This window comes from Thiocapsa sp. C2-2m (genome assembly GCF_041903745.1).
In the GTDB taxonomy this organism is placed as follows: domain Bacteria; phylum Pseudomonadota; class Gammaproteobacteria; order Chromatiales; family Chromatiaceae; genus Thiocapsa; species Thiocapsa roseilacustris.
In genome coordinates, this window is record NZ_JBBWVD010000020.1 from 1 (window position 1) to 110,924 (window position 110,924).

Sequence of the window (110,924 nt, forward strand, 5' to 3'; positions counted from 1 at the left end):
CGGTGCTCGGCGGGATCGCGGCCTTCGGTCTGGTCGGACTCTTCATCGGCCCCATCGTCATCGCCATCCTGCTGGCCGTCTGGCGCGAATGGATCGCCGAGCCGACGCCCCGAGGCTGAGAGCCGGCCCGCGTCCTCGTCACCACTGCACCAGCCCGGTATAGGCCGTCGCCAGCACCAGCAGCCCGAAGGCGATGCGATACCAGGCGAAGACCTCGAAGCTGTGGTTGGAGACGTAGCGTAGCAGCACCTTGATGCTGAGCATGGCGGCGAGAAAGGCAGCGAGGAAACCGACGCCGAAGACCGGCAGGTCGTGCAGGGCGAGCAGATCCCGAGACTTGAAGATGTCGTACACGGTCGCGGCCAGCATGGTCGGGATGGCAAGGAAAAACGACAGCTCGGTCGCCGCCTTGCGCGACAGCCCGAAGACCAACCCGCCCATGATGGTGGCGCCGGCACGGGACACGCCCGGGAACATGGCTATCGTTTGGGCGAAGCCGACCTTGAGCGCCTCGCGCCATCCGATGTCGTCCACCTCGGTGAATCGCACGCGAGGCGGGCGCCGCTCGATATAGAGAATCACCAAGCCGCCGACGATCAGCGCGCCGGCAACCGTGAGCGGGTTGAACAGGTAGGTCTTGATCGTGTCGTGAAACAGGACCCCAAGCACCATGGCGGGCAGGAAGGCGATCAGGATGTTTAGTGCGAAGCGCCGCTCCGGGGTAGGCGACCACATACGGCGCACCACACGCACGATCCGCTCGCGGTAAAGCCAGCAGACCGCCAAGATGGCCCCGAATTGGATGACGATCTTGAAGACCTTGCTCTGCTCGTCGGTATAGCCGAGCAAGCTGCCGACGATGATCAAATGCCCGGTCGAGGAGATCGGCAAGAACTCGGTCAGACCTTCGACGATGCCGAGGATCAGCGCCTTTAGCAGTAGGATTGAATCGATCATGCGGGGCCTCGGGTCCGATCAGGCGCTGCCCCGCTTGACGGGGTCATCTTGTCGGCTGCCTCTGCATCATACAGTTGGTGCAGATGGACGGCCTCGGTCGTCGGTTTACGAACCCGCAGGTTGAGCATCTCCACCATGAAGGAGAAGGCCATCGCGAAGTAAAGGTAGCCCTTGGGCACCTCCTGCCCCGTGCCTTCCGCGACGAGCGCGACGCCGACCAAAACCAGGAAGGAGAGCGCGAGCATCTTTACCGTCGGATGTCGGTCGACGAAATCGCCGATCGGCTTGGCCGCGAACATCATGACCCCGATCGCGATGACGATCGCGGTCACCATGACCCAGACATCGTCCGCCAGACCGATCGCCGTGATCACCGAATCCAGCGAGAACACGATGTCGATCACCGCGATCTGTGCGATCACCAAAGGCAGGAGCGTGGCGACATGCTTGGGGGCGTGATGCTCCCCGCCGCCTTCGAGGCTGCTGTGGATCTCCGTCACCGCCTTGTAGATCAGGAAGAGACCGCCGAGCAAGAGGACCAGATCACGGCCCGAGACCGGATGCCCCATCACCTCGAACCAGGGCTCCACGAGACGCGCCAGCCAAGCGATCGACAGCAGCAGCAGGATGCGCGTACCCATGGCCGCCAGCAGTCCGAACTGGCGCGCGAAAGGGCGCTGATGCTCGGGCAGGTTCGAGACCAGCAAGGTCAGGAAGATGATGTTGTCGATGCCCAAGACGATCTCGAGCACCGTCAGCGTCAGCAGGGCGCTCCAGAGGTTGATGTCCGATAACCACTCCATAGGATGTGCGCAGCCTTCTAGTCTATTGACAAGTCAGGGCTCCATCGCCGGCGACCCCTAAAGGCGATGCCGACCGGAGATCCGGTGATATGGGGCGCAGCCGGAATCGCACCGAATCCGTGCCCGCCGTCGGGCGTGAATGATTGCATACTCCTGATGGATCGAACACCCGACGGACCGACTCCGGTCAAGACGCGATCGGCTCCTCGGTCCTTCACCCGCTTCAGCCGCGATCCATCGCGCTGCCGCCGACTCGCGGCGAAATCGCCGGGGCCCGACTCGGCACGCGAGCGACAACTGGCCGCCAGCCTTTCGGCGGCGGGACCGCGCATTCGAACGAGGATCCGTTGCACGCCGATGGCGAGTAAGCTGGCCACCACCGCGGGCAGGGCCTCCGGCCCCCCGCGACTGCCAGCGCAACGACGAAGCTGCACATCTCCAGGAGCGGCGCTCCGCGCAGTATCCCCAGACCGGCAGTTCGCGGGCCGGCAACGTCAGGGGGCTGTCGCGGCGCCAACGCCGGCGGTCTTCAGGAAGTCACGTCTCTGCATGGGTGGTCCTCGTCGGGGCTGATGGGGGATCGCCGCGAAGGGCAGCTTCCGAGCGGGGGATGCGGCGCTGCGGGGGATTGTAAGCCCGATCACCGCGCCATTTCCCGCCCCCGGGAGGGATCCCTCGACCCGACCGGCGGCACAAGCCGCCGTCCCCGAGAAGGCGTCGAGGTACCACAAGCAAGCCCGTACCGGGACAGGACATCGGGGCCGGACCGCCGCGCTGCTCTCAGGTCAGGGCCGACGCCGGTCGCGCGAGCGCCCGAGCGATACGCTCCGCCAGACTCTCGTGGAGCGACAGCAGTGCCGGGGTGAAGATGAGGACCAGGATGGTGGAGAACCCCACACCGAAGGCGAGCGAGGCCGCCATGGGAATCAGGAACTGAGCTTGGAGGCTGGTCTCGAAGATCAGCGGGCCCAGGCCGACGACGGTGGTCGCCGAGGTCAAGAGCATCGCCCGCAGACGCGACGTGGCGGCATCGATCAGCGCCGCATCGACATCCATGCCGGCGTCGCGCAGCTCGTGATACATGCTGACCAGGATGATGGCGTTGTTGACGACGATGCCGGACAGCCCGAACAGGCCGAACAGCGACAGCAGGGTTAGGTCCAGCCCGAGCAGCCAGTGCCCCGCAATGGCCCCGATCAGGCCGAGCGGGATCGCCGTCATCACCACCAACGGCCATCCCCAGCTCGAAAAGACCGCGGCCAGGATGACATAAATCAGCCCCAGGCCGAGCATCAGCCCCATCTGCATATCGCCGAGCGTCTCGCGCTGATCGGTGGCGCGGCCCTCGAAGCTGTACTCGATGCCGTGATGCACCGCAAGCTGGGGCAGAAGCTCGCGTTCGAGTGCCTCGCGCACGTTGTCCGGCGTGCTCATGGCACGGTTGATGTCCGCCGACACCTCCACCGCCAGGCGACCGTCGGCATGCCGCAAGGTCTCGAAGCCGCGCTGCGTCTCCCAACGCGCAACCGTCGGCAAGGGGACAAAACTGCCGTCGGGAGCCCTGATCAGCAGTTGCTCGAGCGCATCGAGCCGGGTCCGCTCGGCACGCGGCAACAGGACCCGGACCTCCAGCTCGTCCTGTCCGACCTGGACCAGTTGCGCCAAGTGGCCGTCGAAGGCGGCGCGCAGTTGTCGACCGAGCGCCTCCGTGGTCAAGCCCAACGCCTGCCCTGCCGGCGTGAGCCGGTAGACGAGCTGCTCGCGGCCGAACGGCATATCGTCGAGGATCTCGGACACGCCCGGGATCCCTTCCAGACTCTGCCCGAGCTCGAGCGCGGCCGCCTTCAGACTTGCGGCGTCGTCGCCGGTCAGGCGAACCGTGAGGTCGCGGCCGGGAGGGCCGGCGCGGCGCGAGGAGATGACCAGACTCTCAAGCCCGGCCGGCATCCGAATCTCGCCCCGCCATGCGGCTAGGAAGTCCTCGTTGCGAACCTCGCGGTCCTCCGAGGGCACCAGTTGCACCAACACGGAGGCGAGCTGATCGCCGGTGGCTCCGGAGCCGCTCTCGACCGAGACCGTACCGCCCAAGCGGGCGATTGCGGCATCGATCAGCCCGCCGCCCATCCTGGTCTCGGTGTCGCGCAGGGCGCGCTCCATCTCGGCGAGGAAGTCCCCGGTTTGCTCGCGCGGCGTACCCGCGACGAAGGTGGCGTTTGCAAAAACGATCTGCGCCTCGGGCGACGGAAAGAAGACGAACTGGACGCGCCCGCCCGCCAGCAGCCCGACCGCCATCATCATCAGGACGACCACCAGACTCACCGTGACACCCCGCCAACGCAGGCAGCTCGTGACGAGCGGGCGGTAGAGCCGGTCCCGGAAGTAGTCGAATCCGGCGTCCACCCGACGACGCCAGCGCGGGACGGTCGCCTCGACATGATGCTCGAAGGCCGCGCGCAGGTGCGCCGGCATCACCAGGAAGACCTCGGCCAGCGAGGCCAGCAGGACCATCATGGCGACGAAGGGAATATCCCCGAGGATATTGCCCATGATTCCGCCGATCATCATCAGCGGCAGGAATGCCGCCACCGTGGTCATGGCCGAGGCAACGACCGGCCAAAACATCCGACGCGCCCCGGCGATCGCCGCCTCCGCAGGCGCCATCCCGGCCCGGAAACGCGACTCGGCATACTCCCCGATGACGATGGCATCGTCGTCGATGACCCCGAGCGTCAGCAGCAGCCCGAACAGGCTGATCATGTTGATGGTGCCGCCGAACAACCAGAGCAGCGCCAGAGCGGCCAAATAGGCGGTCGGAATCCCCATCGCCACCCAGAAGGCGACCCGTCCGGGCAGGAAAATAAACAACAGCAGGAGCACCAGCGTGAAGCCTTGGAGCCCGTTGTCCACCAGCAGGTCGATGCGCTCCTGGATCTGCTGCCATTGGGCATCGAAGACGGTCAGCTCGATCGCCGGGGGCAAGGTCGGTCGGACATCGGCCAGCCATTCATCAAAGATGCGGGCGGCCTTCAACGAGTTGCCCGTCTCGGCGCGCTGGACCAAAAGCTCGACGGTCGCAGGGGCGTCCTCTTCCTGCAGAAGGCGGCCGGTCTCGGGGGATGCGCCCAGCGCCACGGCCGAGAGACTCAGACTCGCCGGTCGCGCCTCGCGCACGATCGTGGCGACGTCGCCGAGCCGCACCAGGCCGCGCTCGTCGCTGACGATCGCCAACCCCTCGAAATCCAGCGGGTCGCGCCGCTGCTCGAGACTCCGCAGCTCGCGTGCACCGTCGGCGTCACCGGCGATGCCCGACGGGATGTCGCGCGCGAGACGATCGACTTGCTCGCCGATGCCGTCGAGCGACAAACCGAGGGTCTCCAGAACGCGGCCGGGGACCTCGATCGCGATGCGCTCCTCGGGCAGACCGCCGATGTCGACGCGGTCGATCCCGCGCGCGAGCAGCTCGCGCTCGAACTGCCGAACCCAAGGTCGCAGGTCCGCCAGGGAGGGTCCGGAGACGAGCAGCCGGGCGACCGACTCGTAACGCGAGATGCGGCTGATTTGCGGGGTCTCGGCATCCCTCGGGAAGTTGCGAAACTCGTCGACCCGCTGGCGCGCCTGGTCAAGCGCCAGCAGCGGGTCGGTGCCTTCGTGCAGCTCCAGCGACAGACTGGCGATGCCCTGGGCGGCGGTCGAGGTCAGCTTCTTCAGACCATCGACCGTCTTGAGGCGCTCCTCCAGCGGAATGATGATGCCGGTCTCGACATCCTCGGCCGAGGCGCCGCTCCAGACCACCCGGACCGAAATCACATCCAGGGCAAAGGTGGGGAAGTACTGGATGTTCATCCGGGTCAGAGCGATTCCGCCCATGATGAACATCAGCGCCATCAGCAGATTGGCGAGCAGCCGGTGCCGCGCAAAGACGGCGATGAGACCCCGTCTCACTGGATCGTCTCCACCTTGAGACTATCCAGCGCATTGGGTAAGTGGCTGACCATGACCGGCATGCCGGTCTTGAGCGTCGGCGCGCGCACCAACACCAGACCCGGCTGCGACTCGGTACCCGCGGTCTCGCCCACCCGCTCGACCGGGACACCGGTCAGCCGGCCCTCCTTGACCGCAAAGATCCGGTCACCGCCATGCAGCGCCGCGAAGGGCAAGGCCAGGGTGCCGGACGCGACCGGGCGATCCAACCGCAGATCCACAAAGGCGCCGAGCGGCAGGTCGGCGCCCGGATCAAGCCGCAGCAGCGCATCGACACCGCGTGCGTCGGCCTCGCCGGCAAGACGTTCCATAACCGCCGTCACGGTCTTTCCGGCATGATGACCCTCCGCCGGCAAGCGCGTGCCGGCGTCCAGGGCGTCGCGCAGCTCCTCGGCGTAGGTTCCGGGAATCTTGGCCCGCAGATAAAGGCCGTCGACCGGGATAAGCGTCAGGATGGTCTGGTTGGCCTGGAGCTGATCGCCCGCTGCTGCCTCGACCACACCGATGCGCGCAGCGAAAGGGGCCGCGATCTCGCCACGCGCGACATCGCGCTCGGCCTCCGCCAGCGTGGCCTGGAGCGAAGCCAAACGCGCCGGGTGCTCGGCGATGGACTGCTCGCGCAGCGTCACCGCCAGCCGTGCCCGCGCGAGCTGCTGGCGCGCCTCGTCGACCTCGGCGGCCGAGCCCAGTTTCTTGGTCTGCACCTGATCCGCGCGGCTCACTCCGCTCTCGGCCAGCCGCAACAGCTCGCGCTCCTGCTCCAGTGCCTCGCCGTCGTGGGAGAGGCGCAATTGCTCTTTCTCGACCTCGGCGCGCGCCTTCATGAGACGCGGCTGCAGATCGCGCGGGTCGATCCGAGCGAGCGGAGCGCCCTTCGCAACCAGCTCCCCGTCGCGGACCATCACGTCCAGCAGCCGCCCCGTCACCGGAGCGGCTGCCCGCACCCGATCCGGGGCCTCCACGCGACCGAACAACGACAGGACAGGACGGTGGTCCGATGGCGCGACATCGACGGCCTCCACCCGCCAAACCCGTTCCACACGCGTCACTGGATGCGGGTTCGGACGGGTCTCCTTAAGGACTACAAATCCGCCCAAGCCGCCGGCCAGGATCAGGACCGGGAGGAGACGCCGCAGCATCGGATTCGGCGGAGCCTGTTGGGTGTCTTGGATCATTCGCATCTGTTAGGACCTGCTTGGCGACGGCGTTGCCGATCGAAGTCTGCTCGGAGACACGCCATGACTATCGGTTGCACGACCCGCTGCGAAAATGCCGCATCGGTGCACACGGGTTGCGGGAACAGGGTATGCGGGTGATAAGCCTGCGACCATGAAAATTGACACAGGTCTCCGAAAAAAGTTTGAATGCGAATACCGAGGGGAACGCTGCTCGAAGGGGCACCAGCGGCGCGGCCCCAGGAGAGGTTATCACCGGGCGCCGGGCGCTCACGCACCCGCCCGCGTCTGAGTCGCTCGCAAGCTCCCGATCCACGATCGCTGGGACGATCCGGTCACCCCCAGACATTAAGGGCCGTGATGGGATTGTCAAAGAAACGATCGACGACCAGGTAGAGCGCCAGGTAGGTTTGCAGCAAGCCCAGCAGATCGAGCATGACGGCCATCATCGCGATGCCGCCGCCCGGGATATCGGCCGTACCGGAAGACGAGGCATTGGTGACCAGCACGATAAAGAGGTCCTGCTGCGTGCCAAGTTCGGCACCGGCCAACTGGGACATAAAGATCAAGAGGATTGACTGGTAGAGGGCCGATCCGTCCATGTTCAGGGTCGCCCCCCAAGGGCAGGGTCAGGCTGGTCACCTCCTCACTGATCCCGGCGTCCTCCGGTGCCTGCTTGGAGACCGGATAGGTTGCCGAGCTGGAGGCCGTGGAGCGGGCCGTCACCAGTGGCTCCCGGCAGGCGGACGCAAAGGCCAAGGGCGAACGCCCGGTACGCAACCGGTAGGGTGTCGGCAATAACACACCGGAGTGCAACACGGCGGCGGGTGCGACGGCCCACTCGAAGGAGTGGAATTGTAGGACACCGTCCCAGTCCATTCGGGCAAGGCTGGCATAGACCAGTGCGGCGACACCGACCGGCGCGAGCTACAGAGCTCTGCACAGCAGTTGCATGATCAGCGCGTCGAGTGCTTCGGCGCCGCCGATAGTTGTCGCTCGCCGGTCCGGGGCGATGCGGCGGGCACCCAATGCCGCAACGACCCCAACAAACACGTTATGGAGGATGTTCCCCTCGGCGAGGGAGGCAAAGAGGTTGCTCGGTATCAGATTGCCGATCAGCCGTTCCAAGCTGAAACCCGCTCCAATCGCTTCCACGGGGGGCAATTCGAGCAGTCCGGGGGGGTAGATCGCTCGAGAAGGGAAGACCGATCAGGGTCCCGAGGGTCGCTGCCACGGTGATCGTGATCAGGTAATAGAGCAGCGCGCGCCCGCCGATCCGCCGCAAAGCCCGGCCGTCCGCCAGCGTGTCGAAGATCGGGTCCGCCGTATCCGTCAGCGACCGCGACGCCGACCGTAACGGGAAACGAGCTTGGCGGCATCTTTACGACGGCATGTCGGTCTACGACGTCGCCACGCGGCTCGGCAGCCAAACCCTTCCGGACCGAGGCACACCGCGCCCCCGGAGCGGGAAGATGGACGACCGGCACCGCATGCGGGGCGATAACCAGCGTCGAGGTGCGCATCTCGCGCGCCGTCGACGCCGTTACTAAGGCAGGGTGTTGACGGCCTCGGCACCTTCTTTGGGAACCGTCAGGAGATCCGCACGACTGATCCCGAGCATGATCACCGTGGCAGTCGCGACGAAGATGGTCGAGTAGGTCCCCACCGCAACCCCTATGATGAGAGCGAGCGAAAAGCCGCTCAGGGCCTCTCCGCCGAACACGTAGAGCGCGACCAAGACCAGCAGGGTTGTTCCACCGGTGATGATAGTCCGCGACATGGTTTGGTTGACCGCCATGTTGGTGATCTCGATGACCGTTCCCTTGCGGATCTTGCGGAAACTCTCTCGGATCCGGTCGAAAATTACGATGGTATCGTTCAGCGAGTAGCCGATGACGGCGAGAACTGCAGCCAATACCGTCAAATCGAACGGGATCTGGAAGAGCGAGAAAACCCCGACGACGAAAAAGGCGTCATGCAGGGTGGCCGTGACGGCACCGATGGAGAAGCGCCACTCGAAACGCAAGGCCACGTAGATCAGGATACCGATGAGTGCGAAGAGCACAGCAAGACCACCTTGCTCGCGAAGCTCCTCGCCGACCTGGGGTCCGACGAACTCGACGCGACGCAGCTCGACCTTTCCCCCAACCGCCTCGCTGAGCGTCTTGAAGACCTCCTCGCTCAATTGCGCGCTGGCCTCTTCGCCCTCCTGCGGTGCGAGCCGGATCAGGACGTCGGTGAGCGCGCCGAAATGCTGAATGGTCGCGCCGGTAAAGCCTTTCGCCTCAAGCGCGGCGCGAACGTCGCTCAGCTCGGCGGGGTTCTGATACCCCACCTCGAGCACGGTACCGCCGGTGAAGTCCAGACCGAGATTGAATCCGCGAATCAGGATCGACAGGAAAAAGATAAGCATCAACACGCCGGACAGGATGACCGCCGGTCGGCGCATGCCCATGAAGTCGATGTTCAGATCGTTGATGACACCCAGGTCTCTCATCGGAATCGCCCTTGGTTTAGGGCGCTCTCAACATCGAGCGCCCTGGATTGTGATCGTCGTTGGTTAAATCGCGTTCGGCGCGGCATGCGAATGCAATTGGCTCGGCAGCCACCGACACACCTCGGAGCAGAACGCGATTTAAGTCCTTTTAGGTGTTTTCACTTGAACCGCGTTGACGCCGAAACCTCGGGCCGACTCGACACCGCACCTCTCAACGGGGGGAGCCCCTGCCGAGGACGCGGTTCAAATGGCCAACTTCTTCACGCGCCGCCCGCCGTAGATCAGATTGATCATTGCACGCGAGCCGAAGATGGCCGTGAACATCGAGGTCGCGATGCCGATGACCAGCGTTACGGCGAATCCCTTGATCGGCCCCGTCCCGAAGCTGAACAAGACGATGGCCGCAATGAGGGTCGTCACGTTCGCGTCGACGATACTCGAGAGCGCCTTGTCGAAGCCGGCATGTATACATGCCTGCGGCGAGCTTCCGTTGCGGATCTCCTCGCGTATTCGCTCGTATATGAGCACATTGGCATCGACCGCCATACCGACGGTCAAGACGATCCCGGCAATTCCGGGCAAGGTCAGAGTCGCCTGCAACATCGACAGGATCGCGACGATCATGATCACGTTGGCGACCAGAACGACATTCGCCACCAAGCCGAAGACGCGGTAATAGAACGCCATGAAGACCAGGACCAGCGCCATACCCACCATGACGGACATGAAGCCCTGGTCGATGTTGTCTTGGCCGAGACTGGGACCGATGGTGCGTTCCTCGACGATCTGGATCGGCGCCGCCAAGGCACCCGAGCGCAGCAGGAGCGCGAGGTTGTGCGCCTCGTCGCTGCTGTCCAACCCGGTGGTTTGAAAGCGCCGCCCGAAGGGCTCGCGAATGGTCGCGACGCTGATGACTTCTTCCACCTTCCGACTCCGCTTGACCGCCTCGCCGTCGACGACCTCTGTGGTGGTCACATTCTCGATGAAGACCACAGCCATCGGCTTGCCGACGTTTTCGGTCGTGATATCGCGCATCCGTCTGGCACCCTGCCCGTCGAGGTTCACGAACACGGCGGGGCTACCGGACTGTGAGTCGAAACCGGCCGAGGCGTCCGTGATCTGATCGCCGGTGACGATCACGCGACGGTTGAGCAGGATCGGCTGGCCGTCGCGCTCGCGGTAGAGCCGGCTCCCGACGGGAACACGGCCATCGAGGGCATCGGCAACGCTGTGCTCGGTGTCGACCAAGCGATATTCAAGGGTCGCAGTGGCACCCAGCAGCTCCTTGAGACGCCCCGGGTCCTGCGCGCCCGGCAACTGGACGACGATGCGGCGCTCGCCCTGGCGCGCGATGCTGGGCTCGGCCACGCCGAGTGCATTGACGCGATTGCGCAGGGTCGTAATGTTCTGCTGCAACGCGAAGGACCGGATCTCCTCCTGCTGGGCCGGCGGCAGGCTCGCCGCGATAGCGAAACTGCCGCCTTCGTCGAGGGGCTGGATGTCGAGATCGCTGAACTCGCTGTTCAGGGCCCGCTGGGCCTCATCGCGCATCTCTGTATCGCTGAATTTTACCAGGATGCGCGAGCCCTCGCGCGCAACGGTGAGATAGCGGATCTTGCGATCGCGTAGCTCGGTGCGGATGTCGCCGACGTAGCGCTCGAGCGCTTGTTCAAGAGCGGCTTCCATATCAACGTCGATGACGACATGGATGCCGCCGCGCAGATCGAGCCCCATCGACATGGGGTTGAGGCCGAGAAACCTTACCCAACCGGGAAGGTCCGCCGACAGTGTCAGCGCGGTGCGATAGCGCTCCGAGAGGGTCCGTTCGATCGCATCCTGCCCGGCCAATTGCTCGGCGGACGAGGCGAAGCGCACCAGCAGCTTACCGCCTTCGCGTGTCTCGATGTCCTTGAAAGGCGCACCGGCGGTTTCAAGTGCGGCCCGCACATCGGCGACACTGGCCTCCGTCACCTCGGAGCCGCGCGCGGCCGTAATCTCGATCGACGGATCCTGGGAAAATAGGTTCGGAACCGCAAGGAGCAGGGCGCCGAGGATGACGCCCAGGATCAGCAGGTTCTTCCACAAGGGGTATTGGTTCATTGCAATTCCAGTCGCAACAGCGGGGGCGATCGGGGATGGGCCGGACGTCGGCCGGCGCCAAGGAGGGCGCCCGCGCCCTGATCCGGAGGCATCCGGTCAAGACGCCGCGGCGTACGAGGCGCCGCGGCCGAGGTGCGGGCGAAGGGCTTACAGGTCCTTCAGCGTTCCTTTCGGCATCACGGACTCGACCGAGCTGCGCCGGATCTTGACCGCGACACCGTCGGCGATGTCGAGCAACGCAAAGTTGTCCCCGATGTCGGCAATACGCCCGGCGATGCCGCCGATCGTCACAACCTCGTCGCCCTTCGCCAAGGACTCCACCATCTTGCGGTGCTCCTTCTGACGCTTGGCTTGCGGACGGATCAACAGAAAATAGAAGACGACCGCAAACAACACCAGCGGGAGCAGGGCCAGGAAGGGGTCCCCTGCACCGGCAGCGGCCTCGCCTTGAGCAACGGCATCGGAGATCAGGAAGCTCATCATTCATTGCCTATGGTCTGGGGATCGCTCGGTCGCGATCCGGCGGTTGAAACGAGGATGGGACCCGCACAGGTCACTCAACCTCTGGAAAACTCGGCGCCGAATTATGGCATAGCGCGGAGCAAGTTGCAGCGTCGGGCAAGACGCGACCGTTGCGACCGACCTGGTTCCGCGATCGCCCCGACGTCGCCGCGGACCTTGGCCCTACGATAAACGCGTTCTGGATCAGGGCGTAGGTTGTGCCGAGCCGTGCGAGGCACAACCAACCATCGGCGCAAGTTGTGCTTACTATCGTCAGCACAACCTACGGGTATGGAAGTTTGCGGAAATCACCTAAAGGCGCGCCTTGGATCGGTCGAAAGGGGTGTTGCGCGCAGCGCCTCGAGCTCGCCGATGAAGGCGGCGTAGCGGCCTGCGGCGATGGCCTCGCGCAGCTCGCGCATCAGGGTTTGGTAGTAGTGGAGGTTGTGGATCGTCTGCAGACGCGCCCCGAGGATCTCCTTGCACTTGTCCAGGTGGTGCAGGTAGGCGCGGCTGTAATGGCGGCAGCAGTAGCAGTCGCAGAGCGGATCCAGCGGACCCTCGTCGGTTCGGTTGGCGCTGTTGCGGATCTTCACCGTCCCTTGGTGGGTAAAGAGATAGCCGTTGCGGGCGTTGCGGGTCGGCATGACGCAGTCGAACATGTCGATGCCGCGCCCGACCGCGGCCACGATGTCCTCGGGCGTACCCACGCCCATCAGGTAGCGCGGACGATCCGTCGGCAGCTTATCGCTCATAAAATCGAGGATGCGCAGCCGCTCGGCCTCCGACTCGCCGACCGACAACCCGCCCACGGCATAGCCATCGAAGCCGATGGTCATGAGCCCGTTCAAGGATTCGGCGCGCGGTCCCTCGTGCATGCCGCCTTGGACGATCCCGAAGAGGGCCGATGGATTGTCCCCGTGGGCCTCGCGCGAGCGTGCCGCCCAGCGCAGCGAGAGCGCCATCGAGGCCCGCGCCTGCGCCTCGTCGGCGGGATAGGGTGTGCACTCGTCGAAGATCATGACGATGTCGGAGCCGAGCGCGCGCTGGACCTGCATGGAGATCTCTGGGCTCAGAAAGACCGGACTGCCGTCGACCGGCGAGCGAAAGTGCACGCCATCCTCCGTGATCTTGCGCAGCTCGCCCAGGCTGAAGACCTGAAAGCCGCCCGAATCCGTGAGGATGGGGCGCTCCCAGTGCATGAATCCGTGCAGATCGCCGCAGCGACGAATGATCTCGGTGCCGGGACGCAGCATCAGATGAAAGGTGTTGCCCAGGACGATCTCGGCGCCTAGATCGGTCAGCTCCTCCGGGGTCATCGCCTTGACGGTCCCGTAGGTCCCGACCGGCATGAAGGCCGGGGTCTCGACCGTCCCGCGCGCGAAGCGCAAACGGCCACGCCGGGCCAGTCCATCGTTGGCCAGGAGGTCAAAGTCCATGCGTGCCTACCTCGGGTCGCGCTGCGGCTCGGCGTCGAGCCATTCCAGGAGTTGATGAAGGGTCGTCACCGTCAGGGCGGGTGGCGGCAGATCGTCCGGCCAGCTCCGCCCGTAGCGATTGACCCAGACGGCGGTCATCCCGACCGCGCGTGCACCTTCGACATCCATCCAGGGGTCGTCTCCGAGGTGCAGGCACTGGCTCGGCTCGCAACCGGCGTGCTCGAGTGCACGGATGAAGAGCGCCGGATGGGGCTTGGCGGCACCTGCATCGGCGGCCGTGATGCTGCGCTCGAACAGCCCGCGCAGGGGCGTGATCTCGGGGTTGGCGGTGCCGTTGGTGAGGGACACCAGGCGGTAACGCGCGGACAGCGTCCGCAGCACCGGGGTCACGTCTTCGAAGGGCTCGACACGATTGCGGTGCTCGTCGAACAGCGCCAGCGCCTCCTCGGCCAGACCCGTCGCATAGTCGAACGACTCCAGCAGCATGGCCAAGGATCGGCGACGGATCTGACCCAGGTCGTGCGCGATCTCGGGCATGGCGTCCATCAGCTCGCGACGGTGACGGCGCATATCGGCGAGATCGTGGGCCTCGGCCAGACGCGGCGCATGCCGGACCAGCCAGTCGTGAAACGCCTCCTCGGCGGCCTGAATGACGGGCACGCAGGGCCAGACGGTGTCGTCCAGGTCCAGGGTGATGAGACGAAAGGATGGATCGGGCATGGCGCTATGCTGCACCGGTTGCGCCGATTCGTCGACCGCATTTAAACCGCGCCCGGTGCGGTATGCGTCATTTGTTGGATGGCTTGGCCGCGCCGGCTCCGACGACAGTCGGAGCCGGCGCGGTTTAAAGGATTAAACATCTTAAATTCTAAACCGCGTCTCACTGGGATCAAGGATCTCTCCGAAGCTAAACGAACAATGAAAACGACGCATGTCGCTCTGGACGCGGTTTACTTGGACAAGAGTGCGCCATGGCGCGCACGGAGCTTGGCGAGCTTGGGCGAGATAACGACCTGGCAGTAGCCCTGGCTCGGATTGCGGTTGTAGTAATCCTGATGATACGCCTCGGCCGGGTAGAAGGTCGGGGCGGGCTGGACCTGCGTGACGATGGGATCGGGCCAGACGCGTTCGGCGTTCAGCCGCGCGATCACCCGCTCCGCGACCTCGCGTTGCGCATCCGAACGACAAAAGATCACCGAGCGGTACTGGCTGCCGACATCCGCACCCTGCCGGTTCAAGGTTGTCGGGTCATGGATCGTGAAGAAGACCGCAAGGAGTGTCTCGAAGTCGACCCGGGTGTCGTCGAAGCCGATCTCGACCACCTCGGCATGACCGGTCGTGCCCGTGCAGACTTGATGATAGGTCGGCTGCGCGCCGGGACCTCCGGCATATCCGGAAACCACGGACTGCACGCCCTCGACGCCCTGAAAGGCCGCCTCCAAGCACCAAAAGCATCCGCCCCCGAGTGTCGCTGTCTCAATCGCCATCTCTCTTCGCTCCCGTTGTGCTTTGTAACCGCGCCGTGCCGCATCGCGAGGCCGCGTGAAGGATCTGTCGCGTTCCTGCCCCGTCTCGGCGGGGCAGACTCAGTCCGCGCCAGTTCTTCGGATTTCCAGTCGCTAAGTCGATGTTCACGGATTCGTTTCTCACCACTCACCACTCACCGCGACATCTTTGGGTCGAGACCGGTCGCGCAACAGCGTTGTCCGCAAATCGGCGTTTCGGACCGGATTCGAGACCGTCACGACATGGTCGTCAAGAAGGTCACGAAGGTCTAGAAGAGGGTTGACAAGAGAAACAGTAAATAAGAAACTGTTGATGTACTGAAGCTTCGCGCTTCGGTGCACTCCTCCATCCTCCTTTGGTGGTAACTTCAAAGCGCGACGCCCGTCGCGCTTTTTTTTTGGTCCGACGCTCGACGGCGCCGCCTGCCCTTTTCTGAGGATGGCCGTTGAGACCGTCTCTGCCGCCGCCCGATCAGCCCGTCATCAATCCCGTTCACGGGCGCTCGGAGCGCGGCGAAGATCCACCCGACCTTCCGCCGCCGAGCTTGAGCGCGTTGCGGATGCCTTCCACGAGATCTTCTCGATGCACCGAAGCGTACTCGGGGCTGTCCGCGAGTCGATCGGCAATCATGGCGTCGATGGCCTGCTCGGCACGAAGCCAGTCGGCAGCCGCCCCGCCGGGGGCGAAACCGCGGTGCTCTGCGAGAAAATAGGCCGCGATCTCGACCATGTTGCGGCGCTCGTCCGTGGTCGGCGCGCAGGGCGCCTGTAAGTTCGTCGGGTGCATCGACCGAGACCTCTGATGTCGCCCGTTCCGGGCTGTTGGTGATGTCCCGATTATGCCATCGAGGCAGGTGCGGGTAGATCACACTATTGAGTGAAATCCACGGTCGAGCAACAGCGATTGGCGCGGTACCATGCGCACCTCGGGACGGCGCGCGATCGCCCGCCGTCCGAACTGACTACACCGGCCGTCACGAGGATGCTTCCATGGGCTCAGCAACGCCTTCCTTCTTCCGGAGGGCCCTCATCGCCTTCTCCAGCTTCAAACGTATCTTGAAGGATCCGGGCTTCGCCCGCGCCGTCGGGGCGCTCGCCAAGGGCGAAGGCGAGCACGCATTGGCGCGCCCCGCCGCACCCGCCGCGGTGCCCTTGGCGAGCGCTGCGCCGGATTCGGCCTTGCTCCTGCTCGGTTTGCTGCAGAAAGAAGGGCGCTTGGTAGACTTTCTGCAGGAAGACCTCAAGGGCGCCTCCGATCAGGAGATCGGCGCTGCCGCACGCATCGTCCATCAGGGCTGTCGGGGTGTCCTGAACGCCCATCTGAAGATCGCGCCGGTGCGCGAGGAGCCCGAGGGCAGCCGCGTCACTCTGGCGCCCGGTTTCGACGCCTCCGCCAATCGACCGACCGGCAACGTCGTCGGAGATCCGCCCTTCCAGGGAACGCTGGTGCATCGGGGCTGGCGGGTGACGGGGATGGATCTCCCCAAGACCACCGGTGGACATGACCTGCGTATCCTGGCCGCCGCGGAGGTGGAGCTGTGAGCCACTATCGCTACGCCGTCGGCATCGATCTGGGGACCACGCATTGCGCGCTGTCGTTCGTGGATTCGGACAAGAGCGAGGGCGAGAACATCGTCCAGGGCCTCGTCTCCATCCCGCAGCTCATCGGCCCCGGCTCCGTCGAGGCCCGTCCTTTGCTGCCGTCCTGTCTCTATCTGCCGCATCCGGACGAGCTCAAGGCCGCGGACCTGGGTCTGCCTTGGCAGACCGACACCACCCGCATCTGCGGCGAGATGGCCCGCAACCAGGGCACCACGACGCCGATCCGTCTGGTCTCGAGCGCGAAGAGCTGGCTCTGTCATCCGGACGTCGACCGCAAGTCCGCGATCCTGCCGGCCGGCGCACCGGAGGAGATCCCGCGCATCTCCCCGTTCGATGCCACCGTGCATTACCTCGCCCATCTGCGCGATGCCTGGAACGGGCAGTTTCCCTATGACCAGCTGAGCCGTCAGGAGGTCACGGTCACGGTGCCGGCGTCCTTTGATCCCGCGGCGCGCGAGCTGACCGCGGAGGCGGCCCGTGCGATCGGCATCGAGCACCTCGTCCTGCTCGAAGAGCCGCAGGCGGCGCTCTACTCCTGGGTCAACGACACCCAAGGCGCTTGGCGGCACGAGGTACAGGTCGGCGACATCATCCTGGTGGTCGATGTCGGCGGCGGGACCACGGATCTGTCGCTGATCGCGGTCACCGAGCAGGACGGGGCGCTTGAGCTGACCCGTGTCGCCGTCGGCGAGCACATCCTGCTCGGCGGGGACAACATGGACCTGACCCTCGCCCATCTGTTGAAACAGAAGCTGGCGAAGACCGGCGTGGAGCTGGATCGCTGGCAGCTGCAGGCCCTGACGCACGGCTGCCGCATCGCCAAGGAATCCCTGCTGGCCGATGCTGATCTGGAGGGCATGCCGGTCGTGGTTCCGAGCCGCGGATCCCGTCTGATCGGCGGCAGCATTCGCACCGAGCTCACCCGCGAGGAGGTCCACTCGACCCTGATCGAGGGCTTTTTCCCGGCGGTCGCCGCCGACAGTCGCCCCGCCATGCGCGCGCGCGGCGCGATCACCAAGGTCGGTCTGCCCTATGCGCAGGATCCGGCCGTGACCCGTCATCTGGCCGCCTTCCTCGGCCGCCAAACCGGGGCGACCGAGGATCTGCAGGGCTTCGTCGCCCAGACGCCGGGCGCGAGCTTCCTGCATCCGACCGCCGTGCTCTTCAACGGCGGTGTCTTCAAGGCACCGGTTCTCCAGGAGCGCGTGCTTGAGGTGCTCAACCAATGGTTGGCCGCCGAGGACGCACCCCGAGCACGGCTCTTGGACGCACGGGACCTGGACCTGGCCGTCGCCCGCGGGGCCGCCTTCTATGCCCATGTCCGGCGCCACGGCGGGGTGCGCATCCGCGGCGGCACGAGCCACTCCTATTACGTCGGGGTCGAGAGCGCCATGCCGGCCATCCCCGGCATGGAACCCGAGATCCAGGCGCTTTGCCTGGTGCCGTTCGGACTCGAAGAGGGCTCGGGTCCGGTCGCGCCGCCGCAGGAGTTCGGTCTCGTGGTCGGCGAGCCGGTGCGCTTCCGCTTCTTCGGCTCAAGCGTCCGGCGCGAGGACGAGGTCGGCGAGCTGCTGGAGGAGTGGCGCGAAGAGGAGCTCGAGGAGCTCGCCGAGATCCAGACCGTCCTGCCCGCAAAGGATCACAAAAAGGGCGAGGTCGTCGCGGTCCGGCTTCAGGCCACGGTGACCGAGGTCGGCACCTTGGACCTGACGGCGATCCCGGTCGACAGACCGGACGAGCAGTGGAACGTCGCCTTCAACACGCGCGGTGGCGGCTGACCCGGAGCCTCGGTGCTGCGGAAATGCATGGCGCACCGCGCCGGCTCCGACGGCCGTCAAGTCTGCCGGGGCCGATCCCATCCGAAACCATCGCATACTGCGCCGGGCGCGGTTTAGGCCGGTGGCGTCCTTGACAGGATGCCATACGGTGACCACAATCAAGTCGTCTTATAATATTGGTGACTACAAAATGTCCGTGTCGGTCCGAGAGCTCAAATCCAGGCTTGCGCATTACCTTGCCGAGGCTCGCACAGGCCAACCCATCGAAATTACGTCGCACCGCCGGGTGATTGCGCGGCTCACAGCCGTTCCGAACGGCGACGAGCAAGGCATCGGCCGACTACTGGTCTCCGGGGCGGCGCAGTGGAGCGGCGGCAAACCAGCGGGCGCCGATATTCGTCTCTCCCCTGAAGGCCCCTTACTCTCGGAGCTGGTCCAAGAAGATCGGGGATGATCTTGTTTTGCGACACATCCGCCGTGGTCAAGCTCTACGTTGCCGAGCCGGACAGCTCCCGGGCGAAGGGCCTCGTCGCAGAGGCAGAAGCCGTCGTGGTGTGCCGGATCGCCTGGGCCGAATTTCATGCAGCGGTGGCACGGCGCGCCCATGCAGCCCCGGCTGATCAGACGGCGTTGGAGCTCGCCAAAGCGGACCTAGCCAGGGACTGGCCCCATTATGTCGTGATGGAGGTCACGCAAAATCTTGTGGTGCGTGCCGGGGAGTTTGCCGATGCCTTCGCCTTGCGCGGCTACGATGCAGTGCAATTGGCGGCAGCCCACATCGCCATGGTGCAGTCGGATTTGCCGCTCTGTTTTTCCTGCTTCGACCGGCGTTTGAATCAGGCCGCAAAACTCCTCGGCCTGACCCTGCCCTGAGTCTCGACAGGCGCGCCGCTCGCCTTCACGCCCAACTCCGTCAGCCCGCCTGCCGGAATGGCGCCTTCACGGTAACCGGGCCTTCCGGCACCGATCACGGCAGCAGATGCAGCCCCCCTTGAGCCCGACGCGATGCGAGAGGAGTACCCGCTTTTCAGCCACGTTTAGACACGCGCGGCGAATGCACTGCGGCAATGGATCGAGGCAGTCAGTGTAAAATGGTCCCTGCACGCAAGGGGGTCTCCGAAGTGGAGCTCGGCGCTTTCCGGGAACAACGGCCTCCTAATGTACGTTCAATTCCAAGCAAAGAACGATTAAAGATGCTGAAGACAGTCATCCTTGCCGTGGAATCTCTCAGAGTTTGTTCCCGGCTTTTTCGTCACAACTTCGACGGACGCACGCGATTCAGGGCCCACGGCCGCGAAGGGCTCTCGCGCAAGTGCTGCAGCACGCCGCGAGTGCGGGCGGTGGTTGGAGCCTCGTCGCGGTCGACCGACTGGTGCCTCGCCTGTCAAGCGGCGGAGGAGGCGTGAGCGCACAACTCGACCTGCGCCCGCCGCGGGCAACTCGCCGATTGTTGGTTGCGGCGCTCGGCCTGATCGGCGTGGTGGCCCTCGTCGTCGGACTGGTCGGAGCGCCGCTCTACGGCGATGGTGGATGGTACTTCGTACGTATCCTGCTGACCGGCGAGCCGCTGATTCCGAATCTGCGCGTGAGTGCCGCACTGGCGCAGGTGCCGGTGCTGCTCACCTGGCGCTTCTCCGATGATGTACTGGTGCTGCGGCACGCGTTCTCGCTCGGCTATGCCCTGTTGCCCTGGGCAGCGCTCGCCATCGCCTGGTGGCTGGTGCGGCGGCGCGCGCCCTGGCTCTGGGCCTATCCTCTGCTCGGGCTTCTGGCCTTGCAGCTCAATTTCTCGGGCGTGTCGGAACTGATGTTGACGTTGCACCTGAGCTGGCCGTTCGTGCTCGCCGCGCTACTCTATCCCGAGCGTGTCGCCACCTTGGTCTACGGGCTCGTGCTGGGGGCGGTGCTCGTCTTTCTGCATCCGCTCTCCTTCACCGCGGCGGCCCTGCTCGCGCTGTTGGCAGTCACCATCGCCCGGCGCGGCGCGGCGCTTGACGCGCGGCGCTGGTACTGGCTCGCCGGCGGGTTCGCAGCGGCGGCGTTGGTACGCTTGGCCTGGACGATCACCGGCCTCACCACCTATGAACGCGGCCGCTTGGCCCCGGAGGCGGCCGCAGGTTATCTGCTGCCGGCGACCGACCTGCAGCTTGGGTTCCTGATCGGCATTGGCCTGCTCGGTCTCGGCTGGACGCTGCTGATCCTCGCGCCACGGCAGCCTTGGCGCGGCGGTCTCACCGCCTTGCTCGGCCCGGTGGCCTGGCTGCTGCCGCTCGCCGCGCTCGGAATCGGCGCCGCCTTTCTGCTCGGCGAGGGCATCCGGCTCAAGGTCGGTCTGAGCTTCGTGCTCGGTTTAGGGCTGATGGTGCTCGCGGCGCTCGCGGTATTCGCCGCAGAGCGGCGGAACGCTCCGCTGCCGCCGGCCGTGCGCGGGCGGGCGCTGCGGCAACTGATCGCTGCGACGACGGCGGCGATCCTGTTGCTGGCGGCGGCCCGCTCGGTGGCCTGGTGGACGGCGACGCATGGACTGGTCAACCTGACCGCGAGCAGTCCCGAGATCTGCATCCCGTTCGGTCCCGAAGAACCTTACGCCACGCAATGGCCGTGGATGGCGATCGTCGACGACTGGGCGGCGCCGTTCAACGCATTGGTCTTTCGAGGTGACCCTGGGCTCGGCCCGATCGCATTGCTGTTGAAGCACGACGGCTGCTCGCAACTCGCCGAAACCGGCATCGTGCACTTCCCGGGCTGGGTCAGCCTCCCGCTCCCGGCGCTCGAAGCCCGATTCGGGCCGCTGCGCCGTTGAGGTTCCAGATCCATGGCGGGTAAACCTTGCGGTCTCCAACGCGCCAGCCGCCATGCGGCGAGCCATGCGAGAGCAGCGACCGCGGATGACCGGCTCCCCGCCTCCCAATCGAGGTCATCCAGGCTCAGCCTGGCCACCTCGCCGGGCTTAGGTGGGCTGCGGGGATGGCGCCTGCACGGCAACCGGACCTGACGGCGCCGACCACAGCAGCAGATGCAGCTCCTCAAGCCCGTCGCGATGCGACAGGAGCACCCGCTTTTCAGCCGCGCTCAGGCTGTCCGGCCCCTCGTCCTGGAGCTGGAAGATCAGACCCTCGAGATAATGCCTGCGCCGACGGTTGGGGATCTCTTCCGGCAAGAGCGAGGCATGCAGCGCATAGGCGCAGGGATCGATGACGGCGCGATACCACAGATCCCCGACGATCTCCTCCGTGCCCCCTTCACCCGAACCGGCGTCCGCCGAGCACAGGGCGCTTCCGGTGTTCTTCATCTGCTCGTTCAGTAGCTCGAGGACGCGCGGCGGGCGGTGCTCCTCGGGTGTCAGGAAGAGTCCGAGCGCCCTCGCCCGCCGACCGGGCCAGACCCGACTGGTCGCCATCGAGACCGGGATCGCGAGCAGAAGACCTGCCAAGACAGGCGTGAACCACCAGAAGAAGGCCGGGACGTAGTAGTAGGTCAGCAGTCCTGCCCCGACCGCCAACAGGGTCTGCCCACCATGGGCGCCGATCGCCTCCGTCACGCCGGTCCCGTGATCACCCCGCTGTTGCGGCGGCCAACCGACCACCTTGCGCAGCAGGATCGAGGCGACGAACTTGCTCTGAAAGAGCATGAGCACGGGTGCATAGAGGACCGACAGCAGACTCTCCAGCAGGACACTGAGCGTGGCGCGCGGTAATCCGCCATGGGCTGCACCCAATCGCGGGCGCGCGGCGAGCAGCACCAAGGCGAACAGCTTCGGCAGAAAGAGCATGGCCAGCGTCACCCAGAGGACCGTGGCCATCTCGACCACGTAGGACACGGGCCAGATCGGCAGCAGATAATCGCCGAAGAAATAAACCGGCACATCCAGGCTGTTCAGATACGCCTGCAGGCCGGTGAGCAGCAGAAACAGGAGCCACAGCGGCGAGGCCATGTAGGACATCACGCCCATCGCCAGGTGGACCCGATTCAAGGGCCTGAAACCGCCCGCGAAGACGAGCCGGGCGTGCTGGAGGTTGCCTTGGCACCAGCGGCGGTCGCGCTTGGCATAGTCGATCAGGGTCGGGGGGATCTCCTCAAAGCTCCCGCCCAGATCGTCGGCGAGCCAGACCTTCCAGCCGGCGCGCCGCAGGAGCGCGGCCTCCACGAAGTCATGGCTCAGGATCTCGCCGCCGAACGGCTCATGCCCGGACAGCTCGGGCAGACCGCAATGGGCCGCGAACGCCTCGACCCGGATGATGGCGTTGTGTCCCCAGTAATTGCTCGTATCGCCTTGCCAGTAGCTCAACCCGGCGACGAAGATGCGCCCGTAGAGGCTGCTTGCGAACTGCAGGACACGCGCGAACAGCGAGACCCGGTTGACCGGCACCGGCGGGACCTGGATCAATGCCACGTCCGGATTGCGCTCCATGCGCGCGACCATCTCCACGAGGGTCTCGCCCGACATCAGACTGTCGGCGTCAAGCACGATCATGTAGCGATAACGCCCGCCCCACTGGCGACAGAAATCGGCCAGGTTGCCGCTCTTGCGGCTCGTGTTCTCGACCCGGTTGCGATAGAAGATGCGCTCGGGCTGACCCGCCTCGACGGCCCATTTTCGCCATTGGAGCTCTTCTTCGACCCAGATGTCCGGATCGCGCGTGTCGCTGAGGACGAAGATCTCGAAACCCTCGGCCTGTCCGGTCTCCTGCAGCGACCGGTCGATCGCACGCAAACCGGCGAAGACCCGCTCGGGATCCTCGTTGTAGACAGGCATGACCAGGGCTGTCTTGAAACCCGCACAGGGCGTCGGCGTGGCGGCCCGTGCGCTCGGCGGTGGCTCCTCCCGAGCCAGCAAGCGGATGAAACCGATGGCGGCGGTCCAGAAGGATGCGCTGATCCAGAGGATCAAGATCGCATAGAGCAGCAGGAGCGCGAGCTCCAGCGGGGTGACGCCGCCCTCTTGAAAGACGCCGCTGAGCAGGCTCATGGCGCCGAACGTGGTCAGCAGCACCAGGGAAAAGAAGATGACCCGACGATAGGCGGGGTCGGCACGCCCTTGCGAAGTGGCGCCCTTCATGTCAATTGTCCGAGGTTCGCACGGCGCCGATGAAGCGATCCGTGAAGCGATCCGGGACGCATCCCGCGCAGCAAGCGTGAAAGCCGTTGAAGGAGACGATAACAACAAGGATCGATGCGTTGCGTCACCATGGCCAGAGGCGCCGGATCAGGGACGGGCGCAAGACTGCTGGCTCGGATGCGCTCGCTGATCGGCCGATCACCGGACTGATCAATGGGGGGGAGCGTACGTCCCGACCAGACCCCGACCCAACCGGGAACCGCACCGCCCAGTACAACCGCGCGGGCCACGCCGCGCATCGACCCCGGCACATCCGGACCGAGCTCGGCCGCGAGCCACTCGTCGAGCAGCTTGGACGCCTCCTCGATTCCGGTCTCCACCGCGTCGGCCACCAGGTTTGTCTCCACCTGATGCTCGAAGCGCCTGCGGATCGCCGTCAGCAGGCGATCAAGATCGCGCGGGTCGCGCACCCCGAGCGCGCGCAGGTAACGGGCGACGCGCGGCGCCGCCTGCTCCCAGTCGGCCGGCGACGCGGCCACCGGCTCGCCGCCGTCGAGCGACGCATGCAATGCGTCGCCGACCTCCGTACTCACTGCGGAATCCATTCGAAGCTCCAGGTCTCCGACAGCACGTCGCTCCCGTCATAGAGGAAACCACGCAGCTCCGCCGTTCGATCGCGCTCAGGGGTCAGCTCGAAGAAGAGCCGCCACCCTCCGGTCTCCGGATTGTGCTGCGCGATCGGCGGGGACAGCTCGCCCGATGAGGTGGTCACGGTCGCCATGACCGGGGTTTCGGGCGGCAGCATCGAGAGGTTCTCGCCGACGAAATCCACGACGAACTTGCGCCGATCCGAATCGAGTACATCCGTTCCCGCAGCGCCGATGCGGGTCGCCAGGGTGCGTCCGCCCGTCAGGCGCGCCTCTGGATCGCCGGAATACCTCAGACGATAGGCGAATTCCATCTCGTCGCCCGCTTCAACGCCGCGCTCCGGCGTCCAGAAGGCGACGATATTGTCGTAGCGCTCCGAGTTGCTCGGGATCTCGACCAACTCGACCACGCCCCGGCCCCAGTCGCCGATCGGCTCGACCTGCGCGCTCGGGCGATTGTGGTAGTGGGCCTCGAGGTCCTGATAGTGCGCGAAGTCGCGGTCGCGCTGCAGTAGACCGAACATCCGCGGGTTCTCGACCTGGAAGGTACTGATGCGCAGACCGAGCGGATTGATCAAGGGACGCCAGATGCGCTCGCCGGTCCCGGTCTCGATGATGAGTCCGTCCGAATCGTGCACCTCGGGACGGAAATCATCCGTGAACCGCTCGGTGAGCTCGCCGTGCATAAACATGCTGGTCAAGGGTGCAATGCCGACCTTCTCGACCGACTCCCGGAAATAGAGATGGTTCTTGACGTCCATGGTCGTCTCGAGCCCCGGTTTGATCACGAACCGAAAGGCGCCCGCCACGCTCGGGCTGTCCATGAGGGCATAGACCTTGATCTCGACGGCGTCCTCGGCGGGTTTCTCGATCCAGAACTCGCGAAACAGCGGAAATTCCTCGCGGGTCGAGAGGCCGGTATCGATCGCCAGACCGCGCGTGGTGATCCCGTAGTTCAAATTCTGGGCCACTGCACGGAAATAGCTGGCGCCGAGGAACACCGCAACCTCGTCGAACAGATCATCGCGATTGATGGGGTAGAGCAGACGCAGACCCGCGAATCCCAAGTCGTGCGGGATCTGCTCCGGGACCGCATTCTTGCCGTAATCGAACAGCTCGGTCGAGAATTCGATCGGCCTAACCCCCTCCCCGTCGATCAGATTGATGGTCACCCGGTCCTGGAACATGAATCCGCGATGAAAGAACTGGACCTGAAACGGCAGCCCGTCTCCGCGCCATAGGGAATGATCCGGTCGAAAGCGGATGTCGCGGAACCCGTCGTAATCGAGCGATGCGAAGGCCTCGGGAAGCTCGGGCGCATCCCTTTGGTAAGGCGCCTGCGCCAGCTCGGCGGCGCGGCGCACGACACTCGCAAAGGTGAAGGCACCGGGCACGCCAGCATCCTCCGGCGCCGCAGCGGGCTGCGAGACGGCCTCTCCCGCCAGCGTCATCGCAAAAGCGACGAGCAGGCCGGCGGAGATTCGTTTGAGGTCGCGAGATGGATTCATAGTCGGAAGCGCCAGGTTGTCCATTGAGAGATGCCGGTCGAAGATCGTTTAAGGGTTGCTCATGGCGGAATCGTCGATGCCGGGCGCTGCGCCCGTGCGGTCGGGACAACCGTCGTGGAGTGGCTCGGTTGTCGGCCGCGACCGTGCATCGAGATCGTCGAGGAGGGATTCGGATCGCTCGCCGCGGACTCGCCGTCGACGCACGGCCGCCGCGGCGCCAACCGATCGGCCGACCCGCGGTGAGCACCGCGAAGGTGAGGATGACCCTGGCGTGCGACGCGGCATCGATCCGAAGCGCAAGGCCCCGGCTCCTTCTCCACCGCCATCAAGCAGGTCAATATACACACATATCTTATGTGAGCCTCAGGTCCGCGTGAAGCCCCCCGAAAGAGGTTGCGACGGATACTCGGCCCTCGAATCAGGCGCCGAAATCGCCAGCGTCGGCGGTTCGCCGCCCCATCTCGATCTCGATGCGATAGAGCCCCGCGCGGGCCGGCAGGAGGATCCGTGCCGTCCCTGCCGAGAGCGCCGCATCCTGTCCCTCTAGACGGGCGACGACGACCTCGACGCCGCCATGCGCATTCCCGACCCGGATGTCGCAACGGGTCGCCCCGTCGGGGAGGCGGTAGAGGATCCGAAACCCGGACCAATCGCTCGGGATACAGGGCCGGATCAACAGCGTCCGTCCCGCCTCGACACGCAGCCCCAGCACCGACTCGAGCGCCGCCAGATAGAGCCAACCGGCGGAGCCGGTGTACCAACTCCAACCGCCGTGCCCGACATGCGGCGCCGCGCCGTAGATGTCGGCCGCCACCACATAGGGCTCGAGCCCGTAGGTGGCCAACCGCTCGGGCGTGCGCGTGTGCCAGACCGGAGTGAGGCGTTCAAGCAAAGGGGCGGCGCGCTCGTTGTGACCGAGCTCGGCAAAGGCCATCACGGCCCAGCAGGCCGCGTGGGTGTACTGTCCGCCGTTCTCGCGCACACCGGCCACATAGCCCTTGATGTAGCCCGGATCCTGCGGCGTGTCGACAAAGGGCGGCGTGAGCAGGCGGATCAGGCCCAGGTCCTCGTCGACCAGCTCGGATTGCACGGCGGCCATCGCCTGCTCCGCTCGGGTGCGATCGACCGCACCCGAGAGCACAGACCAGGATTGCGCAAGCGCATCGATCCGACATTCGCTGTTGGTGTGCGAGCCGAGCGGAATGCCGTCGTCGTCGTAGGCGCGGCGATACCAGGCCCCGTCCCACCCGGCGTCTTCGAGCGCAGGGACCAGTGCGTCGCGGTAGGCGACGTAGGCGGCGACGCGCGCGGCGTCTCCGCGCCCTACGCAGATGGGCAGCATATCCTCGAGGATGCGGTACAGGAAGAAGCCCATCCAGACACTCTCCCCGCGCCCGAGACGCCCGACGCGATTCATCCCGTCGTTCCAGTCACCCGTGCCCATCAACGGCAGGCCGTGTGTGCCGCGCGTGAGCGAGCGGTCGATCGCCCGACAGCAATGCTCGTATAGAGGGGCCGACTCGCCGCTGTCTGCGGGCCGAAGATAGACCTCGTCCTCGCTCGGCGCGAGCAGCGGCGCCGTCACAAACGGGATGGACTCGTCCAGGATCGCCATGTCCCCCGTCGCGCGGATGTAGTCGGCGGTCACGAAGGGCAGCCAGAGCAGATCGTCCGAGAAGCGGGTGCGCAGACCCCGCTCCAGAGGGGCGGAATGCCACCAGTGCAGCACGTCGCCCTCGCTGAATTGATGGGCGGCATGCAGCAGGATCTGGGCGCGGGTCAGATCCGGGCGCAGACCGACCAAGGCGGCAGCATCCTGCAACTGGTCGCGATAGCCGAAGGCACCGCCGGACTGATAAAAGGCCGAGCGCGCCCACTGGCGGCAGGCCAGGTTCTGGTAGGTCAACCAGCCGTTCAGCATGAGATCGATCGCCGCGCTCGGGGTCTCGACCCTGAGGGCATCGGTCAGGTCGGTCCAGAATCCCGTCACCTCGGCCAAGGCATCGTCGACCGCATTCGCGCGGCGATAGCGTGCGAGCAGGGCGTCCAGCTCCGCCTCGTCGAGACACTCCCCGAGGAGAAAGATGCATTCCGCTGTCTCACCGGGTGCAAGCTGGATCCTCGACTGCTGCGCGAAACAGGCGTCCGAGTCGGAGCCATCGTCACTGCGAAGGCCGGCGTCGCAGAGATCGTCGCCGGAGAGGACGGCGGCCGGCGAGGCAAGATCGCGATGCCGGCCGATGAAGGCGGTGCGATTGCAGGTCAAGCCGACCGGCTCCACCCGACCGCTTGTGACCAGGGTCGCGGCGAAGACGATCGCGCCGGCGAAGTCGCCCGCCGCCGGGTTGACTGCACGCAGGATGTCGCGCTCCGGATCGAACGCGGTCTCGATCGTCCCGGGCGTGCTCGGCTGACTGCCCAACACCAGCTGCTGATACGAGAAGGTCGAGAGCGTGCACGGGTGCGTCCCGCGATGGGCCAGACGCAATCGCAGGCGCAGGATGCGGACCGGGTCGCGACGCGGCACGAAGAGCGTGACCTCTTGCGCCAGACCCTTGTAATCGCAACGAAATGTGGAATAGCCGAAACCGTGCCGGACCTCGTAGTCCACCGGCGCCGGGCGTGGACCCGGCAGGGGCGACCAGATTTGACAGCCCCGCGAAATCCCTGGTACGGCGCCCTCGGTCTCGTCGCGCAGATAGAGTGCCTCGCCGTGCGGGTCGCCGACCGGATCGTTGAACCAAGGGGTCAGCCGATTGGCCTGGCTGTTGCGGCACCAGCTATAGCCCGCGCCCGTTTCGCTGACCAGGAACCCCGCGCGCTCGTTCGCGACCACGTTGATCCAGGGCTGAGGCGGGCGGTGCAGCGCGGTTCCATGCCAAGGCAGGCGGATCACATAGACGCGACCATCCGGCGAGAATCCACCCTGGCCGTTGAAACATCGTAGGGCCTCGCCGCCCCGGTCGCTCGCGTCGGCGCTCGGCGGCATCGTCGTTGTTGCCGGCTCGAGAGGCTGCGGCGCCCGACGCGCCCGGGAAGGGGCGTCACGTCCGGCGCGAAAGGGTCGGATCAGCCCCAAGGCCGACTCGCGCCCCTCCGCCGCCCCGGCCAGGAAGAGGATCTCGTCGTCTCCGTCGGGCGGCAACTCGACGATGACGCGCAAGGCGAGGATCGGATCCAGGACACTGCCGAGCGCACCGGACAGGGGCTCCGTGCCGATCAAGGCCGCGGGGGCGTGCGGGCTGCCACCGCGCCCGAGGAAGCGTCGACGGTCGGTCTCCCATTCCAAAGGCTCCGCGCCCGCAACGGCGTGGACCAGCCAGGGCCATCGCTCCTCGGCGGCACGCGGCCGGCGCCAGGCCAAGAGTGCGCCGGATGCGGCGTCGCGATCGGTCTGGACGAACAGCTTGCTGAAAGCGGGGTGTGCGGCGTCCGCGCTCGGGTCGTTCAGAACGACCTCCAGATAGCTGGTCACCTCGATGCGCCGCGCACGCGCGGATCGATTCTGCAGGCTCAGACGACGACACTCCAGATCGGACGCGGCCTCGACGCCGAGGGTCAGACGAATGAACAACTCCTCGGTCTCGCGTTCGAGCGCGACGCGTGCCTCCGGACCCTCGCCGACCGCGCGACAGCGGTAGAGCGACGCCGGAACGCGGGTCGGCTGATAGCCCGCGGACCAAGAACGCCCGGTCTTGAGATCGCGCAGATACAGGATCGAGCCCAGGTCGTCGATCACGGGATCCGCCCGTCCACGGGTCAGGCCGATCCAATGCCATGAGGAGACACCGCTGCCGACCTCCGAAAACGACACCGCATAGCGGCCGTTCGAGAGCCGATAGACGGCGGGAGGCGCGACCAGCGGTCGATTGTAGCGATCGGTGTCCATCGTTGGGGTTCCCGACATGCGTGATCAATAGAAAAATCCCGGTCGGCGCAGACGTGGCTCAGGTCACGACGATGCGCGCCGGCAAGGCCCGGATCACCAGCTCGGTCACCGTGACATCTTCCACCGGCTCGCCGTTCACGGACACGGACCGCGACGCGAGATCGAGCGGCGGAGCGAAGCGGATCCCACCCGGCGGGATCCGGTCGAGTCCCGAGAGGCTCAGCTCGAGCGCATCCCCTGCCCCACGCCCGAGACGCAGGTCCAGTCGACCGTACCAAGTCGGTAGCCCGATCACGCTCACCGGGCCTTCATCCAACCAGTCGAGTGGAATCCCGGCACAGACCACAAGCGACCGGTCCGCCTCGCGCTCGTAGGCGAAGAGATCGCGAAAGACCAGGACATACTCGGCACTGATCCAGGCATGCGGCAGGTCGCCCTGATGGCCGGGGGCACGCGGATCACGCCAGATGATCTCGGGCCACTGATGCCAAGCCGGCGGGCGCAGATCGGCGAGGAGGACGCGCAGAACCTCGTGGGCCTCGCGGCGGCGCCCGAGTCGGACGAGGGCTCCGACCACGCGGACCTCGTAGGGGCTGTAGTTGGTCCAGTCCACGCTGTGGTCGTGCATGGCACGAAAGCGATTCAGCAGCGCCTCGAAGGTGCACTGCAAGGCGACCGCGGGCAGGAGGTGGCCCTCATCGATCAGGGTCAAGGCCACCGCGATGGCGGTCGGGTCGGGGTCGGCCCATTCCACCGAGCCGGGGATGAAGTCGATCCCTCGCTCGGACATGGTCAGCTCGATCGATGCGTAGAGCGTGCCGCGAAAGTCCTCGCAGAGCGCGGTGAGACGCGCATGCTCGGCGTCCTCGCCGAGGATCTCGGCGAGCCAGGCGGCATCTTTGAGCCCGCGCACCGCCCAGAGATCGTCCCAGTAGGCGTGTACCGGCTGGGCGAGATACCCCTCGTGGCTCACCGACTCGGGCAGAAGACCGAAACAGGCACGGCGCTCGGGCGTGCGCTCCGCATCGGTCAGACGCCGGGCGCGCAACTGCTCCAGATAGGCGACGGCGCGACACACCGCGGGCCAGAGATCCGCCGCGAGCTGTCGGTCGCCGGTGAAGCGCACCGGCTCGGCGATGGCGAAGATGAATTCGCCGAGGCTGTCGTGCTCGGGCAGCCAATCCGGGCCGGTGTGGTCGACGCAGCAGGGTACCTCGCCGGCCTCGGTCTGAAACCCTGCATACCAGCGAATAAAGTCGACCGATTCGGTCCGGCACCCCATGCGCAGCAGCGCGGCGGACATGACCGCGCCGTCGCGGATCCAGGACCGGGTGTAGCGACGCGGCCCGGGTTGAAAGGCGGGTCCATCGCGGTTGATCAGGATATGGGCCAGCGCCGTCTTGGCGGTCGACGCGAGGATGCGGGCCGAGGGCGGAAGCCTGAAGGCAACGGCACCAAGCCGCTGCGACCAGTCGCGCACCGCCTCGGCGAATCCGGCGTTCGCATCGAGCCCGTGCCCGAGACGCAGCGCCTCCGCGTCCGGCCCCGCGCCGTCCCTGGCGAAGGGGATCGCGATCACGACCTCATCCGCCCCGCCGGGCGGAAGCACCCGATCGAACCGCAGCACACCCGAGGCAAAGCCGAGCGGGTCGTCCGCCGCTTGGTCCGGCGGAAGCCGGCCGACGGCGAGCCGATCGGTGATCGCACCCTGATCGAAGGTCGCCGCGCCGAAACCGCTCGGCGCGCTTAGCGGTATCAGAACCTCCTCGTCGTTCACCCGAACTCGGCCGTCGCGATAATCAAGCCGATAGATCGGACTCACGCCGCCGATGTCGGCGTAGCCCTGCCACGGTGGCGAGACCTGGAAGGGGCGTACCGCGACGAAGAGTGTGGCCGTGACCGGGGTGTCGCGCCGATTCTCCAGACGATATCGTGCATAGAGCATCCGCTGCCCGAGAGCGCCGGCCGCAAAGGCGCTGGTCGCGAGGACCAAACCGGTCCCTGTCCCGGTTACCGAGGGGATCGGCAGCTCGCCCTGCTCCGGACCGCCCTCCACCAGAGCCGGTATCGGCGCCAGCTCGGCCCAGCCGAGCAGCCCCTCATCGACGAAGAGGAAGGGCTCGAGCGTCCAGCCCGCACCCCTACCCGCGGCGGGACCGACCTCGATCAACCCGTCCTCGTTGAGCAGGGCCGGAATGCCCCCATCCGGGATATCCACCGCGGTCCAGTAGGTCTGCTCGCGATAGAGCCAACGCGGATAGCGCCCGCGCGGTGTGCGCTCGGCCACGTGATGAAAAAACTCGTTCGGAGAGCGCGAAAAGGCATCGGGCTGAAGCTCGATCGATCCGAGTGCCGGATAGACGCCGTCAGGCCCGGGGTCGAGCGCAAGCCGCAGATAACGCGAGGATCCGCTCGGCAGACCGACGAAGCTGCAGGCGCCGCCGGCACTTGCAGCGGTGTAGAGCAGGCGCCAGTCATCCCCGTCGTTCGATGCCTGTACGCGGAAGGCGCGCTCGCCCGCCGGGTCGTACTCGGGGCGGGACGCGGGATCGCTCCAGTGCAGGATCAATCCGCCGTACTCGCATTCGCGGCGAAAATCCAAGGTGAGCCATGCCTCCCCGCAACCGCAGCCGGCACGCCAGTCGGTCGCGGATCCGGTGTCGAGGACAGCCGTCGGCGGATGTCCCGGCAGGGCGGACGATGCCTTGAGCTCGGGCGGCCAGGGGGGCGTGCGGTCCTCCATGCGAAGGTCGGCGATGCACAGATGGCCTCGGCCACCGGAGCCTGCGACGATTGCGATCTCGATCGCACCGATCTCGCGCGCGGCACCGCCGCCGGCCGGTCCCCAGGCGAAGTCGATCAGGCGGCTCGGGATCTCGAGGAGGTGCCAGTCGCCGTCGGGCTCGAGCATCTCCTGCTGGTAGCGCCAGACGTTGGTCCCGCCTGGATCGACCAGCTTCAGCTCGAAGCGATTGGGCGGCATCGCACCGCGGACGGCGAGCCGAAGACAGTAGGCCGGCGGCAGCATGAGCCTTGCCGGACGCCGGGCGACGACGAAGCCGCCACCGCCGTTGAAGTCGAAGTCGAGCCGCAGTGCCGATCCGTCGGGACCGGCCTCGGAGTGAAGCCGCAGCTGCGCCCGTCCCGAGGCGTAGGCCTGCCAGCGCGAAGGGTCGACGAAGTCATCCAATCTCTCGATCGTCATGGGCTGCGGATCCCGCGGGTGGCCGTTGAAGTGCGTCGGTTTAGGAAGTACGCAGGATCGAGTCGGTGATTCCCGCGCAACCGGTCAAGCAAGCGGTCAGGGCGCAAGGCTATACTCGCGCCCGGCCAGCGTCATCCGCGACGTTGGGCCAGGGTTGCCGGACGGGTCGTTGTGCGCTCCGCCGGCACTCGCTTCCCACGATCTCGAAGGCCCGGCTCCACCATGATTGCACTGCGCACAACGATCAGCCGCACGACCTGGAAACGCTTCCTCGAGATGCTCGCCATGCTGGCGCACTCGGAGGTCGGCGGCAAGGCGAAGCTGCTGTTTGCCTTGTTGATCCTGCTTCTGTTCGGCATCAACGGCCTGAATGTGCTCAACAGCTATGTCGGCCGGGACTTCATGACGGCCATCGAGAACAAGAATATGGGCGGCTTCCTGCACTTCGCCCTCATCTACGTCGGCGTGTTCGCGCTCTCGACCCTGGTCGCGGTCTATTTTCGCTACAGCGAGGAGCGCTTGGGTCTGGTCTGGCGAAACTGGCTCACTGCCAGGGCGGTGGAGCGTTATCTCGATGATCGGACCTATTTTCGCCTGCACGACACGGTGGATCTGGCCAACCCGGATCAACGCATCAGCGAGGACATCCGCTACCTCACGGCCACGACGCTCTCGTTCGTGCTCCTCTTGCTCAACGCGACCTTCACGGTCATCGCCTTCTCGGGCGTCATGTGGAGCATCAGCCCGCTCTTGTTCGTCGTCGCCGTCTCCTATGCCGCGCTCGGCTCATTTATGACGGTGCTTCTAGGCAAGCCGCTGATCCGCCTGAATTACGACCAGCTCGACAAGGAAGCGAACTTTCGCTCGCGCTTGATCCATGTCCGCGAGAACGCCGACTCCATCGCGCTCCTGCGACGCGAGGCCAGACTGAAACACCAGCTGCTCGAGCGCCTCGCCGACCTAACGGCGAACTTCCAACGCATCATCCTGGTGAACCGCAACCTCGGATTCTTCACCACCGGCTACAACTATATGATCCAGATCATTCCGGCCTTGGTTGTTGCCCCCTTGTTCATCAAGGGCGAGGCCCAGTTCGGGGTCATTGCCCAGTCCGCGATCGCCTTCGCCCACCTGCTCGGCGCCTTTTCGCTGATCGTCACGCAGTTTCAGTCGATCTCGGCCTATACGGCGGTGATCGCGCGTCTGGCGGGGCTGCGCGAGGCGATGGGCGACGACGCAACACCGAGGGACTCGAGTATCGAGATCCGCAACGACGCCGACCGCGTGGCGTTCGACGCACTCACGCTGCGCTCGCCGCGCAGCGGGCGCGACCTGGTCAAGGCGTTGTCCGTCTCCGTCCCACGCGGCAAACGCCTCTTGATCATCGCGCCGAACGAGTCGGCCAAGACGGCCCTGTTCCGGGCAACCGCCGGACTTTGGGACGCCGGCGAAGGGCGAATACTCCGCCCCAATGATCGAGCACTCATGTTCCTCCCGGAGCGGCCGTATCTGCCGCCCGGGACGCTGCGGCAGTTGGTCACGCCGAGCGACTCAAACGGCTCCTTCACCGACGAGCGCATCCTCGCGAATCTGCGGGCACTCAAGCTCGAACCCGCGCTCGTCCGTGCGGGAGGGCTTGACATGGAACGCAACTGGAACGAGCTGCTCTCCCTCGGCGAGCAGCAGCTACTCGCGTTCTCGCGGGTCATCCTCGCCGAGCCCGCCTTCGTCATGCTCGACCACCCCACGCGGGCGCTGAGCGAATGCCAGATCGACGAGCTGCTCGGAATGCTGCGCGAGCGCGGGATGACCTACATCACGCTCGGCGACGAGGACGACGATCCCGCCGCCTACGACGAGGTGTTGCTGATCGACCAGGACGGCACCTGGACCGCGCCGACATGAACGAAACCCTCACCGAGATGCAGAACGAGTCGCCGTCGCGGGGCTTCCTGTGGGGTGCCGCGACCTCGGCCTACCAGATCGAGGGCTCTCCGCTCGCCGACGGCGCGGGGCCGAGCATCTGGCATCGCTTCGCCCACACGCCTGGTCGCGTCTTGAACGACGACACCGGGGATATCGCCTGCGACCACTACCGGCGCTGGCGCGAGGATGTCGCCTTGATGGCGTCGCTCGGTCTGAACGCCTATCGCTTCAGCGTCGCCTGGGCGCGCGTCCTTCCCGAGGGCACCGGGCGAGTGAATCAGTCGGGCTTAGATTTCTACCGACACCTGGTCGATGCGTTGCTGGAGCAAGGGATCGAGCCCATGCTCACCCTCTACCATTGGGATCTCCCCGAGGCGCTCGACCCGCGCGGCGGCTGGGCGAGCGACGCCAGTCCGGGCTGGTTCGCGGATTATGCGCTGATCCTGTATCGCGCCCTCGGTGATCGGGTCCGCCTCTGGATCACCCTGAACGAACCCTGGGTCATCACGGCAGGCGGCTATCTCTACGGCGACCTGGCACCCGGGCACAGCAACCCGAGCGAAACCCCGATCGTCGCGCATAATCTACTGCGCGCCCATGCCGCGGCCTTGGCGAGCGGTCGTGCCGAGGGGATCGAGCGCATCGGGCTGGCCGTCAACCTCGAGCCGCAAGACCCGGCGAGTCCCTCGCCCGAAGACCAAGCCGCCGCGGCGCGACGCGACGCCTTCATCAATCGCTGGTTTCTCGACCCGGTCTTCTTCGGGCGCTACCCCTCGGAGATGGAGACCATCTTCAGCACGGCTTGGCCGGAGTACAGTGCAAGCGAGCTGGACGCCCTGTGCGCCACGCCGGATTTCATCGGCGTGAACTATTACTCGCGCTCGGTCGTGCGCTCGGATCCGACCGAGCAACCGGTCGGTGCTCGCCGCGTGCGCCAAGACGCGCACCCTCACACGACAATGGACTGGGAGGTCTACCCGCAAGGGCTGACCGACATCCTCCTCTGGATTCAGGGACGTTACGGCAACCCGCCGGTCTACATCACGGAGAACGGTGCGGCCTTCGACGACCCGCCGCCGGTTGCGGGGCGTCTGCACGACCGGCAGCGCGTCGCCTATCTGCGCTGCCATCTGTGCGCGGCCTCCCGTGCGCTGCGCCGAGGGGTCGATCTGCGCGGCTATTTCGCCTGGTCGCTACTGGATAATTTCGAGTGGAGCTACGGCTACGCGCAGCGCTTCGGCCTGGTCCGCGTCGACCCCGTCGATCGGCAACGCCTGATCAAGGACAGTGGCCGCTTTTATCGCGACGCGATTCGCCGTTACGGTGGCGGCCCGCGGCACGGCGACGTGGTCGGGCGGGGCTAGTGGTCCGCTGTAGAGATCCCGAGACCGTTTGAGCGCCTCGTGCAGAACGGCAGATGTGTTGGGACCGTTCGTTGTCGTTGTCGTTGTCGTCATCGACCATCGATACGACTACGACAACGACAACGAAGATGATCTCGGACGGTCTCGGAATTTCTGAGCCGTTGTACTAGAGTGGCGAGCGGCGAGCGGCCGGAAACGAGTTCTTGAACGGTGACCGAGCGACGGGGAAGACGAAAACCGGCGTATATTGGGACTAATTCGGGCCGGGCCGCGTCACGCGGGGCCTTCGATCGCGACCTTCGGACGGGTGCTCGCGATCACCGCTCGAACGACGCCGCGGAGCGACGCCCGGGGTACACTAGCCCTCAGCCACTGACTCATACTCGGAACGAACACCGCTGCAGGAAGAAATAAGGCATGGCGAAAAAGCCGACTGGATCCAAGCCAACCGGATCGAAAAGGGACGCCGCACGCCGCGGCGCATCCGAGCCCACCGCCCCCACGTCCGCGGCAACGAGCCGTCCGCTACTGCCTCCGGGCGAGGCACAGGTCGCCGCGCTCAGCTCGGGCTCGTCCGTGCCGAATCAGGGCGCCTCGCCCCCGGACAGCCCGCCCGAGAGCAAGGCGTCCGAAACGGAAACCGCCAGTCCTGCAGTCTCGGCGCACACTCCCGCGACAACCGCCTCCTCCGCGCAGCTTCCGACCGACTCGGCGGCGACGCCGGTGCCGGCTGCAACGCGTCATCCAGGCGAATCGGCCGCAGGTGGCGAGGCGACGCCCGAGCCCGAAACCGATCAGGTGACACCGCCGACCCGCGGCTCGACGCCCGCGGAATCTCCGGCACCATCCCCGACGCGACCCCGTCCGACGCGCGACCCGGAGCCGGCGTCCAAGTCCGCGCCGATACCCCTGCCGGAGCCGGAGCCATTCCCGGAGCCGGAGCCCGAGAAGCCATCGGCACCGCCACCCGAGCCGGAGGTCGAGCCCCAACCGGAGCCGGAATACGAGCAGCCAGGCGAGCCCGAGCCGATCCATGAGCCGCCCCCCCCGCCGCCGCCGCCGGCGCCCGCACCCGCACGTCCGAGCCTCTACATCGTCCACATCACGCCCGAGCTGGCCTCGGTCGCCAAGGTCGGCGGGCTGGCCGACGTGGTCTTCGGTCTGAGCCGCGAGCTGGCGATCCGCGGCAATCATGTCGAGATCATCCTTCCGATGTACGCCACCCTGCGGCACGATCAGATCTTCGAGATGCACGAGGTCTACAAAGACCTCTGGGTTCCCTGGTACGACAGCGCCATCCACTGCACGGTGTTCTTCGGCTTCGTGCACGGGCGCAAGTGCTTTTTCATCGAGCCGCACTCGCCGGACAACTTCTTCAACCGCGGCAGCATCTACGGCTTTAAGGACGACGTGCTGCGCTACGCCTTCTTCTCGCGTGCCGCGATGGAGTTCCTCTGGAAGTCGGGCAAACATCCGGACGTGATCCATGTGCACGACTGGCAGACCGCCCTGGTCCCGGTATTCCTGTACGAGTTTTATCAGCCGCTCGGGATGACCCATCCGCGGGTCTGCATGACCATCCACAACTTCGCCCATCAAGGGGTCACCGGGGTCGAGATCCTGCATGCGACCGGGCTGCACCGGCCGGAGCGTTTCTTCAATCAGGATCGCATGGCCGACAATACCCATCCCAAGGCACTGAATCTGCTCAAGGCCGGGATCGTCTATTCCAATTTCGTCACGACGGTTTCGCCGCGCTACGCCTTCGAGACCAAAGACCAGGGTCAGGGCTTCGCCCTCGAGCCGACGCTGCATACCCATCAGATGAAATACGGCGGCGTGGTCAACGGCATCGACTACGACATCTGGAACCCCGAGGTCGACCACCAGATCCCGGTGCGCTACAGCGTCGAGAGCATCGACGGCAAATACGACAACAAGCGCGCCTTGCGTCATCGCCTGATGCTCGCCGACAACGAAAAGCCGATCGTCGCCTTCATCGGCCGACTCGACCCCCAAAAGGGTCTCGATCTGGTCCGTCACGCCATCTTCTACACGCTGGAGCGCGGCGCCCAATTCGTGCTGCTCGGATCCAGTCCGGATGCGCGCATCAACGGCGATTTCTGGGGCCTGAAGCGGATGCTCAACGACAGCCCGGACTGTCATCTCGAGATCGGCTTCGACGAGGATCTCTCGCACCTCATCTATGCCGGGGCGGACATGATGCTGGTCCCGAGCCGCTTCGAGCCCTGCGGACTGACCCAGCTGATCGCCCTGCGCTACGGCACGGTTCCGGTGGTTCGGGAGGTCGGCGGGCTCGCCGACACCGTCTTCGACAAGGACTATTCGCACCGTCCGCTGCACGAGCGCAACGGCTACGTCTTCCGCGATTTCAACAACGCCGGCCTCGAATCGGCGCTCGGACGCGCCATCGCCTGCTATCGGAACCACCCCGAGCATTTCAGGGAGTTGATGAAGAACGGCATGCGCACCGACTATTCCTGGAACACGCCCGGCCAGGATTATCTCAACATCTACGACTACATCCGTGAAGGCTGAGAGGCCGCATAACAGCCGCGACCCGGCCCCCAATCCGCCGCGCCGAGACGCGGCAAGGAGCGCATCGGCTCGATGAAGATCTACAATCTCTTTCCACGCCTCGCCGGACAGTTCAAAGACTGGACGCCCCACCTCGAGCGGGCCTCCCGCATGGGTTTCGACTGGATCTTCGTCAACCCGATCCAGGTGCTCGGCCAGTCCCGCTCCCTCTACTCGATCGCGGATCATTTCGCAATCAACCCGACCTTCGTCGCCCCGGATACGGGTCGGACCGCGGAGGAGCAGGTTCGCGCTATGGTCGCGGAGTCCGATCGGCTCGGTCTGGGCATGATGATCGATCTCGTGATCAACCATTGCGCCAAGGACTCGCGACTGGTGCACGAGCACCCGGATTGGTTCGTGCGCGACGGCAACGCGGTCGCGAGCGCCTTCTGTGTCGAGTCCGACGGGAACCGCGTCGTCTGGCACGACCTGGCGCAATTCGATCACCGCGGCTCGCCCGATCACGCGGGTCTCCTGGCCTATTGCGTCGCGATGGTCGAGTACCTGATCGATCTCGGCTTTCGCGGCTTTCGCTGCGACGCGGCCTACCAGATCCCGAGGCCGGTCTGGGAGCATCTGATCGCGCACATCCGCAAGGCGTATCCGGATGTCGTCTTCGTCGCCGAGACACTGGGGTGCTCGCCGGAGCAGACGCGCGAGACCGCGTCCGCCGGTTTCGACGCCATCTTCAACAGCTCCAAATGGTGGGACTTCGAGGGCGGCTGGCTGCTGGAACAGTACGGGCAGACGCGCCGGTTGGTCCCCTCGCTCAGCTTCCCGGAGAGCCACGACACCGAGCGGCTCTTCCACGAATCCGGCGGCAACCCCAACGCCATGAAGCAGCGCTATCTTTTCACCGCGCTCTTCTCGGCGGGCGTCATGATCCCGATCGGTTTCGAGTATGGCTTCAGGCGCCGGCTCGACGTCGTGAACACCCGTCCCGAGGACTGGGAGGGCACGAACCTCGATCTCACCGACTTCATTGCCGAGGTCAACCGGATCAAGAACCGTTTTCCGGTGTTCGGGCAGGAAGGGCCGATCGAGCTTCTCCATCATCCGAACCCGGCCATCCTTCTGCTCCGCAAAGGGTCCGAAACGGGTCGGGACACGGCACTGCTCGCCTTGAACAAGGATCCCTGGAATCACCAGCACCTGCGGATCGACGACATCTGCCAGCTCGCTCGAACCACCGACCCGATGCTGGACGTCTCGCCCGAGTCACCCATGGACCCGATCCCGACCCCCTTCGAGCTCGAGCTCGGGCCCGGCATGGGACGCGTCTGGGTCACCCCCGCGATCAGCTCCGACGGCAACTCCATCGCCCGACAGATCTCGGCAGACGACACGGCTGAGGTCGCTTGAACCTAGATCCGGCAGGTGGCCGCTTCATGCCGCAAGCAAAGGTTTGACGCGGTTGACGGTCTTGGTCATCCGACGCCTCGCCCGCCGAGTGATGGCCGCTACGCCCGTTCGTACCGACAGCCGGCGGGTCACGCCTGGTTGATCGCGTAAACAAGAACGGTTATCATTCTGCTCTCGTGAATCAGGTGTGGGCGGTCGTTGACCGATCCCATCGGACAACTTCATGGAGCGCTGAGCATGGGCGAGCACGACAAGGGTCATCAGGACCAAGCGGGGGGATCGACGGCTCCGGGCCAGCCGTCGATAGAGGGTCAGCAGCGTGGCGCAAACCCTCAGGGCAACGCGCAGGATCAGGCGCCCACCGGGGCGCAACAGGGCGTCTTTTCCGGCGGATCTCAAGCGGGCATGGTCGGCGCCCGGATGGCCGGCCCCTATCCCGGTTTTCCCGGCCCGGGCGGCTACGGCGGGCAACCCGGCTTCGTCGCGCCCGGCATGCATTCGGGGGTTGCTCCCCACCCGGCGGCCTATGGCCACCCGCCCGGCGTCGATCCCTACTGGGCCTACCATGCTCAAGCGCAGGCGGCGTATGCCCCGCCACCTCACCCTTATGCCGGCCCCTATGCCGGCCCCTATGCCGGAATGGCTCCACCGCAGGCGCCCTGGCCGGGCTACGGTCCCGGATTCGAGCAGCAGGGCGAAGCCGGGCACATGGCCGGCGGCAGACACGGGGCCGGGATGGCTGAATTGGTCGACGAGATCGCCAACGGCGGCAGCGGTCTCTCCAGCCTCGGCAAGATGCTCAATTTCGACGATTCCGAATTCTGGAAAGGCGCCCTCCTCGGCGCCGCCGCTGTCCTGGTGCTGACGAACGAGTCGGTTCAAGGCGCGCTGTTCAAGACCGGCGCCAAGACCAAGGCCGCGGTCAAGACCGGTGTGGATCGAGTCAAGGAGCGCGTGCGGCAATCGGGCGACACGAATACGCAGGAGACGACGGATGTCTGACCACAACCTCATTCAGATGTCGACCTATTCGAGAGCCTCGACCGGCGGAAGCGACTGCGCGACCCTCGTCAAGCTCGCAACGCTGGGCGCCGTCGTCGGCGGCAGCGTCGCCGCCGCCACCAATCTGCAGCGCGTCCAGTCCGGGGACCTCACGGCAACCCATGCCGTTGCAGAGACAGGTAAGACCGCAATCACCGCCGCCGTGGCGACTGCGATCGGCGGGGCCGCCGCAACCAGCATCGCCGAGCAAGGCTTGATACGCCTCGGCATCATGTTCGCCGCCGGCACCCTGGCCCTTTATGGTCTGCAACGTTGGTCGCAGACCCGGACGGACAGCGATGAGTAGTCAACAGCAGCGTCAGCGGCACGGCGTGCGAAAAAACATGGTCAAGGGAATCGGCGGTCTTCTGGCCGGTGTTGCGCTCGTGTTGCTTGCTAGGTCGCTGTTCAAGCAGCGCACCCCGGCGCCCGAGGCACTGAGCACCGAGCCTGCGCAAAACGCCGGATGAGCCTGGTCCCCTATCACTACAAACCGCGCGGCGACGGCAGTGCGGACAGCATCACACGGAGACGGATCGACATGAGCAGCTCCTATCAAGGTTACGGCAATCCCTACGGTTATCCGATGGCGGGCGGCATGGGGGCACCCATGGCACAAGGGCAGAACTCGGCGGGCGGTCACGGCGCCTCCGTGGACGCTCATCCGGCCTATGGGTCGGCCAACCCCGGTTATGGCTATGCCCAAGGCGGCTACGCCCAAGGCTACGGCCTGACCCAAATGGGATATGCCTACCCTCAAGCAATGCGCCAAGCCATGTCCCAGCAAACCAGCTTTCTGAATTTCGGCAACGACCGCTTTCTCAAGGGCTTGCTCATCGGCGCCGCCGCGACCTATCTGCTGACCAACGAAAGCGTGCAACGCACGGCGATCAAGGGGGTCGTGCAGATTTGGTCTGCCCTCCAAGGGGGCATCGAAGAGGCCAAGGAACGCTTCCAAGATGCCGAGGCCGAGTTGCACCACGCGGCTCAGTTCAAGTCAACCGCGGCCTCGTGATGACATGGGTTGTTCGTGCTTGGGCCCGACGTTGCCGCAGCCCGATGTCTCGGTGGCGGACGCGGTTTAGATGTTCGAGGACGTCGATTGCTCGGCCCCGTGTCCTGCGACGACCGTCGTTCACGAAGCACCCGAGCCCGCTTGGCCTGCGCGTACCACGCGCCAGCCGTGGATTGACCCGATGATGAGCGCCGGCTTGCCGCCACTCGACCTGAGCTATCGCATCGTCCATGAGCTTCCCGGGCGATTGCGGTTGCGCGTCCCGGCGCTCGGCGCGCCGGGATTCGACCCCGACGACCTGGAAGACTGGATGGATCCGCTCGGCGTCGTCACCAACGCGCGCGCGAGTTGCGGCGCCCGCAGTTTGGTCGTGAACTATCGCGAGTCCGCCGGCGCCCGCGACGCCGTGCTCCGGCGACTGGATGGCTATTCGCCGCGGACGGAGCCCGGTTCCGCGGACGGCGGCTCGCGCGAGGCCGAGATCGCCCCCATCGTCACCGCGGCGGCGACCATCGCACTCCTGCCCTTTCTGAGCCGCCCGTTTCAGGTCGCGCTCACGGTGGCCAACGTCGCCTCGACCTTGGGGACCGGCGCGGAAACCCTGATCCGCAAAGGGATCAAGGTCGAGGTGCTGGACGCGCTTGCGATCGGCCTCTCCGCGGCCAGGGGAGAGCTCTACACCGCCAACATCACCGACTTCTTGCTGGCGCTCGGCAACTTCCTCGAGCGGCGCACCGAGCGCCAGTCGGACCGGCTGCTGCGCAAGCTGCTGCGACCCGAGCCGGCCATGGCCTGGGTCGAGCGCGACGGCGAGCTGGCCCAGATTCCCGGCGATCAGGTCGTGCCCGGCGAGGTGATCGTGGTCGGAACCGGGGAGACCATCCCGGTCGACGGACGGGTGGTCGGCGGCAGCGCCCTGGTCAATCAGGCCGCCGTCACCGGAGAAGACGTCCCGGTGCGCAAGGAGGCACCTCGCCGTGCTGTGTCGGGCTCGGTCCTGATCGAGGGTCGTCTGCGCATCGAGGCGACGCAGGTCGGCGATGAGACCACGACCGCGCGCATCTCGCGTTTCATCCAGGAGTCGCTGGACAAGCGCTCGGATACCCAGCGCGAGGCCGATCGTCTCGCCGATCAGCGGGTCTACCTGACCCTGGGGACGGGTGCCGTGGTCTACGGAGTGACCCGCAACCTGACCCGCCTGCAGTCCGTCTTCCTCGTCGATTACTCCTGTGCGCTCAAGCTGGGCACGCCGGTCGCATTCAAATCCGGGATGTACCAGGCCGCCGCGCACGGCGTCCTCATGAAGGGCGGCGAGGCGATCGAGCACCTCGCCGGTGTCGACACCATCGTCTTCGACAAGACCGGCACGCTGACCCACAGCGAGCTCTCAGTCACGGATGTCGTCGCTCTCAACGAGCAGGCCACCTGCACCGAGGCGGCACTCCTCGCACTCGTCGCCTCGGTCGAGGAGCACGCCTCGCATCCGGTCGCCAACGCCGTCGTGGAGGCGGCGCGCTCGCGCGATCTGCAGCATATCTCGCACGGCGAGGTCGATTATCTGGTCGCGCACGGCCTGTCGGCCGATGTCCAGGGCGAGCAGATCCTGGTCGGCAGTCGCCACTATCTGGAAGAGCATCGCGGCATCGCGTTCGACGAGTATGCCAAGCAGATCGCGCGTCTGGAGGACGAGGGCAAGATCATCCTCTTCGTCGGCAACGCCCACGGACCGGTCGGACTGATCGCCCTGCGCGATACCCTGCGGGCCGAGACCCGCGAGACGCTCGACCGGCTGCGGACCCAAGGGATTCGTCGTCTGGTGATGATTACGGGCGATCGCCGCCAAAAGGCCGAGGCATTGGCCCGCGAGTTGAACCTCGACGCCGTCTACGCGGAGGTCGCGCCGGAGGAAAAGGCCGACCTGATCGCCCGCTTCCAGGCGGACGGCAGCCGCGTGGCCTTCGTCGGCGACGGCGTGAACGACGGCCCGGCATTGGTCGCCGCCGATGTCGGCATCGCCATGCCGCGCGGCGCGGATATCGCCCGCGCCACCGCCGACATCCTGCTGATGGACGACCGCCTCGGCGCCGTGGCCGACGCCCGGGAGATCGCGACCAAGACCATGGCGCTGATCCGCGGCAACTTCCGCGCGGCCATCGGGATCAACACCGGCATCCTGGCCGGCGCGATCGGCGGCGCCCTTTCCCCGGTCGCGAGCGCCCTGCTGCACAACGGCACCACGATCGGCATCCTTTTCAATGCACTGAAAGGCGTGCGGCTGGAGGGGGAAACCGACGGGTCGATAAATGCCCGATTGGAGCAGATCAAGAACATCGTCAGGCGTTGAACCGCGTTAAACCGCGTCCGGTAGGACATGCGCGATCCTCGCCTGAACGCGATTCTTGTGCATACACTCGAAACTCGGCGCGGACGCGGTTTAAGTGATTCATTTCAATATCCTAAACCGCGCCAGCTCCAAGGCATGTTCGTTGCGCCGGCGTACCGGGATCATTCCAACGTCCTCGTCGGCGCTCCCGGCGCGGTTTAGGCGCGGTTTAGCCGGATCGGCGCGCCGAAGAAGACCAGGACGGTCAGATCCTCCTCGACATCGAAAAAGGCGTGGTCACAAGCGGCATGCACGTACATCAGCGTGCCTTTGCGGACCGCGTGCTCGCTCTCCCCGACCCGCAGTCGCCCGCGCCCGCCGAGCACGAGGTACAGCTCGTCTTCCTCGTGCGCGCTCGCCATGTCGCGCGATCCGGCGGGCAGGTGATAGACCGAGCAGCTGAGCGAGGGGGTGCGCAGAAACTCCTTGAGCGACAGGGTTCCCGGCTCGACGCGAGCCATCAGGTCCTCGAGCTGGAAGACCAACCAATCATCGTCATCGTTCATCGTGCGCGATCTCGTCGTGAAAGCTGATGCATGGACCGGTCAAGCCCGGCTGTAGGTGTCGTGGAGCCAGCTGCTGGAAGAGCATCGGCGCGGCACTCCCGGTCGAGTGTCTGTCTTGCGGATCCGACGACACCGAAAGAATACCGGTAATGCGAAGGATTTGCATTTCCTAATGGCCGGTCATACCATGCAGCTGTCGTCACCTGCCCTTCCATCGCGAGGCATCCGTCCATGAGCCACTATATCCATCACGTCCCCGGTCGCCTACGGATTCGTTCCGGCTCTTTTCGTTGCGACCCGGTGAGCGCACGCTTGGCCGAAGGCGAGCTGCTCGCCACCGAAGGCGTCCGCGAAGTGCGAGTCAATCCGCGTGCAGGCAGCATCACGGTCCACTACGAGTCCGAACGCCTGACCCAAACGCAGATCCTGGAGAGGCTCGAGCAGGTCGGCTGTCTCGGTGCCTCGATCCGCACGGATGTGGGTGCGACACGTATGCACGAGGTCTTCGGCAAGGCCCTCGTCGGCGCCGTGATGCAGAAGGCCGTCGAACGCTCGGCCGTGCGGCTGGTGAGCGTGCTGCTTTAAACCGCGTCCCGCACGACAGGCATGTCGTCGTATCACGCGGCCGCGCGCGCCTGACCCATCCGCCCGAGACGCGGCTTAAATCTCTTTCCATCGTTCAAGGCGATTTCCGGAAAATTCCATACCCGTAGGTTGTGCTGACGATAGGAGGCACAACTTGCGCCGACGGCCGGTTGTGCCTCGCACGGCTCCTCGGCGCAACCTACCGTTGTCGAAGCGTGGAGCGCTCCGATGCGCAACTTGGCATAACGGTTTCCGGAATTCGCCTAAGCCGCGTCACCTGCAAGACCGCATAGACCACGGAGGCTCGGTTCTCGATCGAGCCCCAGTGATCGCCTCGGACGCGGCTTAGATCAACCGATAGGCGTTGATATCGGCCGCATACGACAGCCGATCCTCCGCCCGCCCGCCTTCGAAGGCATCACTGAACACGGCCTTGAGCGCAGCGTTGCGCGCCACGGGCTCGCCCGCGAAATAGCCGTGCGTGTTGCCCACGCCATCGGCACGGGTGATGTCGATATAGCGTGTGTTCGCTGCAGACAGGTTCTTGAGGTAATGACCGAGACGCGCCCGCTGCGCCTCGCCGGGTTTTCGACGCGACCAGGCAAGCGCGAAGTCGTTCTCGTTGATCACGACATAGAGACGGTTGCGGGTCTGAATGCGCTGGACCCAGGTCTCGTGAGCCGCGTTGTTCGTATCGGCGGCGACCAGCGAGACATTGTCGAAGATCAGCTTCGCGGCGGCGGCAGCGCTCGGTTGCAGTGCGTACTTGAGCACATAGTTGCCCATGCTGTGACACATCAGGTTGAGGGTGACCTTGCAGTCATCGGCCAACAGTTGCGTGAAGCGCGCCTGTACGGCCTCCCGATTGCCCCGGCCGCCGTCCTCCGCCATCGCCTGCTGCCAAAAGGCGCCGCGACGCGCCTCGGTCAGCTTCTCATGGTAGAGCCGCACCTTCTCGAAGAAGCGGTTCAGCGCGTCCATCGAGACCCGCGCGTCCTGCTTGTCATCGAGGTAGTCCGCCGTCCCGCTGACCGCTCCGCCGCCGTTCGCCGGCCAACTGAAGGGCAGGACAATGACGTTGTAGAGCGCCTCGAGCGTCTCGGCCGTGCCCAGCACGTCCTTCATGTCGTTGTTGTAGCCGTGGACATAGACGAGCAAATGACGCTTCTCGCGTGCCGCCTGCTCCATGAGATCGCAGGCGACCTGCAGACTCGCGTACCAATCCGCCCGCTCGTCGATGTCGAGCGCATGGCGTCGCTTCAGCTCCCGGACCTCGGCCTGCGTCAGCTTGTCGGTAAGCAGCTCGGTCGCGTAGTGAGAACCCTGCTTGGTGATCTTGACAAGCCGCAGCTCGTTTGGACCGACCGTGTTCGGTGTATCGCCGAACACCTCCAGCCCTTCCTTACGTTTATTGACCTTGCGGTTGGTGACGACGTACATGGCATCTCCTCCGGGTCGGTTTGCACCTCGATGAGCGGAACCTGACTTTCGCCGGGACCCCTCGCTTGCTGCTGTCCTACTCGTCGAAGCCACCGAGATCGGTAGGTCCGATCAATGCGATGCCCGCTTCCCAGGCGCTCGTCTTCTCGCGCTGCTCACCGACCAACCGGATGCCCCGACGTTCGTGCACTGACAGGATAGGATCGACCATGAAACCGACTCTTTCAAGGATCGCCGGATCACCCGCGCCCGCGCGTACCCCCGCCGGTCAGCGAGCCCATGATCCCGCGCACCAACTGACGGCCGATCTGGCTGCCGAGCGAGCGCATGGCGCTGGTCGCGAACGCTTCGACAGGTGTCTGGCGCGTGCCGGCGCGTCGGGCGGGGGCCTTGCCGGTCGACGACGCCGGGGCGGTCTTGCCGCTGCGGCCGAAGTACTCGGACAGATCCGGGATCTCGGGAGCGGCCGAGGCGGCGGCGGCTTGTTCGGCGCGTTGCTCGAGGATCTCGTAGGCGGAGACCCGGTCGATCGTGACGTCGTAGACACCCTTCACGAGCGACTGATCCATGACGGCCTTGCGAACCTCGGGCTCGATGGGGCCGAGATGGCTTCCGGGCGGCGCGACATTGATCCGCTGGACGATGCCCGGGATCCCCTGCTCGTCGAGGGTCGAGACGAGCGCCTCGCCGACGCCGAGCGCGGTGATGGTGGCCTCGGTGTCGAGCGCCGGATTCTGTCGGAAGGTCTCGGCGGCAACCCGCACCGCGCGCTGGTCGCGGGGCGTGAAGGCGCGCAAGGCGTGTTGGATACGGTTGCCGAGCTGCCCGAGGACCGTCTCCGGGACATCCATCGGATTCTGTGTCACGAAGTAGACCCCGACCCCCTTGGAGCGGATTAGCCGCACGACCTGCTCGATCTTGTCCAAGAGGACCTCGGGCGCATCCTTGAAGAGCAGATGTGCCTCGTCGAAGAAGAAGACCAGCTTGGGCTTGTCCTGATCACCCGCCTCGGGCAGCTCCTCGAACAGCTCGGACAAGAGCCAGAGCAGGAAGGTGGAGTAGATCTCCGGGGTGTGGATCAGCTTGTCCGCGGCCAGGATGTTGATGTAGCCGTGGCCCTGCTCGTCGGTCTGCATCATGTCCTGCAGCGCGAGCGCGGGCTCGCCGAAGAGCAGATCTCCACCCTGCTTTTCGATGACCAGCAGGCGGCGCTGGATCGCGCCCACGCTCGCCGACGAGACATTGCCGTAACGGGTCTGGAGCTCCGCGGCGTTCTCGGCCACATGCGCCAACAAGGCGCGCAGATCCTTCAGATCGAGGAGCAGCCAGCCGTTCTCGTCGGCGACATGAAAGACGATGTTGATGACGCCTTCCTGCACCTCGTTGAGATTCAGGAGGCGCGACAACAACACCGGCCCCATCTCGGTCAGGGTGGTGCGGACCGGATGGCCCTGTTGGCCCTCGATGTCCCAGAACATCACCGGGTTGCCCGCGAAGACGAAGCCCTCCTCCTGCTCCAGACCCATCTCGGCGACCCGTTCGGCGACGCGCCGGTTGCCGCCTCCCGGTTGGCTGATGCCCGCGAGATCGCCCTTGATGTCGGCGAGGAACACAGGCACGCCGATGCGGCTGAATTGCTCGGCGAGCCGCTGCAGGGTCACCGTCTTGCCCGTACCCGTCGCACCCGCGACCAGACCATGCCGGTTGGCCATGCGCGAGAGGATCGAGACCGGCTCGGGTCCTTTGCCGACGAGGATGGACTGGGTCATATCAGGCGCTCCGTGTATGGCGAATATGGGTGGTCCGAGGAACCGCAGCCGGCAACGCGCCGAGTTGCGCAGCGCCGAGCGGTCGAGGCGTCAAGTATCGCACCGGCAACCGCAGCGGTCAGATGAAGAAAGCGCTCATCGACCCTGGATTCACGAATCTATACATCGTCGGCGGAGGGATGGTCGGCGGCTGCACCGGGGCCGGCTGGATGCAAGATAGACTGCCGATGGAGCCTTGTCCGCGCTACCGAGCCGAGCGAAGCCGCGCCGCGCGTGGCACGCTCTCCGCGGTCCGTATCGGTCGCCGCTCAGTCCGGCTCGGCGAGCGAGTCGATGTCGATCTCCCAACGGTCGAGTATTTGGCGGTAGATCACGAGCTCGGCATCGGAGAAGAATCCATCCGAGCGCGCCAAGAGCAGGAGCATCCTGGCCAAGGTCCGACGCGAGGCGCGGTCCGTGACCGGCGCCAGGATGCTGTCGACCCAATCCGGGTCGGCAAGCCCGACGAAGCGTGCCGTACCTGCGTGGGCGATGAGATCGTCGCAATAACCATCGAAGATCCTGGCGAAGTCATCGCGGCCGACGCCGAAGCGCCCGAAGACGCCGAGCTGCTCGAGCATGTCCAGCTCCTCGTCCTTCACCTCGCCATCGCCGATGATGAAGAGGGAGATGACGCGCAGCATGGCCTCGGGGCTGTTGTCCGCGTAGGGGGTGATCTCGGGCATCCTCGTCCTGGCTCCTCGGTGATTTCGTTTTCGTGACGGTCGAGCGATGATCGCACAAACCCGAGCGCGCCGCCGCGCCCGGGTCCGGAGCCACCTCCGGCGTCGGCGGGTTTGCGTTCTCGGGAGTAGAGGCTCCAAAATGACTTAGGCTCCGGGGGCGATCTTCACGCGACCCGGATCGGACGTTCCGATTGACCTCCACGGACGCGACAGCCATGTTCTTTCCGGTCGACGACACAACCCGCCGCAAGGCCAAGACGCCGCATGAGCTAGCGATGGTGAACCTGATCGTCTTCAACCTCCTGATCGGGGTGGCACTGCTCGCGGGCTCGATGGCGGAGCCGGATTCGATGATCGGGCGCTACAAATGGCTTGCGGTCTCGATCCCGCTCGCGCTCTCCTCGGTGCTGATCGGCGTGACCTGGATGAGATCCCATCGACCCGGCACGGACATGAGCTGGTTCGCCACAACCCACTGGCGATTGGCCGCAAGCCGCTATCGGCTGATCCTGATCGCCTATCTGGTGTGCGCAGCGATCCTGAGCATCGCCCTGCTCGGCAAGCCGGACGAGACCGAGATCGCGGCACAGCTCAGGACCCTGCCGCCGGCGATGCAGGAGATGGAGCGACATAAGATCGAGTCCCAGGACATGGCAAGCGCCATCTGGGCACGCATCGGCGTGGTTCCGCTGTTGCTTGCGGTGATGGTCACCATCATGCTCGAATCCGGCGCGCTCTACCAAGCCGGACGCGGAGAGCTACCCGATGCGTTGGTCGCACGATTTCCGCCGCCGGAGGGGGTCATCGGGAGCGAAACCGAGCCGCCGGTCGCATAATTCGCGGCCTCCTGGCCTGTTGTTCCGACGATCACTCGCAAAGTTCCACCACGACAGGAATTGACCATGTCAAAACCATCCCTTTATCTCACCACGGTACTCTTAGCTGCTATGACGACACCCGCTCTTGCCGACAATCCCAAGGTTGCATTGGACGTCACGATCGGCGGCGAACCCGCCGGCACCATCACGATCGAGCTGTTCGCCGACGTGACCCCGAAGACGGCCGAAAATTTCCGCGCGCTCTGCACCGGCGAGAAGGGCATGGGTCAAAGCGGCAAGCCGCTGTCCTATGCCGGCAGTCCCTTCCATCGCATCATCCCAGGCTTCATGATCCAGGGCGGCGACTTTACCCGCGGCAACGGCACGGGCGGCGAGTCCATCTACGGGGAGAAGTTCGCCGACGAGAACTTCGAGCTGAAGCACACCGAGGCCGGCATGCTCTCGATGGCCAACGCCGGCCCCAACACCAACGGGTCGCAGTTCTTCATCACGGTTGACGCCACACCTTGGCTGGACGGCAAGCACGTGGTGTTCGGCAAGGTCGTCGAAGGCATGGATGTCGTCGAGGCGATGGAGGCCCAAGGCTCGCGCTCCGGCGGAACCAAGACCGAAGTAGTCCTCGCGGACTGCCGCGCGCTCTGACGCCGGACAGGACTCTCGACCCATTGCGGGTCGAGGGTCGCACCATTTCGGGGCCGCCTCAGGCCCGAGCCATTGCCTGGCCGACCGAACCGTCAGCATGTCGTTAAGCCTGGCGGGCGCACAAGACCCGGTCGCGATCCAATTGATCCCGAAGCACAACTCCAACGGCCACATCGCCGCTCGGGATTGAATTTCCCGATGAATGGACTCAGAGTTACCGAAGGATGACAGGCGTTGTAGGATCTTGGTGCAGTCTTTGCCTCAGAGATTCGCATCTTCAGCTTTATTCACCCAGAAGCACCGAGGATCCAGCCATGTACGACATCGATCTCGATCGAGACTATCGTGATGCCCGACTCCGCTCGGCGGACTGTCTCCGCCCGGACGCCCGGCCCGAGCTGCGGATGCAGACGTGGGCCGAATTGCAGTGGGAAGCCGATCAGCAAAAACGTGTCGGCCTTTATGCGCGACAGATCGAGGCCGACGTTCTGCGCGGTCTCGGCTGATCCGAGCCCGGCGGGACATGCAACGAATCCCGCCGAGTTGAAACCCTCATCCACCCCCAACGCAGGCGCTGCGCGGGTCAAACTAGGATCGTCAGATAACGACGCTGCACCCACACTTTAGATCGACGACGACGGGCGAAACGTAACGGCGCGCTTGACCCTGACGAATGTGCAGCACCAAAAGGGTCTGTGGGTCGAAAACCAGCACATCCTTGACGGCCTGAGAGAGATAAAAAGGCGGGCCGATCTCCAAGTCTTTCGCCTCGTATCCCTTGCTCACGACCTCGACGACCGCCTCGGGCACCATCGTCAAAACGCTGTCCTGCTCCGCCTCGCCGGGCTCACGACAGAAGATGGAGATGTCGGGTCGCTTCAACCCGTTCGGGAACTGGATGTAGACATCCAGCGCGTGAACGCAGCCGCAATCACCGCCCTCCGACCGCACGATCGAAGCGGCAATCCGCTCGACATGCTTCTGATGTCGATACAGCGGCTGCGCCTCCCAGATCGCCAGCCCATTGACGACCTCCAGCCGCACCCCGAGCTCATCCGACCGCAGCACCAGCTGTTGCAGATCCATCGATACCCCCGACGCATTCCCGCATTGAACCGCGCCCAGTGCGGTATGCGATGTTTTTGGATGGGATCGGCCCCGGCGGATTTGACGACCGCTGGAGACGGCGCGGTTTAAGACATTAAAAATTATAAACCGCGTCCCCGCTAAGGGCCGTGGATGGACCAAACGTCGACCTCACTCGAAAGTGAGTATCTCGCTTTGGACGCGGCTTAAACAACACCCGATCATCGCACGCCTCGCCCAAGCATTCGACACCCTCAAATCGCGTCCGCTCCAACGCCTGTTGATCCAAACCAGACTGGATCCATGCAAAAACCCCGCAGAGCACTCGAAAACGCGATTTGAGCAGCATCACGACGGGCTATCAAACCATTTCAATCGCTTGCCGTTGCAGCTCGACAAGGTTATCTCAGCGAATCCCGATATACGGGCGGCCTCGCGCCTCGAATGTTTCGGGAATCCCCGGCATCGCGTTGTCCCGATCGGCGTAAAATGACACGCGCACTTCTCCTAAAATGCGGAAAACCCGCGGGGAGCACATTCGCTATGCGCCCACTTATAAGACCTCGGCCCAGTCTCTACGAACAACTCGAGAACCTACCCGAAGAGGTCGTCGGGGAAATCCTCGACGGCCAACTCTACGTCCAGCCGCGCCCGGCGTGGCCCCACATCGTGGCGGCATCCGGGCTTGGGTATGAGCTGATCGGGCCCTTCCAACGGGGACGCGGCGGCCCCGGCGGTTGGTGGATCGTCGACGAGCCTGAATTGCATTTCATCCGAGATGCCGAGGTCGATGTGCCGGATCTTGCCGGCTGGCGGCGCGAGCGCATGCTCAACCATCCGCCGGTTCACCGCATCGAGATCGTGCCTGATTGGATCTGCGAGGTCCTGTCCCCGTCATCCGAAAGCAAGGACAGGAATATCAAGATGCCGATCTACGCCGAGTTCGGCGTGTTCCATGCGTGGCTGGTCGATCCTCTAGCACATACATTGGAAGCCTACGCCCTCGAAGATGGAGCCTGGAGAGAGATCGGCCGTTTTGCCGGTGCAGCCTCGGTGTCGGTCGCACCCTTCGATGCTGCGGCCATCAACCTGAGCGATCTCTGGGCGCCAACCGCATAGAACAGACCGAGGGCGCCTCGAGATGGCCGTTTCCGGGGAACGACAACAGGACAGCATGACGCGAACAGGAGCCTCGATGGCCAGTCAGGATTCGAACAACAACGACCTCGCCTATGCCGACACCCTGTGGAAGTCGGCCGATGCGCTGCGCGGTCAGGTGGACGCGGCCGAGTACAAGCACGTTGTACTGGGCCTGCTGTTCCTGAAGTACATCTCAGATGCCTTCGCGGCCCGGCGCGAGGGGCTCATGGCGGAGCTTGAAGCGGACGGTATCACCGGCGCTCAGATGGAGAGCCTGCTGGAGAGCCGCGACGAGTACACCGCCGAGCGCGTCTTCTGGGTACCGCCCGAGGCGCGCTGGCAGAACCTGCAGAACCAGGCCATCCGGCCCGACATCGCCACGCTGATCGACGACGCCATCCTCGCCGTCGAGCGCGATAACCCGAATCTCAAGGGCAAGCTGCCGCGCGACTACGCCCGCCGCAGCATCGCGCCGGAAAAGCTCAAGGGCCTGATCGACCTGATCGCCGACATCGGTTTCAAAGGCGGCGCCGCCCGCGCCCGAGACAGTCTCGGCCGCGTCTACGAATACTTCCTCGGCAAGTTCGCCCAGGCCGAGGGCAAGCTCGGCGGCGAGTTCTTCACCCCGCGCTGCATCGTGCGCCTGCTGGTGGAGATGCTCGAGCCCTACGAGGGCCGCGTCTACGACCCCTGCTGCGGCTCCGCGGGCATGTTCGTGCAGTCCGAGCGGTTCGTCGAGGCTCACGGCGGGCAGACCACCGACATCTCCATCTTCGGCCAGGAGTCCAACCCCACCACCTGGCGACTGGCGCACATGAACCTCGCCATCCGCGGCATCGAGGCCAACCTGGGCTCCCAGCCCGCGGACACCTTCCTGCGCGACCTGCACCCGGATCTGAAGACCGATGACATTCTTGGCGACTCTGCGTCTTTGCGTCCTGGCGTCTATTCCGACATCCCCGGCTTCTGCAAGGCGGAGACCATCGACGGCATTCGCAAGCACGGCTTCGTGCTCACCCCCGGCCGCTACGTCGGTGCCGAGGAGCAGGAGGAGGACAGCGAGCCCTTCGAGGAGAAGTACCCTCGCCTGCTGGCTGAGCTGGAGGCGTGCTTCGTGGAAGGTGAGCGGCTGATGGGCGTGGTACGCGAGCGGCTGCAAGGGGTTGGCAATGGCTGATCGGTCGACCGCGCTCCAAACGGAGCCAATGATATGCGCTACCTGAATCTCGACCATCTACGCCGCTGCATCGAGACCCTGCAGCAGTCGTTGCGGCTGTATCGAAGCGCCGAGCCTGACAGCATCGAGCAGGAGGTGTTTCGCAACGCTATCGTCAAAGGCTATGAGCTGACGCAGGAAATCGCCTTCAAACTCCTCAAGAAGGCCCTGAAGGCGTTCGGCCACGGCGCCCGGAAACTCGAATCGACGCCTATCAAGGACATTCTGCGCCTCGCCGCCGTGCATGACCTGCTGACCCTCGAGGAGGTCGAGCGCTGGTTTAAGTATCGCGACAATCGCAACGACACCGCCCACGACTATGGCGAGGCCTTTGCGCGGGAGACACTGACGCTGATGCCCGATTTCCTGGAGGATGTCTCGCGGCTGGCGGATCGGTTGGACGCCAAGCTCGGCAAGGACGCGACATGAGTAGCGACTCCGCCCGCCCAGCACTGCACCTGCCCCCGCGTTACCTGGCGATCGTCCGGGATATCCTGCGTCGTTTCCTGCCCCACGCCGAGGTCTGGGCCTACGGCAGCCGCGTCAACGGCGACCACTACGACGCCAGCGATCTGGATCTCGTCGTTCGCCAGCCCGATGACCTCACCCGCCGGCAGCCAGACCTTGACGAGGTCGCCGCCGCCTTTTCCGACAGCGACCTGCCGATTCTGGTGCAGATTGTGGATTGGGCGCGCATCCCGGAGGCCTTTCGCGAGGAGATCGAGGCGGGGTATGTGGTTCTGCACTCGGCCGATGGTGGCCCTGTCGCGCCCACGAACCAGAAACCCGGACCCGAAAGCTCGGCAACCAAGGCAGCAAGAACAAACGCAAAGGCGCAGAGTCACAAAGACGCGAAGGATTCCCATGAGGTTCTTTGCGTCTCTGCGGCTTTGCGTCTTTGCGTTAACTCCGGACAGCCGAGATGAACGAATCCGCCGTCGAAGACGTGACGACCAAGCAGCTCGCCGACATCGGCGCGCAGGTCCGGCGCGGAGTGGAGATCGACGACGCCGGCGAGCGCATGGATTCGGGCCAGTGTGTGCTCCAGGGTCGTCTCTCCGCGGCATTGCATCGGCTGAACCCCGCAATGTCGCATGAGGTCATCGAAGGCGTAGTGCGAACCCTCGCACACCCGCCGCATCCGACGCTGGTCCAGAACAACCGCTGGCTCCATAGGCTACTGACCGATGGCGTCGAGGTGGAGTATCGCGACTCGCAAATCGGACCGGATGAGAACAGGCTGCGCGGCGGACGCTGCCGGCTCATCGACTTCGAAGATCCTCTCGCCAATGACCTACTGGTGGTGCGCCAGCTCGCGGTCACTGGACCCTCCGGTAAGCTGATCCGGCTGGACCTGGTGGTGTTTCTGAACGGCTTGCCCATCGCGGTGATCGAGCTGAAGGACCCGACCGACCCGCAAGCCGATCTCACGGCAGCCATCGAGCAGCTCGACCGCTATCAAGCGACGGTGCCGGACATCTTCGTTGCGAACCTGGTACGCGTGGTCTCGGACGGGATGATCACACGGGTCGGCTCCATCACCAGCGACCGCAGCCGCTTCATGCCCTGGCGACCGCTCGCGGACGAGGGCGAGGTGAATTACGTCGTCAACGCCGATCGTAAAGGCACCGACCCCGATGAGCGCATCCGCGTGCGGCTGGAGTCGCTGGTCGGTGCGCCGGAGCGCCTCGAGCGCCTGGCCGCGTTCATCGTCGAGCACTGGGAAAAGCGCCGTGCGGCGATGGAAGGCAAGGCGATGGTCGTGACCATGAGCCGGGACATCGCGGCGCGGCTCTACGAGCAGATCCGCCTGCTCCGCCCGGCCTGGCATGACGCCGACGACGAGCGCGGGGCCATGAAGGTGGTCGTCACCGGCGGCGCCGACGATCCGGAACCGCTACGCGGCCATGTCCGCACCAAGGCCGCGCGCAAGCGCCTGGCCGAGCGCTTCAAGGCCCCGGCGGATGATCTGCGCCTGGTCATTGTCTGCGACATGTGGCTGACCGGCTTCGACTGCCCGCCGGCCCATACGCTCTATCTCGACAAACCGCTGGCCGGGCACAATCTGATGCAGGCCATCGCGCGAGTGAACCGGGTCTGGGGCGACAAGCCGGGCGGGCTGATCGTGGACCTGCTCGGGCTCGCCGACCAACTAGCCGATGCGCTGGCCACCTACAGCCGCGCCGGCGGCACCGGGCAGGCCGTGCGACAGGTGCAGGACGAGGCGGTACCGGCGATGCAGTCGGCCTTCGAGAAGCTGCGCGATTTCTTCCACGGCTGCGATGATCCGCAAACGGCTGGCGGACGACAGCAATGGTCCGAAAAGCCGCGCGCGGCAGCGGGATATCGATGCCGCGGTGCGGCAGGTAATCGGCGGCGCGGTGGATGCGGACGAGGTGATCGACTTGTTCGCTGTGGTCGGCCTCGACGAGGCGCGGCTGGACATCCTGAGCGATGAGTTCCTGGAGCGTGTGGCCGCACTGGAGCAGAAGAACCTCGCCCTGGAGACGCTGCGCAAGCTGCTGAACGATCAGATCCGCAGCACCGAGCGCAGCAACCTGGTGCGCAGCCGCAAGTTTCGGGAGGCGTTGGAAGACGCGCTGCTGCGCTACACCAACAAGGCGATCACGACGGCTGAGATGATCGCCCGGCTCATCGACCTGGCACGGGACCTGCCCGAGGCGCAACGGCAGCGGCAGGTGGAGTTGTCGACCGAGGATTTCGTCGAATAGGAGACCTATTCCGAGTGAGCGACGCGCAACGGACGCGACCGAATTGGAGCGATGACATGGAGACCGATGCGAGTCGACCGACACCGCTGCCGGTCATCATCCGTCGGGAGATCGGCGATGGGCCGATCCTCCAGCCGACGGCGTCCGGCCATCGTGCGGCGTGTGTTTGCGGATCAAAACCCCCGATTCAGGCGGCACGGCAAGGGCGAGTCGGGATTGACATTGACCCCTGTTCGCCTCGAGGCTAACCTCCGAGCTGGCCCCACCGATGCGCGCCGACGCCGGTTTTGCCAGTTCACGCCCCGCTGACCTGCATCGGCAGCCGGGCAGTCCTGTTGCACCGATTGGTTTCGCCGAACCCGCGAGCCATCCCGCAACCGAGATCGCCGTTAGCGCCTCTGTGGATATGAACCAGCCTCCCTCGCCTTCCCCGCGAACACGCCGCCCGCAAGCGTCCGCCCGCCGTTTGCCTTCGCGGGGGTTGATCGGCGCAGGCGCAGACCGGTAACGTTCCGAGCATGGATGGACTACTGAAGGACGGACGCGAGCGGGTCTACAATTGGCTGCGCCACTGTCTGATCGGTCCCGATGACGCCGCCGAAGCCGGTCCGCTCAACGACATCAAACCCCTTAACCGGTGGCAGAGCGGCATCCTGTTCCCGGTCCTAGCCGACGCCCATGGGCTCGATGCCGAGGTCGACGACGCCGAGGATGCCGGTGGCGAGTTCGGGCCGGCGGAGAGCGGCGACTCAGCCCCCGTCGGCGCCAAGGCCACCAGCCAGCCCAAGCGCCGCGTCGTGCCGCCGTCGGCCGTCGGCTTCTCGTTCTACATCGAAGGCGACGCGATCCGGCTCCAGATCATCCCGCGAGCGGTGCGCTACGAGCCTGGCGATGACTCGACCCGGGCCGGCCGCGCGGACCGCTGGCAGCCCGTCGCACTGGGGCGGGACGACGCCGAGGCGCGGATGCTCGCGGTACCGCCGGTGCACCGCCGTGAGCAGCAGCGCCACCCGGTCTTCGACGAGCGTGCCGAGATCATGGCCCTGTGGCGTCCGGTGGGCTCGGGTTGGCTGGTCACGGTCTCGCTCAGCAATACGCAACAGGATCCGGGCAAGGGCGACGACCCGCGCAAGGCCGCCGCTCGCAACGCCCGCGGGCTGTTCCAGGTGGCGCTTGCATGCGTTGTCGAGGCCGGCCGGGTCGGCGATTACCCGCGGGTCGATGCCGGTCTGCTCGATGACGAGGAGCGGGAGCTGGAATTGCAGTACCGCTTCCGTCGGATCTTCGCGATCGGCCATGGTGCGGCGGTCGATTGGGAGGTCGCAAACGGGCAAGTCCGACGCATCCGGATTGATTTTCTGCCGCGGCTGGAGGTACGCCAGGTCAGCGCCGATGGCGGGCCGGCCGACACCGGGGTGCTCGAAATCGACTGGCTCGCAGAGATCGAAAACAACCCTGCGGCCCGCTTCGAAGCGCTCGGCGCCTTCGCCGACCGCTACGGCAACTGGATCGGCCGTCAGGAATCACTCGTTTCCGACCTCGCATCGGATCAACAGACCACGGCTCGTGGCATCGCGACGCGGATGCAGGAGGCGCTGCGGCGCATCCGCGAAGGCGTCGATCTGTTGCGGACCGACCCCGTCGCCTGTCGCGCCTTTGCCTACGCCAATCGCGCGATGGCCGCGCAGATGCGCCAGGCGATGCTGATCGACGGCAATCCGCCCCGTGCCCCGACCTGGCGCCCTTTCCAACTCGCGTTCGTGCTGCTCGCGTTGCCGTCGGCGCTGGAACCGGATCACCCCGACCGCGATGTCGTCGATCTGATCTGGTTCCCGACCGGCGGCGGCAAGACCGAGGCCTATCTCGGGCTCCTGGCCTGCGTGATCTGCTGGCGGCGTCTCAGGTACCCGACCTCCGGCGGCGGCACCGCGGCGCTGATGCGCTACACGCTGCGACTCTTGACCAAGGACCAGTTCCGCCGCGCCGCGCGGCTGGTCTGCGCGCTGGAGCGTCTTCGCAGCGAGGTTTCGGACCTGGGCGCCGAGCCTATCACCCTGGGGCTTTGGGTCGGCGGCGCGTCGAGCCCGAACACCTTTGGCGAGGCCCGGCAGGCCATCGATCAGGCCCTGTCGGCAAACCCCGACGCCGATGTGCCGCTGCCGGGGACGCTGGTGCTCGAGCAATGTCCCTGGTGCGGCGAGCGGCTGCGCCTGCCCGGAAATGTCGATACCGGCCCTGGACATCTGTACTTTCGCTGCACCGCACCCGGCTGCGCGTTCGGCGCCGATGCCGATACCCGGCTGCCCTGCAATGTCGTCGACACCGCCCTGTACGAACAGCCGCCGACCTTGTTGTTGGCCACCGTGGACAAATTCGCGCGGCTGGCCTGGGAAGAACGCGCCGGGGTCTTCCTGGGCGGGCCGGGTCGGCGTCCGCCGGAGCTGATCATCCAGGACGAGCTGCACCTGATCGCGAGCGCGCTGGGCTCCATCGCCGGGCTCTACGAGGCCGCCGTCGAGACCGTCCTCACCGTGCGCGGGGTGCCGCCGAAGATCATCGCCTCGACCGCGACCATCCGGCAGGCGCGCGAACAGGTTCTGCGGCTGTTTGGGCGGACCCCGGCGATCTTTCCGCCACCGGGGCTCGACGCCGACGACGCCTATTTTGCCCGCACCGTGCCGATCGGCGAGCGGCCCGGCAGGCTCTATGTCGGCTATCTGGCCCCGGCCCGCGATCGCCAGCATTGCTTGGCTCCGCTTGCGGCAGCATTGCTCGCGGGACCGGAGTTGCTGTTCGAACAGGCGCCGAGCGCCGACCGCGAGGCCCTGCAGGACGCCTGGTGGACCCTGCTGATCTACCACGGCAGCCTGAGGGGGGTCGGCATTAGCCGCAACGCGCTGCAAGACATCGAGACCCTGATGGAGCGGCTGCTGGGCGAGCACCGACAACGGCAGGCCGTCGAGCCGGGCGAGGGTGTACTCGAACCGGGCTCGTCCGAGCGGCTGAGGCCCCGCCTCGCCGAGCGCATCACCCAGATGACGAGCCAGATGTCCGCGGACGAGAATGCTTCGGCCTTCGCCCGACTGCGACTGCCTCGCGATGATCCGAACGCGCTGGACCTCGCGCTCGCGACCAACATGGTCTCGGTCGGTCTCGACGTGGCGCGACTCGCGGTGATGGTCATCAATGGCCAACCCTTGACCACCGCCGAATACATCCAGGCCAGCAGCCGGGTCGGGCGCGGCGAGGTGCCCGGTGTCGTGGTTGCGAACTACTACCGTGACCAGGCGCGCAGCCTCTCGCATTACGAGAGCTTCCGCGCCTATCACGAGTCCTTCTACCGCTTCGTCGAGCCCACCAGCGTGACGCCCTTTACCTGGCAGGCGCGGCAGCGTGCTTTGCACGCGGCACTGGTCATCACGGTACGCCACGCCTGTCCGGAGCTGGCCGCGAACGAGCGTGCCGGCGGTTTCGATCCGGATCGACCGGAGATCGCCCGGTTGATCCAGGAGCTGGAGCGGCGTTGTCGGCGGGCTGACCCGGAGCGCGGCGAGGCGACCGCGCAGCACCTGCGAGAGCTGGTCCGGCAGTGGGCCGACCAGTCAACCGGCGCGCGGACCCAGCGCCAACGGCTGGTCTACTCGGGCAGGGACGGCGACCGGCGCGACCTGCGCCTGCTCTATAACTACGACGACAAGGTTCCGGGCCTCTGGCCGACCCTGCAGAGCATGCGCAACGTCGAGAACACGGCCTTGGTGCGGATCCTTTGAAGCGGCTGATCCCGACCCGTTGGTCCCACCTGATTGGATGGAGCGGTGTCGGCGCCGTAATGCGCGCGGACGACTGGCTGTACGTGGTCAAAGACATCCGCGCCTGGACCGATGAGAAGGGCGCACCGGCCGGCCAACCGCTGTTCTACGTCGACCTGCTGCGGCAGGCGCTCGACATCGATCAGGAGCTCAGGCAGCCGCCGAAGTCACGCGAGGTCAAGCCCGGCGTCGCCGAGGGCCCCTGCATACCCGCCTGGCCGTTCCCCGGCTGGGCACGCTGCCCGAGCTGCGGGCTGTTGCATTGGCTGCCTTGGCGTGGACGCGCGGACAACGCCGGTCCACCGCGCTGCATCTGCGGCGCGCGCAGCCGGTTACAGCAGGTCGCCTGGGTGATGGCCCATCCGGAGGGCGGTCTGGATGAGGTGCCGTGGCACGACATCGCACACCGCACGGCCAACGATGCGACGCGCCGGGACTGCCGGATCGACCGCGAGCGCGCCTCGTTGCACCTGCTGCGCGACCGCAGCGACGGGCTGCGCTGGCAGGTCCGTTGCGATCGCTGCAACGCCCAAGCCCCGTTCGATGCACGGGGGCAGTGGCCAGGACGCAACCCGCAACGCCAGCCCTGGGTCCGTGATCGCTCCGCGCCCGCCCCGGACAGCCCGCAGAACTGGCGCATCCTGGAGGTCAACGACCCGCGACTGTATCTCCCCCGCGTGAGCTCGGCGCTGGTGATCCCGCCGGAGTCTCGGGTCGAGCGCGGAGGCGTGCTGGATCGGCTTTATTGCAGCCCACTGGCCCGTGCCGAGCTGGCGCGCTGCCGCAACCCGCTGAGCCGCAAGGCGACGCTGCGCCGACTCGCCGATCGCTGGCACTGCACGGCGACGGAGGTCGAGTACGCCTGGCGGGAGATCGAGCAGGGTTGGCCCCTGTACGGCGAGGTCGTCACGCCGGGTGCGCTGCTGGAGAAAGAATATCGGGCGCTTGGCGAGCCCTTGTCGAATGTCGCCGACGGAGAGGACTTCGTGACCCGCCATCGCTCCGCCGACTGGCTTGCGCTGTCGCCGCCGGCAGACACGACCACACGGTCGGCGCACGTGCTGGCCATGGTGGATCGGCTCGTCGCCGTGAGCCGGTTACGCGAGGTGCGGGTGTTCCGGGGCTTCACCCGCATCATGCAGCCCTTTGACGATCACATGAGCCCGATCATGCCGGCCGGCCCGACCGGCGACGAGCCACACGCACGACTCGTCCCGCCGGATCTGGACGGAACCTGCAACTGGCTGCCGGCGGTGGAGTTCTATGGCGAGGGGATTTTCTTCACCTTGCACGAGTCGTTGCTCGCGCGCTGGGGCGACCAAGACGGGCTCAAGCAGCGGGCCACGCGACTCCAGGCCCGTTTCGAGCGCAGCGGCACGCGTTTTCCGATCGACCCGCCGCTGCCCCTGACGCCACGTTTTCTGCTGCTGCACACCCTGGCCCACCTGCTGATCCGCCGTCTCGAGGCCGAAGCCGGTTATCCGGCCGCGTCGATCCGGGAGCGCATCTACTGCGCCGGGGGCAGCGAGCCGATGGCCGGCATCCTGGTCTATGTCGCGGTGCCGGATATCGTCGGCTCCCTGGGCGGGCTTGCAGAATTGGCCGAACCGACGCGCTTTCTGAACCTGCTCACCAGTGTCTTCGCCCATGCGGATTGGTGTTCGCTCGATCCGGTCTGCGCCGAGCACGAAGGACAAGGACCGAGCCTGTTGAACCTGGCCGCCTGTCACGCCTGCGCCTTGGTTCCGGAGCCCAGTTGTACCTTCGGCAACCTCTTGCTGGACCGGACCTTCGTCGCCGGCGATCTGACCGGCAGCATCAGACCGCTGCTCGACTTCGCGGTGCCACCGGCTCCCGCCATCGAATCAACGGCTTGAACATGGCCACCCGGCGTTTCGCGCTTCCGGATATTCAGGACCTCAGCAAGGAGCAGGAGCGCGCCCGACTGCTGCCCCGCGAGGGCTGCCATCTCATCGTCGGCGGACCCGGCAGCGGCAAGTCGATCATCGCGCTGTTGCGCACGCGCCGGCATCACCGCGCCAAAGGGGCGCAGGAATATGTCTTCCTGGTTTATAACCGGTTGTTGCTGGAGGCAAGCCGCGAGCTGGTCGGGAACGCCGTCAATGCCCACCCCTGGAAGACGTGGTTCAAGTCGATGTTCAAGCGCGCCCTCGGCCGGAACTGCCCCGTGATCGACGGCCAGGCCTTTGCGCTCGACTGGGAGGCGATCCTCGAGGCCATCGCCGAGGCGCCGGAGACCCGCCCGCCCCTGACACCCTTCGTCATCATCGACGAGGGACAGGACATGCCGGCCAAGTTCTACCAGGCGCTGATCGCAGTCGGTTTCGAGCGCTGCTACGTCGTTGCAGATCAGAATCAACGGATTACCGAGGAGCACAGCAGCATCCGGGAGATCACCGCCGAGCTCGACATCGACCCCGACGCACGCATCGAGCTCACCGACAATTATCGCAATTGCGACCGCATCGCTCGGCTGGCCCTAGCGCTCTGCATCGAAGACCCGGCAAGCCCCTGCCTGAAGCTGCCGCTGGAGCGCCGCTGCACCCGCGAGCCGCTCTTGATCGACTACGGCCCCGGCTGCGCATGGGACTTCGACGGCCTGATCCGCCGCATCCTGAAGGCCGCCGATCGTGACCCGGCCCGACTGTACGGCATCATCACGCCGGACAACGCCACCCGGCTGCGCTGGCTCGCAGCGCTGCATGGTCACCCCGTCGCGCATGCGCTCGACCATGGCCGACCGCGTATTTCCACCTATGCCAGCGGCGATGAGGACGGCGACCATCGCTTCGGTCTCGGCGGCATCTTCGTCATCAATGCCCAGTCGGCCAAGGGCCTCGAATTCGACACCGTGCTCCTCGCCGACATCGATGGCTATCGCTTCGAGCCGGAGTCCCGCGATCAGCGCGATGATCTCAAGCGCCGGTTCTACGTGATGATCTCCCGCGCCCGCGAGCACGTCGTCCTGCTGCGTCGGGCCGGGCACCCTTGTCCCGTCGATGCGATCCTGCCGCTGACCGATCCGAGTCTACTCGTCCAACTGAGATGCCAACCGATATGACCCCGGAAGCACCCTCGACCGCCACCGGCGCGCCAGTCGCCACCACGCCTCGGCTACCCTGGCACCTGGTCACCAACCAGTTGAATTTAATGTATCTGTTGGCCGCTGGCCTGATCACCGGCCCACGCGGCCTGGGACAGAAGTACTACCGCGATCCGCTCGGCGCGGTGCCCGGACTGATCCCGCTGTTCGCCGGCCGAGTGCCGGCCGCGGCACTGGCCGAGGCTGTCGCGGAAGGGTCGCACCTACGTGCGGTCATCGCGGCGGTGGACCTGTCGGAGCTGCGCGGACCGGTGCTCGTGCTGTCGCTCGACGGCCTGGTCGAGGAACGCGCCTTCCCGGACGGCCTGACCGGCGACGAGCCCCTGCTGCTGGTGCCGGCACCGTTGCCGGCGCATTGGATCAGGACGCTGCTGTTCGCCTCCGCCGCCGACAAGCAGGCGACCCAGTCGGAGGCCGCCGGCTATGCGAACGTGCCGCTCGCGGGGCTCAGGCTGCAGGTCAAGGCGCGCCTGTTCGAAGGCGATGCGCTGCTGCCCTGGCCACCGGTACTGGCGGAGAAATGGGGCCCGGACCCGTCGCCACGTCAGGTCTCCGCGGTCGGTGCCGCACTGGCGCTGCTGCACGGGCTCGGCAACGTCGGAACAGCGACTGCGGCAGCTGGTCGTGCGCTGTGGGCACTGCCCCGGGCAAGCCCGGATGACCAGGATGAGCCGACCGTCCGTGCCCTGCTGCGATGGGCTCTGGCGGCGCCGGAGGCCGCTACCGACGGCACGCAGGGGCAGATGCTGCAACGTCTGCTGACGGCGCTGATCGGCGCGGGGGACAGCTCCGACCCCTGCCCGCCGGACCCGCGGCAGGTCGTGCTCGATGCCTTGACCGAGGAGGCGGCTCGACTCGACGAGCCAAAATGGCGCGAGGCCCTGATGCGATTGGGCGAGGACCTGCGCGGCATCGTAGCCCTGGGCGACGCGACGGTCTCGGAGCTCATGCAACGGCATCCGCGACCATTCTCGCGGGGTCTCTTGCTGTTCTTCCTGCGCGAGCGCTGCGCGGATCTGCTCGCCTTCCGACACCCGGCGCTGAGCGATCAGGATCTCGTGGTCGCGAGCGCGCTGTTCGCGGCCCGCTGGGGCTGGATCGCCTTGCCGGCGGCGCTGCGGGAGGTTCCCGGAATCACGCCGGCCATCCAGCACCGCATGGCCGCGCTGGCCCACCAGCAGCAGGCCACGGGGCTCGACCTCGGCCCGGCACCGCGACCGGTGTGGCCGCTGCGCGCACTGCTCCATCAGGCGCCACCGAAGACCGCGCAGGAGGCGGCGCTGACCCTGGCGCGCAGCATGGACTGGACGGCGGACCTCATCACCACCCGCATCAGCCTCGGCAAGGGCGACTATCGGCTGACCATCGATAGCCGCGGCGCCCACCTGCTGCTCACCGGCGACGTGAAGGCGGTCGCGAGCGAGGTCGACCAGGCCGCTCTGTTTGCGCGCCTCGCCGATGCCGATGTGCCGGCTCGGGTCGAGGCCGAGCTGCGGAAACTGCTGACACCGACTGCGAAGGGCCTCTGAGAGCCGAGGAGCCAATCCGATGCGCATGCTGCCATCATCCCCCAATCACACCGAAAGCGGCGCGGAACAAAAGGTCTTCGATCGGCTCAAGACAGCGTTTGCCGACCGCCCGGATTGGCACCTGGTCGCGCTGCACTCGCTGAATCTGCCGAATCACGACTACAAGCGTTTCGGAGAGATCGATTTCGTCATCGTCGGACGGCCTGGCCTGTACGCGCTCGAGGTCAAGGGCGGCGGCGTCGCCTGCCGTAACGGGGTCTGGACCACGAGCGGCCGCGACGACCGGCGCGGGACGCTGCGCGAGAGTCCGTTCAGACAGGCGGAGTCGGCGCTGCATGCACTGCGCAAGCGCCTGGAGCGGCAACTCGGTGCCGGCATCGTCGGCCGCTTCCCGATCGGCTACGGGGTCGTCTTCCCGGACTGCGACTGGGACGACACGGGTGCCGAATGGGATCCCGCCGTCCTCGCCGATGCCCGCACCGCCCGCAACCTGGAGCGCTGGCTCACGGGGCTGTTCCGGCACTGGCATCAGCGACACGAGGCCGGCGGCGGCCGGCTGCAGCTCCCCGACACGGACGCGATCAAGGCGGTCGTCGACTTCCTGCGTCCCGAGGTCGAGGTCGCGGTGCCCTTGCATGTGCAGGTTGAGGAGATCGCCGAGCGCGTCAGCGCGCTGACCGAGGACCAGATGCGTTTTCTCGACGCCGTGGAAGACAATCCGCGCCTCTTGTGCACGGGCGGCGCCGGCACAGGCAAGACCTTTCTCGCGCTGGAACTGGCACGGCGCTGGGCCGCCGACGGGGCCCAGGTGCTGCTGGCCTGCCAGTCGCCCTGGCTGCGGCACTGGCTTGCCGAACGCTTCGCGGCGCCGAACCTGAGCGTCGCGCTGGCCGGCACGGCGCCGCTGGCGGCGCGACGGGCCGGCATCGAGCGTTTCGATGCGCTGATCGTCGACGAGGGGCAAGACCTGCTGCAACTGGCGCTGCTGGACCCGCTCGATCGGACACTGGTCGGCGGTCTGGAGCAAGGGCGCTGGTGCCTGTTCCACGACAGCAACAACCAGGCCGGACTGTTCGGCCCGGCGGAACCGGAGGCGCTGGCTCTGCTCGACAGCTTCGGCCCGACGCATGTTCGGCTCGCCACCAACTGCCGCAACACCCGCCAGATCCTCGAGCTGGTGAAAATCAGTCTCGGCGCCGATATGGGCGTCCGCGGAAGCGGCGACGGCCCCGCGGTGAGGCTGCACCACGTCGGGAGCGAGGCCGAAGCGGTCGCGCTGCTGGCAGCGGAGCTTGACAGACTGACCGGGCGCGGCGGCCTCGCCCCGCAGGAGATCACACTGCTGTCGCCCCGGCCATTCGCACAATCCGCGGCTGCGCGTTTGCCGACGGCGCTCGGCGCCGGCATCGTCGTGCTCGACGAATATGCCCTGCGCGACTTCCCGCCGCCCGCGATCAGCTTTGCCGAAATCGCGGCATTCAAGGGCCTGGAGAACGAGGCCGTCATCGTGGTCGATCTTCCGCTACCTCGGCAACCGACCCCGCTGCATTATGTCAGCTTGAGTCGCGCGCGGACCTGTCTGACGGTGATCTACGACGGCTGACGGTCAGCAGCCGCGCCGACCTTCCCGGAGGACAACCAACAGGGATCGAGCCGACGACCCGCGTCGGTCATTATCCGCGACTGGTGGCAGGTATCGAAACAAGGAAACGGACCCTGTCGAAGCCGACCCAAAAGAACACGATCGAGCATGAGACCAGGATACCGACCCAGCCATGACCCTGAATCCGGCATTTGGAAACTCAAAGGCGCAAAAGACGCGAAGGAAAACAAGACTTTGCAACACGAATGACGTTCACCCCTTGGGTGAGCATTGTCATTGAAGCAAGGCATTGAAGCAAGGCATTGAACGCCTTTGCATTCTTTGCATTCTTTGCGGTTCAACTGCTCGGTCTAGGATGATCGTACTGAGACTTCGGGGCCGCGAACGTCTCGACGGTATTCAGATCGCCGGTGTCGCGCTTGCTTTCGCCGGGCTGGTCGGCCTGCTGATGCCGGGGCTGTCGGCACCACCGCTGGGCGGCGCGCTCATGATGATCGGCGATGGGTGACCTGCTCGGGGAGGATTTCTCCATTGCCCGGAGTCATACCCTGTATCGCTGTCTTGATCATCTGGAGGAGCACAAGCAGGCGTTGTTCACCTTCCTTCAGGAGCGCTGGCGGCTCTTGTTCGATGCCCGCTTCGACCTGCTGCTCTACGATCTGACCAGTACCTATTTCGAATGCGACCCGCCGGAGCATGGCAAGCGTAAATTCGGCTATAGCCGTGACAAGCGCTCCGATTGCGTCCAGGTGATCATCGCCCTGATCGTCACCCCGGACGGTTTTCCGCTGGCCTACGAGGCGCTCGCCGGCAATACCCTTGATAAACAAACCCTCACCGACGCCTTGGCCAAGATCGAGGCCCAATACGGCAAGGCCGACCGCATCCGGGTGATGGATCGCGGTATTCCGACCGAAGCGACCCTGGCGATGATGCGCGCATCGGATCCCCCGGTGCATGATCTGGTGGGCACCCCCAAAGGGCGCTTGACCAAGCTGGAGAAATCCTTCCTGACCAAGCCCCAGGCCGTGGCGCGTGACCCATTTCGTTACCCATATTCTCTAAATCCTCTCACGGAGACACGGAGACACGGAGAAGAAGCACCCAACAACTGAGCGCGACTTCTCCGAGACCAAGGCCGGAAGCCGGTCAGGCAATCGGTAGACATCGGCACGATTGAGACACGGCACGTCGTCATGAGATTACACTCTTGTTTCTTAGGTATTTTTCTCTGTGTCTTCGTATCTCCGTGAGAGAAATTTTTTTCGAGATATGGGTAAAGACATGGTGCGTGATTAGGTCACGGTCAAGCTCTTGGATCAAGACGGCAAGTTTTATGTCCTGGCCCGCAGCGCCGGGCGGCAGGATAAGGAACGGGCCATGCGCCGGCGGCGTCTAAAGCGCTTATGCAAACGCCTGCAGGAATTGCAGCGGCAAACCCTCAGCCGTGACGAGCTTTTATTGAAACTCGGCGCGGCCAAGAAAGATGCCGGGCGCGCCTATGGATTGATGCGCATCCAGGTGCTCGCGCCCGATGAATCCGTCACTGCCGAAACCTTCACCTTTTCGCTCAATCGCAAGAAACTACGCCAGGTCCGCCGCCGCGAGGGCCGCTACTTATTACGTTCCAATCTCACCAGCAACGATCCCGTCCAACTCTGGACCTGGTATATCCAACTCACCGAAGTCGAACAGGCGTTCAAAGAGCTCAAAGGTGACCTGAGTGTTCGGCCGATTGACCACCAATTGGATCGGCGAATCGAAGCGCACATTATCGTCGCCTTCCTGGAGTATTGCCTCCAAGTCACCCTGAAGGCCCGTCTGCGCCCCCTCGCTCCGGGTCTGACCCCAAGGTCCGCCTTGGAGAAATTCGCCGCCATCCAGATGGTCGATGTCCATCTGCCGACGACCGATGGCCGTACCCTCATTCCGAGCCGTTACACCGAGCCGGAGGCCGACCAGCAACTGCTGCTCGACCGTCTGGATCTGCAGCTGCCCGCGCAGCCGCCACCGAGGATCACCGCCGCGCTCCATGCCCTTATACACTAATCGCTTGTAGTGCCGACCTTTGCCCAGACCGCACTATAAAAACAATGGGTTACGTGAAATGAGGACGCGAATAGTCGAAGACGGGCTATGGCTGTGCAGCGCAGCGGGCGCTCGACAGTAACCTTTCATTGCACAGCACTCAGACGTAGTCGGCGATGCCGGTGTTGGCTTCGGTGCAGGTTTTGGTTGACACCTTGGCTAGCGGTCATATCATCAGTGATATGAAACCTGTGCGCGTCGTGCTGGATACCAATGTCCTGGTCGCGGCCTCACTCAGTCGCAAGGGTGCCTCGTTCGCGCTTTTGCATGCCTTGCGCGAGCGGCGCTATGTCGCCCTCGGCTCAGTGCCGCTGCTGCTGGAATACGAAGCCGTGCTCAAACGGCCCGAGCATTTGTTGGCCGGCCAGCGTACCGAGGCGATGACCGACACCTTCCTGGATGCCCTGTGCCTGCTCATTGAACCGGTGCATCTGCATTTTCTGTGAGGAAGAACAGGTGTCGATGAACCAGTTCTTCGTCACCGCGATTGCCGAAAAGGTGTCCGCGCTCAAGACCGAGACCTATTTTCGCGAGCGGCAAGCCAGGGGCGATCTCGCCGCCTTCGATGTCTGGCTTGCGGCCAGTCCCGATGTCCCGCCCGAGCCCGGGGACAGGATGGACGATTGAGAAGCGGTCACGATTCCCGTCCCCCTGTGTCTCGACGTGCAGACTTTGATTATTATTTATTCGCGGGAATCAATCGCTGATTTCGTCCGGCCAAACCCACGCACAGCGCAACGTCAAGCGGTTCCGGTGTTCGCCATTCGCCCCAAGATCAGCGACCCATTGTCGGGCGCCCCCGCATCCAACACCGCATCGAGAAAAACCGCCGCCTGCGCCGCCAGCGGGCGCTCGGCCCGAAAAAGCGAGAGGTGCTGATTCCGGGCAGCATGTCGTCAATCACTATGCTCACCTGGCTCGGCGCAGCCTGAAAGGTGCCAACTTCGAGCGGACGGGGATGACATACCTGTTCCCCAAAAGTTCGATCTTTCGCAGTCTTGCCCACGCTCAGTCCGCATCCGGCCAGCCCTGACGTACCAACTCGGGCAGAAACCGGGCGGCGGTGCCCCTGATCCGAAACGTGGCGAGGTCATCCAGATCGGTCACGTCAGGATTGATCTGGACCAACCCGGCGCCGTGCTCGAGCGCCGTCAAGGGCAGCACGGCGGCCGGATAGACCAGCGCCGAGGTCCCCACGACCAAGACCAAATCGCAGTCCTTGGCGGCGGTCTCGGCGGTATCCCAGACATCACCGGGGAGGGCCTCGCCGAACCAGACGACCCCGGGGCGAACGGGCCCACCGCAGCACTCGCACCGCGGCGGGGGGAGCGGGAAACCCTCCGACGCAAGATCCGGGGTACATTCCGACAGGGCATGGGGATGCCCGCAGTCCCGGCAGTACGGGCGATGCAGACTGCCGTGCAGCTCCAGCACATCCGGACTGCCGGCACGCTGATGCAGGCCGTCGACATTCTGGGTGACCAGGGTCAGGCGAGGCACCCGATCTGCCAGAGCAGCGATGGCCCGGTGTGCCGGGTTGGGCTTGCAGAGCAGCACCTGCGCTCGGCGCCATGCGTACCAGCCCCAGACCAGCGCGGGATCCGCGTCGAAGGCCTCCGGCGTGGCCAACCGCGCCGGGTCGAAGCGACCCCACAAGCCGTTCAAGGCATCGCGGAAGGTGGGGATACCGCTTTCCTGCGAGACGCCGGCGCCGGTGAGAACCAGAAGATGGCGGCATGCACGCAGCCGGGTCAGCAGTTCCGGCGGGTAAGGTTCGGTCTCATGGGATGACGTTGGCATGGGGATCCGGTTCGCGGGTTGATCTTGTTGACGTTCTGGGTCCGGCAGCATGCCCCAAAAACTCGACCTTCCCGACTAAGGCGATTTCTGCAAACTTCCATACCCGTAGGTTGTGCTGACGATAGGAAGCACAACTTGCGCCGACGGTTGGTTGTGCCTCGCACGGCTCGGCACAACCGACGCCCTTGGCATGAAGGTTTCCGGAATTCGCCTCTAACGCTTCATCGACCGAGAATCATAGAGAAGTCCCGGGACTAGGCGCCCGAAGTCTGCGCTGAGCTTTTGTGATGCCGATCCGGCTGACCCTGATGGTTGCATGGCCGAACCCGGAATGCCTTGTCAGGCACCTTGCCCGGAATGTGTCGTCATAAGCGCACGATCCGTTACCAGATTCCGCCTCACACGAAGACAAATTCCTCTCGCTATACCGGCAGACAAAGCCGCCATGCGGGCAGGAGGCGCGTAACCATTTCCGCTCGATAAAGCGTGTTCCGCAAGATACTCCATCGGGCCAGATCAAACGACTCCCGATACAAGTATGCCATCCAGTCCGCCAAGAGCACTGCTGCATAGGTTTCTGCGTCGCCGGCATCACAGTCAGCAAGCCCGGCGCTGTGCCGGTATCCGGTCACAATCGTTGCCTCGTCATAGCCCAAGCGCTGGAGTGCAATCGCCGCCGTGCCTGCAAGAAATGTCGTATCCTCGGGCAGAGTCGATTCTGCCGATGAGGCAACAGGGTCGAGTGCCGCCGGTAACTCCGAGAAATGAAGGTTGGCAAACAAGGCTTGAACGTACGCAGCCAGTTCGGGTGTGTTCGCCACATGCCAAAAATTGAAGACCACTGTTTGACGCGATTGGGTAACCTCGGTCACCCCATGGTATGACTCCGCGTGAAGCAGAAAGCCAAAGGCTTTGTTGTATTCAGGATCAACACTGAACACCGCTTTGCCCTGTGGCGATGAGAATAATTCCAGAACACCGCCATGATCAGGTTGCCATTGTTTATTAAGCTGCACGACCAACCGGGCAATCTCATAGCCCAAAAGAGGTCGGTCACTATGGATGCCAATGACTTGACCCGGCAGCATTCGTTGAGCCGTGACGACAACAGGATCAACGAGTGGCAACCGGGTAATCTCTCGCATTCTAGCGAGTATTGCGGCTTGAAACGATGCCGGAACATCCTTGGTAACGTCGCAAAGAGAGCACCGATAGAACGCACCATCCCGGTGCTGCCAATCATGCGTTGGCAAAAATAGAGACTCCAGCACCGCACACTGGTCCTCGGAAAATGCGGAGTCCACACAAAAGAAGGGGAATGGGTGATGGTGGTGATTAGGTTGCAAGAGCAACGGCTGAGCTCCTAAGCTGTGCGCCGAGCGGTAGTCCCGCAGCCGCGGAGTCGTCGTCACCAAGCCGCAGCAGATGATTCTTGGCGCCGCCCTTCTTCCGGAGGGCCTCGATAACGACCAAATCGCTCACCAGAACGAAAGCCATCCTTTCAGCCAATCGACAACATCGTAGACTCGACCAAAGAAGACATCTTTTGGTCGATAGGCCTTCGCGGCCGATGGGCTCGTCGCTGCCTCGATGGCCTCGGTCAACTGGGTGAGACGCCGTCGGTGGATACCAGTACGCGCCTGCACGGGGTCGTGCAGAAAGCCCGAAAAAGCGGCGACGATCGCAATTGTGACCGTCACGGCTAGCAGGGTAACGACAACGACTGTCGGTGATGGATGAACCGGGAACATCGTGTAGAAAAGGCGCCCGGCCACCTCGCCGAGAGCAAACTCGGATATCGCCTGTTCCCTGGCGACCGCCCGGGCGATCACTGCACCGGCGGAGATCGAGCCCGGCGTGAACTGACTAAAAGCGACAACCCCCACGATCGCCGCGAGCGTCCCGGCGGTAATGTCGGCAGCCACGTTGCGGGTCTGCACATAGATCGTAATCGGTTCCTTTGCCGCAGCGGCAACACGGCGGAGAAAGGGATCCGATACCTCCCCCGGGCGGATCGGCAGTGCCAGCAGGTCCTCCATGATCCTGGTTGTCAACGCCTCCTGAACCTTCGTCCGAAAACCGAGATGGCGCCGCAACAGCCAACGGGCGGCCCGGCGGGCGCGCATCAGCTCCAGCAGGAGTGCGAGCACGCGCAGCAGGAAGTTCGGGAATCCCATCAGGAAATTGATCGGCGCGATCAGCACATCGATGCCCCACGCAAGCCGGTTCAACGCGACAGCGCCTGGCCAGCCGTAGTTGGATTCCACGAACGCCGGGATCCTCTGCCTGCAGGCGGCAAAATAGCGGTCAGTTGGGAAATTCATGTCGGTTAGGCGTTCTGTCAATGCTTCGCTGATGGCTCGACAAACTTAATCTGCTGCTGCCGTGTCGGTCGGGCGGTCCACCGGGCAACGCTCAAGCGTGACTCCGTCCCCCGGTGAGAAAGGGACCATCCGCCCGTTGGTCAAGAACTCCCGTATCCGCCATGGTACGCGTCCGGGTCAGAGACGCCGCTCACGGGACCGACCGGGCATTTGGGGCCGTGTTCCCAACCCCTTCCCGCAACCGCTCCCCCAACCGCGTCAGGCGACGGCGATGCTGCACTCGCGCAGCGCACCCTCCTCCGTCTAGGGCTCGGGTTGCAGTTGCCCATCCACGACCTCGCCGGGCTCAAGGATGACGGATTGGTCAGGCGATTCAAAATCGAGTCCGAATTGCCTTAGTTTACTGCTCAATACAATTTCTTCTCTACTGTTGAGGTCAACAGGTTTGAACTCTTTCGGAAACATGTAGGTGGTCAAAAGCCAGAGTGTTAAACCAACCGAAATCACAATGGTCAACAGCATCATGACCCCGACTTTCAAACATCCCATCCCTTTCTGCGATTGGTTCGGAGGCTGTTCCGGAGAGTATGGCTGCCGGCTAAATTCCGTCGTGATTTCCTCGTTCTTTCTCTTGGTTCTCAACAGAAGACCTGGGTTTTGCGTGACCGAACGAAGCAGATTGCGCTCCAACAGTTGGTAGTGCTGCATAGCAAGCGGGATGACCACCACCGGATACTCCGAGCCCGATTACCGTCATCAGATCGCGCTGGCCTCTGACCTTGACCCGCAGAACACAGAAGCCCGATTGCTCGCTGTGGAACGTCACGCGCTCGACGGAGCCGGCGAGGCGTTCGGGCGTAGTAGCGGTGTGGGAGGGGAGCATCGGCGGATTGTAGCGCCGGGGTGCGCCCGGCGGGGTAGGCTGATAAGGATCCGACACGTCTTCAGCCCTACCGGCCGCGCCCGTAAATGTTTCGAGTGACGCCGGACTTGGCGTTACACTCCGGACTTTGCCGTGAATCTCCACCGACAGGATGAGGCAAACATGATACCGGTCGAGGCCGTAGTGCTGGATATCGAGGGCACGACGACGTCAGTCGCGTTCGCGACCGACATGCTGTACCCCTACGCTCGGGAGCGCCTGCCGAACTACGTCCGCCAGCACCGCAACGAGCCCGAAGTGGCGGCGATCATGGACGAGGCTCGGGAGGCGGGCGGTGTGTGGAACGACGAGGCGGTGGTGGTGCGCATGTGCCATTGGATGGAGCGGGACCAGAAGGTCACGCCGCTGAAGGCCCTGCAGGGGCTGATCTGGGAGGAAGGATACCGCAACGGCGAGCTGCTGACACCACTGTATTCGGACGTGGCCCCGGCGCTGCGGAACTGGCACGCGCGGGGGTTACGTCTTTACATCTACTCATCGGGATCGGTCCACGCGCAGCGGCTGATCTACGGCCACACCGCCGCCGGCGACCTGACGCCACTGTTGTCCGGCTATTTCGACACCCGCACTGGACACAAACGGGAGGTTGGCTCCTACCGGCGCATCGCCGAGACCATTGGCGCCCATCCCCGACACATTCTATTCCTGTCGGACGTGCGCGAGGAACTCGACGCCGCCCGGGAGGCGGGGTGGCGGACGGTCTGGCTGGTGCGCGAGGGACTCGCGGGACCGGCCGCGGCCCACCGGCGGGCCACGCGCTTCGACCGGATTCCGCTTTGACGAATCAATCCATGGTAAAACCCGCAAACCATTGTAAAACCCGGTGGCAAAACCTGGAACAGACCACGGTATTACGGCAACGAAGAAAGACGAATGGGAGAAAAGGGTCTTCCAATCACACAATGTGTGATTGCAAGACCCTTAAGGCGATTTCCGCAAAATTCCCTACCGTAGGTTGTGCTGACGTCAGGAAGCACAACTTGCGCCGACGGTTGGTTGGGCCTCGCACGGATCGGCACAACCTACGCCACTGGAATAAGGGTTACCGGAATTCGCCTAAGCGCGTAAAACGTATCGGGCGACAAGCCACAATGCCGCATCATTCTGGGATAGGATTGAATCCTCATCTTGTCGGCCTGGCTCGCTGTTTGCCGTCCGCAGAGCGTTCATTCTGGCCTTGGTCGCCATCAATACCCGTCACAAGCGGGAAAGTATCGACACAATCTCTTTCCGTGATCGCGTCGCAGCTGAGAGGATCCATGCGTCGTAAGTACGACGGACAAAATTCATAGGCATTTTGCATCTACTCCAGGCGGATAGAGCGATGGATCAACCGCACGCCCTCCCAATGCAGGTGTCGGTGGAGGCGCTCACATGGGCAGCTGTCATGGTTTTCAATCGGACCTGTCGGCTCGCGACAGCTTCGCGAACCCCGCATCATCCGCTCAACGATTCCGCAGGCAATAATCCCCGCTACTTGACCAACCCGACGGGCAACCCGCCCCGATCTTCGGCACCGCCGGCCGCGCCTGCGTGCCCGCCAGACAATAGGCACCGCTCGTTGAATAGCCGCTCGGACAAGATCCGCGTTTCTCCAACGCCGCACGGGCCTTTGCGCCGGGTTTGCAATAGGCGCCGCTGGTGCTGTAACCGCTTGGACAATTGCCCGACTTGGCGATCGGCTGCACCGGCAACGCCGAATCTGCCGGCGCGGCGAGCGGCAACAGAGCCGCGCCGAGAAGCGCGCATCTGAGGGTCGCGATGAAGGACATGGATGCACTCCTGTGTCGTGGTGTCGAAACGTCGGACAATGCCGCAGGGATGCGACATGACCTGTCGTAAAATCCTGGATCGCCTTCCCGAGCGGATCGCCATCCCCGCGGATTGCGCGCTATACCGCACCGGATCGACCCAAGGTCATCAGGCGGCCGAAGCGCTGGCGCTGCGTCTGCACCGATGCGCCAGCACCCTGCTGCTGATCGACCCCTCGGATGATCGGGCGCGACGCGATGCCCCGATCTGGACCCGGCAACTGGCCGCATCCGAGGTCCATCTGCGCGCGGCGGTCATTCTCGACACGCCGGCCAAGGGTCTCGATCCCGATTGGCGCGCATCCCTGGACGGCCCGGTCATCGAGGTGGGCAGGGCGTGCGGCGATCTGGATGCCGCAGCGCTCATCGAGGCCATGCTGCCCGGTCTGCCCTTCGTTCAACCGGCGATGATCTGCTGCGACCCGGTCGATGTGCATACCATCCTCGCCTCGGGACCGCGCGCCTGGGCCACGGCAGTGCGCTGGACGCGACCCGACGAGCGCACCGCCGCCATCGTCGACGCCTGCACCGATCTCGTGTCGACACGCAGTCGCGGCGCCCTGGGCTGGCTCCACACCGACCTGCATTTCTCGATCGACGAGTTGGATGTCCTGCACACCCTGCTGACCGACCGGCTTCCTCCGAACACCGATCTACTGCTGATTCCCTTTCCGGACCCGACGCGAGGCCACGGCGAGCGACTGCTTAGGCGATTTCCGCAAACTTCCATACCCGTAGGTTGTGCTGACGATAGGAGGCACAACTTGCGCCGGCGTTTGGTTGTGCCTCGCACGGCTCGGCACAACCTACGCCCTTGGCATGAAGGTTTCCGGAATTCGCCTTAGCTTGACGGTGGTCGGGGATTAGGTGAAACCGCGCCCGGCACGACATGCGCTGTTTGATGGCGTTCCTGACGGACGGTTTTAGACCGGGCTCGCGATTCGCCCCAGGATCAAAGACACATTGTCGGGCGCACCCGCCCCCAACACCGCATCGAGAAAAACCGCCGCCTGCACCTCCAGCGGGCGCTCGGTGCGAAACAGCGCTTCCAAAGCATCCTGCCCCAGCGTGTCGTGCAGACCGTCCGTGCAGATCAGAAAGGTCTCTTCCGGTGTCCAATCGCCCGGGCGCCAATGCAGCAGGGCCAAAGTGCACGCCGAACCGCGGGTGCGCCGATTCCCGGCGAGCGCTCGGCACAACGCCGGATGGACGTGCCGGCGAATCAGACGCGGACCGATCCAGCCGTCTTGCAGCAGATCGTCATGCTGCGGGCCGATTTCGCACAGGGCCTCGAGCGCGGCGCGGCTTGCCCGCTGAGGGTAGGGGCTGATCGCGACGCCGTCGGCGACTGCGCAGAGTCCGTCCCGGCTCTCGGAGACAACCGAGCGCGTGCGAAGATCGGGAGATTGACTCACTGCACCCGCGACCAAGGCGAATACCGGAAACCCTCATACCAACGGCGTAGGTTGTGCCGAGCCGCGCGAGGCTCAACCAACCGTCGGCGCAAGTTGTGCTTCCTATCGTCAGCACAACCTACGGGTATGGAAGTTTGCGGAAATCACCCAAGAGCGCATCTTGCTGATCGCGGGCGAGCAGGCCACGGTGTTGCGCAGACGCGAGCTCGATACCGTAGCTCAACTGCCGATCTCCGGTGGGCCGCAACTGAAAGGCGACTTTTCAAGCGGGGCCATGCGCACGATCGACCGCGATGACGCGGCAGCAACGATCCGCAGACCCATCGTCACGGCACGATCCTTTCATCCCAGGCCCGATTCCCGTCATCCGGAATATGCTCCAGCGCCCAGGCCGCGAAATTGAACGACGTACCGGCGAAGGTCTGCGCGCCGGCAGGATAAAGATAGGCCGTTACCGCATCGTGGAACACGGTCAGCTCGGCATAGTTTCGCCAATCCCGATACCCCGGCGAACGCCGGTCGAACATCGCTTGAACGACACAACGTCGCAGGGTCGGATGCATCATCCCGTAGAACGCGTTCCAGCGGTCCTGAGACCTGAGCCACTGCCACTCCCAAGCCACCGCCAGCGCCTCCTCGTGCAAACGGTCGAAGGATCCGCCGACCAAGCGCCGAGAGAAGTCGCAAACGTAATGGAACCGTTCGTGCTGATAGACGGAGAGCACCAGCAGTTGAAGCACCCGCTCGGCATCCTTCCCGGTGACGAACGGAAAGCGACGCTGGGCATCGCGGATCAGACTCTTCCAGAATGCCTCGATATTTCCCCGGTAGAGACTGATGATGCCGGGGCTACCCATCCACTGGTAGGTGCCGAGCAGGGCGATCGAGTCAGCACGATCGGGAAACTCCGGCCCGGTGTCGGGCACCCTTTCCCGGAACACCTCCAGGTCAGGCGCGTCGTCGAAAAGCCCGGCAGGAAGCACACCGTCATCCGGCGGCTCATCCACGGCCGGTGGAAGCTCCCTGCCGTGCATCGGCACCGTGCTGAGGATTTGCTTGATCAGGGTGTCGGCGATTGACATGGTGGGTCTCTGCGGAGTTTGAGGCTAGTCTGCACCGGACGGATCCGAAATCGCCCCAACGACTAAGCAACCACCGGTTGACGCCAGTGGTTGTTTAGTTTCTCGAGTTTCGTAAGATCCTTGCCGCGATCATTGAATGTCAGGAAAGGAGAGAGCGTCATGCCCGGCGCCAATTCAACCCACATGATTGTCGCGTTTCTTCGGATCAGGAACTGATGCTCCGGGGTACCGTTCGTGAAACCAGCTTGCCTTTTGTACGTTTCGAACATGGCATGCAGTCGTTTCTGGCTCTTGGTTTCTAGTACGGGTTCGGTTTTATCCAACTTCAACAAATAGCGCCAATGCGCATGATCGGTGCTGGGGTTCAGGATGAGTTTCGGAATGATCGGGTCGCCGGCGAAGAATCTGTCGTCTAGGTGCTGACAGTGCTCAAGCAATGTATAAAACGAGATCAACCGCTGCTGGCCGTCGACGACCAGATGGACATTGTAGGATTTCCCGTTCAGGACAAAATCAGATTCCCTCAACACTTTGATGTCTTGATTCTCTTGGTCGGTAAATATTTCAAAAAGCCGAGAATCCGGTTCTACCTTGATTGTGTGAATCGCCCCGAAATAGTGAGTTGTGTTCCGGTTTGTCTTGAGCCGATCGGCTGCGAATCGTATATCCCGTAGTAGATCATCCCATTGTGCGTCTTCCCAGAAAAATGGGCGTTGGAACGTCGGAATGACGAAAATATCCGTGCCTGCAAACAATGCTGAGACTGGTGTGAAGTCGCTCATCTTTGTGTCCGAACCAAATCAAAATGACCGCATTCGGACGGCCGGATTCATCCGGAATACCTGCAGAAGCCTGGCAGCCGGGTGGGCGATTGATACGGTAACCGCCTGATCTTAAATGCATGTTATCCGGCAGGGCCAGATCGGGACCTTCGATGGATGGATCGCCCAATGCGGTTGGTCCAGTGTTGAAGGCGGATGCGTGGGCGCTACTCTGGCGGGTCCGGAATACGCCTCTTGTCGTTCCCCGCCTCGTTCATTATGCCTACACAGAGTCGCTCCGCCGGCCCGAACACCAACGAGAGGGTTAGGTTCCCGCCGCGTGTGGCGAACGCGCTCAAAACGCGCTCAAATAGACCCAGCCGCCCGGCACCGCCATGCGGGCGGTGCGGTCGTTGTAGACGATGGTGACGGTGCTGCCCAGACGTTCCCAGTGTGGTTTGGTCTGCTCGGGCGACCACCGATGCTCGGGGTCCGGCACGAAGGTCAGGGCCTGGGTGCTCATGGCGGACTGCGAGCCGTCGTCGTGGCGAAAGCGGAACAGCCGGCCGCCTTCGACCGCGGCGACCTGCGTGGTGTCGCGTTTGGTACACCAAATGTCGCTCGCGTCGCGCATCTGGAGGAGGTGCCAGTCGAGACGCGGTTCGCTCGGGTTCTCGGTCGCTTCGCTAATGTCTGTCGGATGCATGGTGTCCGTCCATCTGGGCAATGTCCCGGCGCGATCCTCGGCCGGTCGCATCGGGTGCCGGGTCGTCCGGTGAAGGTCTCCCCCGACACGGTTACGTCGATGTGATCTGCGGCGGTTGCGGCTTTGTGATGTTCTTGAGAATGGCCTTGCCGCTGTCGACATCGAGGCCGAACATGGTGCTCATGAAGACGTGGTTGATGCCGGTGATCTGTTTGATCGCCTGCGCAGCCAACGGCGGCGAGACCATCCGAAAACGGCGCAGTCTCATCGCGTACTCCTCGTCGGGATGTTCCGCGCGACCCTGGTATGGCGCCTTGATCAGCGCCCCGTCCGCCTCGCCGACGGCGACGATGCCGACCCCGGATTGATAGAGAAAGACCACATCTCCGCGTTGCAATCGCTCGATCTTAAACTTCCAGGGATCGAAATAGGCCGCGGCCTTCCGGCTCGCCAGCATCTCGTCGTGGTCTCGGGGGCTGTTCCTGAAATTCGTGTTGAGGACGTAGTAACCCTCGGCGATATCCTCGTAAGGGTTGTCGCAGACCCTGAACGGCGACATTTCGAGCAACATCTCATCCGGGACACCGGCATAGACGCGATAGACCCATGGACGGACATCCAATCCGCTCGAGCGCCAGTACCGGACGGCCTCGCGGGTTCGATAATCCAATCCGTTGGTCATGACGATAAAGACCTGCTTGCGATTGAACGCCTCTTCCGGGAGCTCGACCTCGAATTTCGCCCGATGTGCCGTCTTGAGCGATCGGGATGGATCGGTGGACGTCTTGAACCAGACATCCAGCTCGGCATATCCCACGCTGCCGAAGAGCTGACCGTAACGGAGCACCTGCAGGAGGTTCGATGCCTGCGACTCCCACGCCTTCAGCTCGAAGATGAAGAGCCTGCCCTCGCGGTCGATGGCCATCAGATCCGGCTCCTCCTGCCACGCGCGGGACTGCATCAGCAGGAGCAGCTCGTCATCGGGAAAGAGGCGATCCAGCGAGCGAAAGAGGATCCCTTGCAGCGCCCGCTCGTCGAGGCCGAACGACTGCAGACGCAGGGTCCGCCGCTTGTTCGTCTCGCCGGTCTCGGGGTTGATGCTCAAGAGCATGTCGTGACTCCTTGATGATGGTGCCGAACGCCGTCGCGACCCTGCAGGACACCGAGATCGCCGATGGATCTCGCTACGTGTCCTGCGAGGTGCTGCAACGATATCCTTCGTATTTCACACCGGTAGCGGTGCGACCCAGCCGCCGGCGCCGATCAGATAGACTTCGATGCGCACGCCGTCGTGCTTGATGGTCTCGATGTTGGCGCGCCATTTTTCGTAGTGGTCATGCCACCACGCATCGAGGATCAGCACCGCGTGTCCGGTCGTTCCGGGACAGCGTCCCTGGAGGTGACGGATCATTTCTTCCAGAATTTGGGCGCAGTTCTCATGACCCTTGCCCTTGCGCAATTGACCGTGCAGGGCAACGAAAAGCGCGAGTTGATGGCAGCGGTCGCCGGGCACGCCGGGGTAGCAGTTAATCTCGCCGAGTTGCGAGCGAGCGATTTCGCGGATTTGTTCGACTGTCAACCCGCCATCCGCGGCAGCTTCGGCGATGCGCTGGGCGAGCGTTAGTAATTCCATACTCATCGATGATTGCTCCTCAGGTGAGTTCTTACATGGCTATCCGCTCGAACGCTGAAACCGGACGGACTCGCCTCGATGCGCGTCCTGCGTGATGCTTCAAGGATACTGTTCGTATACGACAGTGGGTGTCGTACTTGGCGCTGTGCGCCGCGAGAAACGGATCGGGCGATCCATCGGCGGGAGGCGTCCAGCGCATAGCGGCAATGGGCCGCTGCCCGCGGCTCGCGCGCGAATGGTGAACCCGGCCGGTTCCGGGTGTAGGGCCGATGAAGCGCTGCGTACTGCTCCACAATGCCGAAGCGGAACCGGTCCAGTTCCGCTTCGGCGCCGACCGGAGCGACTCGACCCCCTCCGGGATCACGCCGCCCTGATCATCTCCTCTCCCTTCAACCGACACTCCGCCATCAGCCGGCGCAGGAACTGCTCCGGTGTCGGGGTCTCGCCGAGCAGCTCGCGCTGGCGGCAGACGGTGGCGAAGTCACCGGGCGTCAGGCTCTCCAGCGCCGTCAGATGCCGCGCGATCTCCGGCGGGACCGGGGCTGTGGCGTCGCCGAGCGCCTCGCGGGCGAACAGGGCGAGGCGCTGGGCCGGCTTCAATGCCCGGAAGTGCAGCTTGAAGTCGAACCGCCGCAGCGCCGCGGCATCGATGCCGGACATCAGGTTCGTCGCCGCGATGAAGATGCCGGGAAAGCCCTCCATCTGCTGCAACAGCTCGTTCACCTGCGTGCGCTCCCAGCCGTGGCGAGCCGCTCGCCGATCGGCGAGGAAGCTGTCGACCTCGTCCAGCAGCAGAACGGTGTGCGCCGGGTCGCACTCGCGAAACAGGCGTGCCAGGTTCTGCTCGGTCTCACCGACATAGGGCGAGACCAGGTCGGAGGCCTGCCGCGCCACCAGCTCGCGGTCGAGCGCCTCGGCCAGCACCTCGGCAAAGGCGGTCTTGCCGGTCCCCGGCGGACCGTAGAAGCACAGGCCGCCGTGCCCCCGTTCGGCCAGCGCGCGGGCGATCGCGCCCGGCGTGATGTCGCCGGCCAGGTTCAGATAGGCGACGTCGAACGCCGTACCCGTCCGACGTCGGCGCGGCCCCGGCGCCCCGTGCAGCAGGCTGCGCAGCGCCCCGATGCCGTCGCGCACGGTCTGCTCGGCCGGCGCCTCCGGGTGCAGGTCGAGCAGACGGCGGGCCGCGCCCAGCTGCGCCGGGGCCAGGGCGGTGTCCGCCGCCAGCTCGTCGAGCAGCGTCGGCGGCAGCGCCGCGTCCCCGAGATGGCACTCGGCCATCCGACGCCTGACCGACCGCGGCGGGGTCTTGAAGGCGACCGGCAGCAGGAAGCGGCGCAGGAAGGCCGGATCCATCCCCTCGGTGCGGTTGGTGATCCAGATCGCCGGCACCGGGTTCTCCTCCAGAATGCGGTTCATCCGGCCCTTCTGCCGGCCCGCGCTTTGCTGCCCGCCCAGCAACGCGAGCAGGCCGCCGCCCTCCTCGAACACGTCCTCGACCTCGTCGAAGATCAGCACCGCGCCGCCGCGCCGCCCGAGCAGGCGCTGCGCGACCAGATAGGCCGACAGACGCCCGTCGCGATCCAGCCCGTCCTCGTCCTCGTCGGCGCTGCGCACCTGAAAGGCCCGCAGCCCGCACGCCTCGACCAGGGCACGCGCCAGCTCGGTTTTGCCGGTGCCGGGCGCGCCGTAGAAGAGCGCGTTCACGCCGACCGCCCCGGTGGCCGCGGCGCGGCCCAGGGTCGCGCTCAGGCGAACGCTCTCGGCGGCCAGATGCGGGAAGGCATCCAGGCGCCAGGCCCCGACGGGCGCCGGCTCGATCAGGAGCGCAAGCAGCGCCTCGCTATCCTGCGGCGCGGCATCGAGCACGTCGCGCAGGAGGCTTTCCGGGGCCAGGTAGTCCTCCAGGTCGGACTCGTGACGGTGCTGTCGGTCGACCAGACCGAGACTGCACAGCGGGCCGCGCTTGGCCAAGGCCTCGCGCATGGCACTCCGATCGAGACCCAGAACCCCGGCCAAGCGCTCCAGATTGATCCTCCTGCCGCTTCGGCTGCCCGCGCGCAAGACCGTGCGCAGCGCATCGGACTGCTCGCGCTGCTCCAGGAAATCGAGCACGCAGAGACTGGCCTCGTCGAGTCCGAGGACCTCGCCGAGCAGAGCGACGGTCGACGAGATCGGCGCCCGCCCGTCGGCCTTGGCCAGACGGGTCATGACCCAGCGCGGCAAGGTCTTTAGGAACCCGCGGATCCAATACTTCTGGCGACTGTCGAGCGTCGGCTCCTCGCACTCGAGGATGTCGTGCGTGAGCTCCCCGGCAAGCTGACAGCCAAGGTGCCATGCATACCACCCGGATTCGTCGGTATCGCCGTCCGGCGGCGCAGGGTGATTCGGCGGCGGCAAGGTGCGCGCCACCGCATCGGGTTCGAGCAGCGGCAGGATCAACTGCCACATGACCCCGACGCCGCTTTCATCGTTCATCGCAGCCCGAGTCGACGGGCTGCTGTCGAGCGCCTGCAGGGCAAAACGGGCGAGACGGCGCTCGGCGGCCGGAACGACGCCGAAGTCACGACGCCACAGGGTGCGATGCGGGTGCTGGCTCATCATTCTTTGTTCTCTCTGCCAAGGTTGAAGACGTCGACCGTCGTCGGGCGGTGCCAGATCCCGCGATGACGCTGCGGCGGGTCCGCAGCTCGATGGTTTTCGGGTCTCGGGCATCCGGTGACCGGCGGTTCGCGATCGGTCAAACGAGGAACCCCGTTTCGCGCGTTTTCCGGCGAGCTTTTTCTGAGCGGATTGGATCTGGGTGAAGGGCGTATTGGACCATTCGGATGCGTCACTGCCTGTCGGATGGGCAGCGTCGCGCGGCGGTAGGGCAAGCCTATAGGTTGGCGCCCCTTTCGTTTGACGGTACCCCACTAGCAGAACCATGGTTGCGGTAGCGTAGCCAGCCCTCCCCAGCCCCCAAGACGCCCGACAGCGCAGCCGAGGTCGCCGCCAATCCTGGAGACGCGCGGCAACAGCCCGCGCACTATCGCAATACCTTGGTCTTCCTGGCCGTGGACAAGACCAGCCTGCAGGATCTCGACGAGGCGCTCAAGTATCTGCGTTCAAAGAGCTCAAAGGCGACCTGAGTACTCGTCCGATTGACCACCAATTGGATCGGCGAATCGATGCGCACATTCTCGTCACCTTCCTGGCCTATTGTCTCCAAGTCACCCTGAAGGCCCGTCTACGCCCCCTCACTCCAGGTCTGACCCACGCTCCGCGCCCGCGTTTCGGAAAGGGCTTGGTCAAACACGCACCAGCGCACGGCGTCCTCGATGAACTTGGACAGATCGCCTTTCTTCAGTCCACGCTGGGCGAGCAGGCTGCGCACGGTAATGTCGGTGTCCTTGGACATTTTGGGCGACGCGCCGGAATTCTCCGTAAGTGTCGTTCAGTCCGGGACAGTTTGAATGTTCATCTTTACTCTCCGTGTCTCCGTGTCTCCGGGTCTCCGTGTCTCCGTGAGAGAACCCATGAAAGGCATCCGGCTGCGAGCTCCGCTGCGCTAGCCACTCCACCCCTGCCGCATCAGGTTGTCGAGATCCCGCCGTGCCAGGACGGCGGCGCAGTCGCGCCAGGCATCGTCAGCCGGTTTGATGCTGTCGTTGTAGCGCAGGTCGAACCCCGTGGCCTGACGCCGCTCCTCGATGTAGCGATCCATTTTCTCGCCCAAGGTCTCCAGATCCTCGATCCAGTCGTCCTTGATGGTGTCGGGTAGACCGCCGAAGAGATCGTAGCGGTTGCGCATGCGCTCGGACAGGCGCGCATAGACCGTCTCGTCGACGGTCCACTGATGCACCAAATTGAGCATGTCGACGGTCGAGCGCGCCTGCCCAAAACGTTTGATGCGCCCGATGCGCTGCTCCAGACGGGTCGGGTTCCAGGGCAGATCGACGTTGATCAAGGTGCCGAGGGTTTGCAGGTTCAGGCCCTCGCAAGCCGCATCGGTGGCGACCATGATTCGGATGTCGTGATCGGCGACCATCCGCTTGAGCTCCTCGCGGGCGATGCCGACCGCCTGGCCCTCGCGGTAGAGTCGGCTGCGATCGGCCCCGGCATACAGCCCGATGGTCTCGACCGGATGCTCGGCGGCCAGGGCGTCGGCGACCCAACGGGCAGTGTCGTAATACTGGCTGAAGATGATGCAGCCGAGATCCAGCCAGCCCTCCTCGTTGAGGTAATAGCGGATGGCGCGCAGCTTCGGATCATCCGTCATCCCCTCCAGGGCGACGAGCAGCGTTTGGAGCGCAGCGCGCTCCGCGTCGGTCTGCACGGCCACCTCCTCCTCGCCCTCCTCGGTCTGCTCGATGACCTTGCGCCCCGCCAGGAGCTTGGTTGCGGTGTTGATCCCGGCCACGACGCTGGAGCAGACGCGTTGTTGCATCAGGTTCTTCATGAAGCCGCCGCCCGTGCCGCGTTTGGCCAGCACACTGCCGAATTCACGAGCCTCCTGGTAGGCCCGATCAAAATCCGGTGTGGTGCGCAGGGCGATGTCCTGGAACAGGGCGTTGAAGCGATGCGGATCCTTCACCAATCCGTCTTCCGGATGGACATTCACCGCGATCTTGTCCAGCAAACCGCGCTCTTCGAGGGTTGTGCGTTTGCGCAGGACGACATGACGGACCAGCGGGTTCTCGCGCTGGAAGAAGCTCGCCCCGTCGATCACCCGATCAAGCTCGGTCTCCAGGTCGTCGCGCAACTCCGGTGGGAGATCGGTCAGCGCCCCGGCCAGGTGATCGCTCGCGCGCAGTCCGAGGTCTTCGCGCAGGTTGTGGAACAGGCGCCGGGCGTTGGGCTCGTTGGTCGATTCCCGGGTCGGCAGCGGCGAGCGCAGCAACTGCCAGCCGTAGTCGATGTCCTCGACCCGCTGCGCGCCGCCGAGCAACGGCAACACCCGTTCCGGGTAGTGCCAGTCGGACAGCGCATGACCGAGCACAAACCCCTGGCTGCCCCGGTGCAGCACGCGCACCAGGTCCCACAGATCCTCGGCATTGGTCTGGATCGGGGTCGCGGTGCCGAGCAGCAGGTGATCGGTGCGGTCGGCGATGGCGTGCATGAAGGCCAGCAGCGCGTTCGGCTCGCCGGCATCCGCACCGCAGCCCTGGCGCGAGCGCGCCTTATGGGCCTCGTCGAGGATCACCACCGCGTAGCCGATCCCGACCAGGATCGCCTTCTCGCGTGAGGGTTGCACCATCAGCCCGGTGGAGACGATGCCGATGCGCAGCGGACAGCGGGCGATGTGCTCCGGGCCGTTCGGGGAGATCGCCCGCGCCTCGGTGTCGAGCCAGACCTTGCGCGTGGAGTGCCAGCGGGCGCAGGGGATACCGAGCTTGTCGATCATCTCGGTCTGCCACTGCTCGCAGAGCGTGGCGGGGGCGAAGATCACGATCGGCTTGCGGCGTCGGCGCGTCTGCTCCGCGAGCAGGCACAGGGTCAGTGCAGCGGTGCCGAGCGACAGCGTCTTGCCCAGACCCACCTCGTCGGCCAACAACAGGCGGACCTGGCCGTGGTCGTTGTAGTGCCGCAGACACTCCGAGACGAAACCCTGCTGCCAGGGCTGCAGCGACATGCCCTCGCGATACAGCGGGGATTCGATCAGCGCGGCCGGGGCGAGGGTCTCCTCGGTGGTGATCTCGCCAAGCGTGATCTCGAAACGCCGCCCACGCCGTCGGACCTCGCGACACACCGCCTCGGGCAGCGGCCTGGCGGCGTTCCACAGGTACTCGAACTCGGCCTCGATCCAGGCCACGCCCTCGGGTGAATCGTCATCCCAGAGGATCTCGTAGTGCTGCTGCCAGCCGTGACGGGTCTCGTTCATCGAGCCGATGAAGCCGACCTTGCGCCCGTCGGCCCGCTCGATCACGCCGGCCTTGCCGTGCAGAAAGCCGCAGAGGCTGTCGGGCGCCACCCGGATCACCTGGCCGCGCCGGGCCAGAAAGGCATCGAGACGCCGATAACGCTCGCGGTTGAGCAGCGACTCGGCCTCGATCGAGCGCTCGTTCCAGCGGCCGAGCATGCGCGCCTCGCGCAGCTGCGCGACCTTCAGATCCTCGGGCGAGAGATCGACGTTGCAGACAATGCGCACATCCGCCACCGACTCCAGCCATTCATGCGCGACCTCGAACAGCGAGCTGGTGAAGTAGCCGGCAATGCGCCGGTAACTGCGCGCGCCTTGGAGTTGCTCGGCCAGAAAGCTTTGGTCAAGACGATGGGTGCGGGAAGAAAAGCGGCGGATGCTCATGGACTCTCACGGAGACACGGAGACACGGAGAAAAAAGAAACTGAAATTTAGACCCAGAACGCGGCGTCATTTCTAAATCGTGCCATCGCCGACCGCCGGTCCGACAGGCTTCCGACCTTGGTCTCGGAGATGTCCGGCGCTGTTGTTCGGTGCATTTTCTCCGTGTCTCCGTGTCTCCGTGAGAGAATTTTCTACTGCAACCGCTGATGGCGCATCCGGCTTGCGATCGCCTCCGCGGCGCGTCGGATCTCCGGTCCGCGGGCCTTGGCGGCGATGAAGGCGGTCATGTCGACCAGCAGCGGACGACGGTGGAGATAGTCCGGGATCGCGTCGCGCAGGTTGGCCATGACGACCTCGGGATCCTTGTCGGCCAGAAACTCCTGCACGGCGATGACCAGCGCCGCGAGCGGGGTGGCCCCGAGCTCGGTCCGGTCAGTGAGATCGCGCGGCTTGAACTCGGTGACGGATTTCAGCCGCGCCGCGTTCGGTTTGGTGCTCGCCATCACCGCAGCATAGTCGTCGACCCGGAACGCCTTGGCGAAGTTCTGGTAGTTGTCGAGCTTGGACGCCCCGGTGGTCTCCATGTCGAGCATGCGCAGATAGAAGCGCTGGATGCCGCCGATGGCCTGCCAGGTCTCGCGGTCGAGTCCCTCGGGGACCAGCAAACCGTTGGCGGTCTCGGCGGCCTGCTCGACGATCTCGTCGACCACCGTGGTCTCGCCCTTGCGGCGCGGGCGCAGGGCAAAGGCGGTCACGTCCTCGCCGCCGAGACTGGTGTAGCCGGTCAGGACCTTGAGCGCCGCCGCGTAGCCGGCCATCTGCAGGTCCGAGTCGTTGAAGACCGGCGCGCCCATGCGGGCCTCGGTCTCGGTGTTGAGATGCAGCATCTGTTTGATCTGGGCATCGACCTCGCGTTTCACCTCGGGAAGGATGCGTTGCTTGAAACCGGGACGCTCGCCGGCGGGGCGCTTACGCAGCATCAGGATCACGGTGCCCTGGACATAGCCGCCCTTCTTGAGCTCCGATGTGGTTTCGGTGGCGATATACCAGGCGCCAACGACCTGCAGACCGGCGGCCCAGAAGATGCTCACCATGTCGGACCAGACGCCGGTGTCCTGATGGGTGAACATCACGCACTGCATACCGTTGTCCGGCATGTGCTCGGTCATCGCTTTGTAGGCATCGACCATGCCGCGGCGAAAGTCGTCGCCCGAGCCCTTGATGGCGATGTCCCGACGCGAATCCCAGGTCCATTGGTCGAAGGGTGGTGGCGGGTTTTTGCGGAGCCATGCGATGAAGTACTCGGTGATTTCGTGGTACATCACCGCGTCGGCGTAGGGGGGGTCTGTCACGAATAGATCAACGATGGTATTCCCATCCCGTTCTGGCCCAAACTCCAGCCCCAAACGGCCTAACTCGCGCGGCCCAGCGTGGGAGCACGTCACGACGCTGCAGCGTTGTGTCTCGGCCTGCTGGAGCATCGAACCGAGATGAAGAACCGGCGGCTTGATGCGACCTGATTTCAGTAGAGAAAGCGACCCACGAATGCCATAGTTGAAAAAAGTATTCAGCGCCTGGTTCTGAAAAACGTCGTTGTACTTTACGGCTCCACCTTGACTCGCCGTAGCATTGATTCTGCACATCCGAGAAGAAATGTTGAGCATCAAGGCCAAATCCAAGTGCTGACTTGGAAGCGCTTGGTGAGTGCGGACTAAACTTAAGACGACTAGGTGTCTGGCGGTGAAAAGTTGATGCCAATACGTCCAGCCGCGCTCCCGAATAGGCTGGTCCGTGTTGTATCCCGGCTCGATCGCCATATCCGGCACCAAACCATCCCCCTGCCAGCGTTCCAGGTTCTCGGTGACGATGGATTCGACCTGTTGCTCGCGTTCCAGATCCTCCTCGTTCACCCCGGCGAAGAATGTCGTCGGACGATGCGCATTGAGGGTTTCGCCCGTGATCCATTGGATACAGTACAGCCGCTCCTGAAAGATGTCGTCCGGGCGCGGCTTGAAGTCGTGCTGATCCCAGCGGCGAAGCCGGTTGGTGGTATTCCCGTCGGCGTCTCGATAATCGCCGCGGAGGGTCTTGATCGCCGTGCGATAAGTCTTGCCGTCGAGCGCGTAGACGAGATTGCCGTCGCGCACCGTGCCAAGCTCGGCGGTCCGCATCTCGTCGGCCGAGACGCCGGTTCGAATCTCGATGTCGAATCGCTTATTCGCATGATCCGGGACCAGCTGGGCAATCACGCTCCGGTTCTTCGAGATCACCCAACTCGGTGCCATCGGCACCATCCAGCCGGTCTCCGGGCAGCGCGTTTCCAGACAGTAGAGATAGGCTTTGGCCCGATTGCCCCGGCTGTCGTGCTCGATTCCGAGTGCGGTGATCTCCCGATCGACCGCCTCGGCCACCTCGCGTTGGGCCTGCTCGATCTCGGCGCGCTTCTCTGCCGAGGCGCCGATGATGTTGAGCGCTCCCCAGGTCAGCATGCAGGCGATCGGATTGAGGTCCGAGGCATAGACATCGCAACCCAATCGCGCGGCCTCGAAGGGGATGGAACCCCCGCCACAGAAGGTGTCGCCGACCTTCGGCCGATGTCCGAAGCGCAGGATGCCGAGCTGCTCGACCAATTCCTGATGCGAGTGGGCCTCGATACCGAAGCGGCCCAGATGGGCGTTCACGGCGGGCCAGATCGGCGCGTAGAGCGCAGCCTGGTCCAGCTCCTCCGGACGTTTGCAGAGTCCCGCACGTTCCTCGTAGGTAGGGTAGGTCGCCAGCGCCCTGGCCAGCAGATCCAGCTTGTCGGCCTCATCGATGTCGCGACGCCAGCGAATGGTGAGTCCAGGATAGTCGTCGGGTTCAAACGGACACTGCAGGCAGGCCAGGTCTTGCGGCGTGACCGCCTTGCCCTCGTAAGACGCCGCGAAGTAGCGCCAGGTATCCGCGAGCGTCAGACGCCGGGCAAGCTCCGTCACGCCGATCTTCGGCTCGCGCCGGGCGAGTCCGGCGGTGTCGAACGCCATCAACTGCTCGAAGATCTCAAGGTCCTGCTCCGGATCATCCGTCTGGGGCAAGAGGCTGCCGAGCAGGATGGCCCGCACCAGGATGAGCGGCTTACGGCCCTTCCAGTAGGACCCGAGCGCGGTCAGCGTTTGCCCTGCACCGGCCTTACGCTCGCGCTGTGCCTCGAACGAGATCTTCTGCGCCGGAAAAACAGCCTCGATCAGCGTCGGGGCGTCTCTTAACGCGAAAGGCTCTAGCCGCGCAGTTCCGACTGCTGTATGCGTGCCTGCTTCAACCATCATTGCGGTGCGAGTCCAAGGGTTTTTGATCTCTCACGGAGACACGGAGTCACGGAGAGGAAAAAAAGAGAGAGACGAATGAGCACACGAAGACCTTTTAGTGACCCGAAGCACCTCACCTTATTCGTTAACGACCTCTCTTACTGGCGTGCAGGATAGCAAAACCTATTACGGCATCTTCTTCATAACGAATGATGACATCATCATCTGTTATTTCACTATCTGTCGCATGACTCGGCTTCTTGAAGTTAATATATAGAACGTCGGCTTCTGAGTCATACGATGACCATAGGTACCCCTGCGGTGCATGCTTAACTGCGGAAATCAAACTTAAGAAATCATTGACTGATACTTCGGCCATATCTGTGTTCTCCTCTCCAGAGACCGTATTCTGCGAGTCACGAAAGATGTAATGATTATGTGGGCCCACCGTTCATCGGTCAATCTGATCGGAACGCCGTTTGTTGACGCAACAAGATCAATCATCTATTTCCTCGATCACAGAAGCAGCCGTTTGCACACCGCCTGAATGGCTGCGTCGCGCGCGAGCGGCTGGCGCTGGCCGTTTGCTCGTGGCTGATACCGCATCGATTTCCAGCGGCCCGTTGGCGCAGCCGCCCCGGCATTGGGGTGGTGATGCGTTGCCCTGGTCGCGAAGCTCCCGCTTCGCGACCCGAGAGACGAAGCTCCGCTTCACGAACCTAATCAACCACCAATCGCTCGTTGGCACAGTCGTGAAGCAGAGCTTCATCTCGGGGGTGACGCAGCGGGAGCTGCGTCACCAGGGTCAGTCGACTCGGAGTCAGAACGTTATCGATCATTGCTGAGCGTCGATATGAGAATAACGCAGTTTTTTGACTATCAGCGACATACCGGAAATCCGTCTCCCCGAACCGCTGGGATGAAATCATCTCGGTTGCGGCTGAAGAGGGCGTCAATCCTGGAACAGCGACAGCGTTCCCTGGCCCTGCGGCGCGGGCTGCTCCGGCAGCATCCGCGTCTTCAACTGTGCATTCTGGGCGACATCCCCCAAGGCGAAACGCAGCGCGACCCGCCATCCCTTCTCCGCGTCCTGTACGCCGCCGGTCGCGACCGCAGTCATGCCGAACAACCACCAGCGTTCTTCCGGGCGCAACGCGAGCCAGTTGCGCACGGCCACGCGGATCTTCTCGGGATCAAGACGCTCGACCGCCCAGGCCAGAATGCACAGCTCCTTGCCGAGCAAACGGTCGACCGGGGTCTCGCCCACCTTCCAGGTTCCGCCGGCGAGGTTGTGCTCTGCAAGCCGGGCGTTGAAGGCACGCTGGACCTCGGCACGGATCGCGGTCCAGCGCGGACGTTCCAGGAGAACGCGGTCGATCACCAACTCGCGGGCGTTCTCCGAGCCCATCCCGAGGTGCTCGCGTATCAGGATCGGCGCGGTATTGCCGCGGGGAATCTCGACCACGAAATGATGCGGGTCGGAGGTCGCCGGCACGCCGAAGCCACGGGTGGGATGAGCGTAGGTCGTTCGCTCGGCCAATTTATGCTCTCACGGAGACACGGAGACACGGAGATGAAGACGCAGAGATCATGTCATTATTCTCTCACGGAGACACGGAGACACGGAGATACGGAGATACGGAGGTGAAGAGGGTGTTGTATTGTGATTCATAACCCCGCAAGCGACTTCTTCCTCTGCACTCTTTACTCTTTACTCTTTACTCTTTACTCTTTCTCTTTCTCTTTCTTCTCCGTGTCTCCGTGTCTCCGTGAGAGTCCCGATTATTTTCTCTCGATATCCCGGTGTCTCCGTGAGAGACCGGATCATTCCCCCTGAACCACATCGCCGGCGGCTAGGCCGATCCCGGCGATCTCGGCGAATTCCTTGAGGGCGTAGCCGTCGCCGAAGCGGATGCCGCCTTTGATCAGCACCTGCACAGCCGCTTGCGGATCGCCGAGTGCGGCGCGAATGCCGTTGATGGCGGCCTCGATCGCGGCGGCGGTCAGCTCGCGGTCGTTGAAGCGGATCTGGGCCGCGGTCTCGCCCTCGCCGATGAGGATCTGCACCCCGCGCAGCAGGGTCTCGGGGCGATCCTTGAAGCGCTGAATCACCGCGAAGGCTTTGTCGGTGGTGTCGATGGAGATCTTCGGCTTCACCAGGTGTGCCGCTTTGGTGTCGTCGATGATGACCCGGTCGTCGCCGTCGGCCGGGACCTGGATCTTGGCGCTCTTCTCGACCTCGCCGGCCTTGGCCGCGATCAGGATGGTGCAACCCTTGGCGGGGACGGTGAATGGCTCGGCGTAGCGGGCGCCCTCTTTGGGATTGGTGCCGTCGAGGGTATAGCGTAACTCGGCAGGCGGTGCGCAGTGCAGCTCGACCTTGCGGGTATCCGCGACCGCGTGGATCTCGTGCCGGATGACCAGATCCGCGCTCCAGCGGGTCGGCTCGCCGATCCGGTACTTGCCGGTGCTGTCGACCGCCAGAAAGTAGAGGGTCGCCGCGGTGGTGCGGTAGTCATCAAGATCCTGCACCTGCTCGTCCTGCTCGGACACGGCGGCGCTCGTGGCGACATAGACGCGGGGACTGTCGCCGGCATTGCGCGGGGTGAGCACCAGACTGGTCTCGCCGGTCTCGCGATGGGTTGCGGTGGGTGTGACGTTGACCGAGGTCTGCTCGGGCGGGAAGGGGCCCTTCTCGATGTGGCCCTCGGGGGTCTGACGCCATCGGCCCTGCTTGAGCGCCTCGTCACGCAGCAGCTCCAGGCCGCGCGCGCCCGGCATCCAGGGCCAGGTGGGATCGGTCTTGGCGCGCATCACCAGATCGCGCCAGGGCACGCGCCGATCTTTGCCCGGCCAGAGATAGGTCTCGGCCATCGCCCAGTAGTTGAGCAGGTCATCGCTCATGTCCAGTGCGAGCTTGTTGTCGCAGCGCCCGCTTGCCAGCAGACGCTCGATCTGGGCCTCGGCGGAATGCTCGCCGGTGCCGAAGCTCAAGCCGTTGTCGATGGTCGCCATCACCAGCTCGCCGGCGCCACCCGCGCTTGGACCGGGATAGAACAACCGGTTATAGGCGCCGGAGACGGCCTTGGTGAAGCGCTCGGAGAGCTCCTCGTACTTGTCGCGCGCCTCCTCGAACAGGGTGTCGCCGGGCTTGAGATTGGCATGGATGCGTTCCACCGCATACAGTTCGCGTAGACGTGCCTCGACCTCGTTGGCCAGATGGCTGTCGTGGCCGGACAGGATGAGGAGGTTGTTCTTCTCCTGCTGGAATTCATAGAAGGCCCGGATCGCCTCCGGCGGGGTGCGCCCGTCCGGCTGCACCACGAGCAAAACGCGGGCGCCCGAGAGCTTGACATCATCGAGCCGCGGCATGATCTGGACATCCTGGTAGGCCGCGCGGGTCTTGCTCTGGGCCTGAAACAGCCCCTCCAGCCGGTTGATGAGCGCCTGCTCCAGCTTCGGCAGGGGGATCTGCCGGGCATCGCGCTCGATGCGCCGACCGAGGTTTTCGGTCTCCTTGAAGTAGAAGGCTTCGCCCTCGCGATGCAGATACCAGGCGCGATCACGCAGGCGCTCCAGCCCGGCCAGGAACTCGTCGGCTTTGCGATTGGGCGCGGCCAGGTATTCGATGATCTCGGCCTGGGTGAGGCCGGTGTGGGCGCCGACGGCGCGCGAGAGCGAGGCCGAGAGCAGCAGCTTGGCGACCTGTCCGGCGGCGTCGCTGCCCAGATCCCCGTCGATCTCCTCGGCGCGGGCATTGCCGTGGTCGGCAATGTCGTTGACCACCGCCGGCAGCAGTGCCGGGTTGACACGCTGGATCTCGTCGCGCACCTGGGTGTCGTTCAGATCCAGGTGCTGGGTGCCGATCAGGAAGACATCGTTGGCGTCGCGGTTCCACACGCTGCGCAGCAGTCGGGCGGTGAACTGCATCAGACCGCGGGTCTGCCTGAAGCCTTCGTTCTCCTTGAACAGGGCGACCAGATTCTTGAAGGAGGGGTGGAAGGGATAGGTTTCGCGAACCTCCTCGGCGACCTCTTCCATGGCCCTGGCGGTGATGTAACCGCCGTCCTCGGCGGCCTTGACCTGCTCGGCGAAGGCTTCCGCGACGGCGTCGATCAAGGGCGCGTCGGGAAGCTGGGTGAAGAGGCGTTTCTTCAGGATCGCGTAGATCTCGTTGCCGGCGAGCTGGACCGGGGTGATGGTCTGGGCCTGACGGCGGGTCTCCTGCTGAAGGTTGGACATGACCCGCGCGAGATCGCGGGTCTGGGCGTCGTAGCTGCCCGAAAGATTGGCGATGACGACACAGCAGCGGGGCCGTTTGATGGCGGCGCTCAGGAGATTGCCGAGGCTGTAGGTCACCAGATCGGCGAGCGAGCCCTTGCCGACCGCGCGGGTGTCGGCGTTGAGCAGGTAGGGCGGCAGCTCGTCGAGCAGGATCAGGGTCGGCTCCTCGCCGAGGATCTCCAGCCACTTGGCCTCGTCGACACCGCGCGGACCATCGATCCAGTAGGGACGGATCAGGTCATGCCGGCCCAACTGCTCGGCGATCTCGCCCCAGATGTAGTGCTCCGGATCGTTGCGGCCGTTGAAGGCGGCGATGCGTGCGGAACCGAAATCCAGGCGTTCTGCAAGCTCAGGGGGGAGGACCAGAGGACGGAGGGCAGGGTATTTCGCCAGCAGTCCGATGGCGATCATGAGGTGGGTCTTGCCGCCGCCCATGGCCTGAGCCAACTCGAAGGCAGCTTGATCGGACAGTCCCGCAAGGCGCAACAGGCCCTCGAGGAACAGGGTCTCCATCCCCTGCGTGATGTGGTTGCGGGCGAAGAACTCGGTGCCGTCGCCCTGGTCGTGGATGAGATCCGAGAGGTTCTCGATCGCTTCCGTCATCCGGTAGTCCTGGACCATCGGATGGATCTTGCAGGTGTCACGAACGGTTCCGAGCACGTTACCCCCTGTTGGCCTGATCCTCGATTCCGCTGTGCGACGCACCCCGCTGAGCGGAAAACGAGCCCTTGGAATCTCGATCAAATTCCGGATGGCGATCACCGATGATGCCCGGTGACGGCGTCGGTTACTGGCAGATCATCGTACAGGAGTCATGGGCGGGACAACACGATTCGTCCCGATCTTGCCACCGACCAGTTGACGCCGGCATTTCGGTTCCAGCTCAAGAGGCATCTCACGGAGACACGGAGACACGGAGTGCACGAAGCAACGATCTCGAATTCGCCGTGTCAGCGTGTCTCCGTGAGAGATCTTAGAAACGGATCGATGCTAAGTCGCTCCGGTACAACGGCTTGCGTGCTCACACCACCGGCCGTCCCGAGGCCGGTCATGAATGATGCGTTCGGCGATTCCGGGCGACGCGGCTCCGTAGACTGATGAGGTCGTGCAGATCGCACAGCATGAAGTGGCGGTTGGCGGGATGGCCGAGATGCTTCACCGTGGCCGGGTCGCCGTCGTGATAGCGCCGTGCGGCGACACGGAAGGGTTCGGGCAGCGACCGATTGAACGACGAGGGTTTGATGAGGAGCCGAACGACCTGCTCGAACAGGAGCGCATAGCGGTCGTCGTCGGGCTCTCGGTAGAGCGAGCCGAGATCGTCCCCGTAGATCCGGAAGAGGCTCAGATAGTCTTGTTCATCGGGCTGTGAGCGGCTCATCGGCGGCCTCCGTCGGAGCTTACCGGGGTTCGCGGGGTGTCGCTGGGTCTGAAATTCGGTCGCATCGGACAGTGCATCGGGCGGGGTTGAAGTCTTGGCTGTCGGCATCTAGCCTTCACGGTGATTCTAGACCTGTTCTCCACACCTGCCGGGGGTGATCGCATGAGCATGTATGCATCTTTGACATCCGTTCTTGATCGCGCCCTCGTCCGGACCCCGCTGGTAACCAGCGACCGTCCGCTCGCCCGGAGGGCTGCGCTCCTCTTCGCGATCGCCGCGACCGCCGCGGCGGCAGCCGTCGTAACCGCTCCTTTCTCGGCCGCGGGCGAGATGGATCCGGATCTGGTGCGACTCCTACACGCGATGGTCGGGATCAAGGGGATCATCGCATTGGCCGCCTCGGCACTGGTGTATTGGCGGCTCGGTCATCCGATCGCGCGGCCGGTCGCGATCGGCTATGGCTCCATGGTCTGTGTCTCGGTGGCGGCGCTCGCCTGGCTCTGGACGCTCGCGAGCATTCCGCTCGGCTCGCTTTGTTTCTACGGTGGATTGGCGGGTCTGATCCTGGTCGGGCGTTTCGATTCGGGTCTTTCGGCCGGGCTCGGACGCTGAGCGACCGTGACCTCATCCGCCGGCCCATCGACCCGCCTGTTTTGCCTCCGACGGCGGTGCGATCAATGAAACAACCGCGTCGGTGGCTGCCGCGATGATGTCCCTGCGCGGCGATGCCTCGTCGGGCGCGTCGCGTTTGCAGACCAGCCGGCAGAGCCAGTCGGTGGGGGACTCGAAGTCGCAGTGCTCCGCGCCAGTCACCCGTTCCACGGCGGCACGATCGGTGGCGGAGAAGACGGCGAGGCCATTGTTCTCGGCGTTGCAGGGCGAGGGATCCCCGACCAGACCGATCAGCGGCCGATCGAGGCCGGCGGCCATCCCCTCGCCGAGCCGACCGGCGTCGACCAGATCGAGCGCGACGACGCCGAGCGTTCGTGGATCGTTGCTGCCCGCGACCAAGGCCGCCAGCCCGCCCGCGGAGAATCCGGCATAGACCACCTGTTTCGCATCCAGCGCATTGGCCACGCGAATCATATCCAGACCGTTGCGGACATGCCGTCCGTCCCAAAACCGCGTGTTGCAGAAGTCCAGGGTCACGGTCGGGATGCCCTCGTCGGCGAGGGCTTGTGCCAGATCGGCCATGCGCTCCTGGCTACGGAGGAAACCATGGCCAAGGACGACCAGATCCTCGGTCCGCGCCGTCGCCGGTCGATAGAGGCGATAATGCAGCGCACAACCGGTCGCCGAGTCAACCACGCCGGTCTCGACGTGCCGGCCGGAACCATTCCCGGCCGACGCAAGAGACGCGGCGATCAACGCCTCGGCGACATCCTTGTCCAAGGGCGGCGTGTGTGCATCCTCCCGTGCGACCAGTCCGAAACAGCCCGCCAGGACCAGACAAACGCACAAAATCGTTGTAAACTTCACTTGACACTTAGCCCGTCACGTTGAATTGACATCTATTGCCCAGCGTCAACGCGAAATCGCGGAGACTGGCGGAGGATAGGCACCGAAGCGATGGCTCGGCTCGATGCCGAGGTCGATTCGCCCCTTAAACCGTGCCCGGTGCGCTATGCGTCTTTTGTTGGATCGGCTTGGCCGCGCCAGCTCCGACAACTGTCGGAGCTGGCGCGGTTTAAGGCGAATTCCGGATACCGTTATGCCAAGCTGCGCATCGGAGCGCTCCACGCAGAGGAGGCCGTAGCTTGTGCCGAGCCGTGCGAGGCACAACCAACAGCCGGCGGAAGTTGTGCTTCCTATCGTCAGCACAACCTACGGGTATGGCATTTCGCGGAAATCGTCAAATGCAAAGTGCGGCTGACTGACAACGGAAAAAACCTCCGTTGCCTGCGGCGTCGACCGCCGGAGAAGGGTCCTAATGGCTGAAACCACGGCAGTGAGCACAAGCGAGGCCCAAACGCCTGCGCCAGTGCAAACGAAGCCCATTCCGGAGGGTACGGGAGGGTTGTGCCTGGTGTTCGGCGCCAGCGGCTACATCGGCGGTCATTTGGTGCCGCGCCTGCTCGCCGAAGGACGGCGCGTGCGGGCGAGCTCGCGCAGCCGAGAGACGCTCGAAGCACGCGGCTGGCCAGCGGTGGAGATCGTACCGGCGGATGCACTTGCGCCCGAGACCCTGCCCGCAGCGCTGCAGGACGTCGAGGTCGCCTATTACCTGGTGCACTCCATGGCGGCGGGACGCGATTTCGGGCGTCTCGACCTGGAGGCGGCCGGCAACTTTGCCGATGCCGCTGCAAAGGCCGACGTGCGACGCATCGTCTATCTCGGCGGACTGGTCCCGGACGATGCCGTGAGCGAGCACATCGTCTCGCGACGCGACACGGGTGAGGTGCTGCGCCGCGGATCGGTCCCCGTGACCGAGATCCGCGCCGGGATCATCGTGGGCCCGGGCTCGGCGGCGTTCGAGGTGATGCGCGACCTGGTCTATCATCTCCCGGTCATGGTTACGCCGCGCTGGGTGCGCGCCAAGTCGCCGCCCGTCGCGCTGGAGAATCTGCTGGTCTACCTTGTCCGGCTGCCCTGGGTTGAAGAGGCTGCGTCCCTGAGCCTGGACACCGCCGGCCCCGAGACCCTGACCTACACGCAGATGATGTACATCCTGGCCGACGCGGCGGGCAAACGCCGCCCCTGGATCATCCCGGTCCCCGTGCTGACACCGGGGCTCTCGGCGCACTGGCTGCGCTTCATCACCTCGGTGCCGACGAACGTGGCGCGCGCCCTGATCGAGGGTCTGCGCCATGACTTCTACGCCGACGATGCCGCAGCACGTCGGCTGGCCCCTCAACGCCTCCTGGGGTTTCGCGAGGCTGTGGATGCCGCGTTCGCGCTGGAGCGCAGCGGCGAGCCCATCACGCGCTGGACCGAGGGGGCCTTCGCCGTGCGCAATCAACGTATCGATTACGCCTACTATGCCAAGCGCGCCTCGGGCACGTCCGAGACCCGCGCGGATCCGGCGGCGGTCTGGCGACTGGTGTCCGCGATCGGCGGGGACAACCGTTATTACTATCTGGATACGCTCTGGTCGATCCGCGAGTGGATGGATTGGGCCATCGGCGGCCCCGGACGCAAGCGCGGTCGACGCCATTCGCAAGAGGTGCGTACGGGCGACCGCATCGATCACTGGAAGGTGCTCGGCGCCGAACCCGAGAAACGACTCACCCTAGCCTTCGGCATGCGCGCCCCCGGCGCCGGCGTGATGGAATTCGATCTGACCCCGTTGCCCGACGGGGGCACGCGCCTCACGGCGACGGCCTACTGGCACCCGGCCGGGGTTTGGGGACTGCTCTACTGGTATTCACTCGAGCCCATTCACCGCTTCGTCTTCAAAGGACTCACGCGTGAGATCTGTCGCCGCGCCGAGCGGGATCAACGCAGACCACACCCGATCGAAAGCCGTACATAACGAGGTTTTATCGACATGGATACAGGTAAGGATTCGGCACTTCCGCAACCGCACGGCGCGGCCAAGACCGGCAAGGTCGCGCTTCCGGCCGCGCTCGATGCCCCGCGGCACGATCTGGCGACCGAGCACGGCGGACGCATTCATTACTACGCGGACACCTCGGCCACCGGCCGGCCGCTGGTCTTGGTGCACAGCATCAATGCCGCACCCAGCGCCTTCGAGATGAAGCCGCTGTTCCAGCAGTATCGCTCGCAGCGGCCCGTCTATGCGCTCGACCTGCCGGGTTTCGGCCACTCCGATCGCAGCGACCGGCGTTACTCGCCGAGCCTCTACGCCAACGCCATCGTCGATTTTCTGGAGAAGGTGGTCGGCAAGCCCTGCGATCTGGTCGCCTTCTCGCTCGGCTGCGAGCTCGCCGCGCAGGCAGCACTGATTAAGCCGGAGCTGATCGAGTCCTTGATCCTGATCTCCCCGACCGGATTCAGCGCGCGCCGGCTGCCGACCGGCCAGGCCGCCGAGCGCGCCTACAAGGTGCTGAGCGTGCCGGTGGTGAACGACGGGCTCTTCGCCCTGCTGACCTCGCGGCCGAGCATCCGCTTCTTCTACAAGCAGGCCTTCCACGGCGCCATCCCTCCCGAGATGATCGATTACGCCTACGCGACATCGCATCAGCCGGGTGCGAAGTTTGCGCCGCTCTACTTCCTGTCCGGTCAGTTGTTTACCCCGAACGCACGCGAAAGCGTCTACGCGAGCGTGACTCAGCCCGTGCTGGTGCTCTACGATCGCGATCCGAACATCGACTTTCATGAGCTTCCGGACTTCCTGAGCCATCATTCGAACTGGCGGGCCGAACGTATCGCGCCGACACGCGGACTGCTCCAGTGGGAGCAGCCGGCGCAAACGGCGGCTGCGATCGATCGCTTCTGGTCGATCCCTCAGGCCGCCTGAGCTTTTCGAGGATGCCGAGTCCCGGTGCGACGCGTGTCGCCGCACCCGGGGCCGAGACACCAGACCGCCGGCGCTTCAGACTCACTCATGCTTGCACCGCTCAAGACCCTCGAGCAGATCCTCGCGCGCCTCGCCGAGACGATGGACAGCCTACCGCTCACGCGTTCCGAGGGGTTCGTCTCCCTCGTCCTGGAGCTGCCTCAAGCCCTGGCGATCGCACCCGAGATCCCGGGCCCGCAGTTTCAGTTCGCGCACAATCATCGCGGCGAGGTGCGTGCGGGCTACGGCATCGCCGGCGAATGGACCGCGCAGGGCGAGGCGCGTCTTCAGACCTTGCGCACGGCCGCCAAACGGATGTCGGCGCACTGGGAACATCTCGACCCGGACGAGACCGGTTTCTCGGGGTTCGCGATGCTCGGCTTCGCGTCCTCGCCCATGCCCGATCCATCGGCCGAGTCGGGTACCATGCCCAACGCACTGCTCTGGCTTCCGGAGCTTGCGCTGTCCTCGCGCGCCGGTCAGGCGGCGGTCATCCTCTCGACCGCGTTGCCGGTCGGACGCGAGGAGGTCTTTGCGCGCTGGAAGGATCGGCTGGAGCAGATCATCCCGCGGCTGAATCAGCCGGCGCTCGATCCGCTGACGCCGGCGCGGCTCGATCAGGGGTCGACCGAGCCGGATGCGGCACGTTGGCAGGACCTCGTCTTGTCCGCCCTCGAGCAGATCGAGCAGGCGCATCTGGAGAAGGTCGTCGTCTGTCGGCGACTCAGACTCGAGGGCCATCGGCGCTTCGATCTGACCCGGTTGAACGCCGCTCTCGCCTATCTCTTTCCCTCTTGTCAGGTGGTAACGATCCGCCGACACGCGACCAGTTTCGTCGCGGCCACGCCCGAGCGCCTCTTCACCCAACAGCGCGACCGAATCGAGGTGGACGCGATCGCCGGAACGGTCTGCCGCGCGGCGAGTGCCGATCGCGATGCCGAGCTCACAAGCGCCCTGCAGACCTCGCGCAAGAATCTGCACGAGCATATGGTCGTGGTCGATGCCGTCACGGATGCGCTCAATCATTGCAGCCGTCACGTCGAGCCGCCGGACGGACCTCGGGTCATGCAGCTCAACAACGCGCAACACCTCTGGAGCCTGGTGCGCGCCGAGCTCGACCCCGGTATGGACGTCTTTCAGCTCGCCGAGCTGCTGCATCCCACCCCGGCCACCAACGGTCATCCCTGCGAGCTGGCACGCGCCTGGCTGCGGCGCTCCGAGCCGATCCAACGCGGTTGGTATACCGGGGCAGCCGGGATCATCGCGCCGGATCTCACCGGCGAGCTCTGGGTCCTGCTGCGCTGCGCCGAGATCCAGGACAACACGGCGAATCTCTACGCCGGGGCAGGGATCGTCGCGGGCTCCGATCCGGACTCCGAGTGGCAGGAGACCGAGCACAAGCTCGCGGCCATGTCGACGGCACTCCAGTTCGCATGAGCGACACCGAGACGCCCGATCAGGGTTGTCGCAATCTACGTTGGGCGCTGGCGCTCTTTGATGGCCTGGTGCGCGGCGGGGTGCGTCGGGTGGTGCTCTCGCCCGGCTCGCGCTCGACGCCGCTGGTGATGGCGGCCCAACGACAACCCTTCATTGAGCTCACTCCCATCCTCGACGAGCGCAGCGCCGCCTTCTTCGCATTGGGATTGGCGCAGGCATCGGCTCGGCCGGTTGCGCTCGTATGTACCTCGGGCAGCGCCCTCGCCCATTGGTTTCCGGCCGTGATCGAGGCATCCGAGTCCGGCTTTCCGCTGATCCTGCTCTCGGCGGATCGCCCGCCCGAGCTGCGCGGCTGGGGTGCGAACCAGACGATCGATCAGACGCGTCTCTTCGGCGGATTCACGCGCGAGTGTCATGATCCGGGTCCGGCCGAAGAGGGCCCGGACGCGCTCAAGGCGATCCGTGCGCTCGGCCTGCGCGCCGCGCTCGTCAGTCGGGGTCCGCGGCCCGGTCCGGTGCATCTGAATCTCCCCTTTCGCGAGCCGCTCGTGCCGGGGCCATCCTGCACGGCCGAGCCGCTCGGACCCTTAGAAGGGCCTGAAAGCGGCCCGCATGAAGCATCCGAGGCTCATTCGTCGGGGACGGATCAGGTGCGTTCCTTCGACACATCACAGTGGCCGCGAGGGCTCACGACACTCCTCGGCGGACGCGGGATCATCTCCTGCGGTCCGATGACGCCATCGGACGCAGCGGCCGAGGCCATCTTCGCCTGTGCCGAGCGGCTCGACGCCCCGGTCTTGGCCGACCCGCTGTCCGGCCTGCGCTTCCGGCCGGCGCGTGGCGCTCGGATCACGCGGTACGATAGCCTCCTGCGCAATCCCGAGGCCGCGGCGTTGCTGAAACCGGACTGGGTCGTCCGCTTCGGCGGGGCACCCGTTTCCAAGACGCTTGCCGGCTGGCTGGAGGCCGTCCCCGCCATCCTGGTCGATCCGGCCGAACGCTGGACCGATCCGACCCATGACGTCATGGCCCGGATCACCGCGGACCCCATGGCGTTCTATCGCCTGCTGCAGTCCGACGGTATCGGCGGCCAAGGGAACCGCAGCTCGGACGGGGCCTGGATCGGGCGCTGGTCCGCCGCGGAGGAGACGCTCGACCGGCTCACTCGCGCCTTCCTGGAGCAGTCGCCTTGGTGCGAGGGTCATCTCATCGTCGATCTGCTGGAACGTCTCCCCGCGGGGGACGGTCTCTTCTGCGCCAACTCGCTGCCGATCCGTCAGCTCGACACCTGGTCGGGACACTCGGAGAAGTCGCTGCGGGTCTTCGGCCATCGCGGCGCGAGCGGGATCGACGGACAGAGCTCGACACTGGCCGGGCTGAACGCAGGCCGGGCGGAGCCGACACGCGGCGTCACCGGACTTTTGGGCGATCTGTCCTTTATCCACGACCTCAGCGGTCTGTTGCTGATGGAGAGACTCGACCGCCCGTGCATTGTCTTGAATAATGGCGGCGGCCGTATCTTCGACGCTTTGCCGCAGCGCGGCCTGGCGGGGTTCGATCCGCTTTGGCGAACGCCGCAGCGCGTGCAGCCGGATGCCCTCGCGCGGGCCTTCGGGCTCAAGCATCGGTCGGTCGAGGATGCCTCGGGTTTCGTGCAGGCATGGACCGAGGCGATGGACGCCGGCGTGCGCGGAGAGCCGGCCGGACTCATCGAGGTCCGTCTGGATGCGGAGCTGAGCCTGCGCACGCACCGCGTGTTCTGGAACGGCGTTCGCGAGCAATCCATCATCGAGAGTGAATGAGGTTACAAGGTGTCGTCAGCGTTGAGTCAAGAGGCCGGTCAGACCGAAGTCGCGGGACCGAGCCCGGTCGTTTGGGAGACGCCCCCCGGCGACCTCTACCAAGACATCCTCTACCAACAGGCGGAACAGATCGCGAAGATCACCATCAACCGGCCCGAGGTGCGCAACGCCTTTCGGCCGCAGACGGTGCGCGAGCTGATCGACGCCTTCCGTCGCGCACATCTGGATCCGCGTGTCGGCGTCATCATCCTCACCGGCGCGGGCGACCTGGCCTTCTGCTCGGGCGGCGATCAGCGCATCCGAGGCGACGAGGGGTACCGCGACGAGGCCGGGGTCGAGCACCTGAACGTGCTCGATCTGCAGCGTCAGATCCGCACCATCCCCAAGCCGGTCGTGGCCATGGTCGCGGGCTATGCGATCGGCGGCGGGCATGTGCTGCACCTGATCTGCGACCTGACGATCGCGGCGGACAATGCCCGCTTCGGCCAGACCGGACCGCGTGTCGGCAGCTTCGACGGCGGTTTCGGGGCCGGACTCATGGCCCGCACCGTCGGACTGAAGAAGGCCAAGGAGATCTGGTTCCTGTGCCGCCAGTACGATGCGCAGGAGGCGCTCGCGATGGGGCTCGTCAACACCGTGGTGCCGCTGCGCGAGCTTGAGTCCGTGACGCTCGATTGGTGCCGTCAGATGAACCGGTTGTCCCCGACCGCGCTGCGTGTGCTCAAGGCATCCTTCAACGCCGACACGGACGGACTGGCCGGCATCCAGGAGCTGGCCGGCAATGCCACCGCGCTCTTCTACACGACCGCGGAGGGACAAGAAGGACGCGATGCCTTCCTCGAAAAACGCGAGCCTGATTTCGGCAAGTTCCCGCGGCGCCCTTGAAGTGTCGGACTTCGGGTCGAATCTCGCACTCTGGATCGCGGCGGCGCGTCCGAAGACCTTGGTGTTGGCCGTAGCCCCGGTCGTAGCCGGGATCGGGCTGGCCGTCTTTCAGACCGGACAGCTTGCCGCCGTCACGGCCGTGCTCACCCTGATCGCCGCGGTGTCGATTCAGATCGGTACCAATCTGCACAACGATGCCTCGGATTACGAGCGAGGAACGGACACGGCCGATCGTCTCGGCCCGCCACGGGCGACGGCCCAGGGCTGGTTCAGCGTCGAGCAGGTCAAGCGGGCTGCACACCTGGCGTTCGGACTCGCCTTCGTCATCGGGCTGGCCTTGGTGGTGCGCGGCGGATGGCCGATCCTCGCGATCGGGATCGCATCCCTGGTCGCGGGCTACGCCTACACCGGCGGGCCGCGCCCGATCGCCTACGGCCCGTTCGGCGAGATCTATGTGCTCTTGTTCTTCGGGCTCGCCGCCGTGGGCGGGACCTATTATCTCCAGACCTTGAGCTTCGATTGGCCGGCAATCATGGTCGGTATCGCCCTGGGTCTGCCGGCCGCCGCGGTCTTGTTGCTGAACAATTACCGGGATCTGGAAACCGATCGCATCGCAGGACGGCGTACCCTGTGCCACCATCTGGGCCGACCGAAGGCGCGTGTTTTGTATGGCCTGCTGCTTCTGGCATCGATTGCGATCCTGCTCTTCAGCTTCGGCCCGGCCATCGCATGGCCGCTACTGGTCGCCGTCCCGCTCGGCGGTCTTCTGACCCTCAAGCTCGTTCGCGGCGCAACCGGCAAGCAGATCAATCCACTCCTGGGACAAACGGGACTCTTCCAAGCGGCCGTGACGGTGCTGCTGCTCGTCGGATTCGGTCTGAGCCGGATCTAAACCGCGTCCTGAGCGACATGCGTCATTTTCATTTTGCGTTTAGCTTCGGAGATGTCCTCGGTCTCGGTGAGACGCGGTTTGAAATTTAATGTTTTTTAATACTTTAAACCGCGCCGACTCCAGCGTTCGTCGAAACCGCCGGGGCCGATCCCATCCAAAAACATCGCATACCGCACAGGGCGCGGTTTAGGATGATGGATCATCTCCGGATCGATCGACTCCGGATCCGTCCGTATGACTTGCCGCTGCGTCGCGACTGGCGCAGTGCGCGGGGCGTTTTTCAACAACGACGCGGCTGGCTGGTGTGTGCCGAGACGAATGGTGCAATCGGTTTCGGAGATTGTGCGCCGATACCTGTGGCGGGAACCGAGGATCACGGGGCGGCCGAGTCCGCATTGTTGAATGCTTGTGCCTGCGCGCCCGGCAGATCGGTGGGCGAGCTCCTGCAGTTGCTGGACGATGGATTCGCCGCGACGCCGGCCGCGCGCTGCGCGCTCGAGTGCGCACTGCTCGACCTCCTGAGCCAAGCGGAAGGCGTTCCCTTGAGAAGGCTGTTGGCCAGCGATGCATCGGATGCTGTTCCGGTCAACGGGATCCTCGGCGCGCTGGAGGCCCTGACGGTGGCGGATCTTCAACAAGCCGCAGAGGGAGGTTTTCGGGTGGTCAAACTCAAGGTCGGCGTCGCAGAGCCGGCCTCGGAGATTGCCCGGCTGAGGGCGCTCGCACCGGTCCTGCCGACCGACATGCGTCTTCGGCTCGATGCCAACGGGGCTTGGGGCTATGACGTGGCTTGCCGAATACTCGATCAGCTCTCGGATCTACCGATCGAATCTCTGGAAGAGCCGCTGAGCATCCCTGAACCGAGCCGGCTGCGTGCGCTTCAGGAACGAGCGCGCTTTCCGCTCGCGCTCGACGAGAGCCTGGCCGCTTTGCCTGCAGGTGTGGACATCGGGGAACTAGGCGTGAAGCGCATCGTCATCAAACCGGCCGTCGTCGGCGGGCTGCGATCCGCGCTCGACCTGTCCCGACGTGCCGCCACGGCCGGCGTCGAGGTGGTCGTCACCGGCGTCGTCGAGAGCGCCGCCGGACTCTGGCCGACCGCTCAGCTGGCCGCAGCCACCGGCAGCAGACTCCCGCACGGACTCGCCACCGCCGACTGGCTGGCCGAGGATCTGGGGGTCCCGCCGCGTTTGAACGCCGGGATCCTGTCGCTCTGCGAACGACCGGGTTCGGGATTCGCACCGTATCCTGACCTGCACCCTAACCCGGAGTAAGACCGTAACCAAGAAGCTTTCGATCGACCTGCCCGCATGACGACACACCTGGATCCGGAGCTCTGGTCGCTGATTCGCTTGGCGCTCCATGTCGGCTTCTTCTTTGCTGCCGCCTATTTGCTCCGGTCGATGTTCGACGCCCGCTGGGACACCGAGCTACGACATCTGCCGCGCGCGAAATGGTCCGCGCGGGTTCCGATCGTTCTCTTGACCCTCCTGTTCACCGGGATCCTGGTCTATCAAGCGACATGGCAGCTGATCGGCACCTCTCGCCCGCAATTCATCGCGTTCATGCAGTTGCACGACAGGCGCGAGCTGAACCCGGCCCATCGGATCCAGCGCGGGCGGATCCTGGATCATCGCGGCGAGGTGCTCGCCTACAGCGAGGAGATCCTCGGGCAGGTCTATCGCCTCTATCCCGACGGGCCTGCCTTCGCGCATGTGGTGGGGTATAGCGACCCCTGGTTCGGGGCTTCCGGGATGGAGTCGGTGGCGAATGTGCGACTCAACGGCGGCGCGCCGGACGGACTCGGCGATTGGGGGAAGCTCGGTCGCCAGCTCGTGACGCAGGAGAAGCGCCCGCGCGGCCAGGACCTGACACTCACGCTCGATGCCGAGCTCCAGCGGATGGCCTTCGGTCTCCTCGAGGGCAAGCAGGGGGCGATCGTGCTTTTGCGGCCCGACGACGGGGCGATCCGCACACTCGTGAGCGCACCCTCCTACGATCCCAACCGGATCACCCCGGCGCTCTTCCAGGATTCGGGTCCGGGCGCCGCCTTGTTGAACCGCGCCACTCAGGGTCTCTATCCACCGGGCTCGAGCTTCAAGATCCTGCTTGCCGCCTTGGCGCTGGAGAAGGGTTTCTCCGGGACGCTGGATTGTCCTGCGGACGGCTTCACGACCTCTCCGCGCTATCGAAAGATCCGGGACCATGAGTACTATACGGCCAGGAACAGCGGGACGGCTTGGGCGGGACACGGGCGCCTCGACCTCGCCACGGCGTTCGCCCGATCTTCGAACGTCTTTTTCGCTCAGCTCGGCGTGCGCTACGGGCACAACGCCTTTTTCGCCATGACTGAACGGATGCAATTCAATCGACGGATCGTCCTGCATGAGACGCCCTATGGAGCCTGGTCGATGCGCACGGGCGAGATCCAGCGACTCGATACCTCGGACCAATATGGACTCGCCCAGATGTCGATCGGTCAGGGCGCCGCTCTTGTGACACCGGCACACATGGCGCTCATTGCGTCCGCCGTCGGCAACCGGGGCCTCGCCGTCAGACCGCGATTGATCGAGACGGACGCACCCGCACCCTTGGCCTATTTCATGAGCACATCCGTCGCCGAACGCCTATCGGCCATGCTGCGGCAGGTCGTGATCAGCGGGACCGGCCGCGGGATCGACACCCATCGACTCGCGATCGCGGGAAAAACCGGAACCGCCGAGAACCCGCAGGGCGCGTCGCATAGCTGGTTTGTCGGCTTTGCACCCGCCGATCGCCCTCAACTTGCGGTGGCTGTATTGGTCGAGCATGGCGGCTACGGGTCCGCAACCGCTGCGCCGATCGCGCGGGATCTTCTGTTGCGAGCGGTCGATCTGGGGTTGATCGAGTGAGTCGGGCAAACGGCCCCATCGACGTCGCGGACACCTGGGATCTACGCGCGCCCGAGCGCGCGCTCCTGGCCTGGTGCGTCGTCTGTATCGCGCTTGGATTCGTCATGCTCTGGGGCTCGACGCACGTCGGCGGCGGGGTGCTCGACAGACTCGACCTCCTGCCGCTCGGGTTCTACGCCCTTTCGCTACTGACGCTGCATCTCATGCTGGTGACGGCACGATTCAGGGGTGATCAACTCATCCTCGTCGCCGTCGCCTTTCTATCGGGATTCGGGATGCTTGCCCAATACCGGATGGGAACCTTCGAAACCGAGGGGACGATCTCGCTCAACCTGCTTCTCTTTCCGATCGGGCTGGTCCTGATGGGAGCAACCGCCATCATCCTCATGCGCGGGCGTTATCAAGCGCTCACGCAGGGGCATTGGATTTGGGTCTGGGCCGCGCTCTCGCTCGGGCTCTTGGCGGTCTTACTGATGTTTGGCCAGCGCTTTCGCGGCGGCGTTTATGCAGCCGGCTTGTTCACGCCGAGCGAGATCTTGAAGGTGACCATCTTGCTGTTCGTGGCGGGCTTTGTCACCCGCAACGAAAAGTCACTCGGCGCTTGGGGAAAGGGTTTGCCGCTGCCGCCATGGCGGGCCTTGCTGCCGCTCGCCGGTTTCTGGCTGGTGCTGGCCGGACTCTTGGTCGTCAAACGCGACCTCGGACTCTTCATCATTCTGAGCATCGCCTTGCTGACGATGCTCTTTGTCGGAACCGGGCGTTTGGGCTACCTGCTCTTCGGCGGGATCGGCGCGGTCGCACTCGCCGGGGTTGTCTTGAAGGTTCTGCCCCACGGGGAGCGGCGAGTGACGGCTTGGCTAGAGCCTTTCCGTGATCCCACGGGAGGGAGTTGGCAGGTCCTTCAGGGATTGTCCGGAATGTACTCAGGGGGACTCTGGGGAGAAGGATTCGGACGCGGCAGCCCCGAATATACCCCCATCGCCCAATCGGACTTCATCTATTCGGTGATTGGAGAGGAATTGGGGTTCGCGGGATGCGCGATCGTGATCGTCTTTTTCCTGATCCTGTTCGGCCGGAGCCTGCTGGTCGCATCCCGAGCACCCGACAACTATGGCCGAACGGTCGGGATCGGACTCATGACGGTCCTCGCAACCCAGACCTTCCTCAATATCGGCGGCGTCACCAAGTTCGTGCCGCTCACCGGCCTACCCTTGCCCTTCATCAGTCACGGCGGAAGCAGTCTGATCACGGGATTCATCGCTATAGGCATACTCCTGGCCATCTCCGACGGTCAACCCGCAGCACCGCCGAGGAATCGGATTGCGAAGCAGGCGAAGGGGGTTCCGAAGCATGAGGTTCGGAGCGCGCGTCGGAGTTCGGGGAACTAAGGTGATTTCCGGTAAAGGATCTACCGGTTTCTGAAATCTCTCACGGAGCGCACGCAGGAAAGATCTTGGATTCTCCGTGACCTCCGCGTCTCCGTGAGAGAACTTCCCACAACCGCCGGCGTCCTCTTTCCGCTGGCATAAAAAAACCCCCGCCGTGAGGCGGGGGTTTGGGTGTAAGGCCCTGGCGGTGACCTACGTTCGCATGGGGAGGCCCCACACTATCATCGGCGAGACACCGTTTCACGTCTGAGTTCGGGATGGGATCAGGTGGTTCCAGTGTTCTATGGCCGCCAGG

89 protein-coding genes, 1 rRNA gene and 3 pseudogenes are annotated in these 110,924 nt (G+C 64.9%); 46 read left to right on the plus strand and 47 right to left on the minus strand.

Features of this window, described 5'->3' with window-relative positions; genetic code table 11:
• Positions 1-138: 138 nt before the first annotated feature.
• The 15 genes and pseudogenes from AADX97_RS16175 to AADX97_RS16245 form a co-directional block, all read right to left on the minus strand.
• Entirely contained in the window at positions 139-957 is an 819-nt protein-coding gene (locus AADX97_RS16175) for an undecaprenyl-diphosphate phosphatase (protein ID WP_374234767.1), read from the minus strand.
• The gene (locus tag AADX97_RS16180; protein WP_374234766.1) at positions 954-1,760 is read right to left on the minus strand and encodes a TerC family protein; all 807 of its coding nucleotides are present in this window, start codon (positions 1,758-1,760) and stop codon (positions 954-956) included. The genes AADX97_RS16175 and AADX97_RS16180 overlap by 4 nt, the downstream gene beginning before the upstream one ends.
• A gap of 494 nt (positions 1,761-2,254) precedes the next feature.
• On the minus strand, positions 2,255-2,311 hold the full coding sequence (locus AADX97_RS16185) for a twin-arginine translocation signal domain-containing protein (protein WP_374234770.1): 57 nt from the start codon (positions 2,309-2,311) through the stop codon (positions 2,255-2,257).
• Positions 2,312-2,540: 229 nt separating this feature from the next.
• Complete coding sequence (locus tag AADX97_RS16190) at positions 2,541-5,702, minus strand: efflux RND transporter permease subunit (protein WP_374234765.1); 3,162 nt, start codon at positions 5,700-5,702, stop codon at positions 2,541-2,543.
• Positions 5,699-6,922 carry an efflux RND transporter periplasmic adaptor subunit gene (locus tag AADX97_RS16195; RefSeq protein ID WP_374234764.1) on the minus strand — a complete coding sequence of 408 codons (1,224 nt, stop codon included), beginning with the start codon at positions 6,920-6,922 and terminating at the stop codon, positions 5,699-5,701. The genes AADX97_RS16190 and AADX97_RS16195 overlap by 4 nt, the downstream gene beginning before the upstream one ends.
• Positions 6,923-7,251: 329 nt before the next feature.
• Positions 7,252-7,518, minus strand: a complete 267-nt coding sequence (locus AADX97_RS16200) for a cation:dicarboxylate symporter family transporter (protein WP_374234763.1) — start codon at positions 7,516-7,518, stop codon at positions 7,252-7,254.
• A 73-nt stretch (positions 7,519-7,591) separates the two neighbouring features.
• Positions 7,592-7,795 (minus strand): annotated as a pseudogene (locus AADX97_RS16205) (cation:dicarboxylate symporter family transporter); the annotation flags it as partial.
• 48 nt (positions 7,796-7,843) lie between these two features.
• A complete protein-coding gene (locus AADX97_RS16210) occupies positions 7,844-8,044 on the minus strand; it encodes a hypothetical protein (protein ID WP_374234762.1) in 201 nt (66 codons plus the stop codon).
• A gap of 418 nt (positions 8,045-8,462) precedes the next feature.
• Positions 8,463-9,413: a protein translocase subunit SecF gene (gene secF, locus AADX97_RS16215; protein ID WP_374234761.1), complete on the minus strand. Its 951-nt coding sequence runs from the start codon at positions 9,411-9,413 to the stop codon at positions 8,463-8,465.
• Between the two features lie 243 nt (positions 9,414-9,656).
• The gene (gene secD, locus AADX97_RS16220; protein ID WP_374234760.1) at positions 9,657-11,513 is read right to left on the minus strand and encodes a protein translocase subunit SecD; all 1,857 of its coding nucleotides are present in this window, start codon (positions 11,511-11,513) and stop codon (positions 9,657-9,659) included.
• Positions 11,514-11,660: 147 nt separating this feature from the next.
• Positions 11,661-11,993, minus strand: a complete 333-nt coding sequence (gene yajC, locus AADX97_RS16225; protein WP_374234769.1) for a preprotein translocase subunit YajC — start codon at positions 11,991-11,993, stop codon at positions 11,661-11,663.
• Between the two features lie 329 nt (positions 11,994-12,322).
• The gene (gene tgt / locus AADX97_RS16230; RefSeq protein WP_374234759.1) at positions 12,323-13,453 is read right to left on the minus strand and encodes a tRNA guanosine(34) transglycosylase Tgt; all 1,131 of its coding nucleotides are present in this window, start codon (positions 13,451-13,453) and stop codon (positions 12,323-12,325) included.
• Positions 13,454-13,459: 6 nt separating this feature from the next.
• Positions 13,460-14,173: an HAD family hydrolase gene (locus tag AADX97_RS16235; protein ID WP_374234758.1), complete on the minus strand. Its 714-nt coding sequence runs from the start codon at positions 14,171-14,173 to the stop codon at positions 13,460-13,462.
• Between the two features lie 230 nt (positions 14,174-14,403).
• Positions 14,404-14,940 (minus strand): peptide-methionine (S)-S-oxide reductase MsrA, encoded by a 537-nt coding sequence (gene msrA / locus AADX97_RS16240; RefSeq protein ID WP_374234757.1) that lies wholly within the window; start codon positions 14,938-14,940, stop codon positions 14,404-14,406.
• 511 nt (positions 14,941-15,451) lie between these two features.
• Positions 15,452-15,745: a DUF2934 domain-containing protein gene (locus tag AADX97_RS16245; protein WP_374234756.1), complete on the minus strand. Its 294-nt coding sequence runs from the start codon at positions 15,743-15,745 to the stop codon at positions 15,452-15,454.
• A 203-nt stretch (positions 15,746-15,948) separates the two neighbouring features.
• On the opposite strand from AADX97_RS16245, the gene AADX97_RS16250 reads away from it, so the two are divergent.
• The 5 genes from AADX97_RS16250 to AADX97_RS16270 all read left to right on the plus strand — a co-directional run bounded on the left by AADX97_RS16250 (position 15,949) and on the right by AADX97_RS16270 (position 21,141).
• Positions 15,949-16,500: a DUF2760 domain-containing protein gene (locus AADX97_RS16250; protein ID WP_374234755.1), complete on the plus strand. Its 552-nt coding sequence runs from the start codon at positions 15,949-15,951 to the stop codon at positions 16,498-16,500.
• A complete protein-coding gene (locus tag AADX97_RS16255; protein ID WP_374234754.1) occupies positions 16,497-18,338 on the plus strand; it encodes an Hsp70 family protein in 1,842 nt (613 codons plus the stop codon). Before AADX97_RS16250 ends, AADX97_RS16255 begins: the two co-directional genes overlap by 4 nt.
• Positions 18,339-18,486: 148 nt before the next feature.
• Positions 18,487-18,792, plus strand: a complete 306-nt coding sequence (locus tag AADX97_RS16260) for a type II toxin-antitoxin system Phd/YefM family antitoxin (protein WP_374234753.1) — start codon at positions 18,487-18,489, stop codon at positions 18,790-18,792.
• Positions 18,789-19,211 (plus strand): type II toxin-antitoxin system VapC family toxin, encoded by a 423-nt coding sequence (locus AADX97_RS16265; RefSeq protein ID WP_374234752.1) that lies wholly within the window; start codon positions 18,789-18,791, stop codon positions 19,209-19,211. Before AADX97_RS16260 ends, AADX97_RS16265 begins: the two co-directional genes overlap by 4 nt.
• Positions 19,212-19,740: 529 nt before the next feature.
• The gene (locus tag AADX97_RS16270; protein WP_374234751.1) at positions 19,741-21,141 is read left to right on the plus strand and encodes a hypothetical protein; all 1,401 of its coding nucleotides are present in this window, start codon (positions 19,741-19,743) and stop codon (positions 21,139-21,141) included.
• A gap of 147 nt (positions 21,142-21,288) precedes the next feature.
• On the opposite strand, the gene mdoH is transcribed toward AADX97_RS16270, so the two are convergent.
• The 5 genes from mdoH to AADX97_RS16295 all read right to left on the minus strand — a co-directional run bounded on the left by mdoH (position 21,289) and on the right by AADX97_RS16295 (position 32,646).
• Positions 21,289-23,397, minus strand: coding sequence for a glucans biosynthesis glucosyltransferase MdoH (gene mdoH / locus AADX97_RS16275; protein WP_374234750.1), 2,109 nt, complete (start codon positions 23,395-23,397; stop codon positions 21,289-21,291).
• The gene (locus tag AADX97_RS16280) at positions 23,394-23,990 is read right to left on the minus strand and encodes a hypothetical protein (protein ID WP_374234749.1); all 597 of its coding nucleotides are present in this window, start codon (positions 23,988-23,990) and stop codon (positions 23,394-23,396) included. Before AADX97_RS16280 ends, mdoH begins: the two co-directional genes overlap by 4 nt.
• Positions 23,987-25,552 carry a glucan biosynthesis protein gene (locus AADX97_RS16285; protein ID WP_374234748.1) on the minus strand — a complete coding sequence of 522 codons (1,566 nt, stop codon included), beginning with the start codon at positions 25,550-25,552 and terminating at the stop codon, positions 23,987-23,989. Before AADX97_RS16285 ends, AADX97_RS16280 begins: the two co-directional genes overlap by 4 nt.
• A gap of 418 nt (positions 25,553-25,970) precedes the next feature.
• Positions 25,971-29,441, minus strand: coding sequence for a GH36-type glycosyl hydrolase domain-containing protein (locus AADX97_RS16290; protein ID WP_374234747.1), 3,471 nt, complete (start codon positions 29,439-29,441; stop codon positions 25,971-25,973).
• Positions 29,442-29,499: 58 nt separating this feature from the next.
• The gene (locus AADX97_RS16295; RefSeq protein ID WP_374234746.1) at positions 29,500-32,646 is read right to left on the minus strand and encodes a hypothetical protein; all 3,147 of its coding nucleotides are present in this window, start codon (positions 32,644-32,646) and stop codon (positions 29,500-29,502) included.
• A gap of 222 nt (positions 32,647-32,868) precedes the next feature.
• Between AADX97_RS16295 and AADX97_RS16300 the strand changes: the two genes are divergently transcribed.
• The 9 genes from AADX97_RS16300 to AADX97_RS16340 all read left to right on the plus strand — a co-directional run bounded on the left by AADX97_RS16300 (position 32,869) and on the right by AADX97_RS16340 (position 44,299).
• A complete protein-coding gene (locus AADX97_RS16300) occupies positions 32,869-34,551 on the plus strand; it encodes an ABC transporter ATP-binding protein/permease (RefSeq protein ID WP_374234745.1) in 1,683 nt (560 codons plus the stop codon).
• Positions 34,548-35,936, plus strand: coding sequence for a GH1 family beta-glucosidase (locus AADX97_RS16305; protein ID WP_374234744.1), 1,389 nt, complete (start codon positions 34,548-34,550; stop codon positions 35,934-35,936). The genes AADX97_RS16300 and AADX97_RS16305 overlap by 4 nt, the downstream gene beginning before the upstream one ends.
• A gap of 417 nt (positions 35,937-36,353) precedes the next feature.
• Positions 36,354-38,495, plus strand: coding sequence for a glycogen synthase GlgA (gene glgA / locus AADX97_RS16310; protein ID WP_374234743.1), 2,142 nt, complete (start codon positions 36,354-36,356; stop codon positions 38,493-38,495).
• 72 nt (positions 38,496-38,567) lie between these two features.
• The gene (locus AADX97_RS16315) at positions 38,568-39,899 is read left to right on the plus strand and encodes an alpha-amylase family glycosyl hydrolase (protein WP_374234742.1); all 1,332 of its coding nucleotides are present in this window, start codon (positions 38,568-38,570) and stop codon (positions 39,897-39,899) included.
• Between the two features lie 237 nt (positions 39,900-40,136).
• Positions 40,137-40,901 carry a hypothetical protein gene (locus AADX97_RS16320; protein ID WP_374234741.1) on the plus strand — a complete coding sequence of 255 codons (765 nt, stop codon included), beginning with the start codon at positions 40,137-40,139 and terminating at the stop codon, positions 40,899-40,901.
• On the plus strand, positions 40,894-41,247 hold the full coding sequence (locus AADX97_RS16325; protein ID WP_374234740.1) for a hypothetical protein: 354 nt from the start codon (positions 40,894-40,896) through the stop codon (positions 41,245-41,247). The genes AADX97_RS16320 and AADX97_RS16325 overlap by 8 nt, the downstream gene beginning before the upstream one ends.
• Positions 41,240-41,410 carry a carbon monoxide dehydrogenase gene (locus AADX97_RS16330; RefSeq protein ID WP_374234739.1) on the plus strand — a complete coding sequence of 57 codons (171 nt, stop codon included), beginning with the start codon at positions 41,240-41,242 and terminating at the stop codon, positions 41,408-41,410. The genes AADX97_RS16325 and AADX97_RS16330 overlap by 8 nt, the downstream gene beginning before the upstream one ends.
• A gap of 71 nt (positions 41,411-41,481) precedes the next feature.
• On the plus strand, positions 41,482-41,955 hold the full coding sequence (locus tag AADX97_RS16335; protein ID WP_374234738.1) for a hypothetical protein: 474 nt from the start codon (positions 41,482-41,484) through the stop codon (positions 41,953-41,955).
• A 181-nt stretch (positions 41,956-42,136) separates the two neighbouring features.
• Positions 42,137-44,299 (plus strand): heavy metal translocating P-type ATPase, encoded by a 2,163-nt coding sequence (locus tag AADX97_RS16340; RefSeq protein WP_374234737.1) that lies wholly within the window; start codon positions 42,137-42,139, stop codon positions 44,297-44,299.
• 197 nt (positions 44,300-44,496) lie between these two features.
• Here the strand turns inward: AADX97_RS16340 and AADX97_RS16345 are convergent, their stop codons facing one another.
• Positions 44,497-44,844: a cupin domain-containing protein gene (locus AADX97_RS16345; protein WP_374234736.1), complete on the minus strand. Its 348-nt coding sequence runs from the start codon at positions 44,842-44,844 to the stop codon at positions 44,497-44,499.
• A gap of 231 nt (positions 44,845-45,075) precedes the next feature.
• Here AADX97_RS16345 and AADX97_RS16350 point away from each other — a divergent pair, with 231 nt between their 5' ends.
• Complete coding sequence (locus tag AADX97_RS16350; protein ID WP_374234735.1) at positions 45,076-45,429, plus strand: HMA2 domain-containing protein; 354 nt, start codon at positions 45,076-45,078, stop codon at positions 45,427-45,429.
• 345 nt (positions 45,430-45,774) lie between these two features.
• On the opposite strand, the gene AADX97_RS16355 is transcribed toward AADX97_RS16350, so the two are convergent.
• The 4 genes from AADX97_RS16355 to AADX97_RS16370 form a co-directional block, all read right to left on the minus strand.
• Positions 45,775-46,869 carry an alpha/beta hydrolase gene (locus AADX97_RS16355; protein WP_374234734.1) on the minus strand — a complete coding sequence of 365 codons (1,095 nt, stop codon included), beginning with the start codon at positions 46,867-46,869 and terminating at the stop codon, positions 45,775-45,777.
• 76 nt (positions 46,870-46,945) lie between these two features.
• Positions 46,946-47,080, minus strand: coding sequence for a hypothetical protein (locus tag AADX97_RS16360; RefSeq protein WP_374234733.1), 135 nt, complete (start codon positions 47,078-47,080; stop codon positions 46,946-46,948).
• A gap of 28 nt (positions 47,081-47,108) precedes the next feature.
• Complete coding sequence (locus AADX97_RS16365) at positions 47,109-48,638, minus strand: helicase HerA-like domain-containing protein (RefSeq protein ID WP_374234732.1); 1,530 nt, start codon at positions 48,636-48,638, stop codon at positions 47,109-47,111.
• A gap of 308 nt (positions 48,639-48,946) precedes the next feature.
• Positions 48,947-49,363 carry a TerB family tellurite resistance protein gene (locus AADX97_RS16370; protein WP_374234731.1) on the minus strand — a complete coding sequence of 139 codons (417 nt, stop codon included), beginning with the start codon at positions 49,361-49,363 and terminating at the stop codon, positions 48,947-48,949.
• 215 nt (positions 49,364-49,578) lie between these two features.
• On the opposite strand from AADX97_RS16370, the gene AADX97_RS16375 reads away from it, so the two are divergent.
• The 3 genes from AADX97_RS16375 to AADX97_RS16385 all read left to right on the plus strand — a co-directional run bounded on the left by AADX97_RS16375 (position 49,579) and on the right by AADX97_RS16385 (position 51,350).
• Positions 49,579-50,199 (plus strand): hypothetical protein, encoded by a 621-nt coding sequence (locus tag AADX97_RS16375; protein ID WP_374234730.1) that lies wholly within the window; start codon positions 49,579-49,581, stop codon positions 50,197-50,199.
• 66 nt (positions 50,200-50,265) lie between these two features.
• Positions 50,266-50,844 carry a peptidylprolyl isomerase gene (locus AADX97_RS16380; protein ID WP_374234729.1) on the plus strand — a complete coding sequence of 193 codons (579 nt, stop codon included), beginning with the start codon at positions 50,266-50,268 and terminating at the stop codon, positions 50,842-50,844.
• A gap of 314 nt (positions 50,845-51,158) precedes the next feature.
• Positions 51,159-51,350, plus strand: coding sequence for a hypothetical protein (locus tag AADX97_RS16385; RefSeq protein ID WP_374234728.1), 192 nt, complete (start codon positions 51,159-51,161; stop codon positions 51,348-51,350).
• Positions 51,351-51,441: 91 nt separating this feature from the next.
• On the opposite strand, the gene AADX97_RS16390 is transcribed toward AADX97_RS16385, so the two are convergent.
• Entirely contained in the window at positions 51,442-51,930 is a 489-nt protein-coding gene (locus AADX97_RS16390; RefSeq protein WP_374234727.1) for a Uma2 family endonuclease, read from the minus strand.
• A 543-nt stretch (positions 51,931-52,473) separates the two neighbouring features.
• Between AADX97_RS16390 and AADX97_RS16395 the strand changes: the two genes are divergently transcribed.
• The 16 genes and pseudogenes from AADX97_RS16395 (at position 52,474) to AADX97_RS16470 (ending at position 69,798) form a co-directional block, all read left to right on the plus strand.
• Positions 52,474-53,049, plus strand: a complete 576-nt coding sequence (locus tag AADX97_RS16395) for a Uma2 family endonuclease (RefSeq protein ID WP_374234726.1) — start codon at positions 52,474-52,476, stop codon at positions 53,047-53,049.
• A gap of 76 nt (positions 53,050-53,125) precedes the next feature.
• Positions 53,126-54,247, plus strand: coding sequence for an N-6 DNA methylase (locus AADX97_RS16400; RefSeq protein ID WP_374234725.1), 1,122 nt, complete (start codon positions 53,126-53,128; stop codon positions 54,245-54,247).
• 33 nt (positions 54,248-54,280) lie between these two features.
• A complete protein-coding gene (locus AADX97_RS16405; protein ID WP_374234724.1) occupies positions 54,281-54,715 on the plus strand; it encodes a nucleotidyltransferase substrate binding protein in 435 nt (144 codons plus the stop codon).
• Positions 54,712-55,212, plus strand: coding sequence for a nucleotidyltransferase family protein (locus AADX97_RS16410; protein ID WP_374234723.1), 501 nt, complete (start codon positions 54,712-54,714; stop codon positions 55,210-55,212). Before AADX97_RS16405 ends, AADX97_RS16410 begins: the two co-directional genes overlap by 4 nt.
• Positions 55,209-56,405, plus strand: a pseudogene (locus AADX97_RS16415) (type I restriction endonuclease); the annotation flags it as partial. The gene AADX97_RS16410 and the pseudogene AADX97_RS16415, both read left to right, overlap by 4 nt.
• A gap of 163 nt (positions 56,406-56,568) precedes the next feature.
• Positions 56,569-57,018 (plus strand): type I restriction enzyme endonuclease domain-containing protein, encoded by a 450-nt coding sequence (locus AADX97_RS16420; protein WP_374238623.1) that lies wholly within the window; start codon positions 56,569-56,571, stop codon positions 57,016-57,018.
• A 518-nt stretch (positions 57,019-57,536) separates the two neighbouring features.
• Entirely contained in the window at positions 57,537-60,788 is a 3,252-nt protein-coding gene (locus AADX97_RS16425; protein WP_374234721.1) for a helicase-related protein, read from the plus strand.
• Positions 60,785-62,704 carry a DrmB family protein gene (drmB, locus tag AADX97_RS16430; RefSeq protein WP_374234720.1) on the plus strand — a complete coding sequence of 640 codons (1,920 nt, stop codon included), beginning with the start codon at positions 60,785-60,787 and terminating at the stop codon, positions 62,702-62,704. The genes AADX97_RS16425 and drmB overlap by 4 nt, the downstream gene beginning before the upstream one ends.
• A 2-nt stretch (positions 62,705-62,706) precedes the next feature.
• Positions 62,707-63,909, plus strand: a complete 1,203-nt coding sequence (locus AADX97_RS16435; RefSeq protein ID WP_374234768.1) for an ATP-binding domain-containing protein — start codon at positions 62,707-62,709, stop codon at positions 63,907-63,909.
• The gene (locus AADX97_RS16440) at positions 63,906-65,480 is read left to right on the plus strand and encodes a hypothetical protein (protein WP_374234719.1); all 1,575 of its coding nucleotides are present in this window, start codon (positions 63,906-63,908) and stop codon (positions 65,478-65,480) included. Before AADX97_RS16435 ends, AADX97_RS16440 begins: the two co-directional genes overlap by 4 nt.
• 19 nt (positions 65,481-65,499) lie before the next feature.
• A complete protein-coding gene (locus AADX97_RS16445) occupies positions 65,500-67,083 on the plus strand; it encodes an NERD domain-containing protein (protein ID WP_374239307.1) in 1,584 nt (527 codons plus the stop codon).
• A 289-nt stretch (positions 67,084-67,372) separates the two neighbouring features.
• On the plus strand, positions 67,373-67,591 hold the full coding sequence (locus tag AADX97_RS16450) for a hypothetical protein (protein WP_374234717.1): 219 nt from the start codon (positions 67,373-67,375) through the stop codon (positions 67,589-67,591).
• Positions 67,578-68,125 (plus strand): annotated as a pseudogene (locus tag AADX97_RS16455) (IS1634 family transposase); the annotation flags it as partial. The gene AADX97_RS16450 and the pseudogene AADX97_RS16455, both read left to right, overlap by 14 nt.
• Before the next feature lie 272 nt (positions 68,126-68,397).
• Positions 68,398-69,132, plus strand: a complete 735-nt coding sequence (locus AADX97_RS16460) for a hypothetical protein (protein WP_374234716.1) — start codon at positions 68,398-68,400, stop codon at positions 69,130-69,132.
• 155 nt (positions 69,133-69,287) lie between these two features.
• The gene (locus AADX97_RS16465) at positions 69,288-69,617 is read left to right on the plus strand and encodes a putative toxin-antitoxin system toxin component, PIN family (RefSeq protein WP_374234715.1); all 330 of its coding nucleotides are present in this window, start codon (positions 69,288-69,290) and stop codon (positions 69,615-69,617) included.
• A gap of 10 nt (positions 69,618-69,627) precedes the next feature.
• Positions 69,628-69,798: a hypothetical protein gene (locus AADX97_RS16470; protein WP_374238624.1), complete on the plus strand. Its 171-nt coding sequence runs from the start codon at positions 69,628-69,630 to the stop codon at positions 69,796-69,798.
• A 381-nt stretch (positions 69,799-70,179) separates the two neighbouring features.
• Here AADX97_RS16470 and AADX97_RS16475 read toward each other — a convergent pair whose 3' ends face one another.
• From AADX97_RS16475 to AADX97_RS16490, 4 genes are all read right to left on the minus strand, one after another.
• The gene (locus tag AADX97_RS16475) at positions 70,180-70,971 is read right to left on the minus strand and encodes an NAD-dependent deacetylase (RefSeq protein ID WP_374234713.1); all 792 of its coding nucleotides are present in this window, start codon (positions 70,969-70,971) and stop codon (positions 70,180-70,182) included.
• 422 nt (positions 70,972-71,393) lie between these two features.
• Complete coding sequence (locus AADX97_RS16480; RefSeq protein WP_374234712.1) at positions 71,394-72,323, minus strand: 2OG-Fe(II) oxygenase family protein; 930 nt, start codon at positions 72,321-72,323, stop codon at positions 71,394-71,396.
• Between the two features lie 126 nt (positions 72,324-72,449).
• Positions 72,450-73,295, minus strand: coding sequence for a DUF6635 family protein (locus AADX97_RS16485; protein WP_374234711.1), 846 nt, complete (start codon positions 73,293-73,295; stop codon positions 72,450-72,452).
• Between the two features lie 303 nt (positions 73,296-73,598).
• Positions 73,599-74,024: a hypothetical protein gene (locus tag AADX97_RS16490; protein WP_374234771.1), complete on the minus strand. Its 426-nt coding sequence runs from the start codon at positions 74,022-74,024 to the stop codon at positions 73,599-73,601.
• A gap of 316 nt (positions 74,025-74,340) precedes the next feature.
• Here AADX97_RS16490 and mtnC point away from each other — a divergent pair, with 316 nt between their 5' ends.
• Positions 74,341-75,018, plus strand: a complete 678-nt coding sequence (gene mtnC / locus AADX97_RS16495; protein ID WP_374234710.1) for an acireductone synthase — start codon at positions 74,341-74,343, stop codon at positions 75,016-75,018.
• A 665-nt stretch (positions 75,019-75,683) separates the two neighbouring features.
• Here mtnC and AADX97_RS16500 read toward each other — a convergent pair.
• Positions 75,684-76,010: a hypothetical protein gene (locus AADX97_RS16500; RefSeq protein WP_374234709.1), complete on the minus strand. Its 327-nt coding sequence runs from the start codon at positions 76,008-76,010 to the stop codon at positions 75,684-75,686.
• Between the two features lie 56 nt (positions 76,011-76,066).
• Between AADX97_RS16500 and AADX97_RS16505 the strand changes: the two genes are divergently transcribed.
• The gene (locus AADX97_RS16505; RefSeq protein ID WP_374234708.1) at positions 76,067-76,894 is read left to right on the plus strand and encodes a hypothetical protein; all 828 of its coding nucleotides are present in this window, start codon (positions 76,067-76,069) and stop codon (positions 76,892-76,894) included.
• A 78-nt stretch (positions 76,895-76,972) separates the two neighbouring features.
• Here the strand turns inward: AADX97_RS16505 and AADX97_RS16510 are convergent, their stop codons facing one another.
• The 14 genes from AADX97_RS16510 to AADX97_RS16575 all read right to left on the minus strand — a co-directional run bounded on the left by AADX97_RS16510 (position 76,973) and on the right by AADX97_RS16575 (position 96,875).
• Positions 76,973-77,464: a hypothetical protein gene (locus AADX97_RS16510; protein ID WP_374234707.1), complete on the minus strand. Its 492-nt coding sequence runs from the start codon at positions 77,462-77,464 to the stop codon at positions 76,973-76,975.
• A 326-nt stretch (positions 77,465-77,790) separates the two neighbouring features.
• A complete protein-coding gene (locus tag AADX97_RS16515) occupies positions 77,791-78,546 on the minus strand; it encodes a hypothetical protein (protein ID WP_374234706.1) in 756 nt (251 codons plus the stop codon).
• A 62-nt stretch (positions 78,547-78,608) separates the two neighbouring features.
• Entirely contained in the window at positions 78,609-79,328 is a 720-nt protein-coding gene (locus AADX97_RS16520; RefSeq protein ID WP_374234705.1) for a DUF262 domain-containing protein, read from the minus strand.
• A 334-nt stretch (positions 79,329-79,662) separates the two neighbouring features.
• On the minus strand, positions 79,663-80,013 hold the full coding sequence (locus tag AADX97_RS16525) for a hypothetical protein (RefSeq protein ID WP_374234704.1): 351 nt from the start codon (positions 80,011-80,013) through the stop codon (positions 79,663-79,665).
• Positions 80,014-80,104: 91 nt separating this feature from the next.
• Positions 80,105-81,124 (minus strand): hypothetical protein, encoded by a 1,020-nt coding sequence (locus AADX97_RS16530; protein ID WP_374234703.1) that lies wholly within the window; start codon positions 81,122-81,124, stop codon positions 80,105-80,107.
• Positions 81,125-81,238: 114 nt separating this feature from the next.
• Positions 81,239-81,652 (minus strand): hypothetical protein, encoded by a 414-nt coding sequence (locus AADX97_RS16535; RefSeq protein WP_374234702.1) that lies wholly within the window; start codon positions 81,650-81,652, stop codon positions 81,239-81,241.
• A 354-nt stretch (positions 81,653-82,006) separates the two neighbouring features.
• Positions 82,007-84,247, minus strand: a complete 2,241-nt coding sequence (locus AADX97_RS16540) for an AAA family ATPase (RefSeq protein ID WP_374234701.1) — start codon at positions 84,245-84,247, stop codon at positions 82,007-82,009.
• Positions 84,248-84,872: 625 nt separating this feature from the next.
• Positions 84,873-85,043 (minus strand): ribbon-helix-helix domain-containing protein, encoded by a 171-nt coding sequence (locus AADX97_RS16545; protein ID WP_374234700.1) that lies wholly within the window; start codon positions 85,041-85,043, stop codon positions 84,873-84,875.
• Positions 85,044-85,193: 150 nt separating this feature from the next.
• Complete coding sequence (locus AADX97_RS16550; RefSeq protein WP_374234699.1) at positions 85,194-87,929, minus strand: phospholipase D-like domain-containing anti-phage protein; 2,736 nt, start codon at positions 87,927-87,929, stop codon at positions 85,194-85,196.
• A 191-nt stretch (positions 87,930-88,120) separates the two neighbouring features.
• Positions 88,121-91,234, minus strand: coding sequence for an anti-phage-associated DUF1156 domain-containing protein (locus AADX97_RS16555; protein ID WP_374234698.1), 3,114 nt, complete (start codon positions 91,232-91,234; stop codon positions 88,121-88,123).
• Between the two features lie 124 nt (positions 91,235-91,358).
• Entirely contained in the window at positions 91,359-91,592 is a 234-nt protein-coding gene (locus AADX97_RS16560) for a DUF2283 domain-containing protein (protein ID WP_374234697.1), read from the minus strand.
• 573 nt (positions 91,593-92,165) lie between these two features.
• The gene (locus tag AADX97_RS16565) at positions 92,166-92,753 is read right to left on the minus strand and encodes an anti-phage-associated DUF3780 domain-containing protein (protein WP_374234696.1); all 588 of its coding nucleotides are present in this window, start codon (positions 92,751-92,753) and stop codon (positions 92,166-92,168) included.
• A 284-nt stretch (positions 92,754-93,037) separates the two neighbouring features.
• The gene (locus tag AADX97_RS16570; RefSeq protein ID WP_374238625.1) at positions 93,038-96,202 is read right to left on the minus strand and encodes an anti-phage-associated DUF499 domain-containing protein; all 3,165 of its coding nucleotides are present in this window, start codon (positions 96,200-96,202) and stop codon (positions 93,038-93,040) included.
• A 343-nt stretch (positions 96,203-96,545) separates the two neighbouring features.
• The gene (locus AADX97_RS16575) at positions 96,546-96,875 is read right to left on the minus strand and encodes a hypothetical protein (RefSeq protein WP_374234694.1); all 330 of its coding nucleotides are present in this window, start codon (positions 96,873-96,875) and stop codon (positions 96,546-96,548) included.
• 162 nt (positions 96,876-97,037) lie between these two features.
• On the opposite strand from AADX97_RS16575, the gene AADX97_RS16580 reads away from it, so the two are divergent.
• Positions 97,038-97,487, plus strand: a complete 450-nt coding sequence (locus tag AADX97_RS16580) for a hypothetical protein (RefSeq protein WP_374234693.1) — start codon at positions 97,038-97,040, stop codon at positions 97,485-97,487.
• Between the two features lie 12 nt (positions 97,488-97,499).
• On the opposite strand, the gene AADX97_RS16585 is transcribed toward AADX97_RS16580, so the two are convergent.
• Entirely contained in the window at positions 97,500-98,354 is an 855-nt protein-coding gene (locus tag AADX97_RS16585; RefSeq protein ID WP_374234692.1) for an alpha/beta hydrolase, read from the minus strand.
• A 451-nt stretch (positions 98,355-98,805) separates the two neighbouring features.
• On the opposite strand from AADX97_RS16585, the gene AADX97_RS16590 reads away from it, so the two are divergent.
• The 9 genes from AADX97_RS16590 (at position 98,806) to AADX97_RS16630 (ending at position 110,629) form a co-directional block, all read left to right on the plus strand.
• Positions 98,806-100,347, plus strand: coding sequence for a DUF2867 domain-containing protein (locus AADX97_RS16590; RefSeq protein ID WP_374234691.1), 1,542 nt, complete (start codon positions 98,806-98,808; stop codon positions 100,345-100,347).
• Positions 100,348-100,362: 15 nt separating this feature from the next.
• Entirely contained in the window at positions 100,363-101,295 is a 933-nt protein-coding gene (locus tag AADX97_RS16595) for an alpha/beta fold hydrolase (RefSeq protein ID WP_374234690.1), read from the plus strand.
• A gap of 87 nt (positions 101,296-101,382) precedes the next feature.
• Positions 101,383-102,771 carry an isochorismate synthase MenF gene (locus AADX97_RS16600; protein ID WP_374234689.1) on the plus strand — a complete coding sequence of 463 codons (1,389 nt, stop codon included), beginning with the start codon at positions 101,383-101,385 and terminating at the stop codon, positions 102,769-102,771.
• Positions 102,768-104,573, plus strand: a complete 1,806-nt coding sequence (gene menD / locus AADX97_RS16605; RefSeq protein ID WP_374234688.1) for a 2-succinyl-5-enolpyruvyl-6-hydroxy-3-cyclohexene-1-carboxylic-acid synthase — start codon at positions 102,768-102,770, stop codon at positions 104,571-104,573. The genes AADX97_RS16600 and menD overlap by 4 nt, the downstream gene beginning before the upstream one ends.
• 21 nt (positions 104,574-104,594) lie before the next feature.
• Complete coding sequence (gene menB, locus AADX97_RS16610; protein WP_374234687.1) at positions 104,595-105,458, plus strand: 1,4-dihydroxy-2-naphthoyl-CoA synthase; 864 nt, start codon at positions 104,595-104,597, stop codon at positions 105,456-105,458.
• Position 105,459: 1 nt separating this feature from the next.
• Entirely contained in the window at positions 105,460-106,350 is an 891-nt protein-coding gene (locus AADX97_RS16615) for a 1,4-dihydroxy-2-naphthoate polyprenyltransferase (RefSeq protein ID WP_374234686.1), read from the plus strand.
• 191 nt (positions 106,351-106,541) lie between these two features.
• Positions 106,542-107,624, plus strand: coding sequence for an o-succinylbenzoate synthase (gene menC / locus AADX97_RS16620; protein WP_374234685.1), 1,083 nt, complete (start codon positions 106,542-106,544; stop codon positions 107,622-107,624).
• A gap of 36 nt (positions 107,625-107,660) precedes the next feature.
• Positions 107,661-109,241 carry a peptidoglycan D,D-transpeptidase FtsI family protein gene (locus AADX97_RS16625; RefSeq protein ID WP_374234684.1) on the plus strand — a complete coding sequence of 527 codons (1,581 nt, stop codon included), beginning with the start codon at positions 107,661-107,663 and terminating at the stop codon, positions 109,239-109,241.
• Positions 109,238-110,629 carry an FtsW/RodA/SpoVE family cell cycle protein gene (locus AADX97_RS16630; RefSeq protein ID WP_374234683.1) on the plus strand — a complete coding sequence of 464 codons (1,392 nt, stop codon included), beginning with the start codon at positions 109,238-109,240 and terminating at the stop codon, positions 110,627-110,629. The genes AADX97_RS16625 and AADX97_RS16630 overlap by 4 nt, the downstream gene beginning before the upstream one ends.
• A 179-nt stretch (positions 110,630-110,808) precedes the next feature.
• Here the strand turns inward: AADX97_RS16630 and rrf are convergent.
• Positions 110,809-110,924 (minus strand): 5S ribosomal RNA (rrf, locus tag AADX97_RS16635).

Bases quoted from the DNA above. Each gene is read 5' to 3' on its own strand.
- AADX97_RS16175 (WP_374234767.1), bottom strand. From the start codon at position 957: ATGATCGATTCAATCCTACTGCTAAAGGCGCTGATCCTCGGCATCGTC.
- AADX97_RS16180 (WP_374234766.1), bottom strand. From the start codon at position 1,760: ATGGAGTGGTTATCGGACATCAACCTCTGGAGCGCCCTGCTGACGCTG.
- AADX97_RS16195 (WP_374234764.1), bottom strand. From the start codon at position 6,922: ATGCGAATGATCCAAGACACCCAACAGGCTCCGCCGAATCCGATGCTG.
- AADX97_RS16200 (WP_374234763.1), bottom strand. From the start codon at position 7,518: ATGGACGGATCGGCCCTCTACCAGTCAATCCTCTTGATCTTTATGTCC.
- secF (WP_374234761.1), bottom strand. From the start codon at position 9,413: ATGAGAGACCTGGGTGTCATCAACGATCTGAACATCGACTTCATGGGC.
- secD (WP_374234760.1), bottom strand. From the start codon at position 11,513: ATGAACCAATACCCCTTGTGGAAGAACCTGCTGATCCTGGGCGTCATC.
- yajC (WP_374234769.1), bottom strand. From the start codon at position 11,993: ATGAGCTTCCTGATCTCCGATGCCGTTGCTCAAGGCGAGGCCGCTGCC.
- tgt (WP_374234759.1), bottom strand. From the start codon at position 13,453: ATGGACTTTGACCTCCTGGCCAACGATGGACTGGCCCGGCGTGGCCGT.
- AADX97_RS16235 (WP_374234758.1), bottom strand. From the start codon at position 14,173: ATGCCCGATCCATCCTTTCGTCTCATCACCCTGGACCTGGACGACACC.
- msrA (WP_374234757.1), bottom strand. From the start codon at position 14,940: ATGGCGATTGAGACAGCGACACTCGGGGGCGGATGCTTTTGGTGCTTG.
- AADX97_RS16245 (WP_374234756.1), bottom strand. From the start codon at position 15,745: ATGCACCCGACGAACTTACAGGCGCCCTGCGCGCCGACCACGGACGAG.
- AADX97_RS16250 (WP_374234755.1), top strand. From the start codon at position 15,949: ATGGGCTCAGCAACGCCTTCCTTCTTCCGGAGGGCCCTCATCGCCTTC.
- AADX97_RS16265 (WP_374234752.1), top strand. From the start codon at position 18,789: ATGATCTTGTTTTGCGACACATCCGCCGTGGTCAAGCTCTACGTTGCC.
- mdoH (WP_374234750.1), bottom strand. From the start codon at position 23,397: ATGAAGGGCGCCACTTCGCAAGGGCGTGCCGACCCCGCCTATCGTCGG.
- AADX97_RS16285 (WP_374234748.1), bottom strand. From the start codon at position 25,552: ATGAATCCATCTCGCGACCTCAAACGAATCTCCGCCGGCCTGCTCGTC.
- AADX97_RS16290 (WP_374234747.1), bottom strand. From the start codon at position 29,441: ATGGACACCGATCGCTACAATCGACCGCTGGTCGCGCCTCCCGCCGTC.
- AADX97_RS16295 (WP_374234746.1), bottom strand. From the start codon at position 32,646: ATGACGATCGAGAGATTGGATGACTTCGTCGACCCTTCGCGCTGGCAG.
- AADX97_RS16300 (WP_374234745.1), top strand. From the start codon at position 32,869: ATGATTGCACTGCGCACAACGATCAGCCGCACGACCTGGAAACGCTTC.
- AADX97_RS16305 (WP_374234744.1), top strand. From the start codon at position 34,548: ATGAACGAAACCCTCACCGAGATGCAGAACGAGTCGCCGTCGCGGGGC.
- glgA (WP_374234743.1), top strand. From the start codon at position 36,354: ATGGCGAAAAAGCCGACTGGATCCAAGCCAACCGGATCGAAAAGGGAC.
- AADX97_RS16315 (WP_374234742.1), top strand. From the start codon at position 38,568: ATGAAGATCTACAATCTCTTTCCACGCCTCGCCGGACAGTTCAAAGAC.
- AADX97_RS16320 (WP_374234741.1), top strand. From the start codon at position 40,137: ATGGGCGAGCACGACAAGGGTCATCAGGACCAAGCGGGGGGATCGACG.
- AADX97_RS16325 (WP_374234740.1), top strand. From the start codon at position 40,894: ATGTCTGACCACAACCTCATTCAGATGTCGACCTATTCGAGAGCCTCG.
- AADX97_RS16330 (WP_374234739.1), top strand. From the start codon at position 41,240: ATGAGTAGTCAACAGCAGCGTCAGCGGCACGGCGTGCGAAAAAACATG.
- AADX97_RS16335 (WP_374234738.1), top strand. From the start codon at position 41,482: ATGAGCAGCTCCTATCAAGGTTACGGCAATCCCTACGGTTATCCGATG.
- AADX97_RS16340 (WP_374234737.1), top strand. From the start codon at position 42,137: ATGATGAGCGCCGGCTTGCCGCCACTCGACCTGAGCTATCGCATCGTC.
- AADX97_RS16345 (WP_374234736.1), bottom strand. From the start codon at position 44,844: ATGAACGATGACGATGATTGGTTGGTCTTCCAGCTCGAGGACCTGATG.
- AADX97_RS16350 (WP_374234735.1), top strand. From the start codon at position 45,076: ATGAGCCACTATATCCATCACGTCCCCGGTCGCCTACGGATTCGTTCC.
- AADX97_RS16355 (WP_374234734.1), bottom strand. From the start codon at position 46,869: ATGTACGTCGTCACCAACCGCAAGGTCAATAAACGTAAGGAAGGGCTG.
- AADX97_RS16360 (WP_374234733.1), bottom strand. From the start codon at position 47,080: ATGGTCGATCCTATCCTGTCAGTGCACGAACGTCGGGGCATCCGGTTG.
- AADX97_RS16365 (WP_374234732.1), bottom strand. From the start codon at position 48,638: ATGACCCAGTCCATCCTCGTCGGCAAAGGACCCGAGCCGGTCTCGATC.
- AADX97_RS16370 (WP_374234731.1), bottom strand. From the start codon at position 49,363: ATGCCCGAGATCACCCCCTACGCGGACAACAGCCCCGAGGCCATGCTG.
- AADX97_RS16375 (WP_374234730.1), top strand. From the start codon at position 49,579: ATGTTCTTTCCGGTCGACGACACAACCCGCCGCAAGGCCAAGACGCCG.
- AADX97_RS16380 (WP_374234729.1), top strand. From the start codon at position 50,266: ATGTCAAAACCATCCCTTTATCTCACCACGGTACTCTTAGCTGCTATG.
- AADX97_RS16385 (WP_374234728.1), top strand. From the start codon at position 51,159: ATGTACGACATCGATCTCGATCGAGACTATCGTGATGCCCGACTCCGC.
- AADX97_RS16390 (WP_374234727.1), bottom strand. From the start codon at position 51,930: ATGGATCTGCAACAGCTGGTGCTGCGGTCGGATGAGCTCGGGGTGCGG.
- AADX97_RS16395 (WP_374234726.1), top strand. From the start codon at position 52,474: ATGCGCCCACTTATAAGACCTCGGCCCAGTCTCTACGAACAACTCGAG.
- AADX97_RS16400 (WP_374234725.1), top strand. From the start codon at position 53,126: ATGGCCAGTCAGGATTCGAACAACAACGACCTCGCCTATGCCGACACC.
- AADX97_RS16405 (WP_374234724.1), top strand. From the start codon at position 54,281: ATGCGCTACCTGAATCTCGACCATCTACGCCGCTGCATCGAGACCCTG.
- AADX97_RS16410 (WP_374234723.1), top strand. From the start codon at position 54,712: ATGAGTAGCGACTCCGCCCGCCCAGCACTGCACCTGCCCCCGCGTTAC.
- AADX97_RS16420 (WP_374238623.1), top strand. From the start codon at position 56,569: ATGATCCGCAAACGGCTGGCGGACGACAGCAATGGTCCGAAAAGCCGC.
- AADX97_RS16425 (WP_374234721.1), top strand. From the start codon at position 57,537: ATGGATGGACTACTGAAGGACGGACGCGAGCGGGTCTACAATTGGCTG.
- AADX97_RS16435 (WP_374234768.1), top strand. From the start codon at position 62,707: ATGGCCACCCGGCGTTTCGCGCTTCCGGATATTCAGGACCTCAGCAAG.
- AADX97_RS16440 (WP_374234719.1), top strand. From the start codon at position 63,906: ATGACCCCGGAAGCACCCTCGACCGCCACCGGCGCGCCAGTCGCCACC.
- AADX97_RS16445 (WP_374239307.1), top strand. From the start codon at position 65,500: ATGCGCATGCTGCCATCATCCCCCAATCACACCGAAAGCGGCGCGGAA.
- AADX97_RS16465 (WP_374234715.1), top strand. From the start codon at position 69,288: ATGCCGGTGTTGGCTTCGGTGCAGGTTTTGGTTGACACCTTGGCTAGC.
- AADX97_RS16475 (WP_374234713.1), bottom strand. From the start codon at position 70,971: ATGCCAACGTCATCCCATGAGACCGAACCTTACCCGCCGGAACTGCTG.
- AADX97_RS16485 (WP_374234711.1), bottom strand. From the start codon at position 73,295: ATGAATTTCCCAACTGACCGCTATTTTGCCGCCTGCAGGCAGAGGATC.
- mtnC (WP_374234710.1), top strand. From the start codon at position 74,341: ATGATACCGGTCGAGGCCGTAGTGCTGGATATCGAGGGCACGACGACG.
- AADX97_RS16500 (WP_374234709.1), bottom strand. From the start codon at position 76,010: ATGTCCTTCATCGCGACCCTCAGATGCGCGCTTCTCGGCGCGGCTCTG.
- AADX97_RS16505 (WP_374234708.1), top strand. From the start codon at position 76,067: ATGACCTGTCGTAAAATCCTGGATCGCCTTCCCGAGCGGATCGCCATC.
- AADX97_RS16515 (WP_374234706.1), bottom strand. From the start codon at position 78,546: ATGTCAATCGCCGACACCCTGATCAAGCAAATCCTCAGCACGGTGCCG.
- AADX97_RS16520 (WP_374234705.1), bottom strand. From the start codon at position 79,328: ATGAGCGACTTCACACCAGTCTCAGCATTGTTTGCAGGCACGGATATT.
- AADX97_RS16525 (WP_374234704.1), bottom strand. From the start codon at position 80,013: ATGCATCCGACAGACATTAGCGAAGCGACCGAGAACCCGAGCGAACCG.
- AADX97_RS16530 (WP_374234703.1), bottom strand. From the start codon at position 81,124: ATGCTCTTGAGCATCAACCCCGAGACCGGCGAGACGAACAAGCGGCGG.
- AADX97_RS16535 (WP_374234702.1), bottom strand. From the start codon at position 81,652: ATGAGTATGGAATTACTAACGCTCGCCCAGCGCATCGCCGAAGCTGCC.
- AADX97_RS16540 (WP_374234701.1), bottom strand. From the start codon at position 84,247: ATGATGAGCCAGCACCCGCATCGCACCCTGTGGCGTCGTGACTTCGGC.
- AADX97_RS16545 (WP_374234700.1), bottom strand. From the start codon at position 85,043: ATGTCCAAGGACACCGACATTACCGTGCGCAGCCTGCTCGCCCAGCGT.
- AADX97_RS16550 (WP_374234699.1), bottom strand. From the start codon at position 87,929: ATGAGCATCCGCCGCTTTTCTTCCCGCACCCATCGTCTTGACCAAAGC.
- AADX97_RS16555 (WP_374234698.1), bottom strand. From the start codon at position 91,234: ATGATGGTTGAAGCAGGCACGCATACAGCAGTCGGAACTGCGCGGCTA.
- AADX97_RS16560 (WP_374234697.1), bottom strand. From the start codon at position 91,592: ATGGCCGAAGTATCAGTCAATGATTTCTTAAGTTTGATTTCCGCAGTT.
- AADX97_RS16575 (WP_374234694.1), bottom strand. From the start codon at position 96,875: ATGAGCCGCTCACAGCCCGATGAACAAGACTATCTGAGCCTCTTCCGG.
- AADX97_RS16580 (WP_374234693.1), top strand. From the start codon at position 97,038: ATGAGCATGTATGCATCTTTGACATCCGTTCTTGATCGCGCCCTCGTC.
- AADX97_RS16590 (WP_374234691.1), top strand. From the start codon at position 98,806: ATGGCTGAAACCACGGCAGTGAGCACAAGCGAGGCCCAAACGCCTGCG.
- AADX97_RS16595 (WP_374234690.1), top strand. From the start codon at position 100,363: ATGGATACAGGTAAGGATTCGGCACTTCCGCAACCGCACGGCGCGGCC.
- AADX97_RS16600 (WP_374234689.1), top strand. From the start codon at position 101,383: ATGCTTGCACCGCTCAAGACCCTCGAGCAGATCCTCGCGCGCCTCGCC.
- menD (WP_374234688.1), top strand. From the start codon at position 102,768: ATGAGCGACACCGAGACGCCCGATCAGGGTTGTCGCAATCTACGTTGG.
- menC (WP_374234685.1), top strand. From the start codon at position 106,542: ATGATGGATCATCTCCGGATCGATCGACTCCGGATCCGTCCGTATGAC.
- AADX97_RS16625 (WP_374234684.1), top strand. From the start codon at position 107,661: ATGACGACACACCTGGATCCGGAGCTCTGGTCGCTGATTCGCTTGGCG.